At 64.5% G+C, this 113,332-nt stretch carries 111 protein-coding genes, 1 tRNA gene, 1 other RNA gene and 1 pseudogene (1 of these 114 cut by a window edge); 37 read left to right on the forward strand and 77 right to left on the reverse strand.

Translation table 11 applies throughout. The features are described from left to right. The 3 genes from J2X19_RS24230 to J2X19_RS24240 all read left to right on the forward strand — a co-directional run. The coding region (locus tag J2X19_RS24230) for an NAD(P)(+) transhydrogenase (Re/Si-specific) subunit beta (protein WP_257625297.1) at positions 1 to 118 on the forward strand (118 nt) is incomplete at its 5' end. Positions 119 to 307: 189 nt separating this feature from the next. Further along, positions 308 to 856, forward strand: coding sequence for a crossover junction endodeoxyribonuclease RuvC (gene ruvC, locus J2X19_RS24235; protein WP_092757703.1), 549 nt, complete (start codon positions 308 to 310; stop codon positions 854 to 856). A 7-nt stretch (positions 857 to 863) separates the two neighbouring features. Beyond that, on the forward strand, positions 864 to 1,841 hold the full coding sequence (locus J2X19_RS24240; RefSeq protein WP_310377054.1) for a glycerophosphodiester phosphodiesterase family protein: 978 nt from the start codon (positions 864 to 866) through the stop codon (positions 1,839 to 1,841). Between the two features lie 4 nt (positions 1,842 to 1,845). On the opposite strand, the gene J2X19_RS24245 is transcribed toward J2X19_RS24240, so the two are convergent. The 27 genes from J2X19_RS24245 to rnpB form a co-directional block, all read right to left on the reverse strand. Continuing rightward, a complete protein-coding gene (locus tag J2X19_RS24245; RefSeq protein ID WP_165830892.1) occupies positions 1,846 to 2,022 on the reverse strand; it encodes a hypothetical protein in 177 nt (58 codons plus the stop codon). Positions 2,023 to 2,026: 4 nt separating this feature from the next. Beyond that, entirely contained in the window at positions 2,027 to 2,950 is a 924-nt protein-coding gene (gene lpxC / locus J2X19_RS24250; protein WP_310377055.1) for a UDP-3-O-acyl-N-acetylglucosamine deacetylase, read from the reverse strand. Positions 2,951 to 3,094: 144 nt separating this feature from the next. Next, on the reverse strand, positions 3,095 to 4,309 hold the full coding sequence (ftsZ, locus tag J2X19_RS24255; protein ID WP_116608339.1) for a cell division protein FtsZ: 1,215 nt from the start codon (positions 4,307 to 4,309) through the stop codon (positions 3,095 to 3,097). A 155-nt stretch (positions 4,310 to 4,464) separates the two neighbouring features. Next, positions 4,465 to 5,694, reverse strand: coding sequence for a cell division protein FtsA (gene ftsA / locus J2X19_RS24260; protein ID WP_092757699.1), 1,230 nt, complete (start codon positions 5,692 to 5,694; stop codon positions 4,465 to 4,467). Positions 5,695 to 5,708: 14 nt separating this feature from the next. Beyond that, positions 5,709 to 6,512: a cell division protein FtsQ/DivIB gene (locus J2X19_RS24265; protein WP_116608338.1), complete on the reverse strand. Its 804-nt coding sequence runs from the start codon at positions 6,510 to 6,512 to the stop codon at positions 5,709 to 5,711. A 2-nt stretch (positions 6,513 to 6,514) separates the two neighbouring features. Then, positions 6,515 to 7,453: a D-alanine--D-alanine ligase gene (locus J2X19_RS24270; protein WP_310377056.1), complete on the reverse strand. Its 939-nt coding sequence runs from the start codon at positions 7,451 to 7,453 to the stop codon at positions 6,515 to 6,517. Between the two features lie 26 nt (positions 7,454 to 7,479). Next, positions 7,480 to 8,904: a UDP-N-acetylmuramate--L-alanine ligase gene (gene murC, locus J2X19_RS24275; protein ID WP_310377057.1), complete on the reverse strand. Its 1,425-nt coding sequence runs from the start codon at positions 8,902 to 8,904 to the stop codon at positions 7,480 to 7,482. After that, on the reverse strand, positions 8,901 to 9,980 hold the full coding sequence (gene murG, locus J2X19_RS24280) for an undecaprenyldiphospho-muramoylpentapeptide beta-N-acetylglucosaminyltransferase (protein ID WP_310377058.1): 1,080 nt from the start codon (positions 9,978 to 9,980) through the stop codon (positions 8,901 to 8,903). Before murG ends, murC begins: the two co-directional genes overlap by 4 nt. After that, a complete protein-coding gene (gene ftsW, locus J2X19_RS24285; protein WP_310377059.1) occupies positions 9,977 to 11,233 on the reverse strand; it encodes a putative lipid II flippase FtsW in 1,257 nt (418 codons plus the stop codon). The genes murG and ftsW overlap by 4 nt, the downstream gene beginning before the upstream one ends. Then, positions 11,230 to 12,843: a UDP-N-acetylmuramoyl-L-alanine--D-glutamate ligase gene (murD, locus tag J2X19_RS24290; RefSeq protein ID WP_310377060.1), complete on the reverse strand. Its 1,614-nt coding sequence runs from the start codon at positions 12,841 to 12,843 to the stop codon at positions 11,230 to 11,232. Before murD ends, ftsW begins: the two co-directional genes overlap by 4 nt. A gap of 12 nt (positions 12,844 to 12,855) precedes the next feature. Beyond that, positions 12,856 to 14,034 carry a phospho-N-acetylmuramoyl-pentapeptide-transferase gene (mraY, locus tag J2X19_RS24295; protein ID WP_092757692.1) on the reverse strand — a complete coding sequence of 393 codons (1,179 nt, stop codon included), beginning with the start codon at positions 14,032 to 14,034 and terminating at the stop codon, positions 12,856 to 12,858. Further along, complete coding sequence (locus tag J2X19_RS24300; RefSeq protein WP_310377061.1) at positions 14,024 to 15,406, reverse strand: UDP-N-acetylmuramoyl-tripeptide--D-alanyl-D-alanine ligase; 1,383 nt, start codon at positions 15,404 to 15,406, stop codon at positions 14,024 to 14,026. Before J2X19_RS24300 ends, mraY begins: the two co-directional genes overlap by 11 nt. Continuing rightward, positions 15,403 to 16,893 carry a UDP-N-acetylmuramoyl-L-alanyl-D-glutamate--2,6-diaminopimelate ligase gene (locus J2X19_RS24305; protein ID WP_310377062.1) on the reverse strand — a complete coding sequence of 497 codons (1,491 nt, stop codon included), beginning with the start codon at positions 16,891 to 16,893 and terminating at the stop codon, positions 15,403 to 15,405. Before J2X19_RS24305 ends, J2X19_RS24300 begins: the two co-directional genes overlap by 4 nt. Then, positions 16,893 to 18,623, reverse strand: coding sequence for a peptidoglycan D,D-transpeptidase FtsI family protein (locus J2X19_RS24310; RefSeq protein WP_092757689.1), 1,731 nt, complete (start codon positions 18,621 to 18,623; stop codon positions 16,893 to 16,895). Before J2X19_RS24310 ends, J2X19_RS24305 begins: the two co-directional genes overlap by 1 nt. Further along, positions 18,620 to 18,916, reverse strand: a complete 297-nt coding sequence (gene ftsL, locus J2X19_RS24315; RefSeq protein WP_116608330.1) for a cell division protein FtsL — start codon at positions 18,914 to 18,916, stop codon at positions 18,620 to 18,622. The genes J2X19_RS24310 and ftsL overlap by 4 nt, the downstream gene beginning before the upstream one ends. Then, positions 18,913 to 19,866, reverse strand: a complete 954-nt coding sequence (rsmH, locus tag J2X19_RS24320) for a 16S rRNA (cytosine(1402)-N(4))-methyltransferase RsmH (RefSeq protein WP_116608329.1) — start codon at positions 19,864 to 19,866, stop codon at positions 18,913 to 18,915. The genes ftsL and rsmH overlap by 4 nt, the downstream gene beginning before the upstream one ends. 9 nt (positions 19,867 to 19,875) lie before the next feature. Next, positions 19,876 to 20,304 carry a division/cell wall cluster transcriptional repressor MraZ gene (gene mraZ / locus J2X19_RS24325; RefSeq protein ID WP_092757686.1) on the reverse strand — a complete coding sequence of 143 codons (429 nt, stop codon included), beginning with the start codon at positions 20,302 to 20,304 and terminating at the stop codon, positions 19,876 to 19,878. Positions 20,305 to 20,590: 286 nt separating this feature from the next. Next, positions 20,591 to 21,916: an ATP-dependent protease ATPase subunit HslU gene (gene hslU / locus J2X19_RS24330; protein ID WP_310377063.1), complete on the reverse strand. Its 1,326-nt coding sequence runs from the start codon at positions 21,914 to 21,916 to the stop codon at positions 20,591 to 20,593. Positions 21,917 to 21,919: 3 nt separating this feature from the next. Continuing rightward, positions 21,920 to 22,468, reverse strand: a complete 549-nt coding sequence (gene hslV, locus J2X19_RS24335) for an ATP-dependent protease subunit HslV (RefSeq protein ID WP_092757684.1) — start codon at positions 22,466 to 22,468, stop codon at positions 21,920 to 21,922. A gap of 60 nt (positions 22,469 to 22,528) precedes the next feature. Next, on the reverse strand, positions 22,529 to 24,313 hold the full coding sequence (locus tag J2X19_RS24340) for an STAS domain-containing protein (RefSeq protein WP_310377064.1): 1,785 nt from the start codon (positions 24,311 to 24,313) through the stop codon (positions 22,529 to 22,531). Between the two features lie 42 nt (positions 24,314 to 24,355). Beyond that, positions 24,356 to 25,066 carry an RNA polymerase-binding protein DksA gene (gene dksA, locus J2X19_RS24345; protein WP_405048742.1) on the reverse strand — a complete coding sequence of 237 codons (711 nt, stop codon included), beginning with the start codon at positions 25,064 to 25,066 and terminating at the stop codon, positions 24,356 to 24,358. A 54-nt stretch (positions 25,067 to 25,120) separates the two neighbouring features. Beyond that, on the reverse strand, positions 25,121 to 26,179 hold the full coding sequence (locus tag J2X19_RS24350) for a CobW family GTP-binding protein (RefSeq protein WP_310377066.1): 1,059 nt from the start codon (positions 26,177 to 26,179) through the stop codon (positions 25,121 to 25,123). 109 nt (positions 26,180 to 26,288) lie between these two features. Continuing rightward, positions 26,289 to 27,485 (reverse strand): class I SAM-dependent rRNA methyltransferase, encoded by a 1,197-nt coding sequence (locus tag J2X19_RS24355; RefSeq protein WP_310377067.1) that lies wholly within the window; start codon positions 27,483 to 27,485, stop codon positions 26,289 to 26,291. A 38-nt stretch (positions 27,486 to 27,523) separates the two neighbouring features. After that, a complete protein-coding gene (locus J2X19_RS24360) occupies positions 27,524 to 28,477 on the reverse strand; it encodes a tyrosine recombinase XerC (protein WP_310377068.1) in 954 nt (317 codons plus the stop codon). A 3-nt stretch (positions 28,478 to 28,480) separates the two neighbouring features. Beyond that, positions 28,481 to 29,164, reverse strand: a complete 684-nt coding sequence (locus tag J2X19_RS24365) for a DUF484 family protein (RefSeq protein ID WP_092757679.1) — start codon at positions 29,162 to 29,164, stop codon at positions 28,481 to 28,483. Between the two features lie 15 nt (positions 29,165 to 29,179). Continuing rightward, positions 29,180 to 30,049: a diaminopimelate epimerase gene (gene dapF / locus J2X19_RS24370; RefSeq protein WP_310377069.1), complete on the reverse strand. Its 870-nt coding sequence runs from the start codon at positions 30,047 to 30,049 to the stop codon at positions 29,180 to 29,182. Between the two features lie 145 nt (positions 30,050 to 30,194). Then, positions 30,195 to 30,632: RNase P RNA component class A (gene rnpB / locus J2X19_RS24375), an RNA gene on the reverse strand. Between the two features lie 70 nt (positions 30,633 to 30,702). On the opposite strand from rnpB, the gene cysK reads away from it, so the two are divergent. Beyond that, on the forward strand, positions 30,703 to 31,620 hold the full coding sequence (gene cysK / locus J2X19_RS24380) for a cysteine synthase A (RefSeq protein WP_310377070.1): 918 nt from the start codon (positions 30,703 to 30,705) through the stop codon (positions 31,618 to 31,620). Between the two features lie 20 nt (positions 31,621 to 31,640). Here cysK and J2X19_RS24385 read toward each other — a convergent pair whose 3' ends face one another. After that, positions 31,641 to 32,387, reverse strand: coding sequence for a MipA/OmpV family protein (locus J2X19_RS24385; protein ID WP_310377071.1), 747 nt, complete (start codon positions 32,385 to 32,387; stop codon positions 31,641 to 31,643). Positions 32,388 to 32,646: 259 nt separating this feature from the next. Here J2X19_RS24385 and J2X19_RS24390 point away from each other — a divergent pair, with 259 nt between their 5' ends. Further along, a complete protein-coding gene (locus J2X19_RS24390) occupies positions 32,647 to 33,405 on the forward strand; it encodes a glycosyltransferase family 2 protein (protein ID WP_310377072.1) in 759 nt (252 codons plus the stop codon). A gap of 42 nt (positions 33,406 to 33,447) precedes the next feature. Here the strand turns inward: J2X19_RS24390 and J2X19_RS24395 are convergent, their stop codons facing one another. From J2X19_RS24395 to J2X19_RS24420, 6 genes are all read right to left on the reverse strand, one after another. Further along, complete coding sequence (locus tag J2X19_RS24395) at positions 33,448 to 34,242, reverse strand: polysaccharide deacetylase family protein (protein WP_310377073.1); 795 nt, start codon at positions 34,240 to 34,242, stop codon at positions 33,448 to 33,450. Further along, positions 34,242 to 36,635, reverse strand: coding sequence for an MMPL family transporter (locus tag J2X19_RS24400; RefSeq protein ID WP_310377074.1), 2,394 nt, complete (start codon positions 36,633 to 36,635; stop codon positions 34,242 to 34,244). The genes J2X19_RS24395 and J2X19_RS24400 overlap by 1 nt, the downstream gene beginning before the upstream one ends. Next, positions 36,632 to 37,207, reverse strand: coding sequence for a LolA-related protein (locus J2X19_RS24405; protein WP_310377075.1), 576 nt, complete (start codon positions 37,205 to 37,207; stop codon positions 36,632 to 36,634). Before J2X19_RS24405 ends, J2X19_RS24400 begins: the two co-directional genes overlap by 4 nt. Then, positions 37,207 to 38,133, reverse strand: a complete 927-nt coding sequence (locus J2X19_RS24410) for an LpxL/LpxP family acyltransferase (protein ID WP_310377076.1) — start codon at positions 38,131 to 38,133, stop codon at positions 37,207 to 37,209. Before J2X19_RS24410 ends, J2X19_RS24405 begins: the two co-directional genes overlap by 1 nt. 106 nt (positions 38,134 to 38,239) lie before the next feature. Continuing rightward, positions 38,240 to 38,905 (reverse strand): COG4648 family protein, encoded by a 666-nt coding sequence (locus tag J2X19_RS24415; RefSeq protein ID WP_310377077.1) that lies wholly within the window; start codon positions 38,903 to 38,905, stop codon positions 38,240 to 38,242. After that, positions 38,902 to 39,210, reverse strand: coding sequence for a phosphopantetheine-binding protein (locus J2X19_RS24420; protein ID WP_310377078.1), 309 nt, complete (start codon positions 39,208 to 39,210; stop codon positions 38,902 to 38,904). The genes J2X19_RS24415 and J2X19_RS24420 overlap by 4 nt, the downstream gene beginning before the upstream one ends. Before the next feature lie 206 nt (positions 39,211 to 39,416). Here J2X19_RS24420 and J2X19_RS24425 point away from each other — a divergent pair, with 206 nt between their 5' ends. The 4 genes from J2X19_RS24425 to J2X19_RS24440 all read left to right on the forward strand — a co-directional run bounded on the left by J2X19_RS24425 (position 39,417) and on the right by J2X19_RS24440 (position 42,876). Next, positions 39,417 to 40,115, forward strand: a complete 699-nt coding sequence (locus J2X19_RS24425; RefSeq protein WP_310377079.1) for a 2OG-Fe(II) oxygenase — start codon at positions 39,417 to 39,419, stop codon at positions 40,113 to 40,115. Next, complete coding sequence (gene alkB, locus J2X19_RS24430; RefSeq protein ID WP_310377080.1) at positions 40,102 to 40,761, forward strand: DNA oxidative demethylase AlkB; 660 nt, start codon at positions 40,102 to 40,104, stop codon at positions 40,759 to 40,761. The genes J2X19_RS24425 and alkB overlap by 14 nt, the downstream gene beginning before the upstream one ends. Positions 40,762 to 40,845: 84 nt before the next feature. Then, complete coding sequence (ada, locus tag J2X19_RS24435) at positions 40,846 to 41,904, forward strand: bifunctional DNA-binding transcriptional regulator/O6-methylguanine-DNA methyltransferase Ada (RefSeq protein ID WP_310377081.1); 1,059 nt, start codon at positions 40,846 to 40,848, stop codon at positions 41,902 to 41,904. 30 nt (positions 41,905 to 41,934) lie between these two features. Continuing rightward, positions 41,935 to 42,876 (forward strand): XdhC family protein, encoded by a 942-nt coding sequence (locus tag J2X19_RS24440; protein WP_310377082.1) that lies wholly within the window; start codon positions 41,935 to 41,937, stop codon positions 42,874 to 42,876. Positions 42,877 to 42,944: 68 nt separating this feature from the next. On the opposite strand, the gene J2X19_RS24445 is transcribed toward J2X19_RS24440, so the two are convergent. The 14 genes from J2X19_RS24445 to J2X19_RS24510 all read right to left on the reverse strand — a co-directional run bounded on the left by J2X19_RS24445 (position 42,945) and on the right by J2X19_RS24510 (position 58,586). Continuing rightward, complete coding sequence (locus J2X19_RS24445) at positions 42,945 to 44,420, reverse strand: putative bifunctional diguanylate cyclase/phosphodiesterase (protein ID WP_310377083.1); 1,476 nt, start codon at positions 44,418 to 44,420, stop codon at positions 42,945 to 42,947. Between the two features lie 178 nt (positions 44,421 to 44,598). Further along, complete coding sequence (locus J2X19_RS24450; protein ID WP_310377084.1) at positions 44,599 to 44,898, reverse strand: type II toxin-antitoxin system RelE/ParE family toxin; 300 nt, start codon at positions 44,896 to 44,898, stop codon at positions 44,599 to 44,601. A gap of 8 nt (positions 44,899 to 44,906) precedes the next feature. Next, positions 44,907 to 45,191, reverse strand: a complete 285-nt coding sequence (locus J2X19_RS24455; RefSeq protein WP_310377085.1) for a ribbon-helix-helix protein, CopG family — start codon at positions 45,189 to 45,191, stop codon at positions 44,907 to 44,909. A gap of 69 nt (positions 45,192 to 45,260) precedes the next feature. Then, positions 45,261 to 48,800 (reverse strand): molybdopterin cofactor-binding domain-containing protein, encoded by a 3,540-nt coding sequence (locus tag J2X19_RS24460; protein ID WP_310377086.1) that lies wholly within the window; start codon positions 48,798 to 48,800, stop codon positions 45,261 to 45,263. Continuing rightward, a complete protein-coding gene (locus J2X19_RS24465) occupies positions 48,797 to 49,261 on the reverse strand; it encodes a (2Fe-2S)-binding protein (RefSeq protein WP_310377087.1) in 465 nt (154 codons plus the stop codon). The genes J2X19_RS24460 and J2X19_RS24465 overlap by 4 nt, the downstream gene beginning before the upstream one ends. A gap of 4 nt (positions 49,262 to 49,265) precedes the next feature. After that, on the reverse strand, positions 49,266 to 49,985 hold the full coding sequence (gene pncA, locus J2X19_RS24470; protein ID WP_310377088.1) for a bifunctional nicotinamidase/pyrazinamidase: 720 nt from the start codon (positions 49,983 to 49,985) through the stop codon (positions 49,266 to 49,268). A 26-nt stretch (positions 49,986 to 50,011) separates the two neighbouring features. Next, entirely contained in the window at positions 50,012 to 50,749 is a 738-nt protein-coding gene (locus J2X19_RS24475) for an ABC transporter ATP-binding protein (RefSeq protein ID WP_310377089.1), read from the reverse strand. Further along, positions 50,749 to 51,540 (reverse strand): ABC transporter ATP-binding protein, encoded by a 792-nt coding sequence (locus tag J2X19_RS24480; RefSeq protein WP_310377090.1) that lies wholly within the window; start codon positions 51,538 to 51,540, stop codon positions 50,749 to 50,751. The genes J2X19_RS24475 and J2X19_RS24480 overlap by 1 nt, the downstream gene beginning before the upstream one ends. After that, positions 51,537 to 53,435, reverse strand: coding sequence for an ABC transporter permease (locus tag J2X19_RS24485; RefSeq protein ID WP_310377091.1), 1,899 nt, complete (start codon positions 53,433 to 53,435; stop codon positions 51,537 to 51,539). Before J2X19_RS24485 ends, J2X19_RS24480 begins: the two co-directional genes overlap by 4 nt. Before the next feature lie 45 nt (positions 53,436 to 53,480). After that, positions 53,481 to 54,686, reverse strand: a complete 1,206-nt coding sequence (locus J2X19_RS24490) for an ABC transporter substrate-binding protein (RefSeq protein WP_116608299.1) — start codon at positions 54,684 to 54,686, stop codon at positions 53,481 to 53,483. A 90-nt stretch (positions 54,687 to 54,776) separates the two neighbouring features. Further along, a complete protein-coding gene (locus J2X19_RS24495) occupies positions 54,777 to 55,361 on the reverse strand; it encodes an amino acid synthesis family protein (RefSeq protein ID WP_310377092.1) in 585 nt (194 codons plus the stop codon). A gap of 37 nt (positions 55,362 to 55,398) precedes the next feature. Then, complete coding sequence (locus tag J2X19_RS24500) at positions 55,399 to 56,040, reverse strand: amino acid synthesis family protein (protein ID WP_310377093.1); 642 nt, start codon at positions 56,038 to 56,040, stop codon at positions 55,399 to 55,401. A 25-nt stretch (positions 56,041 to 56,065) separates the two neighbouring features. Beyond that, the gene (locus tag J2X19_RS24505; protein ID WP_310377094.1) at positions 56,066 to 56,989 is read right to left on the reverse strand and encodes a UPF0280 family protein; all 924 of its coding nucleotides are present in this window, start codon (positions 56,987 to 56,989) and stop codon (positions 56,066 to 56,068) included. A 13-nt stretch (positions 56,990 to 57,002) separates the two neighbouring features. Further along, positions 57,003 to 58,586 carry a 6-hydroxynicotinate reductase gene (locus tag J2X19_RS24510; RefSeq protein ID WP_310377095.1) on the reverse strand — a complete coding sequence of 528 codons (1,584 nt, stop codon included), beginning with the start codon at positions 58,584 to 58,586 and terminating at the stop codon, positions 57,003 to 57,005. A gap of 207 nt (positions 58,587 to 58,793) precedes the next feature. On the opposite strand from J2X19_RS24510, the gene J2X19_RS24515 reads away from it, so the two are divergent. From J2X19_RS24515 to J2X19_RS24600, 18 genes are all read left to right on the forward strand, one after another. Further along, positions 58,794 to 59,570 (forward strand): ferredoxin--NADP reductase, encoded by a 777-nt coding sequence (locus tag J2X19_RS24515; RefSeq protein ID WP_310377096.1) that lies wholly within the window; start codon positions 58,794 to 58,796, stop codon positions 59,568 to 59,570. Positions 59,571 to 59,580: 10 nt separating this feature from the next. Further along, positions 59,581 to 60,285: a TetR/AcrR family transcriptional regulator gene (locus J2X19_RS24520; protein ID WP_116608293.1), complete on the forward strand. Its 705-nt coding sequence runs from the start codon at positions 59,581 to 59,583 to the stop codon at positions 60,283 to 60,285. Positions 60,286 to 60,318: 33 nt separating this feature from the next. Beyond that, complete coding sequence (locus J2X19_RS24525) at positions 60,319 to 61,512, forward strand: amidohydrolase family protein (protein ID WP_310377097.1); 1,194 nt, start codon at positions 60,319 to 60,321, stop codon at positions 61,510 to 61,512. 79 nt (positions 61,513 to 61,591) lie between these two features. Further along, on the forward strand, positions 61,592 to 63,292 hold the full coding sequence (locus J2X19_RS24530; RefSeq protein ID WP_310377098.1) for an NAD(P)/FAD-dependent oxidoreductase: 1,701 nt from the start codon (positions 61,592 to 61,594) through the stop codon (positions 63,290 to 63,292). 478 nt (positions 63,293 to 63,770) lie between these two features. After that, positions 63,771 to 64,751, forward strand: a complete 981-nt coding sequence (locus J2X19_RS24535; protein WP_310377099.1) for an ABC transporter substrate-binding protein — start codon at positions 63,771 to 63,773, stop codon at positions 64,749 to 64,751. Between the two features lie 21 nt (positions 64,752 to 64,772). Further along, complete coding sequence (locus J2X19_RS24540; protein ID WP_116608289.1) at positions 64,773 to 65,609, forward strand: ABC transporter permease; 837 nt, start codon at positions 64,773 to 64,775, stop codon at positions 65,607 to 65,609. Further along, on the forward strand, positions 65,609 to 66,385 hold the full coding sequence (locus tag J2X19_RS24545) for an ABC transporter ATP-binding protein (protein ID WP_310377100.1): 777 nt from the start codon (positions 65,609 to 65,611) through the stop codon (positions 66,383 to 66,385). The genes J2X19_RS24540 and J2X19_RS24545 overlap by 1 nt, the downstream gene beginning before the upstream one ends. A gap of 26 nt (positions 66,386 to 66,411) precedes the next feature. After that, the gene (gene hutC, locus J2X19_RS24550) at positions 66,412 to 67,209 is read left to right on the forward strand and encodes a histidine utilization repressor (RefSeq protein ID WP_310377101.1); all 798 of its coding nucleotides are present in this window, start codon (positions 66,412 to 66,414) and stop codon (positions 67,207 to 67,209) included. A gap of 61 nt (positions 67,210 to 67,270) precedes the next feature. Further along, positions 67,271 to 68,896: a histidine ammonia-lyase gene (hutH, locus tag J2X19_RS24555; protein ID WP_310377102.1), complete on the forward strand. Its 1,626-nt coding sequence runs from the start codon at positions 67,271 to 67,273 to the stop codon at positions 68,894 to 68,896. A gap of 10 nt (positions 68,897 to 68,906) precedes the next feature. Beyond that, entirely contained in the window at positions 68,907 to 70,601 is a 1,695-nt protein-coding gene (hutU, locus tag J2X19_RS24560; protein WP_310377103.1) for a urocanate hydratase, read from the forward strand. 220 nt (positions 70,602 to 70,821) lie between these two features. Beyond that, positions 70,822 to 71,673: a transporter substrate-binding domain-containing protein gene (locus J2X19_RS24565; protein ID WP_310377104.1), complete on the forward strand. Its 852-nt coding sequence runs from the start codon at positions 70,822 to 70,824 to the stop codon at positions 71,671 to 71,673. A gap of 43 nt (positions 71,674 to 71,716) precedes the next feature. Continuing rightward, positions 71,717 to 72,442 carry an ABC transporter permease gene (locus J2X19_RS24570; RefSeq protein ID WP_310377105.1) on the forward strand — a complete coding sequence of 242 codons (726 nt, stop codon included), beginning with the start codon at positions 71,717 to 71,719 and terminating at the stop codon, positions 72,440 to 72,442. A gap of 1 nt (position 72,443) precedes the next feature. Further along, positions 72,444 to 73,166 carry an ABC transporter permease gene (locus J2X19_RS24575; protein ID WP_310377106.1) on the forward strand — a complete coding sequence of 241 codons (723 nt, stop codon included), beginning with the start codon at positions 72,444 to 72,446 and terminating at the stop codon, positions 73,164 to 73,166. A 7-nt stretch (positions 73,167 to 73,173) separates the two neighbouring features. After that, positions 73,174 to 73,962 (forward strand): ABC transporter ATP-binding protein, encoded by a 789-nt coding sequence (locus J2X19_RS24580; RefSeq protein ID WP_310377107.1) that lies wholly within the window; start codon positions 73,174 to 73,176, stop codon positions 73,960 to 73,962. 107 nt (positions 73,963 to 74,069) lie between these two features. Further along, on the forward strand, positions 74,070 to 75,572 hold the full coding sequence (locus tag J2X19_RS24585; protein ID WP_310377108.1) for an HAL/PAL/TAL family ammonia-lyase: 1,503 nt from the start codon (positions 74,070 to 74,072) through the stop codon (positions 75,570 to 75,572). Beyond that, on the forward strand, positions 75,569 to 76,138 hold the full coding sequence (locus tag J2X19_RS24590) for a HutD/Ves family protein (protein WP_310377109.1): 570 nt from the start codon (positions 75,569 to 75,571) through the stop codon (positions 76,136 to 76,138). Before J2X19_RS24585 ends, J2X19_RS24590 begins: the two co-directional genes overlap by 4 nt. Before the next feature lie 64 nt (positions 76,139 to 76,202). Next, on the forward strand, positions 76,203 to 77,429 hold the full coding sequence (gene hutI, locus J2X19_RS24595; RefSeq protein ID WP_310377110.1) for an imidazolonepropionase: 1,227 nt from the start codon (positions 76,203 to 76,205) through the stop codon (positions 77,427 to 77,429). Between the two features lie 579 nt (positions 77,430 to 78,008). Continuing rightward, entirely contained in the window at positions 78,009 to 79,385 is a 1,377-nt protein-coding gene (locus tag J2X19_RS24600) for a formimidoylglutamate deiminase (RefSeq protein ID WP_310377111.1), read from the forward strand. Between the two features lie 29 nt (positions 79,386 to 79,414). On the opposite strand, the gene J2X19_RS24605 is transcribed toward J2X19_RS24600, so the two are convergent. Next, on the reverse strand, positions 79,415 to 80,728 hold the full coding sequence (locus tag J2X19_RS24605; protein ID WP_310377112.1) for a GGDEF domain-containing protein: 1,314 nt from the start codon (positions 80,726 to 80,728) through the stop codon (positions 79,415 to 79,417). Positions 80,729 to 80,931: 203 nt separating this feature from the next. On the opposite strand from J2X19_RS24605, the gene hutG reads away from it, so the two are divergent. Then, entirely contained in the window at positions 80,932 to 81,735 is an 804-nt protein-coding gene (hutG, locus tag J2X19_RS24610) for an N-formylglutamate deformylase (protein ID WP_310377113.1), read from the forward strand. Between the two features lie 124 nt (positions 81,736 to 81,859). Continuing rightward, the gene (locus J2X19_RS24615) at positions 81,860 to 82,432 is read left to right on the forward strand and encodes a glutaredoxin family protein (protein ID WP_310377114.1); all 573 of its coding nucleotides are present in this window, start codon (positions 81,860 to 81,862) and stop codon (positions 82,430 to 82,432) included. Between the two features lie 69 nt (positions 82,433 to 82,501). Here the strand turns inward: J2X19_RS24615 and J2X19_RS24620 are convergent, their stop codons facing one another. Continuing rightward, positions 82,502 to 83,809, reverse strand: coding sequence for a GGDEF domain-containing protein (locus J2X19_RS24620; RefSeq protein ID WP_310377115.1), 1,308 nt, complete (start codon positions 83,807 to 83,809; stop codon positions 82,502 to 82,504). A 377-nt stretch (positions 83,810 to 84,186) separates the two neighbouring features. On the opposite strand from J2X19_RS24620, the gene J2X19_RS24625 reads away from it, so the two are divergent. Then, positions 84,187 to 85,020 carry a M90 family metallopeptidase gene (locus J2X19_RS24625; protein ID WP_310377116.1) on the forward strand — a complete coding sequence of 278 codons (834 nt, stop codon included), beginning with the start codon at positions 84,187 to 84,189 and terminating at the stop codon, positions 85,018 to 85,020. A gap of 59 nt (positions 85,021 to 85,079) precedes the next feature. On the opposite strand, the gene adeC is transcribed toward J2X19_RS24625, so the two are convergent. Genes adeC through J2X19_RS24640 form a run of 3 tightly spaced genes read right to left on the reverse strand, consistent with a single transcriptional unit; the run spans position 85,080 to position 90,876 of the window. After that, positions 85,080 to 86,504 (reverse strand): AdeC/AdeK/OprM family multidrug efflux complex outer membrane factor, encoded by a 1,425-nt coding sequence (gene adeC, locus J2X19_RS24630; RefSeq protein ID WP_310377117.1) that lies wholly within the window; start codon positions 86,502 to 86,504, stop codon positions 85,080 to 85,082. A gap of 1 nt (position 86,505) precedes the next feature. Beyond that, positions 86,506 to 89,667, reverse strand: coding sequence for an efflux RND transporter permease subunit (locus J2X19_RS24635; protein WP_310377118.1), 3,162 nt, complete (start codon positions 89,665 to 89,667; stop codon positions 86,506 to 86,508). An 18-nt stretch (positions 89,668 to 89,685) separates the two neighbouring features. Then, positions 89,686 to 90,876: an efflux RND transporter periplasmic adaptor subunit gene (locus J2X19_RS24640; RefSeq protein ID WP_405048750.1), complete on the reverse strand. Its 1,191-nt coding sequence runs from the start codon at positions 90,874 to 90,876 to the stop codon at positions 89,686 to 89,688. Positions 90,877 to 91,024: 148 nt separating this feature from the next. On the opposite strand from J2X19_RS24640, the gene J2X19_RS24645 reads away from it, so the two are divergent. From J2X19_RS24645 to J2X19_RS24660, 4 genes and pseudogenes are all read left to right on the forward strand, one after another. Further along, positions 91,025 to 91,633, forward strand: a complete 609-nt coding sequence (locus tag J2X19_RS24645) for a TetR/AcrR family transcriptional regulator (RefSeq protein ID WP_116608269.1) — start codon at positions 91,025 to 91,027, stop codon at positions 91,631 to 91,633. A gap of 136 nt (positions 91,634 to 91,769) precedes the next feature. Beyond that, on the forward strand, positions 91,770 to 93,443 hold the full coding sequence (locus J2X19_RS24650; protein WP_116608268.1) for a magnesium transporter CorA family protein: 1,674 nt from the start codon (positions 91,770 to 91,772) through the stop codon (positions 93,441 to 93,443). A gap of 69 nt (positions 93,444 to 93,512) precedes the next feature. Continuing rightward, positions 93,513 to 94,013: pseudogene (locus J2X19_RS24655) on the forward strand (MBL fold metallo-hydrolase); the annotation flags it as partial. Between the two features lie 138 nt (positions 94,014 to 94,151). Next, a complete protein-coding gene (locus J2X19_RS24660; RefSeq protein WP_310377172.1) occupies positions 94,152 to 94,622 on the forward strand; it encodes a rhodanese-like domain-containing protein in 471 nt (156 codons plus the stop codon). Between the two features lie 16 nt (positions 94,623 to 94,638). Here the strand turns inward: J2X19_RS24660 and J2X19_RS24665 are convergent, their stop codons facing one another. Next, a complete protein-coding gene (locus J2X19_RS24665) occupies positions 94,639 to 95,613 on the reverse strand; it encodes a DNA-binding transcriptional response regulator (protein WP_310377120.1) in 975 nt (324 codons plus the stop codon). Positions 95,614 to 95,727: 114 nt separating this feature from the next. On the opposite strand from J2X19_RS24665, the gene J2X19_RS24670 reads away from it, so the two are divergent. Further along, on the forward strand, positions 95,728 to 96,495 hold the full coding sequence (locus tag J2X19_RS24670; RefSeq protein ID WP_116608265.1) for a type III pantothenate kinase: 768 nt from the start codon (positions 95,728 to 95,730) through the stop codon (positions 96,493 to 96,495). Positions 96,496 to 96,564: 69 nt separating this feature from the next. Here the strand turns inward: J2X19_RS24670 and J2X19_RS24675 are convergent, their stop codons facing one another. Then, a complete protein-coding gene (locus J2X19_RS24675; RefSeq protein ID WP_310377121.1) occupies positions 96,565 to 97,755 on the reverse strand; it encodes a M20 aminoacylase family protein in 1,191 nt (396 codons plus the stop codon). 12 nt (positions 97,756 to 97,767) lie between these two features. Then, positions 97,768 to 98,901, reverse strand: coding sequence for an ABC transporter substrate-binding protein (locus J2X19_RS24680; protein ID WP_116608263.1), 1,134 nt, complete (start codon positions 98,899 to 98,901; stop codon positions 97,768 to 97,770). A gap of 29 nt (positions 98,902 to 98,930) precedes the next feature. Here J2X19_RS24680 and J2X19_RS24685 point away from each other — a divergent pair, with 29 nt between their 5' ends. Beyond that, positions 98,931 to 101,018: a molybdopterin-containing oxidoreductase family protein gene (locus J2X19_RS24685; protein WP_310377122.1), complete on the forward strand. Its 2,088-nt coding sequence runs from the start codon at positions 98,931 to 98,933 to the stop codon at positions 101,016 to 101,018. On the opposite strand, the gene J2X19_RS24690 is transcribed toward J2X19_RS24685, so the two are convergent. Further along, the gene (locus J2X19_RS24690; protein ID WP_310377123.1) at positions 101,015 to 101,341 is read right to left on the reverse strand and encodes a hypothetical protein; all 327 of its coding nucleotides are present in this window, start codon (positions 101,339 to 101,341) and stop codon (positions 101,015 to 101,017) included. The genes J2X19_RS24685 and J2X19_RS24690 overlap by 4 nt on opposite strands. A gap of 67 nt (positions 101,342 to 101,408) precedes the next feature. Here J2X19_RS24690 and J2X19_RS24695 point away from each other — a divergent pair, with 67 nt between their 5' ends. Further along, on the forward strand, positions 101,409 to 102,086 hold the full coding sequence (locus tag J2X19_RS24695; RefSeq protein WP_310377124.1) for a ProQ/FINO family protein: 678 nt from the start codon (positions 101,409 to 101,411) through the stop codon (positions 102,084 to 102,086). A gap of 162 nt (positions 102,087 to 102,248) precedes the next feature. On the opposite strand, the gene J2X19_RS24700 is transcribed toward J2X19_RS24695, so the two are convergent. From J2X19_RS24700 to J2X19_RS24795, 20 genes are all read right to left on the reverse strand, one after another. Beyond that, positions 102,249 to 102,325 (reverse strand) — tRNA-Met (locus J2X19_RS24700). A 21-nt stretch (positions 102,326 to 102,346) separates the two neighbouring features. Further along, on the reverse strand, positions 102,347 to 102,745 hold the full coding sequence (gene rplQ, locus J2X19_RS24705) for a 50S ribosomal protein L17 (protein ID WP_092757624.1): 399 nt from the start codon (positions 102,743 to 102,745) through the stop codon (positions 102,347 to 102,349). 109 nt (positions 102,746 to 102,854) lie between these two features. After that, positions 102,855 to 103,847, reverse strand: coding sequence for a DNA-directed RNA polymerase subunit alpha (locus tag J2X19_RS24710; RefSeq protein ID WP_092757623.1), 993 nt, complete (start codon positions 103,845 to 103,847; stop codon positions 102,855 to 102,857). 108 nt (positions 103,848 to 103,955) lie between these two features. After that, positions 103,956 to 104,579: a 30S ribosomal protein S4 gene (gene rpsD / locus J2X19_RS24715; RefSeq protein ID WP_092757622.1), complete on the reverse strand. Its 624-nt coding sequence runs from the start codon at positions 104,577 to 104,579 to the stop codon at positions 103,956 to 103,958. 110 nt (positions 104,580 to 104,689) lie between these two features. Beyond that, the gene (rpsK, locus tag J2X19_RS24720; protein ID WP_092757621.1) at positions 104,690 to 105,094 is read right to left on the reverse strand and encodes a 30S ribosomal protein S11; all 405 of its coding nucleotides are present in this window, start codon (positions 105,092 to 105,094) and stop codon (positions 104,690 to 104,692) included. 18 nt (positions 105,095 to 105,112) lie between these two features. Then, on the reverse strand, positions 105,113 to 105,478 hold the full coding sequence (rpsM, locus tag J2X19_RS24725) for a 30S ribosomal protein S13 (RefSeq protein ID WP_092757620.1): 366 nt from the start codon (positions 105,476 to 105,478) through the stop codon (positions 105,113 to 105,115). A 23-nt stretch (positions 105,479 to 105,501) separates the two neighbouring features. Continuing rightward, on the reverse strand, positions 105,502 to 105,615 hold the full coding sequence (rpmJ, locus tag J2X19_RS24730) for a 50S ribosomal protein L36 (protein WP_028820150.1): 114 nt from the start codon (positions 105,613 to 105,615) through the stop codon (positions 105,502 to 105,504). Positions 105,616 to 105,809: 194 nt separating this feature from the next. Further along, positions 105,810 to 107,126: a preprotein translocase subunit SecY gene (gene secY / locus J2X19_RS24735; RefSeq protein WP_116608260.1), complete on the reverse strand. Its 1,317-nt coding sequence runs from the start codon at positions 107,124 to 107,126 to the stop codon at positions 105,810 to 105,812. Positions 107,127 to 107,149: 23 nt separating this feature from the next. After that, on the reverse strand, positions 107,150 to 107,581 hold the full coding sequence (gene rplO / locus J2X19_RS24740; RefSeq protein ID WP_092757877.1) for a 50S ribosomal protein L15: 432 nt from the start codon (positions 107,579 to 107,581) through the stop codon (positions 107,150 to 107,152). A gap of 9 nt (positions 107,582 to 107,590) precedes the next feature. Continuing rightward, positions 107,591 to 107,773, reverse strand: a complete 183-nt coding sequence (rpmD, locus tag J2X19_RS24745) for a 50S ribosomal protein L30 (protein ID WP_092757618.1) — start codon at positions 107,771 to 107,773, stop codon at positions 107,591 to 107,593. A 14-nt stretch (positions 107,774 to 107,787) separates the two neighbouring features. Then, positions 107,788 to 108,312: a 30S ribosomal protein S5 gene (rpsE, locus tag J2X19_RS24750; protein WP_092757617.1), complete on the reverse strand. Its 525-nt coding sequence runs from the start codon at positions 108,310 to 108,312 to the stop codon at positions 107,788 to 107,790. Positions 108,313 to 108,329: 17 nt separating this feature from the next. Then, the gene (gene rplR, locus J2X19_RS24755; protein WP_116608259.1) at positions 108,330 to 108,695 is read right to left on the reverse strand and encodes a 50S ribosomal protein L18; all 366 of its coding nucleotides are present in this window, start codon (positions 108,693 to 108,695) and stop codon (positions 108,330 to 108,332) included. An 11-nt stretch (positions 108,696 to 108,706) separates the two neighbouring features. After that, entirely contained in the window at positions 108,707 to 109,240 is a 534-nt protein-coding gene (gene rplF / locus J2X19_RS24760; protein WP_116608258.1) for a 50S ribosomal protein L6, read from the reverse strand. Positions 109,241 to 109,256: 16 nt separating this feature from the next. Beyond that, complete coding sequence (gene rpsH, locus J2X19_RS24765; protein ID WP_092757614.1) at positions 109,257 to 109,652, reverse strand: 30S ribosomal protein S8; 396 nt, start codon at positions 109,650 to 109,652, stop codon at positions 109,257 to 109,259. Positions 109,653 to 109,673: 21 nt separating this feature from the next. Further along, complete coding sequence (rpsN, locus tag J2X19_RS24770) at positions 109,674 to 109,979, reverse strand: 30S ribosomal protein S14 (protein WP_092757613.1); 306 nt, start codon at positions 109,977 to 109,979, stop codon at positions 109,674 to 109,676. 8 nt (positions 109,980 to 109,987) lie between these two features. Beyond that, positions 109,988 to 110,527 carry a 50S ribosomal protein L5 gene (gene rplE / locus J2X19_RS24775; protein WP_092757876.1) on the reverse strand — a complete coding sequence of 180 codons (540 nt, stop codon included), beginning with the start codon at positions 110,525 to 110,527 and terminating at the stop codon, positions 109,988 to 109,990. 2 nt (positions 110,528 to 110,529) lie between these two features. Then, positions 110,530 to 110,850, reverse strand: a complete 321-nt coding sequence (gene rplX / locus J2X19_RS24780; protein WP_092757612.1) for a 50S ribosomal protein L24 — start codon at positions 110,848 to 110,850, stop codon at positions 110,530 to 110,532. 9 nt (positions 110,851 to 110,859) lie between these two features. Then, positions 110,860 to 111,228: a 50S ribosomal protein L14 gene (rplN, locus tag J2X19_RS24785; RefSeq protein WP_068674584.1), complete on the reverse strand. Its 369-nt coding sequence runs from the start codon at positions 111,226 to 111,228 to the stop codon at positions 110,860 to 110,862. A gap of 209 nt (positions 111,229 to 111,437) precedes the next feature. After that, a complete protein-coding gene (locus tag J2X19_RS24790) occupies positions 111,438 to 112,277 on the reverse strand; it encodes an HAD-IIB family hydrolase (protein ID WP_310377125.1) in 840 nt (279 codons plus the stop codon). Then, positions 112,274 to 113,332 carry the 3' portion of a glycerol-3-phosphate dehydrogenase/oxidase gene (locus tag J2X19_RS24795; RefSeq protein ID WP_310377126.1) on the reverse strand. Its footprint extends 546 nt past the window's final position, so 1,059 of the gene's 1,605 nt are visible here — the last part of the coding sequence; the start codon falls outside the window, past its right edge; its stop codon occupies positions 112,274 to 112,276. The genes J2X19_RS24790 and J2X19_RS24795 overlap by 4 nt, the downstream gene beginning before the upstream one ends.

The following is a 113,332-nucleotide window of genomic DNA, read 5'->3' on the forward strand; positions in this document are numbered from 1 at the left end:
TTCCATGGCCGCCGGCTACGCGGGGCTGGACAACGAGCTGTTCTACATGGACAAGACCATGATGGTGTTTGGCGATGCCAAGAAGGTGGTGGAAGACATGGGTAAGGCCATTGAATAGCCCCCCAAGGCTTGCACCCCGTCTTGGCTTCGTCCATTTACACTGCATGCGCAGACGAGATACGATCCAAGGCGGGTTGTCCACGTCCGGATACGCTTCCGCCCAGACTACCTAAGCATGCACACTTAGTTGAGTCCGCAAGCCTTCTACGCAGACCCCACCTGCACCATCAGCTACGAATTAAATAGCATGCGACTTCTTGGCATAGACCCCGGCCTGCAGACCACCGGCTTCGGCATCATCGACGTGGATGGCTCCAATCTCGGCTATGTGGCCAGCGGCACCATCAAGACCACGCACCTGGACCTGGGCCAGCTGCCGGCGCGCATCAAGATCTTGTTCGACGGTATCTGCGAGGTCTGCGCCCGCTACCAGCCTGATGCGGCCTCGGTGGAAATCATCTTTGTGAACGTGAACCCGCAGTCCACCCTGCTGCTGGGCCAGGCGCGGGGCGCCAGCCTGGCGGCGCTGGGGCACAGCAACCTGCCGGTATCCGAGTACACCGCGCTGCAGATGAAGAAAGCCGTGGTCGGCCACGGCCGGGCCGACAAATCGCAGGTGCAGGAAATGGTCAAGCGCCTGCTGAAGCTACCCGTGCTGCCCGGCAAGGACGCCGCCGATGCGCTGGGCATGGCCATCACCCACGCCCATGTAGGCCACGCCATGGCCCGGCTGGCCCAGGCCACGCCCTTGGCGCGCAAGACCAGCGGCATGTACCGCGACGGCCGCACCCACTGAGCCCGCCATGCGACGCACCACCCTGCTGGCACTGCTGCTGGCCAGCCTCACAGGCTTCGTCCACGCCGGCGACAGCGTAGTCCCCGCTCCGCTGGTGATAGCCCACCGCGGTGCCAGCGGCTACCTGCCCGAGCACACGCTGGCCGGCTACGAGCTGGCGATACGCATGGGCGCGGATTTCATCGAGCCGGACCTGCAGCTGACCCAGGACGGCGTACTGGTCGCCATGCACGACGACAGCCTGCTGCGCACCACCAATGTCGCCAGCCAGTTCGCACCGCGCCGCGGCGGCTACAAGGTGGCGGACTTCAGCCTGGCCGAGATCAAGACCCTGGCCGTGCAGCCCACCGGCACCGGCCAGAGCAGCCATGCGGGCTTTGCGCCCAGCGCGGCCGAGCCGTTCCAGGTGCCGACCTTCCAGCAGGTAATCGACCTGGCACAGCAGCTGAGCCAGGCCAGCGGCCGCAGCATAGGCATCTACCCCGAGGCCAAGCAGGCCGATCCGGCCATGGAGGACGGCATCCTCGCCACTCTGGCGCGCAACCACTACGGACCGCAGAGCAAGGTATTCATCCAGTCGTTCAGCGACAGCACTTTGCGCAGCCTGCGCCGCAAGCAAACCGCGCAAAACAACGTCCTACCGCTGATGCTGCTGGGCGTCGCCATCACCGGCGCCGATGGCGTGGCCCGCCTGGGCGTGGTCTCGGGCAATACGGTGACGCCGCTGGCTCTGCAAGAGGTGGCCAGCTTCAGCGAAGGCATAGGCGTCAGCATCCACCGGCCAGCCTATGTTGTCGACAAGAGTTTCATTGCGCAAGCCCATGCGGCGGGCCTGCAGGTGCATGGCTGGACCTTTGCCAAGGCCGATCCAGCGGCGGCGGCCACGGAATTTCAGCGGTACCTGGAGATGGGCATGGACGGCGTGTTTGCCAACTACCCGGACCTGGCGGTCACGGCGCGCAAGCGCTACCTGCAGCCCAAGTAGGCACTCAGGCCACGCGCTCCAGAATAAGTACGGTAAAGAAGCCGAACGCCGCCAGCAGCGTCCACTTCAGCACCACCCAGCCCCAGCGCTTGTAGCGCGGCTGGCCGGTACCGGCATAGAAGGCGAACGACACCGCCGCCGCCAGCAGCAGCAACAGAATGGCCCAGCGGAACAGCAGCATGCGGCTACCAGGGCCGGGCCAGCTGGGCGAAGCCGGCGGGCGCCTTGGAGGCATCGTCAAAGGTGACGATCTCCCAGGAAGCGGTATTCAGCATCAGCGCACGGATCAGCTTGTTGTTCAGCGCGTGGCCAGACTTCATGGCGCTGTAACTGGCCAGCAAGGGCTTGCCCAGCATGTACATATCGCCCATGGCGTCCAGCACCTTGTGTTTGACGAACTCGTCGTCGTAGCGCAGGCCACCGGCGTTCAGCACCTTGTAGTCGTCCATCAGGATGGCGTTGTCCATGCCGCCGCCCAGGCCCAGGCCGTTGGCGCGCAGCATCTCGGCGTCGCGGGTAAAGCCGAAGGTGCGGGCCCGCGCAATGTCGCGGGTATAGGAGCCCGAGCCCAGATCGAACTCCACGTGCTGGCCGGTCGAGTCCACCGCCGGGTGGTCGAAGATGATGTCAAAACTCAGCTTGTAACCATGGTAGGGCTCAAGCCGCGCCCATTTGGCGGCCGCGCCCTCGCCTTCACGCACCTCCACCGGCTGGAGTACGCGGATGAAGCGGCGCGGCGCATTCTGCAACTCGATGCCAGCGGTTTGCAGCAGATAGACGAAAGCCGCGGCCGAGCCGTCGAGGATGGGCACTTCTTCGGCGGTGATTTCCACCACCAGGTTGTCGATGCCCAGACCGGCGCAGGCCGACATCAGGTGCTCCACGGTAGACACCTTGGCCGACCCGCTGGACACCGTGGTCGCCATGCGGGTATCGGTGACCGAGGTGGCGGTCATGGGAATGTCCACCGGCACGGCCAGGTCGGTACGACGGAACACGATACCGGTATCGGGTGCGGCCGGGCGCAGAGTCAACTCGACCCGCTGGCCGCTGTGCACGCCCACACCCACGGCACGGGTGAGGGACTTGAGGGTTCTTTGCTGCAGCATCTTGTAATTTTAATTGGCGGGTGGACAACCCGTGATCAGCAAGCTTGATGGCGAAGATTGAGCGCCTCAATGACGCACGCGCAATGGATAGATGCCCAGCGCATCGAACGCCCCGTTACAGGGGGTTCGATCGCCAGCACATCCTCAATCTGCCTGTTTGCGCAAGAAAGCCGGGATCTCGTAGTCGTCCATGCCACCGGAAGACAAGGCGTCAACACGGGCGCTGGCCTGGGTGCGGTTCGGCGTACGCCAGACTGCGGGGCCACGCAGGGCTTCGTAGTCGGGCTGGGCAATACCGCTCAGGCCGCCATTGCCAACCGCTTGCGCCGGCAGGGTGAAGCCGACGTTGTCGGTACCGGTGCGCTGCACCACCACCTGCAGCGGAGGTGCTACCGCGCGGCGCTTGCTCAGGCCGGTCGCCACCACGGTGACGCGGATCTGCTCGCCCAGGCTGTCATCGTAGGCCGTGCCGTAGATCACATGCGCTTCGGGCGATGCGTAGGCGCGGATGGTGTTCATCGCCAGGCGGGATTCGCTGAGTTTCAGCGAGCCCTTGGCCGCGGTGATCAGCACCAGCACGCCTTTGGCACCCGACAGGTCGATGCCTTCCAGCAATGGGCAGGCCACGGCCTGCTCGGCGGCGATGCGCGCACGGTCCGGGCCATCGGCCACAGCGGTACCCATCATGGCCTTGCCAGGCTCACCCATGACGGTGCGCACGTCTTCAAAGTCGACGTTCACATGGCCGGGCACGTTGATGATTTCGGCGATGCCGCCGACGGCGTTCTTCAGTACGTCATTCGCGTGGGCAAAGGCTTCGTCTTGCGTGACATCGTCGCCCAGCACTTCGAGCAGCTTCTCGTTCAGTACCACGATCAGCGAATCGACATTGGCTTCCAGCTCGGCCAGGCCGTTGTCGGCATTGGTCATGCGTTTCGGGCCTTCGAAGTCGAAGGGCTTGGTGATCACGCCCACCGTCAAGATGCCCATTTCCTTGGCTACGCGGGCGATCACAGGGGCTGCACCGGTGCCGGTACCGCCGCCCATGCCGGCGGTGATGAACAGCATGTGCGCGCCGGCGATGGCGGCGCGGATGTCGTCCACCGCCAGTTCGGCAGCTTCACGGCCCTTGTCGGGCTTGCTGCCCGCGCCCAGGCCGCTCAGGCCCAGCTGGATGGTCTTGTGCGCGACGCTTCGGCCCAGGGCCTGGGCATCGGTGTTGGCGCTGATGAACTCCACGCCCTGCACATTGCAGCCAATCATGTGTTCGACAGCATTGCCGCCGCCGCCGCCGACACCGATCACTTTGATCTGGGTGCCCAGGTTAAATTCTTCGACTTCAATCATTTCGATAGGCATGTTTTTCTCCTGATATTCCAATTAGATGCAGTTGCTTTTGAATGTGTGGTTCTTGTTGTTTTAGGGGGCATCTCACCTCCAGGGGGGATGGCAGTGACGCCATCGTCCCGTATGCGGGGGGCTGCCCCGGGCTAGCCAGATTTTGGTTTCCATGGTTAGAAATTCCCCACGAACCAGTCTTTGACGCGGCCGACCGCAGTCTTCATCGAGCCGTTCTTCTGCGCCACCTTGAAGCCGCGCAGGCGGCCGATGCGCGCCTCTTCCAGCAAGCCCATCACGGTGGCCGCACGCGGCTGGGCCACCATGTCGGACAGGGCACCGCGGTACTTGGGCACGCCGCGGCGCACCGGTTTTAAAAAGATGTCTTCGCCCAACTCGACCATGCCGGGCATGACCACGCTGCCGCCGGTCAGCACGATGCCGCTGGACAGCACTTCTTCAAAGCCCGACTCGCGGATCACCTGGGCCACCAGTGAATAGATTTCTTCGACCCGCGGCTCGATCACGCCGGCCAGCGCCTGGCGGCTCAGCATGCGCGGGCCGCGGTCGCCCAGGCCGGGTACCTCGACCTGCGCATCCGGATCGGCCAGCAGTTGCTTGGCGTAGCCGCTTTCGACCTTGATGTCCTCGGCGTCCTTGGTCGGGGTGCGCAAGGCCATGGCGATGTCGCTGGTAATCAGGTCTCCAGCAATCGGAATCACCGCCGTGTGGCGGATCGCACCGTTGGTGAAAATGGCCACGTCGGTGGTGCCAGCGCCGATGTCGACCAGGGCCACGCCCAATTCACGCTCGTCTTCGGTCAGCACCGACAGGCTGCTGGCCAGCGGGTTCAGCATCAGCTGGTCCACGTCCAGGCCGCAGCGGCGCACGCATTTGATGATGTTCTCGGCCGCGCTCTGGGCGCCCGTCACGATATGCACCTTGGCCTCCAGGCGGATGCCGCTCATGCCGATGGGCTCTTTCACGTCCTGGCCGTCGATCACGAACTCTTGCGGCTCGACCAGCAGCAGGCGCTGGTCGGTGCTGATGTTGATGGCCTTGGCGGTCTCCACCACCCGGGCCACGTCGGCGGCCGTGACTTCACGGTCCTTCACCGCCACCATGCCGCTGGAATTGATGCCTCGGATATGGCTGCCGGTAATACCGGTGTAGACATGGGAAATCTTGCAGTCGGCCATCAGCTCGGCTTCTTTCAGCGCCAGCTGGATGCTTTGCACCGTGGCGTCGATGTTCACCACCACGCCGCGCTTCAGGCCATTGCTCGGCGCCACGCCAAAACCGGCCAGCTTCAGCTCGCCACCGGCCAACACCTCGGCCACCACCACCATCACCTTGGCGGTCCCTATGTCCACCCCGACGACCAAGTCCTTGTACTCTTTTGCCATAGTTCGTCCTGTAATCAATGCTCTGCTTGTTTCTTCTTGGGCGTAGCCACCGGGGTCGCCACCGTGGTCACGCCGCGCAGGCGCAGGGCATAGCCCTCGCCGTAGCGCAAATCTGCGCGCTCCAACGCATCTGCCGTGCGGCCATAGGCGGTAGCCACCTGGGCCACCGTGCCTATGAAGCGCTGGGCGCGTTGGGTAATTTCTTCGGTTGTGCCGCGGCCCAGCTCGATCTCGCCGCCGGCATTGGTCTGGGCGCGCCAGCCACCGCGGTTGGTCAGGGTCAGCTGGTCCAACGCCATATCGAGCGGTGCAAACAGCGGCGACAGCGTCTGGTACATGCCCAGGATCTGGCCGGCCTGCGCCACCGGGCCGTCGAGGTGCGGCAGGTCGTCGCGCTCGACCTCGTCCACATTGGCCTCGAACACTTCGCCAAAATTGTTCAGCAGACGGGACTCGTCCTCGTCGCCCCAGTAGGCCACGGCCTGCTGCTCCTGCAGCACTACCTTCAAGCGGTTCGGAAACTCACGCCGCACCACGGCTTTGCGCACCCAGGGCACGGACTCGAAAGCCGCCTTGGTGGCCGCCAGGTCGACGGTGAAGAAGGTGCCCTTGATCTTGCCGTTCAGGTTGGCGCGCAGCGTGACCTCGTTGTTGTGCGCCACGTCGCCCACTACGGCGATGCCGCCGATGGCAAACAGCGGCTGACGTGCCACCCATTTGACCAGCCCGACCATGCCCAGGACGAGCGCGCCCAGGAACAGCACCGAAGCGGTGGCGTTCATGAGTTTCACGTCCATGGGAGGGGCGGGCTTTTGCATGGTCAGGCGGTGGCTGCCGTCCCGTAGTCCAGCGCCGCCGATTGCAGCAGGCGCACGCATAAGGCTTCGTAGGAGATGCCGGCGGCACGCGCCGACATCGGCACCAGCGAATGCCCGGTCATGCCGGGCGCGGTATTGATCTCCAGCAGATACGGCTGGCGGGTCTGCGCATCGATCATCACGTCGGCCCGGGCCCAGCCGCGGCAGCCCAGGGTCAGATAGGCTTTGCGCACCAAGGCCTGGATCGCAGCTTCCTCGCCCTCGGGCAGGCCGCAGGGCACCAGGTACTGGGTGGTGTCGGTGAAATACTTGTTCTGGTAGTCGTAATTGCCCTCGGGCGCGACGATGCGTATCACCGGCAACACCTCGGTCTGCGCACCCGTGCCCAGCAGCGGAATGGTGACTTCGTCGCCGCTGACGAACTGCTCGCACAGCACCGCTGTGTCCAGCTGCGCGGCCAGCGCGTAGGCGGCATCGCATTCTTCCAGCGTGGCCACCTTGGTCAGGCCGATGGTCGAGCCTTCGCGCGCGGGCTTGACGATCATCGGTGCGCCCAACTGGGCGAAGGCCTTGCGCGTGGCTTCGGCGCTATCGACCTCGAACCAGCCCGGCGTCGGCAGGCCCTCGGCCCGCCAGATGCGCTTGGTCATCACCTTGTCGATGGCGATGCTGGAGGCCATCACACCCGAACCGGTGTACGGAATGCCCAGCAGCTCCAGCGCGCCCTGCACCGTGCCATCTTCGCCGAAGCGGCCATGCAGCGCGATGAAACAACGCGCAAAGCCCTCGCGCTTCAGCTCGACCAGGTCGCGTTCGCTGGGGTCGAAGGCATGGGCATCTACGCCCTGGCTGCGCAGCGCGTTCAGCACACCGGTACCCGACATCAGCGACACCTCGCGCTCGGCCGAAGCTCCGCCCATCAGTACCGCAACTTTTCCCATATTTATAGAATTTAGGCTCATAGCGCTTATCCTGCCTGCGGGAGCAGCTCTTTTTTCGATAGCAAATCAACCACCTTGCCGGGCACGGTTCCGATGGAGCCCGCGCCCATGCACAGCACCACATCGCCGCCCTGGGCGGTGTCCAGAATGGCCTGCGGCAAGGCCGCGACGTCGTCGATGAACACCGGCTCAACCCGGCCAGCAACCCGAAGCGCACGCGCCAGTGCCCGGCCGTCGGCGGCCACAATGGGCGCTTCGCCGGCCGCATAGATTTCGGTCAACAACACCACGTCGGCCTCGCCTATCACCTTGACGAAGTCTTCAAAACAATCACGGGTGCGGCTGTAGCGGTGCGGCTGGAACGCCAGCACCAGACGCCGCCCGGGGAAGGCGCCGCGTGCGGCCGACAAGGTAGCGGCCATTTCCACCGGGTGGTGGCCGTAGTCGTCGACCACGGTGAAGCTGCCGCCATCCTTGGCGGTCCAGTCGCCGTAGGGCTGGAAGCGCCGGCCCACGCCTTCGAAGCTGGCCAGTGCTTTCTGCACCGCGGCGTCGGGGATATTCAGCTCGACCGCCACGGCAATCGCCGACAGCGCGTTCAGCACGTTGTGCCGGCCCGGCAGATTCAGCATCACCGGAATGTCCGGCAGGGTCACGCCATTGCGGCGCTGCACCGTGAAGTGCATCTGCCCGCCCACAGCGCGCACGTCGATGGCCCGCACCTGGGCGTCTTCGCCGAAGCCATAACTGGTGATCGGGCAGGTCACCTGGTCCAGGATGTCGCGCACACCGGGATCGTCGGTGCACAGGATGGCTGTGCCGTAGAAAGGCATGCGGTGCAGGAAATCGACAAACGCCTTCTTCAGATTATTGAAGTCGTGGCCATAGGTTTCCATATGGTCGGCGTCGATGTTCGTCACCACCGCCATCACCGGCAGCAGGTGCAGGAAGGATGCGTCCGACTCGTCGGCCTCGACCACGATGTAGTCGCCATTGCCCAGCTTGGCGTTCGCGCCAGCGCTGTTCAAGCGGCCGCCGATCACAAAGGTCGGGTCCAGCCCGGCCTCGACCAGCACGCTGGACACCAGGCTGGTAGTGGTGGTCTTGCCGTGCGTGCCGGCAATCGCGATGCCTTGTTTCAGGCGCATCAGCTCGGCCAGCATCAGGGCGCGCGGCACGATGGGCACATGGTTCTCGCGCGCGGCCAGCACCTCGGGGTTGTCGGCCTTGACGGCGGTGGAGGTGACGATGGCGTCAGCCCCCAGCACGTTCGCCGGGCTGTGGCCGATGAAGGTGGTGATGCCCAAGCCGCCCAGGCGGCGCAGCGTGCTGCTGTCCGACTGGTCGGAGCCCGAGACGATGTAGCCCAGCTTGTGCAGCACCTCGGCAATCGCCGACATGCCCGAGCCACCGATACCGACAAAATGCAAATGGCGTACGGCGTGTTTCATGGTCGTACCAATCTTTCTAGTTCATCGGCCACGCGCGCCGCCGCATGCGGCTTGGCCAGTGCACGGGCCTGGGTCGCCATCGCGAGCAGGCGCTCGCGGCTCAGGCTGGTCAACAAATCCGCCAGCTGCTGCGGCGCCAGCTCGGCCTGCGGCAGATGGATGCCGGCCTGCTTGGAGGCCAGCCAGGCAGCGTTGTCGCGCTGGTGCGACGTGGTACTGACCACCAGCGGCACCAGTACCGCCGCCACACCGGCGGCGCACAGCTCGCTGACGGTGACGGCACCAGCACGGCAGACGATCAGGTCGCAGGCCGCCAGCTCGGCCGCCATGTCGTCGATAAACGGCAGCACCTGCGCGGCGATACCCAGCTCGGCATAAGCGCCCTGCACCGCCGCCTGCTGGGCCACGCCGGTCTGGTGCACCACCTGCGGCCGCTGCTCGGCGGGCAACCGGGCCAGGGCCTGCGGCAGGCAGTCGTTGATGGCCTTGGCGCCCAGGCTTCCACCCACCACCAGCAACCGCAGCGGCCCCTGGCGGCCGGCGAAACGCTCGGCCGGCAGGGCGATGGATTCGATTTCGGCACGCACCGGATTGCCCGTCACCACCGCACGGCGTATGCCTTGCGTGGCCGGGCCTTCGAAGCCGAAGGCCACGCGGTCGGCCACCGGCAGCAAAGCCTTGTTGCTCATCAGCAGTGCGGCATCGGCATTCACCAGCATCAGCGGCTTGCCCAGCAGCGAGGCCATCAGTCCGCCGGGGAAGCAGACATAGCCGCCCATGCCCAGCACGGCATTCGCATGGCGCTGGCGCAGTATCTGCAGGCAGCTCCAGAAGGCCGCCAGCATGCGCAGGCCGCCGGTCAGCATGTGTACAAGCCCTTTGCCGCGCAGGCCGCTGAAGGCGATACGGTCCATCGCAATGCCAGACGGCGGCACCAGCTTGTTCTCCATGCCGTGCAGCGTGCCCAGCCAACTGACGGTCCAGCCGCGCCGCTGCATCTCGCGCGCCACCGCCAGACCGGGAATCACATGCCCGCCGGTACCTGCGGCCATGACGACCAGATGGCGCGCGCTCATACGCGGGCTCCATGCATTAACTGTCTGTTCTCGTAGTCCACCCGCAGGACGACCGCCAACGCCACCAGATTCCACAGAATCGCCGAGCCGCCGAAGCTCATCAGCGGCAGGGTCAGGCCCTTGGTGGGCAGTGCGCCCAGGTTCACGCCCATGTTGATGAAGGCCTGGAAGCCCATCCACAGGCCCACGCCCTGCGCAACCAAGCCGGCAAACAGCCGATCGAGGGCAATCGCCTGGCGGCCGATGTGCATGATGCGGCGGATCAACCAGAAGAACAGACCGATCACGCAGACCACGCCGACCAGGCCAAATTCCTCGCCGATCACGGCCAGCAAAAAGTCGGTATGGGCTTCGGGCAGCCAGCTGAGCTTTTCGATGCTACCGCCCAGTCCGACGCCAAAGATTTCGCCCCGGCCGATCGCAATCAGCGAGTGCGTCAGCTGGTAGCCCTTGGCCAGCGCATTGCTATCGCTCCAGGGATCGAGGTAGGCAAAGATTCGCGCGCGGCGGTAATCGTTGAAGGCAATCATCATGCTGAAGGCCCCCACCAGGATGGTGGCGATCAGGAAGAACATGCGGGCATTCACACCGCCCAGGAACAGGATGCCCATGGCGATCACGGCGATCACCATGAACGCGCCCATGTCGGGCTCGGCCAGCAGCAGCACGCCGATCACGCCCACCGCCGCGCCCATCGGCCAAACGGCGCGCAGGAAGTTTTCCTTCACGTCCATCTTGCGCACCATGTAGTCGGCCGCGTAGATCACGATGGCAAACTTGGCCATCTCCGAGGGCTGGAAGTTCATCACCCCCAACGGCAGCCAGCGCCGCGCGCCGTACACCACCTTGCCCACGCCCGGGATCAGCACCGCGATCAACAGCAGCAGCGAGACGATGAACAGCCAGGGCGCCCAGCGTTCCCAGGTGCGCATCGGCACCTGGAAGGCGATCAACGCCGCCACAAAGGCAACGCACAGGAACACCGCATGCCGCACCAGGAAGAAATGGTGCTCGTACTTGGCGAAGCGCGGGTTGTCGGGCATGGCAATCGATGCCGAATAGACCATCACCAGCCCCCAGGCCAGCAAGGTCACCGTCACCCACAGCAGGGGCTGGTCAAAGCCGTGCACCCGCGCAGGCTGGCTGGGCGTGCGCGAGAAGCCGCTGGCACCCAGGCGCACCGGCAAGGCATCGGCCGCCGCCTTGGGCAAGCCCTTGAACCAGTCGGTAAAGCGCAAGGACAGCTGGCTCATGCCGCGTCCTCCTGCCCGGCGTCGGCCAGGGCCATCACCGCTTCGATGAACACCTGGGCGCGGTGCTCGTAGTTGTTGAACATGTCAAAGCTGGCGCAGGCCGGCGACATCAACACCGCATCGCCCGGGTGCGCGCGCTGGCTGGCCAACTGCACCGCCTCCTGCATGCTGGCGGCATCGACCAGGGCCACGCCGGCATCGACCAGTGCGGCGCGGATCAATGGCGCATCGCGGCCTATCAGCACCACGGCGCGTGCATAGCGCGACACGGGTGCAGCCAAGGGACTGAAATCCTGGCCCTTGCCCTCGCCGCCCAGGATGACGACGATACGGCGCTCGACGCCCAGGCCGGTCAGCGCAGCCACGGTGGCGCCCACGTTGGTGCCTTTGCTGTCGTCAAAATATTCGATCTCGCGCACCGTATCCACCGACTCGACGCGGTGCGGCTCGCCCCGGTATTCGCGCAGGCCGTACAGCATGGGTGCCAGGGCGCAGCCAGCAGCCGAAGCCAGAGCCAGCGCGGCCAATGCGTTGACGGCGTTATGCCGGCCGCGGATGCGCAGCGCATCGGCCGGCATCAGGCGCTGGATGTACAGATCGTCGGCGGCTTCGCTGCGTTTGCGCTTGGTTTCATCGGCTTCCAGCGCACGCACCAGCCAGGCCATGCCGTTGACCACTTCGATGCCGAAATCGCCAGGGCGCTGCGGCATGTCGCCGCCAAAGGTGGTGTGCCGGCGCAGCTGAGGCTTTTGCAACCGCACCTTGAGCGGCGCGGGCAGCATGGCCATCACACCCGGGTCTTCGCGGTTCAGCAGCATCAGGCCGTGCTGGCCGAAGACACGGGCCTTGGCGGCCGCATAGGCTTCCATGCTGCCGTGCCAGTCCAGATGGTCTTGGGTCAGGTTCAGCACCGCCGCTGCCGTCGGCTCAAAGCTGCGCGCAGCATCCAGTTGGAAGCTGGACAATTCCAGCACCCAGACCTGGGGCAAGCTGTCGGCCTCCATGTGTGCGACCAGCGTATCCAGCAAGGTCGGGCCGATATTGCCCGCCACAGCGACAGTCTTGCCCGCGCGCAGCACCAGCTGGCCCGTCAGCGCGGTGACCGTAGTCTTGCCATTGGTGCCGGTGATGGCCAACACCGCGGGCTGGTAGCCCAGCGGGGCTTCGGGCACGGCGGCGACCGGCGCTTCGCCGTCCTCCGACAGTTCGATTTCGTCCTCCGGTTCCGGCTCGGGCTGCGGTTCAGGCAGAGCTTCGTCCACGGCACCGGCCTGGCGCATATCGGCCAGGGCCCGGGCAAACAGATCCAGCTCGCCACCCACCGGCAGGCCGGCGCGCTGCGCCTCGGCCAGTACCGGGGCCAGCACCTCGGGTGACAAGCCCGGCGAACGGTAAATGGCTTGCATGCCTTGCGCCAGGGCGGCATTGAACGGGCCGCCGATGAACACAGCAGCCGGCAGCTCGGCCTGCAGGGTCGCCAATTGCGGCGGGGCTTCGCGGGTATCCGCCACCGTGACCTGCGCGCCATGCCGCGCGCACCAGCGTGCCATGGCCAGGCCGGACGCACCCAGGCCCAGGATCAGTACGCGGAGGTCTTGCAAGTGCTGCATGGTTCTATCGTCCTAGCGCAGCTTCAGCGTGGACAGGCCCACCAGGCACAGCAGCATGGTGATGATCCAGAAACGCACGACCACCTGCGTCTCCTTCCAGCCACTCTTCTCGAAGTGGTGGTGCAGTGGCGCCATCTTCAGGATGCGCCGGCCCGCGCCGTATTTCTTCTTGGTGTACTTGAACCAGCTGACCTGCAGCATCACCGACAAGGCCTCGACCACGAAGATGCCGCCCATGATGGACAAGACCACTTCCTGGCGCACGATCACGGCCACCGTGCCCAGCGCGCCACCCAGCGCCAACGCGCCCACGTCGCCCATGAACACCTGGGCCGGATAGGCGTTGAACCAGAGAAAGGCCAGTCCGGCGCCGGCCATGGCCGAGCAGAACACCAGCAACTCGCCTGCACCCGGAATATGCGGCAGGAACAGATATTTGGAAAACACCGAACTGCCGGTCACGTAGGCAAACACACCCAGCGCCGAGCCCACCAGCACCACCGGCATGATGGCCAGGCCGTCCAGGCCGTCGGTCAGGTTTACGGCATTGCTGGAGCCGACGATCACCAGATAGGTCAGCACCACAAAGCCCAGCACGCCCAGCGGGTAGCTGACTTCCTTGAAGAACGGCAGTTGCAGGCCGGCCTTGGGCGGCAGGCTCAAATCAAAGCCCGACTGCACCCAGCTGAAGAACAGCTCCAGCACCCGCATGTTCGAGTTCTCGGAAATGCTGAACACCAAATACAAAGCGGCCACCAGGCCGATCAGCGACTGCCACATGTATTTCTCGCGTGAGCGCATGCCCTCGGGATCCTTGTTGACCACCTTGCGCCAGTCGTCGACCCAGCCTATGGCGCCAAACCCCAGGGTCACCAAGAGCACGATCCAGACAAAGCGGTTGCTTAAATCCACCCACAGCAGGGTTGAAATAGCGATGCACAGCAGAATCAGCACCCCGCCCATGGTGGGCGTGCCCTGCTTGACCAGATGGCTTTCCATGCCGTAGCCGCGCACCGGCTGGCCGATCTTCAGTGCCGTCAGCCGGCGTATCACCACCGGCCCGGCCACTACGCCGATCAGCAAGGCCGTCATGGCGGCCATCACCGCCCGGAACGTCAGGTACTGGAAAACGCGAAAAAACCCGAACTCGGGCGACAGGGTTTGCAACCACTGGGCGAGACTAAGCAGCACGGGGCGGCTCCTTGTATTGTTCTTCTTGGGACTGGATGAAAGCCACGACCCGCTCCATCTGCATGAAGCGCGAGCCCTTGACCAGAATGCTGGCCACCTGGGGCAGCTGGGCCTGCACGGCGGCCAGCAGCGCCTCGATGCTGTCGAAATGCCGACCACCGGGGGCACTGATATGGGCCGACATCGCGCCCAAGGTCAGCACCTGCTCGATGCCGCTGCGCTGGGCCTGCACGCCGGCTTCGGCATGGAACTGGGGGCCCTGGTCGCCCACTTCGCCCATGTCGCCGGCCACCAGCAGGCGCGGGCCTGGCAGAGCGGCCAGCACCTGGATCGCGGCTTGCATCGAATCAGGGTTGGCGTTGTAGCTATCGTCCACCAGGGTCAGGCTGCGGCCACCCAGGTGCACGGTCAGCGCTTTGGAGCGGCCCTTGACCGGCTCGAACGCCGCCAGGCCTTGGGCTACGGCAGCCAGGGGCACGCCAGCCGCCAGCGCGCAAGCGGCGGCGGCCAGGGAGTTCTTCACGTTGTGCAGGCCGGCGATGTGCAGGGGATACTGCAACGGCCCGGCCGGTGTGTGGGCACTGACTTGCCAGGCGCCATCGGCCCAGACCGGTGGTTCGGCCCAGGCGTCAGAAGGGTTCAATCCAAATTGCAGATGCGCGCAGTGGGCGGCCAGGCCCTGCCAGAGCGGCGTGTAACTATCGTCGGCCGGAAACACCGCCACACCGTCTGCAGGCAGCACGGACAGCACCGCGCCGTTCTCCTGCGCCACGGCTTCGACGGTGGCCATGAATTCCATGTGCTCGCGCTGGGCGTTGTTCACCAGGGCCACGGTAGGCCGGGCCATGGCCGCAATCGCAGCGATCTCGCCCGGGTGGTTCATGCCCAGCTCGACCACGGCCAGGCGGTGGTGCGCACGCAGGCGCAGCAAGGTCAGCGGCACGCCGATGCTGTTGTTGAAGTTGCCCAGCGTAGCCAGGCTGGCCTCGGGCTGGGCGGCACGCAGAATAGAGGCGACCATCTGGGTCACCGTGGTTTTGCCGTTGCTGCCGGTGACGGCAATCAGCGGCAGCTGGAACTGGGCACGCCAGCCGGTGGCCAAGGCGCCCAGCGCCAGCAGGCTGTCGTCCACCTCGATGCACGGCAAGCCCGCCAGCGCATAGCCGCGGTGGCACAGCGCGGCGACCGCACCGCGGGCCTGCGCCTGGGCCAGCATGCCGTTGGCATCAAATTTCTCGCCCTTGAGCGCGACGAACAGGTCGCCGGGCTGCAGGCTGCGGGTATCGGTGTGCACGCGGGTGAAAGCCACCGCGCCATCGCCCACCAGGGTGGCGCCAGGCAACAGCGCCAAGGCTTGCTGCAGGTTCATCATGCTGCGGCTCCTGCGGGGCGGCGCGCCAGCGCGGCTTCGGCATGGGTTTTGTCGAGGAACGGGTGCTTCACGCCGGCCACTTCCTGGGTCGCCTCATGGCCTTTACCAGCCAGCAGAATCACGTCGGCCGGCGCTGCCTGGGCAATCGCCTCGACAATCGCCACCGCCCGGTCGGACTGCACATGCACGCAGGCGTTGTGGCTCAAGCCCAGCAGGATCTGGCTGATGATGGCCTCGGGCCGCTCGCTGCGCGGGTTGTCGCTGGTGACCAGCACCATGTCGGCGTTCTTTTCGGCCACGGCCGCCATCAACGGGCGCTTCAGGTTGTCGCGATCACCGCCGCAGCCAAACACGCACCAGAGCTTGCCGCCGCGGGTCTGTGCCAGCGGCCGCAAGGCCAGCAGGGCTTTGTCGAGCGCATCCGGCGTGTGCGCATAGTCAATGGCCACCAGCGGCTGGCCGGGCTGGCTGATGCATTCCATGCGCCCCGGCACTGGCAACAGGCCGTGGCAGGCGGCGACGGCATCGGCCAACGGCACGCCCAGGGCGCGCATGGTGCCAATTACGCCCAGCAGATTGGCCACGTTGTACTGGCCGATCACCGATGTCTGCAGGGCGACGCGCTGCCCGGCCTCGACCACCACAAAGCACAGCCCGCCAGCTTCGTAGCGGATGTCCTGCGCCTGCAGCCGCGCCTGGCGGGTGCAGGAAACGGTCCACAGGTCCAGATCGACAAACAGATTGGCCAGCGCCACGCCCTGCGGGTCGTCGACATTCAGCACCGCGGCCTGCAGGCCGGGCCAGCGGAACAGCTCTTCCTTGGCGCGCCAATAGGCCTCGGTACTGCCGTGGTAGTCCAGGTGGTCCTGGGTGAAATTGGTGAAAGCGGCAACGCGGATGCGTGTGCCGTCCAGCCGCCGCTCGACCACGCCGATCGACGAAGCCTCGATGGCACAGGCGCCCAGTCCTAGGTCAACAAAGCCGCGGAACGCCTGCTGCAGCCGCACCGGGTCGGGCGTGGTCAGGCCGGTGGCCAGCACATCGGGCGGAATTCCTATACCCAAAGTACCCACTACCGCACAGGGAGATTGCGCGTACAGCTGCGTTTTTGATAGCGCCTGAGCCAGCCACCAGGTGGTGGAGGTTTTGCCATTGGTGCCGGTCACGGCCAGCACATCCAGGCTCTGGCTGGGCTGGCCGAAATAGGCGGCGGCGATCGGGCCGGTGCTGGCTTTCAGGCCGGTGTAGCAGGCCACGGCCTCCTCGCCATCGAAACCAAAGGCCTCGCTACCCGCCTGTTCCACCAGGCAGGCGGTCGCGCCCTGGGCCAGGGCGGCGTGGACAAACTTGCGGCCATCGGTGGCGGCCCCCGGCCAGGCGATGAAACCATCGCCCGGCTGGATCGCCCGGCTATCGACCTGCAGGCTGCCGCGGACCCGGCTTTGCAACCAGGCCACTGCCTCTGCCGGGGTATGGAGTTGCAGCATCAGAACGACTCCTCCACAGCCTGGGTCACCACCTGGGCTTTGACATCCAGATCCGGCTGCACGCCCATCATGCGCAGGGTTTGCTGTACCACTTCGCTGAACACCGGCGCAGCCACCGCACCGCCGAAATACTGGCCGGCGCTGGGCTCGTCGACCATCACGGCGACGATGATGCGCGGCTTGTCGATAGGCGCCATGCCGGTGAACCAGGCGCGGTATTTGTTGCTGGCGTAGCCCTTGCCGACCTGCTTGTGGGCCGTGCCCGACTTGCCGCCGACCGAATAACCCACGGTCTGCGCTTTGGGGCCGGTACCGCCCGGGCCGGCGGCCATCTGCAGCATCTTGCGGATGGCGGCCGCATTTTGGGCGGAGAACACCTTCACGCCCACGGCCGGCTCGCTGCTCTTGAGCATGGTGGCCGGGATGATTTCGCCGTCGTGGGCGAACGCGGTATACGAATGCGCCATCTGGAACAGCGAGGCCGACAGGCCATAGCCGTAGGACATGGTGGCCTGCTCGATGGGCCGCCAGGTCTTCCAGGGCCGCAGGCGGCCGGACACCGCGCCAGGGAAGCTGATCTGCGGCTTCTGGCCAAAGCCGACAGCGGTATAGGTGTCCCACATTTCGTGCGGCGACATGCGCTGGGCGATCTTGGTCGCGCCCACGTTGCTGGACTTCTGAATCACCCCCTCGACCGTGAGCAAACCGTAGTTATGGGTGTCGGTGATGGTCGAGCCGGTGATGGTCAGGCGGCCTGGCGAAGTATCCACCAGGGTCTGCGGCGTGATGCGGCCGGCCTCCAGCGCCATCGCCACGGTGATGGGCTTCATGGTCGAGCCGGGCTCGAAGGTATCGGTCAAGGCGCGGTTGCGCAGCTGCTCACCGGTCAGGTTCTTGCGCTTGTTCGGAATGTAGCTGGGGTAATTAGCCAGGGCCAGCACTTCGCCGGTGATCGCATCCAGCACCACCACGCTGCCGGCCTTGGCCTTGTTGGCGATCACCGCATCGCGCATCTTCTGGTAGGCGAAGAACTGCACCTTGCTGTCGATGCTGAGCTGGATCTCGCGGCCGTCCACCGGCGGCACCTGGTCGCCCACGTCCTCCACCACCCGGCCCAACCGGTCCTTGATGACGCGGCGCGAACCGGGCTTGCCGCCGAGTTCCTTGTTGAAGGCCAGCTCTATGCCTTCCTGGCCGTTGTCTTCCACATTGGTGAAGCCCACCACATGGGCAATCGCCTCGCCCTCGGGGTACTGGCGCTTGTATTCCTTGCGCTGGTAGATGCCCTTGATGTTCAGCGCAGCGATTTGCTGGGCGATGGGCTCGTCCACCTGGCGCTGGACCCAGACAAAGGTCTTGTCCTCGTTGAGTTTCTTGTTCAAATCGGCCAGCGGCATCTCCAGCAGCTTGGCCAACTGCTTGAGCTTGACCGGATCGTGGTCCACGTCCTCGGGGATGGCCCAGATGCTGGGCGCAATCACGCTGGAAGCCAGGATCAGGCCGTTGCGGTCCAGGATGCGGCCGCGGTTCGCCGGTAGCTCCAGCGTGCGGGCAAACCGCACCTCGCCCTGGCGCTGGAAGAAATCATTGCCAATCACCTGGATATAGGCGGCCCGGGCCGTCAGCCCCAGAAAGCCCACGGCAATGGCTGCGACCACCAGCTTGCTACGCCATACCGGCGTTTTGCTGGCCAGCAAGGGGCTGGAGGTGTAGCGCACGCTGCGGCTCATGGCCGGGCCTCCGAAGCCGCGGCGGTGGGGGCCATTACCGTCACATACTGGGTGATGGCCGGCGTGCTGGTGCGCATCTGCAGCTGTTCCTTGGCCAGTTTTTCCACTCGCAAAGGCGTGGCCTGGGCGCGTTTTTCCACCTGCAGGCGTTCGTTCTCGATTTCCAGCTTGTGCGACAGGGCGATGGCCTTGTCCACCTCGACAAACAGGCTGCGCGACTCGTACTGGGTGTGCACCAGGTACAGGGCGCTGGCGATCACCGCCAACAGTAGAACCAGGTTGAGGCGGGTCATGGCGCGTCCGTCCTGCGGGCCACCCGCATCACGGCGCTGCGTGCACGCTTGTTGCCGGCCACCTCTGCGGCGCTGGGCTTGACGCGGCCCAGAGCCTCCAGCGGCATGGCGGTGGCACCGCCCAGCATCCAGCTGGGCGCGCGGCGGTCCACCACCTCGCGCGCATGCTTGGCGATGAATTGCTTGACGATGCGGTCTTCCAGCGAATGGAAACTGATCACCACCAGACGTCCTCCCGGTTGCAGTACCCGCAGACTCGCGTCTAGCGCGTGTTGCAGCTCTTCAAGCTCGGCATTGATGAAAATCCGAAAAGCCTGAAATGTGCGCGTTGCAGGATTCTGGCCCGACTCGCGGGTTTTGACCGCGCCAGCCACGAGTTCGGCCAGTTCAGTGGTGGTTGAAATAGGGCCCCGTTCCTGTCGGCGAGCAACAATCGCCTTTGCAATGGGGCCAGCAAACCGTTCTTCACCGTAGTCACGTACCACCTCTGCGATCTGTTTTACTTCGGCTGTTGCCAGCCACTGGGCCACACTCTCGCCGCGCGTGGTGTCCATGCGCATATCGAGCGGGCCATCGAAACGGAAACTGAAGCCGCGCTCGGGGTTGTCGATCTGCGGCGAGCTGATGCCCAGGTCCATCAACACACCGGCCACACTGGCGTCGGGCAGCTCGCCCAAGTGGCGAAAACCCTGGTGGCGGATGGAAAAGCGCGGGTCGGCAATGGTGGCAGCTTCGGCAATCGCGTCCGGGTCGTGGTCGAAGGCGATCAGCCGGTCTTGCGGCGCCATCCGGGACAGCAGCAGACGCGAATGGCCGCCGCGGCCAAACGTCGCATCGACGTAGGTCGCCGCAGCGCCGGCGGCGCTGGGGTTTGAGGTCTCCGGCTTGTTGAGAAGAGAATCGACTGCTTCGTTCAACAAGACGGTGGTATGTTTCCATATCGCGTCCACCGTAGGGCCTTAGAAAGAAAAGTCCTTGAACACTTCGGGCATGTCGCCTTGCATCGCCTTGGCTTCTTGTGCATCGTAGGTGGCTTTGTCCCACAACTCAAAATGCCGCCCCATGCCCAGCAGCATGGTGTCTTTGGCGATGCCTGCGGCCTCCCGCAACTCGGGCGACACCAGCACGCGGCCGGTGGCATCCATCTCTACATCCATCGCATTGCCCAGAAAAATACGCTTCCACCACTGCGCCGACATGGGCAGCTCGGCGATCCGCTCGCGGAACTTCTCCCACTCGGGGCGCGGAAACACCATCAGGCAGCCGTGGGGGTGTTTGGTGATGGTCAGTTGGCCTGCTGCAGTCGCGCTCAGGACGTCACGATGCCGGGTCGGCACCGATAGCCGCCCCTTGGCATCCAGACTTAGAGACGAAGCCCCTTGAAACACAACAGCCCACCCTCGCTATAGAGCAGCAACCAAATGGGCCATGCGAAGGCACTTTTCACCACTTAATTGCACTTTTTTGCACTGTAGCAGGAAAAAAACACTGCGCCCACCTCCAGCGCAGTATTTTTTGTAATCAAATCAAGGACTTAGCGACAATCTTGCAAGTAGACACATGCAAAAAACGTTCTAAATTAAGCACTTAGAGCAGATTGTGAATGTGCCAATTGAGAAGCGCCGCACAGCGTGTAACAAATAAAGCCCCGCGGCTTGGTTCGAACGCTCTGGTTTACAGAATATAGCGCGATAAATCCTCGTTCTTGCTCAATTCCTTGAGCCGCGTGTCCACGTAAGCGGCATCCACCACCACGGTTTGACCCGCCAGCCGGGCGGCATCGAAGCTGACATCGTCCAGCAGCCGCTCCATCACGGTAGACAGGCGCCGGGCACCGATGTTTTCGGTACGCTCATTCACATCGAACGCGATGTGCGCCAGCCGGGTAATGCCCTCGGGGGCAAATTCCAAGCTCACGTTTTCGGTGGCCAGCAAGGCCTGGTACTGCTTGACCAGCGAGGCATGGGTCTGGATCAGTATCGCCTCGAAATCCTGCACCGACAGCGATTGCAGCTCGACCCGGATCGGAAACCGGCCTTGCAGCTCGGGGATCAGGTCGCTGGGCTTGCTCAAATGGAAAGCCCCCGAAGCAATGAACAAGATATGGTCGGTCTTGACCGTGCCGTACTTGGTCGACACCGTGGTGCCCTCGACCAACGGCAGCAGGTCGCGCTGCACGCCCTGGCGCGACACCTCGGCGCCGCTGCCCTCGCTGCGCGAAGTCACTTTGTCGATTTCATCGATAAAAACAATGCCGTTCTGCTCGGCGTTCTGGATCGCCTGGGTTTTGATGTCTTCCTCGTTGACCAGCTTGCCTGCCTCTTCCTCGATCAGCAGTTTCAGGGCTTCGGCAATCCGCAGCTTGCGGGTTTTGCGCTTGGGCTGGCCCATCTGGCTGAACATGCCGCGCAATTGCTCGGTCATCTCTTCCATGCCGGGCGGGCCCATGATCTCCAGCTGGGCTTTGTGGTCGGCCACATCGAGCTCGATCTCCTTGTCGTCCAGCTGGTGCTCACGCAGCTTCTTGCGGAACGCCTGGCGCGCCGCGCTGTCTGGCACTTCGCCCTGCGCTTCCAGTCCACGTGCTGTCGGTATCAGGATGTCCAGAATCCGCTCTTCGGCTGCATCCTCGGCCCGCACACGCACTTTGCGCATCTCGGTTTCGCGGGTTTGCTTGACGGCGATATCGGCCAGGTCACGGATGATGGCATCCACGTCCTTGCCCACATAACCCACTTCGGTGAATTTGGTGGCCTCAACCTTGATGAAGGGTGCATCGGCCAAGCGCGCCAACCGGCGGGCAATCTCGGTCTTGCCCACACCCGTGGGGCCGATCATCAGGATGTTCTTGGGCGTAATTTCATAGCGCAGCGGCTCGGCCACCTGCTGCCGGCGCCAGCGGTTGCGCAGGGCAATCGCCACCGCCCGTTTGGCCTGGTGCTGGCCGACGATGTGGTGGTCCAGTTCGGCAACAATTTCTTGAGGGGTCATAGAGGACATGCTTCAGTCCAGCGTTTCAATGATGTGGTTCATGTTGGTGTAGATGCACAGCTCGCCTGCAATCTCCAGCGACTTTTTGACGATCTGCGAGGCCGTCAGGTCGGTGTTGTCCAGCAGGGCCTTGGCCGCCGAATGCGCGTACGCGCCGCCCGACCCGATGGCCACGATACCCTGCTCCGGCTCGAGTACATCGCCATTGCCGGTGATGATCAGCGAAGCCGTGCTGTCGGCCACGGCCAGCATGGCCTCCAGGCGGCGCAGCACGCGATCCGTGCGCCAATCCTTGGTCAGCTCGATGGCAGCACGAACCAGATGGCCCTGGTGCTTTTCCAGCTTGCCTTCGAAGCGCTCAAACAGGGTGAAGGCATCGGCCGTGGCGCCGGCAAAGCCGGCGAGTACCTTGTCGTGGTGCAGCTTGCGAACCTTGCGGGCCGTGCCTTTGATGATGATGTTGCCCAGCGTAACCTGGCCGTCGCCGCCAATGGCGACTTGCACGCCATTGGGGGTCTGGCGCCGCACGCTGATGATGGTGGTGCCGTGAAACTGTTCCATAAAATCCAGATAAGGGTGAAACCGGTAGATGCAAGCGCACCACGCCCCGGGTGACGAAGGTCAATTCCGGCGCGGAATGACCTTGGCATATTCGTTGATGCCAATCACATTGAAGAAGATGGCGGCCAGGCGGTGCAGACCGGTGAACTGCACCTGGTGGCCCGCAGCGTGCTGCACGGCCGCCCAGTTGAGCACCGAGCCCGCCGCCGAGAAATCGATACGCATCAGGTGGTCGCACGACACTATCAGCACACCGCCATTTTCCGCTGGCGCATCCACCCCCGCCAAGGCGCTGGAGGCATCGCCCAGCACCAGGCCGGTCAGTACGCTCAAGGTAGGGGGCAGGCTAGACATCTGTGTCGCGCCCATGCCGATGTCGGAATCCTTGAACTCCGGCCTATCGGAACGCATCCCGTCCAGAGCCGCAGGCATCGAGACGCTGCCATCCTCGTCCAAGGCGACATAACTGCACACAGCCTCTTGCCACGACGGCGGCGAAACCTCGTAGGTGATGCAATATTCAAGCGCCACCATATCAAAGGCATCCGGGTTTTGCTGGGCGCGTAGCAGGTCCAGGCGCAGGCGCCACCAGGCCTGGTTCACCCCGGGGTCGCCGGTGCGGGTATAGCTTTTCACCACCTCTTCCAGGCGGTCGCCATCCAGAAACTTCAGCTGCACCGCTTCATGGGTCCAGTCGGCAAAAAGAGCCCCCAGGCCTTCCACGGCAGCGCTGTCGATGACGCTCAGGCTGGTCCAGCCTATTTGCACCACCGACGGCGTACGCTGGCGCAGTGCCGATTGCAAACCGGACACCGCCGCCGCACTCAGCACACTCGGGCAAGCCCAGCTGAAATGCCCGCTGTCGCTGCCAGCCATGTCGGCTTGTGCGCCGGCCGCCGGCAACTGGCCCGCCTGGTCGGGGATCGAAAACCACGCGGGTCCCGAATGGCCAAAACGGGTCGCGTAATCAATGCCTACGGTATCGAACCCATCCTGCAGACCCGTCGCACGGTACAGGTCAAACAAGGCCAGCCACACCTCGGCCCGGCTGTCTGGCGCAGGCTCGGCACGCAGCAAGGTGTACAGCGCGCTCTCCGCGCCTTCCGTATCGCCATTGGCGAAGCGGATGGCCGCCTCTTCCAGCTCGGGGTTGTGCTCGTAATCCACGGTATCCAGCGCAAACAACTCGGGTGGCGCAGCAGGAACGGGCTTGAGAGCCGCGACAGAGGCGAAGTTGATGCTTTCGTCCAGCGCAGCCAGCATGTCGACCACCGGATCGGCCTCGGGCGCCGCGAAACTATGCCCATTGGCGCGCAGGGGCGAAACATCGGTAGGGGCGAACGCGTCGGCATGCCGCGCCGATTGCAGCGGTAGTGGCAATGAGGCCGGCACGGTGGCGGCGTAGGCGCGACCGCCGTCCAGGGCCCCGGGTTCGGTGGGAATTAAAGATGCGCGCGACGACAAATGCACCGGCTTGCTGCTGCCGCTGTCCTTGGCCTTCCACCATTGCTTGGACATCTGGGCTTCGATCTCGTCGATCTTCTTGATCGTGCCGGCCCGGTCGTCCAGCTTGGACTGCATGCTGCTCTGGAAGAAGGACGGGCGCTCGGGCGTGTCCGGCGAGGCCTGGACCTCACGCTGGCGCAGCTTGCGTAGCTGGTCGAACTCCCGGCGCCGCACAAAGTCGTTGCGGCGCTTGCGCTCAATCATCTCCTTGAGCATCTGCTTGCTGTACTGGCTCTCCTTGTCGAGCTCAGGCTGGTCCAGGTCGGACCAGTTCGTCGTCGGATTGCGGACGAACTTGACGACCTTGGACAGCAAGCCAGAGGGTTCGTTGGGCGGCATGGTCGTGTCAGCGCAGCGTGATGGGCCTGAATGCGTCGGCGATCAATCGCCGAACATTTTTTGCTTCAGCTCCCGGCGTTGCTGGGCTTCCAGCGACAGCGTGGCGGTAGGACGGGCCAGCAGACGGCCCACACCGATAGGTTCGCCGGTTTCGTCGCAGTAGCCATAGTCGCCTGCGTCGATGCGGTTGATGGATTGCTCTATCTTCTTCAGCAGCTTGCGTTCGCGGTCGCGGGTGCGCAGCTCCAGGGCATGCTCTTCTTCGATGGTGGCGCGGTCGGCCGGGTCGGGCACTACCACCGTGTCTTCGCGCAAATGCTCGGTGGTTTCACCGGCGTTGTTCAGCATGTCCTGCTTGAGCGCGGTCAGCTTGAGACGGAAGAAAGCTGTCTGCTTCTCGTTCATGTACTCGGAATCCGGCATGGCCATGACTTCGGCATCGGTCAACTTGTCGGCCGGGGTGGTCTTCCAGTTGTTCGCCAGCTTCGGGTCCTTCTTGGCGGCCACATGGGGTGGCGGCGCAATCATGGGCTCGGGTGCGTTCTGCATGTAGCTGGACTTGGCCGCGGTAGACGCAACGGTCGGGGCCATGGACGGCACGGTCAGCTGCGCCAGACGCGATGAGGGGCGCACGCTCTTCGCCGGAATCGACGTGTAGCGGGGGCTGGTCTGCACCGCTGGAGCTGCTTCGGTGGTAGCTGCCGCGGGGGCTGGGGTTGTCTTAGGCGCTGGGGTCACTTTAGTAGTACTCACGGTTGGCGCGGGGATCCTGGTTTCCCCGCTGACTTCTTAGATTCTGCTCTGGCATCACACCAAACACTGCTCCATACCTTGCAAAAAGATATCTTTCGGCAAATCAATGCCAATAAACACCATTTTGCTGCCGCGTTGCTCGTCTGCACCCCATTCAGGGCCCAAATCGCTGCCCATTAGCTGGTGCACACCCTGGAAAATGACTTTACGCTCGGTGCCTTGCATATTCAAGACGCCTTTGTAGCGCAACATGCGCGGGCCGTAAATATTCACGATGGCGCTCAGGAAGTCTTCCAGCTTGGCGGGGTCGAATGGCCGCTCCGATTTGAAGACAAAACTCTTTACATCGTCATCGTGGTGATGGTGGTGGCCTTCATGCCCGTGGCCATGGTCGTGCTTGTGCGAGGGGTGGTCGCAGTGCTCGCCTTCGGCGTGGTCATGGTGGTCGTGCTCGTCTTCCTTCAGGAAGTCGGGGTCGATATCCAGCTTGGCATTCAGATTGAAGCCGCGCAGGTCGAACACCTCGCTCAGGGGCACTTCGCCGAAGTGCACGGCCTTTTGCGGCGCCCGCGGGTTCATGTGCTTGAGGCGGTGCATCAGCGCATCGACCTCGGCCGGCTCGACCAGGTCGGTCTTGCTGATGAAGATCTGGTCGGCAAAACCCACCTGGCGGCGGGCTTCCTGGCGGTCGTTCAGCTGGGTTGCCGCATGTTTGGCGTCCACCAGGGTCAGGATCGAGTCCAGCAGATAGCTTTCGGCGATCTCGTCGTCCATGAAGAAGGTCTGGGCCACCGGGCCGGGGTCGGCCAGGCCGGTGGTTTCGATGACCACGCGCTCGAAGTCCAGCAGGCCCTTGCGCTTTTTGGCGGCCAGCAGGCTCAGGGTAGCGCGCAGGTCTTCGCGGATCGAGCAGCAGATGCAGCCGTTGTTCAGCTGGATGATTTGTTCGCCCGGCTCGGAGACCAGGATCTCGTTGTCGATGTTTTCTTCGCCAAACTCGTTTTCAACGACGGCGATCTTCTGGCCGTGGGCCTCGGTCAGCACGCGCTTGAGCAGCGTGGTCTTGCCCGAGCCCAGAAAGCCGGTCAGGATGGTGACGGGAATGAGTGCCATGGGTTCTTTCATTGCTAATTTGTCACTGGGAACAGCGCCGCTCCCGCGATTTCGTGGAAATTAACAGGTGGGGAGTGTAGCGGCCAATTCAGGCGGGCTTTAGATGGGGCTATTTCCTCAGAATTACAAGGCCTTTGAGGTACTCGCCTTCGGGGAAATTGATGGTCATCGGGTGGTCGGGGGCGCCGCCCAGGCGCTCGCTGATATAGCCGTCCACCCCGGCGTCGATGCCGGCCGAGGCCACGATCTTGTGGAACAGGTCGGCGTTGATGCCGCCCGAACACGAATAGGTAAACAGCACGCCGCCCGGCTCCAGGATCTTGAAGGCCAGCCGGTTGATGTCTTTATAAGCGCGGGCCGCGCGGTCGGCGTGGGCTGCCGTGGGGGCGAACTTGGGCGGGTCCAGCACGATGCAGTCAAAAGTCTGGCCCTGGGCCGCAAACTGGCGCAACGAGGCGTTTACGTCTGCGTCCATGAAAGTGACGCGGTCTGCCGCAAAGCCGTTCAGCGCCACATTCGCCGCTGCCTGCTCCAGCGCCGGGCCGGACGAATCGATGGACGTGACATGCCCCTGGCTGCCGCTGGCCCGCATGCCGGCCAGGGCCGCCACGGTAAAGCCCCCTGTATAGCAATAGCAGTTCAGCACACGCTGGAACTGCAGGCGCTGGGCGTAATCGGCCATTTTCTTGCGGCTGTCGCGCTGGTCCAGGTAGAAGCCGGTCTTGTGGCCCTCGGCAATGTCCAGGCCCAGGCGCCAGTCGTGCTCCTGGATGGTCAGGCCGGTAGTGCCGTCGCCGCGCAACCAGCCGGTGGTGGGCTCCAGGCCTTCCAGGCTGCGAGTATTAGTGTCCGAACGTTCGTACAGCTTGCCCAGGCCGGTGGCGGCCAGGATGGCGTCGACCAGCACAGCCTTCCAGCGCTCCACACCGGCAAACAAGAACTGCGCCACCAGGGTGTCGCCATAGCGGTCGACGATCAGGCCGGGCAGGCCGTCGGACTCGCCATGGATCAGACGTACGCCATCACTATTTACGTCAAATCGGGCTCTGGCGCTGACAGCAGCTGCGACAGCAGCTACAAAAAACGCAGCATCAATACGCTGGGTTTCGTCAAAGCTCCACACCCGGGCGCGGATCTTGGACGTGGGGCTGAACGCAGCCCAGCCCAGAAACTTGCCCTCATGCGACTCCACGCGCACGGTTTCGCCCGCATCGCCGCCGCCTTTGGCGATGGCCGAATCAAAAATCCAGGGGTGGCGGCGCTGCAGCGAGCGCTCCTTGCCTTCACGTAAACGAATAACTTTCATGGGCGGGATTGTGGGGCCTATTTGCCCATACCTCCCGACTACTTGCCCGGCGGCAGCTTGGCCCGGGGATGGGCTGCGTCATACACCTTGGCCAGGTGCTGGAAGTCCAGCCGGGTGTAGACCTGGGTGGTGCTGATATTGGCGTGGCCCAGCAACTCCTGCACCGCGCGCAGGTCGCCGCTGCTTTGCAGCACGTGGCTGGCGAACGAATGGCGCAGCATATGCGGATGCACCGGGGTGGCGGTGCCGGCCAGTTGGCTGCGCCGGCGCAGCCGCTGCCAGACCGAGGCAGCAGTCAGCCGCGTGCCGTAGCGGCCCAGGAACATAGCGGTGGACAGCGCGGCGCCCGGCCCTTCGGCGCGCATCGCCAGCCATTTCTCCAGCGCCGCCACCGCGGTTTTGCCTATCGGCACGATGCGCTGCTTGCTACCCTTGCCCAGCACATGGGCCTCGCCAGCCTCCAGGTCGACCCAGCCGCGCGCCGTCTTGCCGGGTGCCGCGTCCAGGCCGGTGAGTTCGCCGACCCGCAGGCCACCGCCGTACAGCAGCTCGACCATGGCCGCGTCACGCGCCTCCAGCCAGGGGTCGTCGGCCTGGTTCTCGAAGTCGGCCAGGCCGATGGCCTCGTCCAGGCCCAGGGCCTTGGGCAGCGGCTTGGGCGATTTGGGGGCCCGCACGTCCTGTACCGGGTTACTGGCCACCAGGCCTTGCCGGCCCAGCCAGGTGTAGAAGCCGCGCCAGCCCGACAAGATCAGCGCAATGCCGCGCCCGTTGTGGCCCTGGCTGTGCAGCTGCGCGGCCCAGCGGCGCACATGGTGCTGGCCCACCTGCTGCAAGGCGACGCCGGCCTTGTCGGCCTGCTGGCTGAGTTTCTGCAGGTCCAGGGTGTACAGCGCCAGCGTGCGCTCGGCCAGGCGCTTTTCAAAGCGCGCGTAGTCGAGGTACTGGGCAACCAGCGGCGGAACCGTGGGGCCGGCGCTGGCGTCGGCCACGTTTTAAGCGCGCAGGCGCGACAGGGCAGCCCCGGCCAGCTCGGCGATGCGCTCCAGGAAGTCGGTACCCATGGCGGATTCAAAGCGCTGCGCGTCGGGCGAGGCCAGCACCAGCATGCCAAAGGCCGGGCTCGGGCTGTTCAGCACGCCGGTGCGCAGCGGCATCAGCGCCAGCGACATCGCGGCGGCCGGCTGGGCCAGCCAGGTCACGGCTTCGAAGCCCGAGTTCACGCCACAGAACGGCGCGGTCAGCGACGAGGCAAAAATCTTCGCGTCCTCGCTCACGCCCTGGGCCCAGTGGGCGTGCGCATATTCGTCGGCCACGCCCCAGACCTTGATGGCGGCCTGCGGCACCGAGAACTGCACCTCGATCTCGTGGGCAATGCGCTCGGGCAGGTCGGCCGGTGAGCGCGTCAGCAGCAGGCTGCGCGCCCAGCGCTGCAGCTTGTCGGCAATGATCACGTTCTCGTTGCCGTGGCGCACCATGTCCATGATGCGGTGCTCCAGGCCCTTGATCTTCTCGCGCAGCATCTCGGCCTGGCGCTCTTGCAGGCTGACGGCGCGGTTGCCGTGCGGGCTGGTCAGCTGCACCGAGGCCAGCACCTGCGAATGGCGCTCGAAGAACTCAGGAGTGTTGGCCAGGAAGTTGGCGATGTCGTCTTCGGTGATCGGGTTGGTGGTGTTCATAGGGGGTGCAATCAATTAATCGGGAATCGTGATCGAGCCGTCGAAGACGGTGGTGGCCGGGCCGGTCATCCGCACCGGCTGGCCCAGGCCCGCCCATTCGATGGTCAGGCGGCCGCCATGGGTGTCGACATCGACCTTGGCGTCCAGCAGGCCCAGGCGGATGCCAGCCACCACGGCCGCGCAGGCGCCGGTGCCGCAGGCCAGGGTCTCGCCCGCGCCGCGCTCGTAGACGCGCAGTTGGATCTGCGAGCGGCTGACCACCTGCATGAAGCCAACGTTCACGCCGTTTGGAAAGCAGGGCTGGCTCTGCACCAGCGGGCCCAGGGTGGCGACCGGCGTGGCCTCGGCGTCGTCCACCAGGTGCACGGCATGCGGATTGCCCATGGACACGACTGCTACGCTAAACATAGCACCTTGCGCAGACTCTAGCTGCGCCAACGGCCATTTTTGCCATGAAGCCGTGGCTTCGGGCTGCAGGCCTTGCGGATCGAACGGAATCTGCGCCAGCTCGAACACCGGCAGGCCCATGTCGACGGTGACGCGGCCGTCGTCTTGCATGTTCAGCTGCAGCACGCGTTCCATGGTTTGCACCCGCACGCTGTTCTGCGCGGTCAGGCCGCGGCTGTGGACGAAGCGCATGAAGCAGCGCGCACCGTTGCCACAATGCTCGACCTCGCCGCCGTCGGCGTTGTGGATCGCGTATTCGAAGTCGATGCCGGGTGCGCTGGCCGCCCGCACCGACAAAATCTGGTCGGCACCGACGCCAAAGTGGCGGTCGGCCAGGAAGCGGTACTGGGCGGCGCTCAGCCCTAGGCGGCCCTGGGTTTCGTCGAGCACCACAAAGTCGTTGCCCGCGCCCTGCATTTTGGTGAATGGGATGTGCATGGTGGAATTATCCGCTCTGGCGCGTGGATTTTTAGACTGCGGGGCGATTCAAGCCCTGCGCACCGCGCTGGCGTGCATATGCTATTGAATCAATAGCTGCTTGCGCAGATGAAATAAGCGCCAGAAGCCTATTTCATCGATAAAAGTGTGAAGCCCGCCGATAAGCCGGATTCTGTGCGCACAGGTTGCCCTGTGTGTGACCGCCATTAATCTGGGCCGGGGATCGCTCGCCCGGCTCGGTGCTACCTACCCGCCAACTCAGGGGGCCCCGTCAACGTTGGCCTATTTGGTATTGCTGCGCGTAGAGATTGCCCGTTTCACCTCGGTCGGGCTTTGCCCGACCGAGGTGCTGTGCTATTCCCGGCTTGCGCCGGGAGCGTCTGGCTTGCGCCATCCGCGTACCCGCTTGCGCAGGTACCGCACAGACCACCCTTGCTGGGCTGACCTGACCGAACTCGTCTCTGTTGCTCTAATCCTCACCTCACGGTGGACAGCCATTAGCTGCTACGCTGCCCTATGCAGTCCGGACGTTCCTCCAGTGCCTGGTTTCCCAGATTGCACCAGCGGCGGTCTGGCGGGCTTCACCCCCCGATTATGGCAGTGCCACAATGCCCCGGTTTGCTCCCGCTTCACGCCCACATCCTAGGAGACCCATGAAAACCGACAACATCCTGCAAACCATAGGCAACACCCCCCATATCCGCATCCAACGCCTGTTTGGCACGGGCGCGAATGTCTGGATCAAGTCGGAGCGCAGCAACCCCGGCGGATCTATCAAGGACCGTATCGCCCTGAGCATGGTCGAAGACGCCGAGAAATCCGGCGCGCTGCAGCCCGGCGGCACCATCATCGAACCCACCTCGGGCAATACCGGCGTGGGCCTGGCCATGGTGGCTGCGGTCAAGGGCTACAAGCTGGTGCTGGTGATGCCCGACAGCATGTCCGTCGAGCGGCGCCGCCTGATGCTGGCCTACGGCGCCAGCTTCGACCTGACCCCGCGCGAAAAAGGCATGAAGGGCGCGATTGCCCGCGCCCAGGAGCTGGTCGCCGCCACCCCCGGCAGCTGGATGCCGCAGCAGTTTGAAAACCCCGCCAACATCGACGTGCATGTGCGCACCACGGCGCAGGAGATCCTGGCCGACTTCCCCGACGGGCTGGACGCGCTGATCACCGGCGTCGGCACCGGCGGCCACATCAGCGGCTGCGCCCGCGTACTCAAGGCCGCCTGGCCCAAGCTGCAGGTGTTTGCGGTCGAGCCCACGGCCTCGCCGGTGATCTCCGGCGGCGCGCCCTCGCCGCACCCTATCCAGGGCATAGGCGCGGGCTTCATCCCGAAGAACCTGGACGTGGAACTGCTGGACGGCACCATCCAGGTGGACGCCGAGCCGGCCCGCGAAATGGCCCGCCGCAGCGCCCGCGAGGAAGGCATGCTGGTCGGCATCTCCAGCGGCGCCACGCTGGCGGCGATTGCCCAAAAGCTACCCGAGCTGCCGGGTGGCGCACGGGTGCTGGGCTTCAACTACGACACCGGTGAACGCTACCTGTCGGTGGACGGCTTCCTGCCCGCCTGACGCGCCACGGGCGGAGTGGGCTATCTTGATTCCTTGAAAATCCAGGCCACGCCCACGCCCGCTGTCACATAGCTTTTGCTGCGCACCAGCGGGCTGTCTTCAAACACGGCTCCGCTGAGCGCATCCGCACGGGCAAAAGCCCCTACCCAGACGGAGTCAAAACGCTTGCTCAGCGCCATGATCAGCTGGGTACCGCCGTAACCGCCACGTGCGGTGTAAGCCGGGCGATTCGCGCTCGCATACTGCTGCTCCACGCCGTAGTAGTACGCATGGTTGCGGGCGGAGCCATACAACAGGCCGCCTACGACGCCCAGGTTCCAGCCGGGCATGCCCATCACATCCTTGACATCGAGGTTCAGGCCGGGCGTGGCCACCAGGCCAATATTCCGGCCGAATGGGCTGGAACCAAAGGTGAAACCAGTACGCACCGGCAGCCGAAAGTCGAGCTTCATCCGTCTATCGTCGGAACGCGCCAGGGTGTACTCGAACGACGGGCCGATCTCGATAGATGCGTCCAAGTTGGGCATACCCGTGCGGGCGGCGTTTTTACTGCTGTTGACGGGCACGGTCGCCCCCAGGCTGATCTCCAGCCGCGCCCTGTCGGTGTTGAACAGCTCCCCGCGCACACCGTCCCGGTCTACTTTGAGCTTGTCGCCACGGTAAATGAAATACGGGAATGGCAAAACGTAAGTCTGGGCCTCGTCAGATCCCCGGTAGTCCGGGATGCGCAGGGTAGACACGCCGATGCCCGCCTCCCATTTTGGCAAGTCATCGTCAGCCTGGGCTGGGTTACCCGCCAGCCCCCAAAAGCAAGCCAGTACACAAGCGCATATGTGGGCAATCTTCACTTTTCGTTCTTTCATGGCGAGGGGACGGGGATGCCCACCTGCAGCTTGGCCGATGCAGCGCCGCTCGATAATAAGCGCATCAAACCCCTGATTTTCTATCGCTGGGTACGGCGAGGCCCGCGTTCTGGCCCGCCGCCCAACGTTCCCACTACATTCCCAATGGACCCGCCATCCCACGATGCTTCCCTCTTCCACCCACTTGCTCCTGATCCCCAGCTACAACCCCGGCTCCAAGATGGCGGAAACCGTGCGCTCCGCCCGCGCCCAATGGAACCCGGTATGGGTCGTGGTGGATGGCAGCACCGATGGCAGCGCGGCTGTACTGCAAGCCATGGCTGCCGCAGATCCCGGCCTGCAGGTCATGGTGCTACCCCATAACGTCGGCAAAGGTGCAGCCGTGCTGCACGGCCTGGACCGGGCCACGGCGCTGGGCTTCACCCATGTGCTGACCATGGACTCGGACGGCCAGCACCCAGCGGAGCTGATCCCCTCCTTCATGGAGACATCCCAAAAGCAGCCCCAGGCCATGGTGCTGGGCTTGCCCATCTTCTCGGCGGATGCCCCCAATCTGCGCGTGCAAGGCCGCAAGCTGGCCAACGCATGGACCCATCTGGAAACCCTGTGGGCCGGCATTGGCGATTCGCTGTTTGGTTTTCGGGTCTACCCCATCGCACCGCTGCGCCAGGTCATGCAAGGCCAGCGCTGGATGCGGCGTTTCGACTTTGATCCCGAGGTGGTGGTGCGCATGTGCTGGCTCGGTGTACCGGTCGTCAACCTGCCGGCCAAGGTCAAATACTTCACCGCGGCCGAGGGCGGCGTATCGCACTTCAACTACCTGCGTGACAACTGCTTACTGACCTGGATGCACGCCCGCCTGCTGGCCGGCTTCCTGTTGCGTCTGCCGCTGCTGCTGGCACGCAGGCTGCGCAAACGCTAACGCCCTCCTGCACGCGCAAGACAGGTACAGCAAGAACAAAATTTATCGCATGGCCGAGCGCAGGGTCACGGCTTGCAGATTTGCCGCGCGCAGTGCGCTCAGCAACAAGGGCAAAACCTCCAGGATCACCGGAACGCCCTGCTTGGTCACGGCAGCATGGCGGTCATGCAGCAGCAAGATATCGCCGGCACGCAGGCCGCGGGTCAGTATCCGTGTCACGGAGGCCGCATTGCCATTCCGGGTGTCGTAGGCGCGCCGGGTCCAGCTCACCAGCTGCAAGCCCAGGCGCTGCAGCACGGGGTCCAAAAACGGGTTGCGCAGCCCGGCCGGTGCCCGGAAGAAGCGTGGCGGCACACCGCACAAAGCCTCCAAGGTTGCTTGTGCGGCTTGCAGCTCGCGTTGCAAGCCGCGCATACCGAGCAGGGAAAAATGGTGCTTATGCTGCTGGCTGTGGTTTTCGATCGCATGGCCGCGGCGCACGATGTCGCGGCACAGATCCGGGTACCGGGCGACTTGCGTGCCGACACAGAAAAATGTGGCACGGGCAGCGTACTGGTCCAGCAGGTCCAGCACCAAGGGGGTGACCAGCGGGTCGGGGCCATCATCGATGGTCAGCGCCACTTCGCCGCGCGCTGCAGCCCCGGCGGGCAAACGTGTCCAGTTAGAACCCAGCAGCCGGCAACGCGGCAGCAGGCCAGCCAGCATCAGCACCAAATGGTTCAGCAGCAGTGCGGCCAAGGCCCCGCGCCAATGCCCGGGCCAGATCACCAACGCCGCCAGCACACCGCCATGCAATGCGATGCTGCACCAGATGAACGGAGCCAGGCGCACACGCATCACACCGCCTCGGCAACCGGAGTCCGCGCCCAGACTGCCGAGAAGCACAGGGCCAAAATAGCGCCAGGACCGACGGTCAGGCCCATGGCCTGCAGCACCGGCACCTGCGAAAATCCCAAAATGCCAAAGCCCACTACCGTCGTCAGGTTGGCAAACAGCAGGGAGGCCAGGATGCGTGGCGTGATTTCGCCTTGGCCGGCGCTGAAAAACAGCGCGTAATTGGAACCCACGGCTACCGTCAACAGCAGCCCCACCAGATGCAGAATCGTCAGGCTCTGTCCCACCGATACCAGTGCAGCAGCCACGCACAGCACAGCGCCCGCCAAAGGTGCCAGTACCCGCAGCACGGCAATCGGCGAACGTAAAACCACGGCCAGCAGCACCACGATGGCCAGCAGCCCAGCACCCGATAGCTGCACCGCCTCACGCAAGTAGCTGCCGTAGAGACGGTTGGATTCACCCTTCATGTCCACAAACAAGGCGCCCGTCGTCGCCAGCAACGGACGGATACGTGCCGGATCGATGTCGCCGGAAGCCAATGCATGCAGTGGCAAAAATACGCTCCAGCGCGGCTGGCCATCGATCGCTTTCTGCTGCAGCAGCATGGCGTCCACCGCCAACGCCAGAGACGTACCCGCCAGATCCGCACGCTGCAGGCCGGGCGCCCGGCGGGCCGCCTCGACATCCTGCACAAACGGCGCCAAACGTTCGGCCCGCAGCGGCATATCCACCAACGCCTCGGCCAGACGCAACTGCAGCTCGGGCGTGGTTGGCAGGCTGGCCTGCCGCGCCTGCTGGGTCGCCAGGCTGGGCAGCATGCTGGTGGGGCTGTCCACCCCGGCGATCGTGTGATCGTCCACCAATGGCTGCAGAACTGCGACCACTCTTTCAGCGCCCTGCAAAACCTCTTCCTGGCTGCCGCCCGACACCACCACCAGGTAGCGCACATCGGGCGCGCCCAGATCGGCGCGCAACGCCATATCCAGCGCCACGTCGCTGGCCGACACCGGGCTCAGCGCCGCCAGCTCCTGGTTCCACACCCGGTGCCGCTGCAGCACCAGGGTCAACGCAGCCAACACGCACAGGCCCAGCACGGCCCAGCGCAGCGCAGCCGCCCGCCGCACCACACGGGCCAGCCGCGCGCCCAGCGCCGATACGTCGCGCACGCGAAAGCGGGCGGGCAGCAGTTGCGGCAGCACAAAGCGGGTCACGGTAGCTGCAGCCACCAACCCGGCAATCGAATACAGGCCTAGTTGCGCCAAGCCTGGAAAGCCCGACAGCAACAAAGACGAGAAACCACAGATCGAGGTCATCACCCCCAGCCGGATGGTCGGCCAGAAACGGCGTACCCAGCCATCCTTGCCCGCACCGCCGGCCAGCGCCGCCTGGTCCGACTGCACAAACAGGTAAATCGAATAATCCACCGCCTCGCCGATCAACGTGGTGCCAAAGCCCAGGGTCAGGCCATGCACCGTGCCAAAGCCCAGACTGACCGCCGCGACCCCGGCCAGCGCACCCGCCAGCACCGGAAGCAAGCCAAGCGCCAGCGTGACGAAGGAACGGTAAATCAGCCATAGCAAAAACGCGATCACCACGATGCTAATGGTCGACAAACGCGTGACCTCGGACTCTATGGTGTTGCGCACATTCACGCCAAACACGCCCGGTCCGGCCAGCACCAGCCGGGCCTGCAACGCCGATCCTTGCTGGGCTTGCACCGCCCCGGCAAAGGCGGTGCGGATCGACTCCATGGCCTGCTGCTGCCCGTCGGTATCCGATCCCGCCGCGCGGGTTTGCAGCAACAGCAAGGCGCGCTGTGCATCGCGTGAGACCCATACGCCGTCGGCGCTACGCGGACCATTGCCGCCACGGCCTCCGCGATCCAGGCTGTCAAGCAGTAAAGGCAATTCCCCCGTCGGGTCACGCGGCAGCAGTGACTTGACCAGCAAGCCAGCAGGCGAGGCCAGCAGATCCAGCGTATCACCCAGTGCCACCCGCAGGCCGTCCACCGTGAAATGCGCAGACACCATCGCCGGACTCAGCTGGTAACGGTGCGCCATCAAAAAAGCTTGGTCCTGCTCCAGGCCCATGGCTTCGCCATTGCCTACGTTGCTGAACTGCGCCTCGCCGCGCAAGCGCTGCGCCATGGCTTTGGACAAGGCCGCCCGGGTCGGCGCATCACCGCCTTCCACGCCCACCAGTACCAGCCGCGACACCAACCCATCACGCAACTGGTCGACCAGCAACTGCTGCTCGGGCGTCGGCGCCTGTGGCAAAAAGGCCGACATATCGGCGGTAAAGCGGGCTTTGCCAATCACCACGCAGCACAACAGCAAGGCAGCCAGGGCCAGCCATACAGGGACAAAGCTGCGCTGGAACAGCCGCTTCGTCATGGCGTGGAGACGCTTTCAATCTGCATGACCGACCGGTCTTTGTCGGCTTGCTCTATCTCGATGCTGCGCAACTCTGCGCGCTCGCCCTGCATGGTGATGCGCTGCAACACGGCCAGCATTTTGGGGTCCAGCGGGCGTAGCACCAGCGTCCAGCGGGCTTCGGTGCCGTCCAGGTTCAGCTGGAACAGACGCTCCAGCGTTGCACGGTCGCCGGCCAGCGTGCCGCGTATGCTTTCCACGAAGGCCCCGAGCTCGGGGTAGTCTTTGACCCGCAGCGTGTACTGGCGCTTGCCGCGCTCTACCGTCACCGTGTCATGGTCTAGCACCAGGGTTTCGGGTTTGGGCTTCAGGGTACGCTTTTCCAGCCGGTCGGGCGCGGTGTAGAACAGCTCACCCGACGACAGCACCGGCTTGTCGAGCAAGGCGATGAATTTTTGCTCGGTAAAAGTGGCGCGCGCCGAGGTATTGCGCGCCAGGGCCTGCATCAGCTGCTCCAGGCCCCAGCTGGCGTGCGCCGATGCCGCTGCCAGGCACAGCACGGCAGCGCTCCAAAGTCGTACGATTTTTTGCATCATGGGCTCGGATGTGGTGCCGCGGGCGGCTGCCAGAAGTCAAAGAAGTTGAACCAGTTGGTGGGAGCTACGTGGCAGTATTTCTCCAGCAGCGCGGCATAGCACTCCATGGCCGTCTGCACTGCCGCTTCGCGCCCGCCCGCAGGAATCTGCGAAAAGTCCGCCACCATTTCGAAATGGATGTCGTAGCGCTTGCCGCCCCCGTACAGGCCGGTCATGAACAGCACCGGGCGGCGCAAGATCGCCGCCATGCGGAACGGCCCGACCGGCAACTGCGCCGGAGCCCCCAAAAAAGACAGAGTCCGCGTGCCAGTCGACCCCAGCGAGCGGTCGGCCAAAATGCCCACCACGGCACCCGACTCCAGCAAATCGTGTACCGAGATCATCGAGTCCACCTTGCCCAGTGGCACGATATGGCTGTGTACAGCCGGGTTGATAGCCTGCAGCAAAGCGTTGATCTTGCGGGCGTTTTCCTCGAACATCGCCATTGCCAGGCGCAGCCCCGGCTGCTGCTGGCCTACCGCACGCAGCACCTCAAAACTGCCCAGGTGCCCGCCCAGCATGAATGCCCCCCGCCCCTGCGCCAGCACCTCCCGGACCAGGCCGTCCCCTTGCACCCGGATGTCAAACAAATCGAAGCGGTCATTGACCAGATAGATCCGGTCGTGGATGACCGAGGCAAACGCTAGAAAGTGCCGGAACTGCAAGCGCCAACCCACCCGCCGGGACGGATAGACGCGGCGCAGATACTGCTTCGACGACCGCCGCGCCGACGGAGCCAGCAGCAAAAAATAAGCCGCAATGCCGTACAGCAGGCCACGCGAGATACGCCGCCCCAGCCGCAGCGAAACCCAGGCCATCAGGCGCAGCATCAGCAAATTGCTGCGCTCCGGGCGCTGCGTCCAATGTGTCGTATCGTCGATCATGGCGGAACCCGCAGGCCTGACGTCAACCGCCCTGTCGCAGTCTTGCATCTGCCGTACAGGAAAAACGCACCCGAGGCCACGTACGGCACTGACAAACGCGCCCCCATCAGCGCAGAGGCGGCATACCCACCTGCCGGCAGGCCTGCACGACCTGCCACAGGCTGGCCACATCCTCGGGCGGCAGTACGCAGCGGCGCACCACGTAGTCCCCCACAAACATCATCGCGATCAAGGGCATACCCAATAGATTGGCAAATGTCGACCACCAGGCGATGGGCGCAAAACTGAACAGCAGCGCCGAAACACTGGCCGTGGCACCGAAATACAGCGTCCATGCCCAGGTCACGCCCCGCGTGTAACGCTGCAAATGCGGCGACAACACGCCATGCACCGCAGCCGCGAAATGCGACACCAAGGGCGTTTGGCCAGCCGCCAGCGTCCGTCCGAACACCAGGCACAACAGCGTTTGCATACCCACATGCTCGAGAAAAAACAGCCACTGGTAATGCGACTGCAGCCAGTCGCCCATGGCCAGCAAACCGGCCACACCCACCGCATATAGCACCAGCATCCTAGGACGACGAGGTGAGCGCCAGGCGAGAGAAAAGGCCAGCACCAGCACCAAAAACAGGGCCGACAAGACCTGCCAGAAACCAGGTGAGGGGTGAACCGTCGCCACATGCGCTATGAGCGAATAGGCCGCACCCAGGCCCACGCCCAGTGCCACCTGACCGCCTCTCACCCACTTGCTGGCTAGCGCGGCCGATGTCACTTGGTTCTCTGGGCTGCGATATGGTTCGCCAGGGCGCGCAGGGAACTGAAGATCCGGGCGTTGTCCTCATGGTCGGCATGCAGTTGCAAACCGTATTGTTTGGACACAGCCAGTGACAACTCCAGGATATCGATAGAGTCCAGCCCCAGGCCGTCGCCGAACAACGGCGCATCAGCATCCACATCGGCCGCCTTCATCTCCAGATTCAGCGCGGAGACAAGCAACTCGGCCACTTCCCGCACCAAGGCTTCATTGCCACCGGCCGAAGGGGCTGCAGACGCGGCTGGAGAAGGTATTTCAGTCATGAGGGGGGTGGGGTTTTAATTGGGCACTGCATGCCGCACTATGGGCATGCAAAGGCCTTTGATTTTAACGGCCCTCTCGCAAACACCTATGCCAGCCTCAGCCAGAGGGGTTTTCCGGTCGGCCCCGAATTCCACCGCAAGACACGGAGTGCAGATGCATCCCGGCCATTCATACACTGGACCCGCCCCCACAGAAGGAACAGAGCATGCAATCCCCCCACAGCCTGGACTGGCCGGCTATCACGCAAAGCCTGGACGACAGCGGCTGCGCCCACATCCCCCAGCTGCTCAGCCCCGCCGAATGCACGGCGCTGGCCGGGCTGTATCCAAACACTGCGCTGTTCCGCAGCCGGGTGGTGATGGAGCGCTACAGCTTTGGCCGCGGCGAATACCAGTACTTCCACTACCCGCTGCCGGACCCGGTTGCCCAACTGCGCAGCGGCATCTATCCGCATCTGGTGCCGGTGGCCAACCGCTGGAACGAGGCCATGGGCATCGCCGTGCGCTACCCCGCCGAACACGCCGACTTCCTGCAGCGCTGCCATACGGCCGGCCAGCTGCGGCCCACGCCGCTGCTGCTGCAGTACGGCCCCGGCGACTACAACTGCCTGCACCAAGACTTGTACGGCGAGCATGTGTTTCCGCTGCAGCTGGCGGTACTGCTGTCCGAGCCGGGGCGCGATTTCAGCGGCGGCGAATTCGTGCTCACCGAGCAGCGCCCGCGCATGCAGTCGCGCCCCGAAGTCGTGCCCTTGCGGCAGGGCGACGCGGTGCTGTTCGCCGTGCACCACCGGCCGGTGCAGGGCACGCGGGGCAGCTACCGGGTGCAGCTGCGCCACGGCGTGAGCCGGGTACGTACCGGGCAGCGGCACACGCTGGGTGTGATCTTCCATGACGCACAGTGACGCACCAGCTGCCGACCTGTTCGGCAGCGCACCGGCCGAGCTGCCCCTGGCGCCGCAAGCCCTACTGCTGCAAGGCTTCGCCCTGCCCTACGTACCGCGCCTGCTGGCTGCGCTGCAGGCCATCGCGCAGGCCGCGCCGTTCCGCCACATGCGCACGCCCGGCGGGCTGGAGATGTCGGTGGCACTGACGAATTGCGGCGCACTGGGTTGGACCAGCGATAGCCGCGGCTACCGCTACAGCGCGCACGACCCCGACAGCGGCCAGCCCTGGCCGCCGCTGCCGGAGGTGCTATTGCAGCTGGCGCACGCAGCCGCAGCGCGCGCCGGCTTCGCCGGTTTTGTTCCCGATGCCTGCCTGGTGAACCGCTACCGGCCCGGCGCCCGGCTGTCGCTGCACCAGGACAAGGACGAGCGCGACTACAGCGCACCCATCGTCTCGGTGTCGCTGGGCATTCCGGCCACCTTTCTGCTCGGAGGCTTCCGCCGCAACGACAAGAGCTTGCGCGTGCCGCTGGTGCATGGCGACGTGGTCGTCTGGGGCGGCGCCGACCGGCTGCGCTACCACGGCGTGCTGGCCGTACCGCAGGCCGAGCACCCGCTGCTGGGCGCGCAGCGCATCAACTTCACGCTGCGCAAAGCCGGATAAAAAATTCAATCGCAAGACCCGGAGTGCGGCCACGCGTACCCTTGCCTACAGTGGCCCTACATCCCAAGCTTTTGGAGCCATGCCATGAAAAATTCCGTTACCACCGCCACCGACCCACGCTGGGCCGCGGTCCAGGCCCGCGACCCTGCCGCCGACGCGCAGTTTGTCTATGCCGTCAAGACCACCGGCGTCTATGCCCGGCCCAGCAGCGCGGCACGCCTGCCGCAGCCGCAGAACGTCGAGTTCTTCGACACGCCAGCCGCGGCCGAAGCGGCCGGCTACCGCCCCAGCCGGCGCGCCGTGGCCGACCAGACGGCACTGTCGGCCCAGCACGCCGCGCTGGTGGCCACCGCCTGCCGGCAGATCGAAGCCAGCGACGGCCTGCCCAGCCTGCAGGAGCTGGCGACACAGGCCAGACTCAGTCCATTCCACTTCCACCGCGTGTTCAAGTCGGTCACCGGACTCACGCCCAAGGGCTATGCCGATGCCCAGCGGGCCCGCAAGCTGCGCGCCCAGCTGGGTCGCGGCGGCACCGTGACCGAGGCGATCTACAGCGCCGGCTTCAACAGCAGCAGCCGCTTTTACGAGGCCGCCGACCAGCGCCTGGGCATGACGGCCAGCGACTACCGCGCGGGCGGCAGCGGCACCGCGATCCAGTTCGCCGTCGGCGCCTCGTCGCTGGGCGCGATCCTGGTGGCCGAGAGCCCGCGCGGTGTCTGCGCCATCCTGCTGGGTGACGACCCGGACGCACTGGCGCGCGAGCTGCAAGACATGTTTCCGCAGGCCCAGCTGGTCGGCGACGACGCCGCTTTTGCCCAGCGCGTGGCCCAGGTCGTGGGCCTGATCGAAGCGCCCGGCCTGGGCCTGCAGCTGCCGCTGGACGTGCGCGGCACGGCCTTCCAGGAGCGGGTGTGGCAGGCGCTGCGCGACATCCCAGCTGGCAGCACCGCCAGCTATGCCGAAATCGCGGCCCGCATCGGCGCGCCGAACGCCTTCCGCGCCGTGGCCCAGGCCTGCGGCGCGAACCGGCTGGCGGTGGCCATCCCCTGCCACAGGGTGGTGCGCAGCGACGGCGGCCTGTCGGGCTACCGCTGGGGCGTAGAACGCAAGCGCAGCCTGCTGGAGCGCGAGGCGGCGGTCTGAATCCGCCGGCCCGCACGTTACGATGCAAGGATGGAAAGTCTCGATCTCCGCGTGTTGGCCGATGCCCTGGCCTGGTTGCAAGCCGGCCATAGCGCCACCTTGTTCACCGTGGTGGAAACCTGGGGCAGCGCGCCGCGCCCACCGGGCGCGCTGCTGGCAGTGCGCGGCGACGGCCTGGTCAGCGGCTCGGTCTCGGGTGGCTGCATCGAGGACGACCTGCACACCCGCGCCCGGCCCGCGCAGGAGCTGCCCACGCTGCTGCATTACGGCGTGACGCAAGACGAAGCTGCCCGCTTCGGTCTGCCCTGCGGCGGCAGCCTGCGCCTGGTGCAGGAGCCGCTGCACGACACAGCCTGGATCGCCGAGCTGCTGCAGCGCACCACCGCCCACCAGCTGGTGGCCCGCAGTCTGGACCTGGCCAGCGGCGCGGTACAGCTGCACAGCGCCCGCCGCGATCAGGCCATGGCCTTCGACGGCCAGACCCTGACCACCTTGTTCGGTCCGCGCTGGCGCCTGCTGCTGATCGGTGCCGGCCAGTTGTCTCAGGCCGTGGCCGCCATGGCGGCCGCGCTGGACTTCGAGGTGCTGGTCTGCGACCCGCGCGAGGAATACGCCCTGCCCTTCGCCACGCAGGTACAGCGCGTGGACGGCATGCCCGACGACGCGGTGCGCGCGCTGCAGCCCGATGCCCACACCGCCATCGTCGCCCTGACCCACGACCCCAAGCTCGACGACATGGCGCTGATGGAGGCGCTGACATCCGATGCGTTCTACGTCGGCGCCCTCGGTTCGCAACGCAACCAGGCTACCCGCAAGCAGCGCCTGGCCGCCCACTTCGACTTGGGGGCCGCCCAGCTGCAGCGCTTGCACGGCCCGGTGGGCCTGCGCATCGGTGCGCGCACGCCGGCAGAGATTGCGGTGTCCATCCTGGCCGAAATCATCCAGGTGAAGAACGCCGCCACGGCAATTTAAAGAAAATCAGGCTCTGGCGCAAATAGCACCTGCACCAGCAGCTATCAAAAACGCAGCAACAGGACGGACTAGGATTCAAAGTACAACGACGGCCGGAACAAGGATTCGGCGTTGTTGTGGTCGCGCACGGCCCACACGCCCAGCTCCCGGGCCCGCATCGGCTTGGCGAACAGATAGCCCTGCAGCTCGTCGCAGCCCATCTGCACCAGCAGGTCGCGCTGCGAGCGGGTCTCCACCCCCTCGGCCACCACCCGCATCTCCAGCGCATGCGCCATGCGGACGACGGTATTGGCGATGAACTGGGCGTGCTCGCTGGTTTCCAGGTCGATGATGAACGCCCTGTCGATCTTCAGCTCGGCGGCCGGCAGCTTGCGCAAGCTGGCCAGGCTGGAGTGGCCGGTGCCGAAGTCGTCAATCGACACGTGCACGCCCAGGGCCCGCAGCTTGTCGAAAGTCTGCATGGTGGCGGCGGTGTTCTCCAGGGCCACCGACTCGGTGATCTCGCAGGTAAAGCGGGAGGCCGGTGTGCCGGTCTGCACCAGCACGGTCTCCAGGTGCTCGGCAAAATCCTCGCGCCGCATCTGCTGGCCCGAGATGTTGACGGCGATGCGCATGCTCAGGCCCTGCTGGCGCCAGACCATGGCCTGCTGGCAGGCCTGCTCGATCACCCAGCGGCCGATGGACTGCATCATGCCGTAGCGCTCGGCCAGGGGGATGAACTTGTCCGGCCCGACCAGGCCTCGCTTGGGGTGGCGCCAGCGGATCAAGGCCTCGGCCGATGTGACCTGCAGGCTGCGCGCGTCGATTTTCGGCTGGTAGTAGAGCTGGAACTCCTGCCGCTCCAGCGCGCCGCGCAGGTCGTGCATCAGCGAAGCGCTGTCGCGCCGCGCCTGGGCCAGCTGCGGATCGTATTCGGCAAAGCCGTCGCCGCCGGCCAGCTTGACCGAGCGCATCGCCATCGCCGCCCGCTCCACCAGGTTGCGCCGCTCGGCCTGCAGCGGATAGACCGCCAGGCCGACCGAGCAGGTCAGGGTCAGCGATTGCGACTTGGCCTTGGACTGCACCACAATCGGCGCCGCAAAAGCCGCCGCCACCGTGGCCGCCGCCTGCCGGCCCGCTTCCAGCCCGCCACGCAGGATGAGCGCGAACTCGTTGCCCACCATGCGCGCCGCAGCGGTGTCCGGCCCCAGCCCGGTCTGGATGCGGTGGGCCAGCTCCTGCAGAACCTGGTCGCCGGCCTTCTTGCCATAGGCCTCGTTGGTCGCGCGGAAATGGTCTACATCGACATACAGCACGCACACCGCATGGCCGTCAAAATCGCCGCGCAGCACGGCATCGTCCAGCTCGCGCTCAAACTGGCGCGGGGTCAGCAAGCCGGTTAAGCCATCGCGCGCATAGGCCTGCGCCAGTTCGCCCGACACCTGGGCCAGCAAGGCCGCCGTACGCCGCCAGCGCCAGAACAGATAAGCCACCAGCGCAGCCCCGCCCAGCGCCAGGCACAGCAGCAGCCAGGGCGCGAACGGGCTGGAGCGGATGAATTCCATGGTGAAGGACCGATCTGGTACGGGGTGGATGGGCTAGAAAAACAAGCTCAGTGCATGACCGAAGTGTGGCCAGGCCATATATGGTGCCTGGTTTTTGCCGCAATCGTGCATTTGTACGGTAATCCTGCGGTTTTAGAGCCGGGCATCTGTGCGGCCACCTCGTGTTGCGAGCGCAAGCTCAGGCTTCCCGCTGGTACCCGTCCTCCCGCTGGCTCCGCACCGCCAGCACAAACACGGTGTCGATGGCCGCCACGTAGTGGTGCAGCGCCACATAACCGCGTGATGCGCGGCCGATGACCAGTTCGCGCTTGCCGCCTTTCACCGGACGGCCGATCAGCGGGCTGTGGGTCAGGATTTGCACGGCCTCCAGAATCTCGCCGATGCGCTGTGGCGCCGCACCGGGGTCGTGTTGCGCGATGTGGTCGAAAAAACGGTCGAAGTCGTCCAAGACCTCGGGGGCCAGCTCGATGCGCGCCATGGCGCGGCTCAGTTGCCGAGCTTGCGGGCCGCGGGCTTGGCCGGACGCTCGCCGGCTGCGCGGGCAGCGAGATAGGCCTTGGCATCGTCCCAAGGCACAGTCTTGCCGGTGGCGCGGATCTTGGCCCAGCGTTCCTCGGCCACCGCGTGGAAAGCGTTGTCCAGCTCCACCTGCTCCACGGTTTGCGCTATGGCGTCCAGGATGAAGGCGTGCGCGGTCTTGCCCGCCTGCTCGGCGGCGGCGGCCAGGCGGGCCTTGAGTTCGTCTTCGATGCGGATGGTGGTGGTGGACATGCGGAGACCTCCGGCAGAGTGGCAAACTGTAGCACATATGCGCTACAAATACCGATACACCTACCGAAACTAAGGCTGCAGCCCTCTTACCCGTGCCACCGCCTCCGGCAAATCCCCCCACGCCGGCTTGCCTGGCGCAAAGCGCTGCCGCATATAGCCGGCCAGCTCGGCCACCTGGGCGTCCGACAGGCTGTGGCGGAAGGCGGGCATGAAGCCTACCTCGCGGCCCGCGGGCTCCTGCACGCCATTAAGGATGGTCTGCAGCAGGTTGTCGGGCCGGTCGCTGTGCAGGTTACTGTTCAGTGCCAGCGGCACGTTGACGCCCAGCAGGCGCGGGCCGTCGCCGTCGTGGTGGCAGGCGGCACAGGCGCCGTTAAACAGGCGCTGGGCCGCACCAGGCAACGGGGCTGCCAGGGCGGCTTGCTGGACGACAGCCTGGGAGTTGGTTTGGGGCGCGGTGTCGGTCTGGAGGCTGACCAGGTAGCGGGCCATGGCGCGGATGTCGGCGTCGGGCAGGGCCGCCAGCTCGCGCACCACCGGGGCCATGGGGCCGGTGGCGGCGCCGTGCTCAGGGGCGTGGCCGTGGCGCAGGTACTTGTAGAGCGCGTCGGCGTTCCAGGGCACGGGGGCTTTGGACAAGGCAGTCAGGGCCGGGGCTTCCCAGCCGTCGACCAGGGCACCGGCCAGGAAGCTGCTGCCGCCTTTTTCGGCACCCAGCGCGTTGCGCGGCGTGTGGCAGGCGCCGCAGTGGCCCAGGCCGTTGACCAGGTAGGCGCCGCGGTTCCATTCGGCGCTCTGCTGGGCTTGCGGCTGGTAGGGCGTGGCGTCGTGGAACAGCGCGTTCCAGCCGGCCATCAGCGGGCGGATATTGAACGGGAAGCGCATCTGCGCGGGCGGCGTGGCGGCCTGGACCGCGGGCTGGGCCATCAGGTAGGCGTAGAGCGCGGTCAGGTCGGCGTCGCTGGTCTTGGCGAAGGCGGTGAACGGGAAGGCCGGGTACAGCTGGCGGCCGTCGCGGCTGATGCCCTCGCGCATCGCGCGCTGGAAGGCGCTGAACGACCACTGGCCGATGCCGGTCTCCAGATCGGGCGTGAGGTTGGTGCTGTAGACCGTGCCAAACGGCGTGTGCATGGCCAGGCCGCCGGCGTTGGGCTGGCCGCCAGGCGCGGTGTGGCAGCCCACGCAATTGCCCACGGCGGCCAGTTGGCGGCCGCGCTCTATGGTCGCTGCGGTGTAGGCCGACGGGCCGGCCTGCACGCTGGGCGCGATGGCGGCGCGGCCACCGAACAGTGCCGCGCCCAGGCCGAGCACGCCAGCCAACAGCGCGCCGGTGCTGGCCCACAGCGTGCGGCGGGCCGGCCAGGGCAGGCGCGCCAGTTGCGCCGGGGTTACTCCTGAATTGATAGCTGCTTGCGCAGGTGCTTCCTGCGGCAGAGGCATATTCAATGCCGAACGCACGACTTCGGGGGTGAATGGCGGCGCGCGGAAGCGCACGCCAGTGGCGTCGAAGATGGCGTTCGCAATCGCCGCCGTGCCGGGCACCGAAGAGGATTCGCCAGCCCCCAGCGCCGGTTCACCGGGGCGCGGCATGTGCATGACCTCGATGACAGGCACTTCGCGGAAGTTCAGGATCGGGTAGCTGCCCCACTCCTGGCTGGCCACGGTGTTGCTGCCGGGAGTGAACTGCACTTTTTCCTTCAGCGCGCGGCTGGTGGTTTGCAGCACATTGCCGTGGATCTGCTGCTCAACGCCGGCGGGATTCACCAGCAGGCCGGCGTCGTGGCCGACCACCACGCGGCGCACATGCACCTCGCCGGTGGCGCGGTTCACGTCCACATCGGCCACCCAGGCGGCCCAGGCCGAACCGTAGCCCGGCCATTTACTGTGGTTGTAGCGGGCATAGGCGAAGCCCTGGCCGGTGACCCAATCTCCGCTGGCTACTTGCTGCTGCGGCTGGGTGTGCGGCTTCCAGCCGGCCTTGTCGGCGGTGGCGCGCACCAGCTCGGCGGCGCGCGGGTCGTGCAGGTAGCGCAGCCGGTAGTCCACCGGGTCCACGCCGGCGGCCGTGGCCAGCTCATCGATGTAGGACTCGTGGGCAAAGGAGTTCGGCAGCGCAGACACGCCACGCAGCCAGGAGGCGCGCACGATGGGCGGCATGTCGTGCACGCTGACCCGCAGGTTGTCGTAGCTGTAGGGCGGGCGCGCCGTGCGGTCACCCATCTCGAAGGCCTGGGCTACTGGTTCAATGCTGCGTGTCAGCAGCAGGGCCAGGGTCGGTGCGCCGTTCGACGGATAGGAGGTCTGGAAGTCATACGCGGCTGGCGAGCCGTCGGCGTTCAGGCCGCCCTGCACTTCCATCAGCTGGGCCGCGCCCTTGGGCTCCCACAGGTGTTCTTGCTCGCGCGTCAGCTGCACCCGCACCGGGGCGCCCACCGCGCGCGACAGCAGGGCCGCATCGGCCGCTACATCGTCGGCGCCGTTGCGGCCGTAGCAGCCGGCGGCCTCCATGCGGATGACGTTGATGGCCACGTCAGGCAGGCCCACCAGGCGCGACAGATCGAAGCGCAGCACGTGCGGGTTCTGCGTACCAGCCCAGACCGTGAGCTGAGTCCCCTGCCAATCGGCCACCGCACAGGACGGGCCAATCGACGCATGCATCTGGTAGGGCCAGACATAGGTGCGCGGCATGGTCTCGGCGGCAGCCGCCAGCGCAGCGTCCACATCGCCCTCGTCCACCAGCTTGCGGGTGCTGCGCGGGTTGTTGCGGATGGCCTGCTGCACATCGCGCAGATCCGGCATGCCGGGCCAGGGCTTCCAATGCACGCGCAGTTCGCGCAAGGCCTGCTCGGCCTGTTCTTCGCGCTCGGCGACGATGCCGACAAAGTCGCGCAGCACCACCACGGCGCGGATGCCGGGGATGTGGGCGATGCTGGACTCGTCCACAGCCTGCAGCGTGTTGCCTATGAAGTCGCCATGGTCGGCCCCCGCATACGGCGGGCGCACCACGCGGCCGTGCAGCATGCCGGGCACGCGCATGTCGTGCACAAACACCAACTCGCCGGTGAGCTTGTCCAGCAGCTCGACGCGCGGGATCGACTGGCCGACGGTGCGGTAGTCCTTGGGGTCTTTGACCGGCGTCTGCAGATCCAGCAACAGCTGCACATGCTGGCCAGCCAGCGCATCGGCAATATCGGGCGCAGCGCGTTGCACCAACCAGGCCTTGGCCTGGGCAGCGGCGCGGCGCAAGGGCTCGGCGTGGATTTGCAGCGAGGCACTGGCGATGGTCGCACCCTGGTTGGGCGCCCGCGCGGTATCGCCCAGCACCATGTGGATGCGCTCCATCGGCAGGTCCAGCTCCTCGGCCACCACCTGGGTCAACGCAGTGCGCAGGCCGGTGCCCAGGTCTACATGGCCGTTGAGCGCGGTGACGCTGCCGTCGTCCCAGACGGCCAGCAGAATCTCCACACCCTCGGCCGGGTTGGCGGGCACGGCGGCCGGTTGACCGGGCACGGGCGGCGGAGGGGCCGGCGGTTGGCGCACCACCAGCAGCACGCCGCTGGCCGCATGGAAGTCGGCGCGGCTCAGCGCATCCTGGGCCCGCATGCTCATGCGGATTCCGCCAGCAAGACTGCAGCGCGCTGCACGGCCCGCAGTATCTCTACATGCGTGCCGCAGCGGCACAGGTTGTGCGACAACTGGGCGCGAATCTGGGCCTCGCTGGGCTGCGGATTGTGCTGCAGCAGCGACACGGCCATCATCACCATGCCGTTCAGGCAGTAGCCGCACTGGGCGGCCTGTGTCTCCAGAAAAGCCTGCTGCACCGGGTGCAAAGCCGCCGCCGAGCGCAAGCCCTCCAAGGTGGTGATGTGGCGCCCGGCCACGCCCTGCGCGGGGACCACGCAGGCGCGTGCCGCCATGCCATCGACCAGCACCGTGCAGGCCCCACATTCACCCAGGCCGCAGCCGTACTTGGGGCTGTTCAGGCCCAGGTCGTTGCGCAGCAGGTGCAGCAGGGTGGCGCCGCCGGCGGGCAGCGCATGGGGGTGGCCGTTGACGCGCAGCGTGGGCACGGATTCAGGTGGCGATGTCAGTCGACTGGATGCGCTTCACGCCTTTGGCAGTCATGCTCTTCCAGGCCGCCGCCAAGGAGCCGTTCAGGTCGATGCCGCGTGTGGCGTCTTCGACCACATAGACCTCGAAGCCCAGCTTGCGTGCGTCCATGGCGGTCCAGGCCACGCAGAAGTCGGTGGCCAGGCCGGTGACGAACACCGTCTTGATGCCGCGCGCCTTCAGGTAGCCGGCCAGGCCGGTGGCGGTCTTGTGGTCGGCCTCTTCGAAGGCCGAGTAGCTGTCCATCTCCTTGTGGAAACCCTTGCGGATGATGAGCTGGGCAGTGGGCAGCTTCAGGTCTTTGCTGACGTTCGCGTCGTCCGTGCCCTGTACGCAGTGGTCGGGCCAGAGCACCTGGGTGCCGTAGTTCAGCTTGGTGGTCTCGAAAGGCTTTTTGCCCGCATACGTGCTGGCGAAAGACGCGTGGCCGGCCGTGTGCCAGTCCTGCGTGACGACGATGTTCTCGAACGCGGGTGCCAGCTGGTTGATCACCGGAACCACCTCGGCGCCGCCCTTGACGGCCAGAGTACCGCCTTCGAGAAAGCAGTTCTGCACATCGACCACGATCAGCGCCGCGCTGCCAGGCTTGATCTTGCCGGCGGCAAATGCCGGGAGGCCGAGGCCGCCCAGTACGCCGAGGGCGGCAGTGGACTTCAAAAGGGTTCTGCGGTGGCTGCTGTGCATGGTGGATGCTCCTAAGGTTGGGGGAATCAGACGCTCAAATAGGCGCGGCGCACTTCGTCGTTGGCGGCGAGATCGCTCATCGATGCCTGGTAACGGATCTGGCCTTTTTCCAGCACATAGGCGCGGTCCGACACCAGCTCGGCGAAGTGCATGTTCTGCTCGGACAGCAGGATGCTCACGCCCTGGGCCTTGAGGGCCAGAATCATGTGGGCCATCTGCTCGACGATGACCGGGGCCACGCCTTCGGAGGGCTCGTCCAGCAGCACCAGATACGGGTTGCCCATGAGGGTGCGCGCCACAGTCAGCATCTGCTGCTCGCCGCCGCTCATCTGGCCGCCGGGGCGATTGGGCATCTCGCCCAAATTCGGGAACAGCTGGAACAGGCGCTCGGGGGTCCACAGCGGGGCCTCGCTGCCGTCGGCCCAGCGGCGCGGCGGCTGCTGGCCGACGGACAGGTTTTCCAGCACCGACAGGTCGGTGAAGATGCGCCGGTCTTCGGGCACATAGCCCAGGCCCAGGCGCGCCGCGTGGTGCGGCTCGCTGGTAGAAATGTCATGTCCCATGAACTGCACGCGGCCCTGGCGCTTGGCCAGCATGCCCATCACGGCCTTCAGGGTGGTCGATTTACCTGCACCGTTACGGCCCATAAGGGCCACTACTTCGCCGCGCTGCACGTTCAAGTCCACGCCGTACAGCACCTGGGCCGCGCCATACCAGGCGCACAGGCCTTGGGCTTCCAGCAAGGGTTGTGTTTGCTCTGCCATCAGGCCACCTTCTTCGCCGCCTGGGCGGGTTTCTCAAATGTCTTGCCGGTACCGAAGTAGACCTCTTGCACCTTGGGGTGGTCGCGGATCTCCAGCGGTTTGCCCTCGGCGATCAGGCGGCCGCGCGCCAGCACGATCATGCGGTCGGCGTAGGCGAACACCACGTCCATGCTGTGCTCGGTGAACAGCACGGCCATGCCGCGGTCGACCACCAGTTGCTTGGTCAGGGCCATCAGGTCGTTGCGCTCCTTGGGTGCCATGCCGGCGGTGGGCTCGTCCATCAACAGCAGCTTCGGGCTGTTGGCCATGGCGATGGCCAGCTCGACGCGCTTCACGTCGCCATAGGCCAGCACATTGCAGGGGCGCTCGGCCTGGGCGCGCATGCCCACCTGGTCGAGCAGATGCAGGGCTTCGTCGCGCTGGAAATCGGCCGCCCGCCGCCACATGGAAAACAGCTTGCCGGCCTGCGACAGCAGCGCCATCTGCACGTTCTCGACCACGGTGAGCGAGGCAAAGGTTTCGGCGATCTGGAAGGTTCGGCCCACGCCCATGTGCCAAATGTCGCGCGGCTTGCGGCCGACCAGCTCCTGGCCGTTGAGCTGGATCGAGCCGCGGTCGGCCCTGAGCTGGCCGTTGACCATGTTGAAGGTGGTGGACTTGCCCGCACCGTTGGGGCCGATCAGCGCCAGCAGCTCGCCGGCAGCCAGTTCGAAGGCGATGCCGTCGACCGCCTTGTTGCCGCCAAAGGACTTGCCCAGGCCGGCGACTTTCAGCAAAGGTGTATTGCTCATGGCTTGGCCTCCGGCGCACTGCGCAGGCGCGCAAACAGCTGCTGTGCATAGCCGGCAATGCCTTGCGGAAACAGCAGCACCAACAGCAGGATGATGCCGCCCAGCATGGCGCGCCAGTAGTCGGTATTGCGCGCCACGGTGTCGTGCAGCCAGGTGAAGGTGACCGCGCCGACCACAGGTCCAGCCAGGGTCTGGATGCCACCCAGCAGCACCATCACCAGGCCATCGACCGAGCGGCCCACGCTGAGGGTTTCGGGCGAGATGCTGCCCTTGGAGAACGCGTACAAAGCCCCCGCCAGACCCGCAGCCGCACCGGCCAGCACAAAGGCCGCCCACTGCATGCGCTTGACGTCGATACCGATGGCATCGGCGCGCAGGCTGGAGTCGCGGCCGGCTCGCAAGGCATAGCCGAATGGCGAGAACAGCACGCGCCGCAGCCACAGCACGCCGCCTGCCACCAGCGCCAGCGTGAGGTAGTAATAACTTTGCTTGTCGGACAGCCATTCCGACGGCCAGACGCCGGTGAGCCCGTTGCTGCCGCCGGTGAACGCATCCCACTGGTAGGTAATGGCCCAGGTGATCTGGGCGAAAGCCAGGGTCAGCATGGCCAGGTACACGCCGGACAGTCGCACCGCGAACCAGCCATAGACCAGGGCACCCAGCGCGGCCACCAGGGGTGCGGCCACCAATGCCAGTTCCATCGGCATGCCGGTGCTGCGCACCAGCAGCGCGGCGCCATAGGCCCCCAGGCCGAAATAGGCCGCATGGCCGAAGGAATGCATGCCCGCCGGCCCCATGATGAAGTGCAGGCTGGCGGCGAACAGCGCGGCCACCAGCAGGTCGATCATCAGCACCGTGGTGTAGGGCGAGCCCGCAGTCAGCACGGGCAAGGCCAGCAGCACCAGGCCCAGTACCGCCGCCGCGACGCCATAGGCTTTGCTGGCGCGGCGCAAGGGTTCTTCCTGCATGCCCACGTAGCGGCTGGCGGGCTGGGGCCGGCCCATCAGGCCCCAGGGCCGGGCCACCAGCACCACAGCCATGACCAGGAATTCAACCACCAGGGTCAGCTTGGAAAACGACAGGCTGTAGCCCATGATCTCGACCACGCCCAGCCAGATGCAGACGGCCTTGATTTCAGAGATCAGCAGCGCTGCCACATAGGCGCCGGGGATCGATCCCATGCCGCCGACCACCACGACCACGAAGGCCGCGCCTATGGTGTTCAGATCCATCTCCAGCGTCGCCGGTTCGCGCGGCAGCTGCAGGGCGCCGCCCAGGCCGGCCAGCGTCGCGCCCAGGGCGAACACTGCCGTGAACAGCCAGGCCTGGTTCACGCCCAGTGCGCTGACCATGTCGCGGTCCTGCGTGGCGGCGCGCACCAGCGTGCCCCAGCGCGTGCGCGTCAGCAACAGCCAGAGCAGGCCCAGCACGAGGGGACCGACAAAGATCAGGAAAACGTCATACGAAGGAAACTGCCGGCCCAGAATCTCCACCGCGCCCGACAAACCCGGCGCGCGCGGGCCCAGCAGTTCGTCCGGGCCCCAGAGCCACAGCACGGCATCCTTGATCACCAGCACCAGCGCAAAAGTGGCCAGTAGCTGGAACAGCTCGGGCGCCTTGTAAATGCGCCGCAGCAACAGCATCTCCATCAGGCCGCCCAACACGCCCACCGCCACCGCCGACAGCAGCACCGCCGGCCAGAAGCCCAGGCGCGTGCCCAGCTGCTCGACCAGCGAATACGCCACATAGGTGCCGACCATGAAAAACGAGCCGTGGGCAAAGTTCACGATGCGGGTCACACCAAAGATCAGCGACAGCCCGGCCGCCACCAGAAACAGCGACGACGCCCCGGCCAGCCCGTTGAGCAGCTGGACCACAAAGCCTGAAAAATTCATTCCGTATCCTCAAGAGCCGTGGGCGAGGTCTGCTATGTCGAAGGCTTAGTCGGGAGCGCGCAGCTTGGCCACTTCGGCGTCCGTGGGCAGGTATTTGGCACCGTCGAGATAGGTGTAGTCCACCATCACGCCCTTGCCACCATCGTTCTTGGTCTTGCCGACGAAGGCGCCCATGGTCGACTGGTGGTCCTGGGCACGGTAGGTGATCTTGCCGAAGGGGCTGTCGACCTGCAAGCCCTGGAAGGCGACGGCCAGCTTTTCGGACTCGCTGCTCTTGGCTTTCTTCATGCCGGCGGCCAGCGATTTGATGGCGGTGTAGCCGACCACGGAGCCCAGGCGCGGATAGTCCTTGTACTTGCCGTGGTAGGCCAGGAAGAAGGCCTTGTGCTCGGGCGTCTGGATGCCGTACCAGGGGTAGCCGGTGACGATCCAGCCATTCGGTGACTCGTCTTTCAGCGGGTCCAGGTACTCGGGCTCGCCGGTCAGCACGCTGACCACTTCGCGGTCCTTGAACAGGCCGCGGGTATTGCCTTCGCGCACGAACTTGGACAGGTCGGCGCCAAACAGCACATTGAAGATCGCATCGGGCTTGGCATCGGCCAGGGCCTGGGCCACGCTGCCGGCATCGACCTTGCCCAGCGGTGTGGCTTGCTCGGCAACGAACTCCACATCGGGCTGCGCTGCCTTCAGCAGCTGTTTGAACGCCGCCACGGCCGACTGGCCGTATTCGTAGTTGGGGTAGACCACGGCCCAGCGCTTTTTCTTCAGTTTCACGGCCTCGGGTACCAGCATCGCGGCCTGCATATAGGTGCCGGGGCGCAGGCGGTAGGTGTACTTGTTGCCGCTGCCCCAGATGATCTTGTCGGTCAACGGCTCGCCGGCCAGAAAGAAGAACTTCTTCTGCTTGGCGAAATCGGTCATGGCCAGTCCGGTGTTGGACAAGAAGGTGCCCGTCAACACGTCGACCTTCTCGCGCGAGATCAGCTCTTCGGCTACGCGCACGGCGTCGCCGGGGTTGGCGTTGTCGTCGCGGGTGATCAGCTCGATCTTCTTGCCATTGACGCCGCCGCTGGCGTTGATCTCTTCGACGGCCAGCTCCATGCCTTTCTTGTAGGGCTCGAGAAAGGCCGGCTGGGCCTTGTAGCTATTGATTTCGCCGATCTTGATGACCCCCTGGGCCTGGGCCGTGGAGAGCATGGCCAGCGCGGCGGCACAGCTGGCGGTGTAGAGCAGAGGACGCAATAACTTCATGGCAAAACTCCTGGGGTCAAAAAAGAAAAGACACCTAACTTTCATGCACTTGGGGGCAAAGCCCCTGAGTCATGAAAGTGTTATTCACATTCAGCGCAGGCCGTCCTGACCGACGATCTCAGACACCTGCAAACCGCCGATACGCGGCAGCGGGCGGCCGCTGTCGGTGACGACCACGGCCACCACGATTTCATGGGCGCGGGGCGCATCCGACACCCGGGCTTCCATGGCGTCGAAATGGCTGCGTACAAAGGCCGCGTCCTTGTGGCCCAACGGCACATCCACTGCCGTACCCAGGCCACCAATCTTCTTGGCCGAAGGCACCAGGGCCGCGCCCTTCTCCACCGCCTTGCGCAGCGGTGCCCCGAGCTTAGGGTGCAGGATGGCGGCCGCGTGCTCGAGCTCGCCACCCTCGCCGACGATGGCGGCCTTGCCGTAGCTCTGCGCGGCACCGGGCGCAATGCCCAGGGCTTGCACGCATTTGTCGCCCAGCAGGCCGCCGAGTTCTTCGCCGATGGTGATCAGCTCGTCGAGGTTCTCGGAATAGCGGCCCGCGTAGGGGTTGGCGATGACGGCCATGGCCAGTGCACGGCGGGTGGGCGGTGTAATGGGCTGGCCCATTTCGATATGGACTTCATCGACCTGGACGATGATTTTTCGGATCGTGGCGGACATGGTGTGCTTCCTGGATGGTGTGTAGGTGACGCGCAGTTCAGCGCAGGCCGTCCCAGCGGGCGATGCCCTGGGGTTCGAGGCCGCCGACGCGGGCGTGGACCCGGGCACCGGAGGCCATGGCGAGGATGAAGACGATCTCGTCAGCGGCGGGTGCTCCGGGCACACGCACCTCGATGGCATCGAAGTGGCTGCGCACATAGGCGGCATTGATGTGGGTCAGCGGCACGTCCAGCGCGGTGCCGGGCGCGCCGACTTTCTTGGTCGACGGCACGATGGCCAGGGCGTTGCCCGGTTGGCCGGTTTTCTCTTCGGCCTGGCCTTTGGCGTAGGCATTGCGGTCGCCCTTCCAGCCCAGCAGTTCGCGCATGGCGTAGCCGCCGGGCACATGCCAGAGCGCGCCGTGCTCCAACTCGCCGGCCGCGCCGATGACCGCGCCCTTGCCGTAGCTGGCAATGCGCTCCACCGGCAACTGCATGGCGGCCAGCAGGCGGTGCGCCATATCTATGCCCACGTCTTGCAGCGCGTCCATCATCGGCAAGATGTTGGGCTCAAAGCGCCCGGCAAAGGGGTTGGTCAGCACCGCGCCGATGGCGCCGCGCAGCAGCGGAACCGCGGCCTCGGGGCCGAACTCATGGCGGATTTCTTCCACGTGGGTGAAGATGCGTCGGATAGAGATCATGGGTTGAATCGTCTTGTAAATTTCATTAAGCAAATACTGAACCAACTTGCGCGGCATCCTCGGCTGCCAGAGCGGGAAACACCCGCGTCTGCTGCCATTGCCCCTGGCACACCAGGGTCGCAGACCACAGCAAGCCAGCCCGCTGCAAAGCCTGCGCCTGGGCCAGCCCTGCCGCCAGTGCCCTGCGCACCAAGTCGGGGGGCAGCTGCGGCACCTCGGTGGTCACCGGCAGGCTGCCCAGATCGCTGTCGTCACGCAGCAGGCAAGCGGGCTGCCGCAGAATGCCTGGATGCTGCACATTCACCGCATTCGCCACCACCGTGGCGGCCGCATCGGCCTGCGCAGCGGTGGCGGCCAGCACGGTCACGCTGTCGGCAATCCCCAGCGAAAAACTGCGTCCGCGCCAGCCGCTGGTGGCGATGCCGCGCACCGGCAAGCCGTACTCCAGGCTAGCCTGCGCATCGGTGCGCAAACCCGCAGGGTCCGCCAGCGCCGCTCCCATGGCATCCAGGTCGGCAAACAACCCCACCCGCAGACTATGGCCCGGCGCCAGATGGAATGCAATATCGCCGCCGTTGTTCACCCAGGCCCGTTCTACACCCGGGCGCTGGTAGCAGGCAATCAGCTCTTGCGCCACGGCGCCGGCCACCGCTGCCATGGGCGTAATGAAATCCGCACGAAACGGAGCGCAAGCGATCCACATACGCTGCGCAACGGCACCTGACAGACGTTCATGGGCGCTGGGTAATGCGCCTTCCATAGGCAAGGCCTGGCGCAGAATGGGCAGCTCTGCCACCAGCTCCTGCAGCACGGTTTGAAAACGCAGCCATGCAGCCTGGTGGGCCTGGGCCACTGCCGAGGGCTCGCCGTTGGCGCCGACCACGATGTCGATGGGGCCGTGCTGGAAATGCCAGCGGCCATCGGACAGGGGAGCGCGTTGGGCAGTCATGGCGTGCGCTGTTTCAACCCAGCAGCGGCGGTTGGCCCAGGGGCCAGGCATTGGCCACAGGGTTCTGCACCCAGAGCCGCGCCGTAGGAGCGCCGTCGCTGTGCCATGCCCCTGTGCGCAAGGCCTGCTCCAGACTGCGCACATGGTCCATATGGCCGCCCAGTGCCCGGTAGTCATCCAAACGCAGGCTGAATTCGATGGGCGCGACGATGGCCGGCGTGGGCACGGTGCCGAAGCTCTTGTCGGGCATGCGCATCACATCGACCATCACCGTGATGCCACCGCCGGGCCACACATAGGCGGGCGCTCCGCCGCAGGTCACGTTGACCAGCGCCTGCTTGATAGCGCGGGTCAGCATCACCGGGTTCTCGGTCACGCCAGCGCGCAGGCTTCCGCCCGCACCGCCGAGGAACAGCACGGTGCACAGCGAAGGTTCGCAGTTTTCGCCTATGCGCTCGATGATGCGCTGCACGCTGGCCGGCATGGGCTGCTCCACGGGCTGCAAGGCGTCGTCCAGCACATACCAGGCCGCATGCTCGCCAGTGGTGGATGTCATCAGCAAGCGCATACCGGGCCGGGCCACTTCGGGGTCCCAACCTTCAATGATGGACAGCGGATCGGCAATATCGGTACCGCCCCAGCCTGTGCCGGGATTGGCTACCTGGAAGTAACGCCCAGGCGTGGATTTGCGGCCGCGCATCTGGATGCCCGATCGCGGCATGTCCAGACAACGCCCCGCCTGGTGCTCGGTCAGCACGCCGGTGATGTGGTCGTCGACCACCACCACTTCGTCGGCCTCGCCGAACAACTGCTTGGCGAATATGCCGACCGCCGCCGAACCGCAACCGACACGCATGCGCTGCTCTTCCACGCCGTTGACGATGGGCGCGCGCCCGGCCTGCACCACGATCTGCGAACCGCCGTCGATGGTTAGCTCCACCGCCTGCTTGTTGCCCAGGGCCTCCATCATCTGCACAGTGACGCGGCCCTCTTTCTTGCTGCCGCCCGTCAGGTGGTGCACGCCGCCCAGGGACAGCATCTGCGAACCGTACTCGGCCGTGGTGACATGGCCGACCACTTCGCCCTTGCAGCGCACATTGGCCTGCTCGGGGCCCAGGTAGCGGTCCGTGTCGATCTTGATCTTGAAACTGCAGTAGCTGAAGATGCCCTCGGTGACCACGGTCACCATGTCCACCCCCTGCGCCTGAGAGGCGACGATGAAGGGCGCGGGCTTGTAGTCGGGGTAGGTGGTGGACGAACCCACGCCGGTGACGAACACCTCGTCCGCCCGTAGCAGGTCGCCATTCCAGTCCGGGGCCACGTCTGCGGCAGAGAACGCCACCAGCGGTGCAGCTCCGTCCGATACCGCGCGGCGCAACAGCACAACCGGGTCGACCCGCACCAAGGTGCCGCCCTGGTTGGCATAACGGTCGCAAGCCCCGGCGCGCCCTTCGGATATCTGGCACAACACAGGACAGGCATTGCAGGCAATTTTGTCGGTCGCCATGCGCTCATGCCGCGGCACCGCCCGCTCCGGCGAAGGGGGCGCGCCACCATCCAGGGCAGGCAAGCCGTCAGTCTTCGTGTGTTCTGTCATCGTGGGGCACCAACCAAGCAGAGGTTATGAAAAGTACTTGTCCCGCAATCTCTATTTATGTAGCATTCACTGAACTTAAATGTTGCAAGCACTACATTTTTATGTGCTGGCAATTTAGCATAAGCATATGCACACCGCAACAGAAAAGACACTAGCCAACCCGCAGATTGCATCCTCTGTTTTCATCCACTTTCCACCACACACCATATGAGTGCATTCAACGAAGAGCGCGTGCTGAGCGTGCACCACTGGACAGACAAGCTGTTCACCTTCACCACCACCCGCGATCCGTCGCTGCGGTTTTCCAACGGCCACTTCACCATGATCGGCCTGAAGACCGAGACCGGCAAGCCGCTGCTGCGCGCCTACAGCATCGTCAGCGCCAACTATGAAGAACACCTGGAATTTCTGAGCATCAAAGTGCCCGACGGCCCGCTGACCTCGCGCCTGCAGCACATCCAGGTGGGCGACAGCATCATCGTCGGGCGCAAGCCCACCGGTACCCTGCTGATCGACTACCTGCTGCCTGGCAAGCGCCTGTATATGTTCTCCACCGGCACCGGTCTTGCACCATTCATGAGCGTGATCCACGACCCCGCGACCTACGAAAAATACGAGGAACTCATTCTGGTGCACGGCGTGCGCCAGGTGGAAGAACTCGCCTACCACGACCTCTTGACCCAGCACCTGCCCCAGCATGAGTTTCTGGGCGAGCTGGTGAGCAAGCAATTGCGCTACTACCCCACGGTGACGCGCGAAGCCTTCCACACCATGGGCCGCATTACCGACCTGATCGAGAGCGGCAAACTTGCCAAGGACCTGGGCCTGCCCGATCTTGACCCCGGCACCGACCGGGCGATGATCTGCGGCAGCCCGGCCATGCTGCGCGACCTGAAAATCAGCCTCGAAGAAAGCGGTTTCAAGGAAGGCAACACCTCGCGCCCCGGCGACTTCGTGATAGAACGTGCGTTCGCCGAACAGTAAGCACCACACCATGTCCAGCACCGCCAAATCCGGCCGCCAACCGGTTGCCAGCAAGAAAGCAACGGCAAGCAAGACCGGCAAAACCGCCAAGCCCGGCGTACGTGAGCAAAACGCCCAGGCCACGCGCGACAGCATCCTGCGCGCCGCCACCAAGGTCTTTGCCAAACACGGCTACGACGGCGGCAGCGTGGAGAAAATATCCACCGCCGCCAAGTCCTACGACCGCATGATCTACTACTACTTCGGCAGCAAGGAAGGCTTGTATATCGAGGTGCTGGAGGGCATTTACCGCCGCATGAACGAGGCCGAGTCGCGCCTTGCGCTGGACGTGGCCCAGCCACTGGAGGCGCTGCGCGCGGTGATCCGCTTTGTGCTGGACTACTACCGCAAGCACCCGGAGTTCATCACCCTGCTGAACACCGAGAACCTGCACAAGGGCAAGCACATCGCCAAGTCGCTGCGGGCCCGCGAGTACTCGTCGCCGGCGATCGCCATCCTCGGCGAGATCATGCAGAACGGCGTCGCCCAAAAGCTGTTCCGCGACGACCTGCAGACCCGCGACGTGTATCTGCTGATCGCCTCGCTCGGCTATTTCTACCTGTCCAACCGGTACACCTTGTCCGCCTTTCTGGGCGACAACCTCGAAGCCCCCGATGCCTTGGCCCACTGGGAAGGCTTTGTGCTCGACACCGTGCTGCGCACCGTGACCCGGTAGCCGCCCCATACAACCACCCCACGAAAGAACACCATGGCAGAAGCAATCGCCGGCGCAAAGTCGGGCAAGGTCGTCATCCAGAATATTGGTCTGCTGCTGTCGGGCGACATCGACCAGCCCATCCTCGATGCAGACACCATCGTCATCCATGACGGCCTGATCGTCGCTGTCGGCAAGGCCAAGGACTGCGACACCAGCGAGGCCCGCACCACCATCGACGCCCGCCAGACCTGCGTAGCCCCCGGCCTGATCGACAGCCATGTGCATCCTGTGTTCGGCGACTGGACCCCGCGGCAGAACCAGCTGGGCTGGATCGACTCGACCATGCACGGCGGCGTCACCACCATGGTTTCGGCCGGCGAAGTGCATTTGCCGGGCCGGCCCAAGGACATCGTCGGACTGAAGGCCCTGGCCATCACCGCGCAGCGCGCATTCGACAACTTCCGCCCCGGCGGCGTGAAGGTGATTGCCGGCGCGCCCATCATCGAAAAAGGCATGGTCGAGCAGGATTTCAAGGACCTGGCCGATGCCGGCGTCAGCCTGTTGGGCGAGGTCGGACTGGGCTCGGTCAAGGCTGGCTACGAGGCCCAGCAGATGGTGGCCTGGGCGCGCAAGTACGGCATCCAGAGCACCATCCACACGGGAGGCCCGTCCATCCCCGGCTCGGGCCTGATCGACAAGGACGTGGTGCTGGAGGCCGACGCCGACGTGATCGGCCACATCAACGGCGGCCACACCGCGTTGTCCGAAGCCCATGTGTGCGAGCTGTGCGAGAAGTCCTCGCGCGCCATCGAGATCGTGCACAACGGCAACGAGAAGGTCGCCATCGCCGCGGCCCAGGCCGCCCTGCAGCTCAAATGCCCGCACCGCGTGATCCTCGGTACCGATGGCCCGGCCGGATCGGGCGTACAGCCGCTGGGCATGCTGCGCATGGTGGCCCTGCTGTCCAGCCTGGGCAATATTCCGGCCGAGCTGGTGTTCTGCTTCGCCACCGGCAACACCGCGCGCATCCGGAATCTGAACTGCGGCCTGGTCGAGGTCGGCCGCGCCGCCGACTTCGTCTTCATGGACAAGGCCCAGCACTCGGCCGGCCGCGACCTGCTCGACAGCGTTCAGCTCGGCGACCTGCCCGGCGTCGGCATGGTGATGATCGACGGCATCGTGCGCTGCGAGCGCAGCCGCAACACACCGCCCGCCACCAACGTGCCGGTGGTCTTGCCGCACTGAGGGCACGCACCTCCACACGGGGTGGCTCCCGTAAAATCGCAGCTCTTGCTTGATAACTACAAGCCTCTAGGCTGCCCCCATGATCCGCATCTCCGAACTCAAACTCCCCCTCGACCATGCCGAGGGCGCGCTACCCGCCTTGGTCGCCCACACCCTGGGCCTGCCCGCCGAGCAGATTGCGCGCTTCACTATCCACAAACGCAGCTTCGACGCCCGCAAGGCAACGCTGATGCAGGTCTACATCGTCGATGTGGCGCTGGTGGATGCGGCGCAGGAAGCTGACCTGCTGCGGCGCCACCCCGACAACCCCCACCTGCGCCCCAGCCCCGACATGGCCTACTACCCCGTTGGCCAGGCGCCCGCCGACGTGCCTGTACGCCCCGTGGTCGTAGGCTTCGGCCCCTGCGGCATCTTCGCAGCGCTGGTGCTGGCGCAGATGGGCTTCAAGCCCATCGTGCTGGAGCGCGGCACCACGGTGCGCCAGCGCACCCAGGACACCTGGGGCCTGTGGCGCAAGAACGTGCTCAAGCCCGAGAGCAATGTGCAGTTCGGCGAAGGCGGCGCCGGCACCTTCTCGGACGGCAAGCTGTACAGCCAGATCAAGGACCCGCGCTTTCTGGGCCGCAAGGTGATGCATGAGTTCGTCAAGGCCGGCGCGCCCGAAGAAATCCTGGTCGCCGCACATCCGCACATCGGCACCTTCAAGCTGGTGAAAGTGGTGGAAAACCTGCGCGAGCAAATCATCGCCCTGGGGGGCGAAATCCGCTTCGAGCAGCGCGTCACCGATGTGCAGATCGAAGACGGTCCCGATGGCAAACACATGCGCGGCCTGACCGTGCTGAACCAGGCGACGGGCGAGAGCTACGCGCTGCGCGCCGACCAGGTGGTGCTGGCGCTGGGCCATAGCTCGCGCGACACCTTTTCCATGCTGCATGCGCGCGGCGTGTATGTAGAGGCCAAGCCCTTCTCCATCGGCTTCCGCATCGAGCACCCGCAGAGCCTGATCGACCGCGCACGCTGGGGCCAGCATGCCGGCCATCCGCTGCTGGGCGCGGCCGACTACAAGCTGGTGCACCACGCAAGCAATGGCCGTGCGGTCTACAGCTTCTGCATGTGCCCGGGCGGCACCGTGGTGGCTGCGACCAGCGAACCCGGCCGCGTGGTCACCAACGGCATGAGCCAGTATTCGCGCAACGAACGTAATGCGAATGCCGGCATCGTGGTCGGCATCACGCCCGAAGACTATCCGCAGGATGCCGCCGCCCTGCGCGCCGCACTCGGCGACACGGTGGATACGACCCTGCCGCCCGGCCACGCCGTGCACCCGCTGGCCGGCATCGTGCTGCAGCGCAAACTCGAATCCAATGCCTATCTGCTGGGCGGCAGCAGCTACGAAGCGCCGGGCCAGCTGGTAGGCGACTTCATCGCCAACCGCGCCTCCAGCCAGTTGGGCGCGGTCGAGCCCTCGTACAAGCCTGGCGTGCGCCTGGGCAGCCTGGCCGAGGCCCTGCCCGGCTATGCGATCGAGGCCATCCGCGAGGCGCTGCCAGCCTTCGGCCGCAAGATCAAGGGCTTTGACCTGCCCGATGCGGTGCTGACCGGCGTGGAGACCCGCACCTCGTCACCACTGAAGATGACCCGCGGCGACGACTTCCAGAGCCTGACGGTGCGCGGCCTCTACCCCGCAGGCGAGGGCGCGAGCTACGCCGGCGGCATCCTGTCGGCCGGGGTAGACGGCATCAAGGTCGCCGAAGCGGTGGCGCGCAGCCTGCTGGGCTGACGGCGCCGCACCCGCAGCCAGGCCGGCTGCGGGTGGAATTTATAAGAAATAGGCCTCCAGCGCTTATTGAGCCTGCGGTAGCAGCTACTTTTAAGATAGCAAACAACACCTGGCTGCTGCCTGTGTGCAAATCCGCCCGACCGCGCACAGGCATGGACATGGCCTTTTTCCCCCTTGCCCCCTGTTGCGTCTTACATCTGGTTTCCATTCGCTGGCCCAGGTTTTGCTTAGACAATTCTGTTTTCTTGCATACCTGTATAGACAACTTGACAATCCCAACAAAATAGCGTTCTTCGCACCTAAATGCACACGGAACGTCACCAGTTTGGTGCCCTGAAGTACCGAAATGGCGCTTGCAGGGTAATCCTGTATATACATGTTCGCAGCTGAACATCGAAAATCGGGGCTTGCAACGTCTTTGGGACGTGGCATAGCCTGCAAGTTCACCTTTTTTCTCGAACCCACAGGAGAGTCCACCATGGCAAAGTCCGTCAAGAAATCCCCCGCAGCCTGGGCCACCAGTGCCTGGGCCGTGGGCGCCTGCATGGCCGCCCTGGCGGGCAGCGCGCAGGCCCAGGACACCAAGCTGGTGCTGGGCATGTCGGGCTGGACCGGCTTTGCACCGCTCTCCCTGGCCGACAAGGCCGGCATCTTCAAGAAGAACGGGCTCGACGTAGAGATCAAGTTCATTCCGCAAAAAGACCGGCACCTGGCGCTGGCGGCCGGCGCCATCCAGTGCGCAGCCACCACGGTGGAAACCCATGTGGCCTGGAACGCCAACGGCGTGCCCATCGTGCAAATCTTCCAGATGGACAAGTCCTACGGCGCCGACGGCATCGTGGTGCGCGGCGACATCAAGAGCTTTGCCGACCTCAAGGGCAAGACCATAGGCGTGGACGCGCCCGGCACCGCGCCCTATTTCGGCCTGGCCTGGATGCTGAACAAGAACGGCATGACGCTGAAGGACGTGAAGCTCACCACCCTGGCGCCGCAGGCGGCGGCCCAGGCCTTCGTGGCCGGCCAGAACGACGCTGCCATGACCTACGAGCCCTATCTGTCCACCGTGCGCGAGAACCCGGCCGCCGGCAAGATCATGGCCACCACCCTCGACTACCCGATGGTCATGGACACCGTGGGCTGCGCGCCCACCTGGCTGAAGGCCAATGCCAAGGCCGCCAAGGCCCTGACCAACGCCTATTTCGAAGCGCTGGAGATGATCAAGGCCGACCCGGCCAAGTCCAACGAACTCATGGGCTCGGCGGTCAAGCAGACCGGCGAGCAGTTCGCCAAGTCCTCCGCCTTTCTGCGCTGGCAGGACAAGGCCGCGAACCAGAAGTTCTTTGCCGGCGAAATCACCGCCTTCATGAAGGATGCCGAAAAAATCCTGCTCGAAGCCGGCGTGATCCGCAAGGCGCCCGAGAACCTGGCCGCCACCTTCGACGACAGCTTCATCAAGTAAGCCGCGCCACAGCACGCCACCATGGACGCCATCCCAGTTCCCGCCCACCTTCCGCAAGCGCCGCGGCGCCTGCGCAGCCGCCGCTTCGCACCGCTGGAGCCGGTGGCCGCGCGCACGCGCTGGCTGCTGGGCGTGGGCTTCTTCGTGCTGTTCGTGCTGGTCTGGGCCGGCTTCACCCTGGGTGGCCTGGTCTCGCCCACCTTCCTGGCCAGCCCGGCCACCATGGCGCGCGAAGGCTGGCTGCTGTTCACCGAATACAACTTCCTGCACGACATCGGCATGACGGTATGGCGGGTGTTCGGCGGCTTTCTGCTGGCCAGCGTGATCGCCGTGCCGCTGGGCATTGCCATGGGCGCCTACAAGGGCGTGGAAGCCTTCTTCGAGCCCTTTGTGTCGTTCTGCCGCTACCTCCCGGCCTCGGCCTTTATCCCGCTGCTGATCCTGTGGGCCGGCATCGGCGAGATGCAGAAGATCCTGGTGATCTTCATCGGCTCGTTCTTCCAGGTGGTGCTGATGGTGGCCGTCACCGTGGGTAGCGCCCGGCGCGACCTGGTGGAGGCCGCTTACACCCTGGGCGCCAGCGACAGCGGCGTGGTGCGGCGCGTGCTGGTGCCGGGTGCAGCACCGGGCATCGCCGAATCCCTGCGCCTGGTGCTGGGCTGGGCCTGGACCTATGTGATCGTGGCCGAGCTGATCGGATCAAGCAGCGGCATAGGCCACATGATCACCGACAGCCAGGCGCTGCTGAACACCGGGCAGATCATCTTCGGCATCATCGTCATCGGCATCATCGGCCTGGTATCCGACTTCGCCTTCAAGGCCATCAACCGCCGCCTGTTTGCCTGGAGCAGCATCTGATGAGCGCGCTCTCCATCCAGGGTGTATCCCGCATTTTTGAAACCGGCCAAGGCCAGCGCACCCAGGCCCTGCTGCCGGTGGACTTCAACGTCCACGACAACGACTTCGTCACCATCCTCGGCCCCTCGGGCTGCGGAAAATCCACGCTGCTGCGCATCGTCGCCGGGCTGGAGCGGCCCAGCACCGGCCGGGTGATGCTGGACGGCCAGCCGGTGGACGGCCCGGGCGCCGACCGCGGCATGGTGTTCCAGAGCTACACCCTGTTCCCCTGGCTGACGGTGGCGCAGAACATCCGCTTCGGCCTGCGCGAGCGCGGCATGGCCGAGGCCGCGCAAAAGGAGCGCTGCGACTACTTCATGGCCAAGGTCGGCCTGCGCGGCTTCGAGCACCACTTTCCCAAGCAGCTGTCGGGCGGCATGCAGCAGCGCACCGCGATTGCGCGCGCCCTGGCCAACGACCCGAAGATTTTGCTGCTCGACGAGCCCTTTGGCGCGCTCGACAACCAGACCCGGGTGCTGATGCAGGAGCTGCTGCTGGGCATCTGGGAATCTGCGCGCAAGACCGTGCTGTTCGTCACCCACGACATAGACGAAGCCATCTTCATGGCGAATCGGGTGGCGGTGTTCAGCGCCCGGCCGGGCCGCATCAAGTCCGATATCGCGGTGAATTTGCCGCACCCGCGGCACTACACGGTCAAGACCTCGCCCGAGTTCATGCAACTCAAAGCCCGCTTGACCGAAGAAATCCGCTCCGAGTCCATGGCCGCGGCACACTAGTGCCCTCAGCAAGACCTCATAAAGCCATGTCCTCCAAACTCTCCCTCGTGCGCCCCACCACCCGCAACAAAGCCAGCGGCGTCGACGCTGCGCAGCTGCCGCAAAACGTCGCCCTGTACCAGCAGATCAAGGACTTCATCGCCAGCAAGATCCAGGACGGCACCTGGAACGCCGGCGACCGCCTGCCGTCCGAGAACGACCTGGTGGTGCAGTTCGGCATGTCGCGCATGACGGTGAACCGCGCGCTGCGCGAGCTGGTCGAGCAAGGCCGCATCAAGCGCATCGCCGGCGTCGGCAGCTTTGTGGCCGACGAGAAACCCCAGGCCAATCTGCTGCAGATCGTCAGCCTGGCCGAAGACATACGCCGGCGCGGCCACGACTACCAGTGCAATGTGGTTACGGTAGAGCGCGTGTCGGCCAGCCTGGAAATCGCCTCGGCCCTGGGCCTGGGCACCGGCGAGTCGGTGTTCCACACCGTCTGCGTGCACCTGGAAGACGGCGTGCCCATGCAGCTGGAAGACCGCTACGTGAACCCCCGCGTGGTGCCCGACTTCATCCAGCAGGACTTTCACCGCGAACAGCCGTCCGACTTTCTGGTCCGCACCGTGCTGTTCGACCAGATGGAGCATGTGGTCGACGCGGTGCTGCCCACCGCCGCCCAGGCCAGCCTGCTGCAGATGGATGCCCACCTGCCCTGCCTGCTGTTGACCCGCCGTACCTGGACCCGCGAAACCCCAATCACCTTGGTGCGCTGCCTGCACCCCGGCACGCGCTACCGGCTGGGCAGCCGATTCCGAACCGACGGCAACGCCGTCACGTCCTGAAGTAAAGCCATTCGACAGCGCTGTTTCAAAACTAAAACTACTTGTATATACAGGAGAGCCTATGACAACCACCATCCACACCCTGCGGCCCGGCCAGGTCGACCTGCCCTTGCTGCGGGCCATCCACGCCGGCGGCGTCCAGCTGGCACTGGCACCCGAGACCCGCGCCGGCCTGCTGGCCTCGCAAGCCACGGTGCAACGCATCGTTGCCAATGACGAAGTGGTCTACGGCATCAACACCGGTTTCGGCAAGCTGGCCAGCACCAAGATCGCGCCCGACCACCTGGCCGACCTGCAGCGCAACCTGGTGCTGTCGCACAGCGTGGGCACCGGCGAGCCGCTGGCCGCGCCCGTGGTGCGACTGGTACTGGCGACCAAGGCCGTGAGCCTGGCGCGTGGCCACTCGGGCGTGCGGCCCGAGCTGGTCGATGCGCTGCTGGCCCTGGCCAATGCCGGCCTGCTGCCGCGCATCCCGGCCAAGGGCTCGGTCGGCGCCTCCGGCGACCTGGCGCCGCTGGCCCATATGGCCTGCGTGCTGATCGGTGAAGGCCAGGCCAGCACGCCCGAGGGCGAAATCATTTCCGGCCGAGAGGCCATGGCCCGCATCGGCCTGGACCCCTTTGTGCTCGGCCCCAAGGAAGGCCTGGCCTTGCTGAACGGCACCCAGGTGTCCACCGCGCTGGCGCTGCACGGCCTGTTCGGCACCGAGAACGTGTTTGCCGCCGCCTTGGTGTCGGGCGCCTTGTCGCTGGAAGCGGTACAGGGCTCGATCAAGCCCTTCGACGCACGCATCCACGCCGCCCGCGGCCAGCCCGGCCAGATCGCCGTGGCAGCCGCCGTGCGCACCCTGCTGGATGGTAGCGAGATCGTGCCTTCGCACCCCGACTGCGGCCGGGTCCAAGACCCGTATTCGATACGCTGCATCCCGCAGGTCATGGGCGCCTGCCTGGACAACCTCACGCATGCTGCCAAAGTGCTGCAGACCGAGGCCAACGCCGCGTCCGACAACCCTTTGGTGTTCGACAACGGTGACGTCATCTCCGGCGGCAACTTCCACGCCGAGCCCGTGGCCTTCGCCGCCGACATCATCGCCCTGGCCGTGGCCGAAATCGGCGCGATCGCCGAGCGCCGCCTGGCCCTGCTGCTGGACACCGGCCTGTCGGGCCTGCCGCCCTTCCTGGTGCGCGACGGTGGGCTGAATTCGGGCTTCATGATGGCCCAGGTGACGGCCGCCGCCGTGGCCTCCGAGAACAAATCCCTGGCCCACCCGGCCAGCGTGGACAGCCTGCCGACCTCCGCCAACCAGGAAGACCATGTGTCCATGGCTACCTTTGCCGCGCGCCGCCTGACCGAGATGGTGAACAACACCGCCATCGTCATCGGCATCGAAGCCATGGGCGCAGCGCAAGGCATGGAACTGAAACGCGACAACATGGCCCCCACGCTCGGCGCTGACGCGTCCTCGCTGCCCCCCGAGGGGACGCAGTCTGCCTTGGGGCGGCCCGGCGGCAGTCTGAAGAGTTCCCCGCTGGTCGAAGCCGCGTTTGCCGACATCCGCCAGCGTGTCGCCTTCCTCGACCAGGACCGCTTCCTGGCCAACGACATCGAAGCCATGCGCCTGTGGGCCCACCGCAGCGACTGGCCCGCCGCCCTGCTCACCATTTTGCCCAGCCATATTTCTGCCTAAGGAGACCACCATGACCCAACAAGACACCCGCTTTGACGCCAGCCGCGAAATCCGTGCCCCGCGCGGTACCGAACTCAGCTGCAAGAGCTGGCTCACCGAAGCCGCCTACCGCATGCTGCAAAACAACCTCGACCCCGAGGTCGCCGAAGACCCGAAGAACCTGGTGGTCTACGGTGGCATCGGCCGGGCCGCGCGCAACTGGGCCTGCTTCGACCAGATCCTGGCCAGCCTGCGCGAACTGAACGACGACGAAACCCTGCTGGTCCAGTCGGGCAAGCCGGTCGGCGTGTTCAAGACCCACGCCAACGCCCCCCGCGTGCTGATCGCCAATTCCAACCTGGTGCCCAAGTGGGCCAACTGGGAACACTTCCACGAACTGGACCGCAAGGGCTTGTTCATGTACGGCCAGATGACCGCCGGCAGCTGGATCTACATCGGCAGCCAGGGCATCGTGCAAGGCACGTTCGAGACCTTTGTCGAAGCCGGCCGCCAGCACTACAACAACGACCTGGCCGGCAAGTGGATCTTGACCGCCGGCCTGGGCGGCATGGGCGGCGCCCAGCCGCTGGCCGCCACCCTGGCCGGCGCCGTGTCGTTGAACATCGAATGCCAGCAGAGCAGCATCGACTTCCGCCTGCGCACCCGCTACGTGGACAAGCAAGCCAAGGACATCGACGACGCACTGGCGCTGATCGCACACCACTGCGAACGCAAGGAAGCCGTGTCCATCGCCCTGCTGGGCAATGCGGCCGACATCCTGCCCGAGCTGGTGCGACGCGCCAAGGCCGGCGCCATCAAGCCCGACCTGGTGACCGACCAGACCTCGGCCCACGACCTGGTCAACGGCTACCTGCCCACCGGCTGGAGCGTGGCCGACTGGAAGGCCGCGCAAAAGAACCCGGCCCAGCACGCTGCGCTGACAGCGGCCGCCGCCCAAAGCTGCGCCGTCCACGTGCAAGCCATGCTGGACTTCCAGGCCATGGGCATCCCCACGGTGGACTACGGCAACAACATCCGCCAGGTGGCTTTCGACGTGGGTGTGAAGAACGCCTTCGACTTCCCCGGCTTTGTGCCTGCCTACATCCGGCCGCTGTTCTGCGAAGGCAAGGGCCCGTTCCGCTGGGTGGCCTTGTCGGGCGACCCGGAAGACATCTACAAGACCGACGCCAAGATCAAGGAACTGTTCCCGAACAACCACCACACGCACCGCTGGCTGGACATGGCACGCGAGCGCATCAGCTTCCAGGGCCTGCCAGCACGCATCTGCTGGCTGGGCCTGGGCGAGCGCCACATCGCCGGCCTGGCTTTCAACGAGATGGTAAAGAACGGCGAACTCAAGGCCCCCATCGTCATCGGCCGCGACCACCTGGACACCGGCTCGGTGGCCAGCCCGAACCGCGAAACCGAATCCATGATGGACGGCACCGATGCCGTGTCCGACTGGCCGCTGCTGAACGCGCTGCTGAACACTGCCGGCGGCGCCACCTGGGTCAGCCTGCACCACGGCGGCGGCGTCGGCATGGGCTATTCGCAGCACTCGGGCATGGTCATCGTGGCCGACGGCAGCGATGCCGCGGCCGAGCGCCTGGCCCGCGTGCTGGTCAACGACAGCGGCTCCGGCGTGATGCGCCACGCCGATGCCGGCTACGAAATCGCTATCGCCACCGCCAAGAAGCAAGGCCTGAACCTGCCCATGGTGAAGTAAAGGAAATGTTCCCCCCAGGCTTCGCGCACTACGTGTCGCTTTCGCCAACCCCTCAGGGGCGATACCAGCGGCCCGGCAAAGCCGGTTCCGCGGTATCCCTGGAAGGGGTTGCAACTTAGATTGCTCGTATTTTCATAGCTGCTGGCGCTTATCGATATTGCGCCAGCGGCAGTTTTCATCCAAATTCCCGCCTGTCCCTCAACCCTCTGAAAGTGAAACCATGAAGACCTCGCAACTCCTCTCCGCCAGTCTGCTCGCCCTGGGCTTGCTGGCCAGCGCCGCCCCCGTCCAGGCCAAGGACTGGAAGACCGTCACCATCGCCACCGAAGGTGCTTACGAACCCTGGAACCTGACCCTGCCGGGCGGCAAGCTCGGCGGCTTTGAGATCGACATGATCGAAGACCTGTGCCCGCGCATGAAGATCACCTGCAAGCTGGTGGTGCAGAACTGGGACGGCATGATCGCCGGCCTGAAAGCTGGCAAGTACGACGTGATGATGGACTCCATCGTCATCACCGACGAGCGCAAGAAAGAAGTCGCCTTCTCCGCGCCCTACGCCTCCACCTCGGCCAGCTTTGTTGCCGCCAGCGGCAAGCTGCTGCCCGAAGCCAAGGGCGACACCCTGAAGCTGGGCACCGACGCCAAGACCGTGCGCGCCGCCGTCGAGCCGCTGCGCGCCGCACTCAAGGGCAAGACCATAGGCATCGCCTCCGGCACGGTCTACACCAAGTTCATCGACGAGCACTTCAAGGACATCGCCACGGTGCGCGAATACAGCGCCTCGGCCGACACCATGCTCGACCTGAAGGCCGGCCGCATCGACGCCGCGTTCGACGACGTGACCCTGATCAACTCCATCCTCGCCAAGCCCGAGAACAAGGGCCTGGCCTACAGCGGTCCGAAGATCGGCGGCCTGGTGTTCGGTGAAGGCGAAGCCCTGGGCTTCCGCAAGGCCGACGCCGACCTGAAAGCCCTGTTCGACGTGGCCATCAAGGCCGCGCTGGCCGACGGCACGATGAAGAAGCTGTCGCTGAAGTGGTTCAAGACCGACCTGACCCCCGCCACGCCTTAATTCCTCAGCAAGCCACAGTCACCTAGACACCGGAGAAACCGCCATGGAACTATTCGAAATGTTGGGCTTTAGCGAGCAGGGCTGGGGTTCCGCCCTGCTGCTGGCCACGCTATTGACTGTGGCGCTGACCTTGTGCGGGCTGCTGGTCGGCTCGGTATTCGGCGCGCTGGTGGCGGCCGCCAAGCTGTCGCCGCGGCGCGGCCTGCGCAGCGTGGGCGAGCTGTATTCCACGGTGTTCCGCGGCATCCCCGAGCTGCTGGTGATCTACCTGTTCTACTTCGGCGGTTCAACCCTGATCACGGCCATCGGCCAGTGGTTTGGTGCCGAGGGCTTTATCGCCACGCCGCCGTTTCTGGTGGGCGCGCTGGCCGTCGGCATGATCTCGGGCTCGTACCAGGCCGAGGTGTACCGCGGTGCCTACCTGGCCGTATCGCAGGGCGAGCTGGAGGCCGCGCGCGCCATCGGCATGCCCACGCTGATGCTGGCCCGGCGCATTTTGATGCCTCAGATTTTTCGTTTGTCGCTGCCCGGCCTGGGCAACGTCTGGCAGATGAGCCTGAAGGACTCGGCCCTGATCTCCGTCACCGGCCTGGCCGAGCTGATGCGCACCACCCAGATCGCCGCCGGCTCGACCCGCCAGTACTTCACCTTCTACATCGTCGGCGGCATCCTGTACCTGCTGCTGACCGGCATGTCGAACCAGGTATTCGGACGTGCCGAGCGCCATATGGGCAAATCGCAACGCCGCAACTTCGCTGCAGGTAACTGATATGGACTTCGACTTCCTCCTCGACACCCTGGGCAAGCTGCTGGCCGCCGTGCCCACCACCCTGGGTCTGTTCTTCCTGTCCATGCTGTGTGGCGGCCTGCTGTCGCTGCTCATCGTGGCGATGCGCGTCAGCCCGTATCCGGCGTTCAGCTGGTTTGCGCGCGGCTATGTGCTGGTGTTCCGCGGCTCGCCGCTGCTGATCCAGCTGTTCCTCATCTACTACGGCCTGGGCCAGTTCGAAATGGTGCGCGAAAGCTTTGCCTGGATCGTGCTGCGCTCGCCCTATTCCTGCGCAGTGCTGGCCCTGGCCCTGTGCACCGCCGGCTATACCGCCGAGATCCTGCGCGGCGGCCTGATCGCCGTGCCGCAAGGCCAGATCGAAGCCGGCCTGGCCACCGGCATGTCGCGCTGGACGCTGCTGCACCGCGTCATCGCGCCGATCGCGCTGCGCCAATGCCTGCCCGCCTACTCCACCGAGCTGGTACTGCTGGTCAAGTCCACCGCGCTGGCCAGCCTGGTGACGGTGTGGGATGTGACCGGTGTGGCCCAGCAGATCATCCAGCGCAGCTACCGCACCATGGAAGTGTTTATCTGCGCCGCCGCCATCTACCTGGTGCTGAACTTCCTGCTGGTGCGCGCCGTGGCCATGCTGGAGCACCGGCTGTCGCCGCATTTACGCAAGCGCCCCACCACCGCTGTGAAACCCCACGCCCAAACCGTTTGACCCGACCATGACCACCACAACCGCGACCCTGGCCGTCACTGGCATCCACAAATCCTTTGGCAGCCACCATGTGCTCAAGGGCATTTCCATGACCGCCCAGAAGGGCGACGTGATCTCCATCCTGGGCGCCAGCGGCTCGGGCAAGAGCACCTTTCTGCGCTGCATCAACCTGCTGGAAACGCCGGACCAGGGCAGCGTCTGCCTGGACGGCGAGACCCTGGAGATGCGCCAACGCAAGGACGGCCGCATGGAGCCGGTGCACCGCAAACAGGTCGAACGCATGCGCTCGCAACTGGCCATGGTGTTCCAGAACTTCAACCTCTGGTCGCACATGACGGTGCTGCAAAACCTGATCGAAGGCCCGATGCGGGTACAGAAACGCCCGCGCACCGAATGCGTGGAAGAGGCCGAGGCCTTGCTGCAGCGCGTCGGCCTGTTTGAACGCCGTGACTACTACCCCGCCCATCTGTCCGGCGGCCAGCAGCAGCGCGTGGCGATTGCCCGGGCGCTGGCCATGCGCCCGCAGGTGATGCTGTTCGACGAACCCACATCCGCCCTGGACCCCGAGCTGGTCGGCGAGGTGCTGAAGGTGATGCGCTCCCTGGCCGAAGAGGGCCGTACCATGCTGGTGGTAACGCACGAAATGGGTTTTGCCCGCAACGTGTCGAACCGTGTGGTCTTCATGCACCAGGGCCTGGTCGATGTAGAAGGCGCGCCGGCCGATGTGTTTGGCGCCCACAGTTCCGAACGCTTCCGCCAGTTCAACTCTGGCCACCAGGAAAGGGCTGCTGCGTGAAAGACACTCACCCCCAGGCTACAGCGCAAGCGCTTTCCGCCCACCCCCTTGCAGGGGGCAACAGCAGCAGCCTGGCAAAGCCAGTTCTGCGCTGTTCACCGGAAGAGATGGCCGCCACCACCGTTTTGCTGGGTGATGCCCCCTTGGGCTGGCGCGAGCTGGTCGCCGTGGCCCGCGACGGCGCGCCGCTGGCTTTGTCGGACGCCACCTGGGCCCGCATCGCCAACGCCCGCGCCATCGTGGACCGCATCGTGGCCAGCGGCGAGCGCGCCTACGGCATCAGCACCGGCCTGGGCGCTTTGAGCAATGTGCTGCTGCACGGCGAGCAACTGGCCCAGTTGTCGCGCAACACCTTGCTCAGCCATGCGGTCGGCGTAGGCCCGCTGCTGACGGTGGCGCAGACCCGCGCCATCCTAGTGGCAGCGCTGGCCAATTTCTCGCAGGGCTATTCGGGCCTGCAGCCCAAGGTGGTCGAAGGCCTGCTGGCGTTGCTGAACTTTGGGATCACACCCTGCGTGCCGTCCCAGGGCTCCGTCGGCTACCTCACGCACATGGCGCACATCAGCGTGGCCCTACTGGGCGTGGGCGAGGTGCAGTTCCAGGGCCGCACCCAGCCGGCTGCCGAGGCGCTGCAAACCATACGCCTGCAGCCGCTGGTGCTGGGCGCCAAAGACGGTTTGAGCCTGGTCAACGGCACGCCTTGCATGACCGGCCTGGCCGCGCTGGCGCTGGCCGATGTGGAGCGCCTGGCCGACTGGGCCGACGTGGTCGGTGCCATGAGCTTCGAAGCCCTGCGCGGGCAGATAGCCGCCTTCGACGCCGAGATCATCGCCCTCAAACCGCATCCCGGCATGCAGCAGGTGGGCCGCAATCTGCGCAGCCTGCTCGAAGGCAGCGAAGTCATTGCCAGCAGCCGTGGCATCCGCACGCAAGATGCCCTCAGCATCCGCTCCATACCGCAGATCCACGGTGCCTGCCGCGACCAGATCGCCCACGCGGCAAAGCATATTGAAATCGAGCTGAATTCCGCCACCGATAACCCGCTGCTGCTGGGCACACCGGATGCCTACCGCGTGGTCTCACAGGCCAATCCGCACGGCGAATCGGTGGCCATGGCCGCCGACCTGCTGCGCATTGCGGTGGCCGAACTCGGCGGCGTGGCCGAGCGCCGCATCGACCGGCTGGTGAACCCGCTGGTCAGCGGCCTGCCGGCGTTTCTGGTGGCCGAGCCGGGGGTGAATTCCGGCCTGATGATCACCCAGTACACCGCCGCCTCCCTGGCCGGCGAAAACCGCCGCCTGGCGCAGCCCGTGGTGGTGGACAACTTCATCACCTCGGGCAACCAGGAAGACCACCTGAGCCTGGGCACCAGCGCCGCGCTGGACCTGCACAAGTCCACCGAGAACCTGACGCAGATCCTGGCCATCGAATACCTGCTGGCCGCGCAGGCCTTCGAGTTCCTGAAGGACCAACGCTTCGGCCAGGGCACCGGCCAGGCCTGGCGCAAGCTGCGCGAGCAGGTTCCGGCCTTCGATGCCGACCGCTTTCTGGCACCCGACATTGCCAAGGCCGCTGCTGTGCTGCGCCAACCCTCTGGACTGCTGCCATGATCCACAGCTTCGACACCGCCGCCCTGCCCGCCACGCCGTGGAAGAACGGCGGTGGCACCACGCGTGAAATCGTCTGCCAGCCCGCCGGTGCCAGCATGGACAGCTTCGACTGGCGCGTCAGCATCGCCCGCATCGCCCAGGCCGGGCCGTTCTCGGCCTTCCCCGGTGTCGATAGGGTGATCATGCTGCTGGATGGCGACGGCGTACGCCTGCACGCACCCGGCATAGACCACGCGCTGGACACGCCCGGCCAGCCCTTCGCATTCTCTGGCGATGTGGCGCTGGACTGCGATCTGCTGGGCGGCGCGTCCACCGATTTCAATGTGATGACACGGCGCAACCGCTTGCGCGCCGAGGTGCAGGTGCTCAACGCCGCCCGGCAAATTCCAGCATCCACCCAGGGCCTGCTACTGGTGCTGCGCGGCGCCTGGCATCTGCAGTGCGGCGCACACGATTTCCGCTGCGCCAGCGGCAACGGCCTGTGGTGGGATGCGTCGACCAACTGGCAGGGCACGCCGCTGGAGGCCCATGCGCAGCTGGTCTGGGTCGGCCTGCATGATTTATAAAAAATAGGCCGCTAGCGCAATAAATACCTACGCAAGCAGCTACACATTCAATAGCAAACAGAATATGACCACGCCCCAACACCCCAGCGCTGACGGACTCTGGCATAACCTGCGGCTGGCCGATGGCGGCATGGCCAACGCCCTGGCTGTGCAGCACGGCCAGATAGCCTGGATGGGCGAATTGGCAGCCCTGCCCGCAGCCTTCGCCGACCTGCCACGCATCGACACCCGCGGCGCACTGGCCACGCCCGGCCTGGTCGATTGCCACACGCACCTGGTCTACGGCGGCCAGCGCGCGAACGAGTTTGCCATGCGCCTGGCCGGCGCCAGCTACGAAGAGGTGGCGAAAGCCGGCGGCGGCATCGTCTCGTCGGTCAAAGCCACGCGCGCCGCCAGCGAAGATGATTTGTACGCACAAACCGCACCACGGCTGCAGCAGCTGCTGGACGACGGGGTCTGCGCGATCGAGATCAAATCCGGCTACGGCCTGAGTCTGGAGCACGAACGCAAGCAGCTGCGCGTGGCCCGGCGGCTGGGTGCGGACTATGGCGTGACGGTGCGCACCACCTTCCTCGGCGCGCATGCGCTGCCGCCGGAATATGCCGACCGCAGCCAGGACTACATCGATCTGGTGTGCCACGAGATGCTGCCCGCGTTGCATGCCGAAGGCCTGGTGGATGCTGTCGATGTGTTCTGCGAGCGCATCGCGTTTTCGCTGGCCGAGACCGAGCAGGTATTCAAGGCGGCACAGTCCCTGGGCTTGCCGGTGAAGCTGCATGCCGAGCAGCTGTCCGACATGGGTGGCTCGGCGCTGGCGGCACGCTATGGCGCTTTGTCTTGCGACCACATCGAGCATTTGTCGCAGGCCGGTATCGATGCGATGCGTGCTGCCGGTACGGTGGCGGTGCTGCTGCCCGGCGCCTACTACACGCTACGCGATACGCACCTGCCGCCGATTGCCGCCCTGCGCGCCGCGGGTGTGCCGATGGCAGTCTCCACCGACCACAACCCGGGCACCTCGCCGGCGCTGAGCTTGCTGTTGATGGCCAACATGGCCTGCACGCTGTTCCGGTTGACGGTGCCGGAGGCACTGGCGGGAATAACCTCCCACGCCGCCCGTGCGCTGGGTTTGCAGGATACGCACGGCACGTTGGCCGTGGGGCGGCCGGCGAACTTTGTGCTGTGGGATTTGCGGGAACCGGCGGAGCTGGTGTACTGGTTGGGGCAGCAGCCTGGGCGCACTATTGTTCGGCAGGGTTTTGTTGCTTTAGACAGGTTGGGGCTGCTGTGAGTTTGTGGGATGTTGATTGGCATCCCCGGCCGGGTAGTGCGCCCGGCAGCGCAGTAACTTTCTTTTGCGTGGCCAAAAGAAAGTCACCAAAGAAAAGGCCAGCCGAAGTCGTCGTCCCTGCGCTGCGCTACGGGCACACTGCGTTGCTCGGTCTGAGCGGGGTCTGGCTAAACTCGCTGCGCTCAAACAACGCCAGCCCTGATCCGCTCAGCCCTGCGCTACTCGTCGACGCCACACGGCGTGGACACGGGAGCGGACATCCGGCCCGGCAAAGCCGGGCTTGCGCCCTAGGCGCATGTGGCGCGTTGCGCCACCGATCCCGATTCGCGGGGTCCCCCTCTGTATGCGCCGAGGAGCGCAGCTTCAAGTGGATCAGGGCCCGCGATTGTCTGAGCCGCAGGCGAGTTCGAGCGGGACCCCACTTGAAGCGAGCACCGCAGGTTCCCGTAGCGCCAGCGAAGGGCGCAGACAGTGGGGGTGGCCTTTCTTTTGGTTACTTTTCTTTGGCCACACAAAGAAAAGTGACTGCGCCGCCGGGCGCACATCCCGGCCGACGATGCACATAGACAAGCCCAAGCCATGACAAACCAAATCTTCGCCAAAGACGCCCTCCTCCCCACCGGCTGGGCCAACAACGTCCTGCTCCAATGGAACAGCCTGGGCGAGCTCACCACCGTCACCCCCAACACTGAACCCAACGGCGCACCAACGACAGCAGGGCCAATAACCCCAGGCCTCCCCAACCTGCACAGCCACGCCTTCCAGCGCGCGATGGCCGGCCTCACCGAATTCCGCGGCGCCGCGCAGGACAGCTTCTGGAGCTGGCGCAACCTGATGTACCAGTTCGCCGCCCGCCTCTCACCCGAACAGGTCGAGGCCATCGCCACCTGGCTGTACATCGAAATGCTGGAAGCCGGCTACACCTCGGTGTGCGAATTCCACTACCTGCACCACAGCGCCGACGGCACACCGTATGCCGACGACGCCGAGCTGTCCAAGGCCCTGCTGCGCGCGGCAAAAACCGCCGGCATCGCCATCACCCTGTTACCCGTGCTGTACCAGACCAGCGGCTTCGGCGGCACGCCGCCCAACGAAGGGCAACGCAGATTCATCCGCTCCACCGACTCGATGCTGCGCCTGCTGGAAACGCTCAAACCCCTGTGCGACGCGCAAGGTGCGCGCCTGGGCATGGCGCCACATTCGCTGCGCGCCGTGCCGCCCGACAGCCTGCGTGAAGCCGTGGCCGGCCTGCATGCGATAGACGCCAGCGCGCCGGTGCACATCCACATCGCCGAGCAGACCGCCGAGGTCGATGCCTGCCTGGCCTGGAGCGGCCAGCGCCCGGTCGCCTGGCTGCTGGACCACGCGCCGGTGGATGCGCGCTGGTGCCTTGTCCACGCCACCCACATGAGCGAATCCGAATACCAGCGCGCCGCCGCCAGTGGCGCAGTCGCCGGCATCTGCCCGAGCACCGAGGCCAACCTGGGCGACGGCCTGTTCGACATGCCGCGCTGGCTGGGCCACGGCGGCGCCTGGGGCCTGGGCTCGGACAGCCATGCCTGCGTGAATGCGGCCGAAGAACTGCTGCTGCTCGAATACGGCCAGCGCCTGCAGTTCCGCCAGCGCAATGTGCTGGCCAGCGCGCAGCAGCCCCAGGTCGCTACGGCCACCTTGCTCCAGGCTGTGGCCGGCGGCGCGCAAGCCTCGGGCCGCAACGCACAAGGCCTGGCCGTGGGCCAGCGCGCCGACTTCTGCGTACTGGATGCGCAGCACCTGGCATTGCGTGGCTTGGCAGCACCCGCCATGTTCTCGGCCCATGTGTTCGGCAGCCACCGTACTTCGGCATTGGACGCCGTCTGGGTCGCCGGCCAACAGCGCACCGGCAGCGGCAGCCAGCACCCGCTGCGGGCGCAAGCCCAGGCGGCGTTCATCGCCGCGCGCTCGGCACTGGTATGAAACCCGGGTCGCCGAGCCGCAGATCGGGCCTAGACCGGGCTCAACAGCCGGTAGTCGCGCACCACGCTACGGTTGCGCCCCTGGTTCTTGGCCTCGTACAAGGCCAGGTCGGCCTGGTGCAGCAGGCTGTCCAGGCTGTGCTGCCCCGGATGGATGACCAAAGCCCCCAGGCTGATGGTGCAGGCCACGTGCTGTGGGGGGTGCGCCATGGGCGTGGCGGCCACCACGGCAGGCAGGCGCTCGGCCACGGCATGGCCGTCCAGGGCACCGTGCAGCATGATGGCGAACTCGTCGCCACCCATGCGCGCCAGCATGTCCTCGGCCCGCAGCAGATGGCCGACCAGGCTGCTGATATGGCACAGCACCGCGTCACCCGCCGCGTGGCCGTGCAGGTCGTTGATCTGCTTGAAATGGTCCAGGTCGAACAGCATCACGGTGACCGGTTCCTGCGCAGCCAAGGCATCGCGCATGCGACGCTCGGCCTGCTCGATGAAGCTGCGCCGGTTCAGGATTCCGGTCAGGCTGTCGGTCTCGGCCAGGGTACGCAAACGGCGCTCCATGCGCTTGCGCTCGGTGATGTCAAAAATGGCGCCGGCCTGCCCTGCGGGTGCACCGTCCACGCCGTGGAACACGGCTTTGTAAAACGTCACCTCGCGCAGGCTGCCGTCGGCCCAGCGCACCTGGGTGTCGTAGATTTGCCGGGTGCCGGATGCCAGCAGGCGCTGGTCGGCATCGGCATATATGGCCGCCAACTCGGGTGGCGCCACGTCGTAGACCGTCTTGCCAATGATCTGTTCGCGCGACAGCCCCAAAAAGTCCACAAAGGACTGGTTGGCCTCGGTATAGACGCCGTCGGCGTTCTTGATGAAGATGGGCGCCGGCAGGTTGTCCAGGCTGGCCCGCAAGGCCTTTTGCTCCGCACGGTCGCGGCGCAGCTGCGCGGCCTGCCCATGGGGCGAGCGCAAGCGCTGCAACAAGACCTGGATGTCCTGGACCAGATCTGCGCCCTGGGCGGCGTCGAATACCTCCACCGCGCCCTGTTCCCAGGCCAGCGAGGCGTTGCCATCTCGCATGCCGGGCTCAGGCAGCCAAAGTGCCCAAGGCAGGTTTTCCAGCCAGCCCGCGCCCCGCAGCGCGTCCACACAGGCACGCCAGGCGTCCAACTCCGCACCGTCTACCAGCCAGCAATGGCCCAGCTCCGGGACACGCATCCACTCCTGCAAGGCCGGGCCGGCCGACGCGGGTGGCAGAAGCAGGCTGTGGCGCGAATGCACCCATGCCTGCAAAGCCGCAGGAACGGGGGCATCGCTGAGCAGGAAGAACGGTGTGGGGTCTTGGGACATGGGAGCCAGCACGCGAACCTGCTGAAAAATGTAGCGCCGTGGAGAAGCCCATCATTGTCGCGCGCGACTGCGACCGCCATGCCTCGAATTTACCCGCTGATGCGCCCGTCTCTTTTGTGCAAGAACAATGCCCCGCGCAGTACCACACAGCGCATCCCATGCCGCCCTGCGTGCCCAACCGTCACACCGTCCAAGGAACCTCCATGCAAGCCTTCCATTTCCACCCAGGCAGCCAGCCGCTGCTGATCTCCATGCCCCACGTCGGCACCTATGTGCCGCCCGCCCTGGCTGCGCGCCTGACCGAGAGCGCCCAGCAGGTGCCCGACACCGACTGGCACCTGGAGCGCCTGTACGGCTTTGCCAAAGCACTCGGCGCCTCGCTGCTGATAGCCACCCATTCGCGCTATGTGATCGACCTGAACCGGGACCCCTCGGGCGCCAGCCTGTACCCGGGCCAGAGCGTCACCGGACTCTGTCCGGTGGACGACTTCGACGATCTGCCGCTGTACCGCGACCCGCAGGATGTACCCGGTGAAGCCGAGATCGCCGAGCGCCGCGACAGCATTTGGCAGCCCTACCACCAGCAGCTGCAAGCCGAGCTGGCGCGGCTGAAATCCGTGCATGGCAAAGCCGTGCTGTGGGATGCGCATTCGATCCGCTCGGTGCTGCCGCGCTTCTTCGAAGGCAAGCTGCCGGACCTGAACCTGGGCAGCGGCAACGGCACCAGTTGCGACCCGGCGATGGCGGCCCAGCTGCTGGCCATCGCCGAGTCCGCGCCCGGCCACACCGCGGTGCTGAACGGGCGCTTCAAGGGCGGCTACATCACCCGCCAGTACGGCCAGCCTGCGCAGAACATCCATGCGATCCAGCTGGAGATGACGCAGTGCAGCTATATGCAGGAAGCCCTGCCCTTCGACTACCTGCCGGCGGTGGCGGCCCGCATCCAGCCGCATCTGCAGCGCATGGTGGAAGCGGCACTGGCGTTTGCGCAACAAGGCAGCCACTGAAGGCCCGGATTAAGGCCCGGATTTCACCCTCAAATTTAAGGAAAAACCGGCCCTGGCGCAGATAGCAGCAGCGCAACATGCTATTTAATATGTAGCAATATCATTCTTGCCGCAACGCCTGCCCATGCCCACCATCTGCCCCAAATGCCGCGCTGTGCGGCCTGCCGACACTGCCGCGCCGGATTGGCAATGCCCGTCCTGCGGTGTGGCCTATGCCAAGGTTGGCGCTGGTGCCAGCGCGCAGCCGCTGGCCAGCAACCGCCACATCCCGCCGCGGTCTGCGGGCATGCCCTGGGGCAAGCTGTTGTTGCTGATCGCCGTGCTGTACGGTGCCTGGGTCGGCTTCAGTGGCGCTGGTCCCAAGAACCTGGCTGAGGCCGGCCAGAACCTGAGCCGCAGCGGCCACTTTGGGGCCCAGGCCAGCGCCGAGCAACTGGCCCAACTGGCGGCCCGCAGCCAGGCCAGCGATGTGCTGATGTACAGCGCCGCCTGGTGCAGCAACTGCGCCGCGGCCAAGAGCTGGATGGCGCAGTACGGCTTCCAGTTCCAGGAGTGCGCCGTGGATACCAACAGCGCCTGCGCCAGCCAGCTGAAAAGCCTGGACCCGGCGGGCGGCGTGCCCTACCTGATCGTCAAAGGCCACCACATGAAGGACGGCTTTGACTCGGACGAGTTCCTGGAGGCACTCACGCCCTAGGCACCGCCAGCGTCAAATGTGCTGGGCGTGCAAGAAGGCAGCCACATGCCCAGACGGCAGATGCCGCAGCTAGATATTCGCCCAGGCGCTGACCACCTGGTTCCGCCCCAAGCCCTTGGCCTTGTAGAGAAAATCGTCCGCCGCGGAAATCAGCTGCGAGGCCTTCATGGACGACACCAATTCGGACACCCCGCTGCTGATGCTGACGCAAGACCCGGCCGAAGAATAGGCATGCGATATCTCCAGGCGGCTGACCTCGGCCCGGACCTCTTCCGCCACCTGCGCCGCAGCGCGCAAATCCGTGTCGGGGAGGATGAAGGCGAACTCTTCGCCGCCGTAGCGCGCCACCATATCGGCCGGGCGCCGTGAGCAGGACTGGAGCACGCGGGCGATGCGCTTCAGGCAGGCGTCGCCCTCCTGGTGCCCATAGTGGTCGTTGAAGCTCTTGAAATGGTCGATGTCGCACAGGATCAGCGCCAGGGGTCGGTGGAAGCGGTTCGCAATCGCAATCTGTTCGGCCAGGTATTCGTCAAAAAACCGCCGGTTGGCCAGGCCCGTCAGGCTGTCGTGCCGTGCCAGATTGGCCAACACGGTATTGGCCGCGCTGAGCTTGACCGACAGCTGGAACAACCGCTTGTACTGCTTGAGATCCTCCACCAGCAACACCACCAGCAAAAAGCTCGCGGCCAGCAAGCCATAGATGCGGCCCACATACCAGCCCAGGTCGTAGCGGCCGCTATTCAACAGTGCCGCCAGTGCAATATCGAACAACCACACGCACATGACGACCTGCAGCCAGATATCGAGCACGGTATGCGGCCGCTTCTTCCACACTCCCACCAGGCCGGCCAGGCTGAGCAGCCAGACACCGAACAGGAACATGCGCCCGGTGCTGGTGGTGCGGTGCCCGATCAGAAAAATCGGAATCCAGGCCTGCCCCCAGGTGGCGAAGATCCCAAAACCCACCACCACGCTGAGCACCACGACCGCAGCGCTGGCAATGGCGATCCGCGGCGACGCCAGGATCCGCAGCGGTAGCTTGCGGGGCTTGGTCGTTTTGTCCTTCAGCAACGTGTAGCCAATGACCGCCAGCGGAAAGCCGCTGTGCCAGAACATGTACATCGCCGAAGATGTCTGCGGGCCGGAGCCGAACAGCCCGGTGGGGGAAAACAGCCCCGGAAAAATCAGCAGATAGACCAAGGTAGCGGATGCGGTGAACAGGTAACCACTGGCCAGCACCAGCAGCGCCGGCGTTTGCAGCACGCTGAACTGGCCAAACAGCAGCACGGCGGTGATCAGGTCGCAGATCACCAGGGCCGAGACATACATGGGGATAAAGGCAAACGCCTGTGCCAGCGGCGTTGTGGCAAAAGGCACGGCCGCGAAAAACACTACCAGCGACACCAGAACGCATATGGCCGCCTGCCGGACCTCCCGGTACCCGGCGGGTTCCGTTGAAAGCAAGCCGGTGGGCGGCTTGGCTGGGTCACAGTCTGTTGACATGGTATTTGCGGCGGATATTTTGTATACCTTCGCTGCCTGTTGATCTTGCGCCCAGTGCCCTGGTTTTACCCTAGGGTCGACCCCAGGCCGGGGCAGCCTTTCGTGTGAATAAATGCCTGTTGGCGGGGTTATTCGCGCGGTGGCTGTCATTGCTATCACTTTGGCGCCAGCCCGGGCCGCAACAGAATCCTGCGCGCCGGCATTGCAAACGCCCAGTCGGCACCCAGCTAGCAGTGCCTGCACCGATTTTTATGGACACCCCCACCGCCACCCTCATTGCCCTGCTGATACTGGCCGCCGTCTGCGCGCTGGGCTGGTGGCTGCCGACCTGGTGGGTCGCGCGGCGCCGGCAGCAGCTGCGCGGGCAGGTGTTTCCGGCGGTCTGGCGCAAGATACTGCGCCGCCGCGTGCCCCTGGTGCGGCGCCTGCCGGTGGACCTGCAGCTGCAGTTGAAGAAACACATGCAGGTGTTCATCGCCGAAAAGGCCTTTCTGGGCTGCGCCGGGCTGCAGATCACCGAGGAAATGCGGGTGGTGGTCGCCGCCCAGGCCTGCCTGCTGCTGCTGAACCGGCCTACCGGCTACTACCGCAATCTGCGGCAGATCCTGGTCTACCCCGGTGCGTTCGCCGTACAGCGCGCCAGCACCGACGGCGCGGGCGTGCAGCAGGAGCAGCGCCACGCGCTGGCCGGCGAATCCTGGTCGCAAGGCCAGGTGATCCTGTCGTGGCAGGACACGCTGGAAGGCGCGGCGGTGGCCGACGACGGCCGCAACGTGGTGATCCACGAGTTCGCCCACCAGCTGGACCAGGAGAACGGCCCGGCCAACGGCGCGCCGCTGCGCCCGCATGGCGCCGACCCGCAGCGCTGGTCGCAGGTGTTCCACGCCGCCTACGCCCGGTTGCAAGCCCAGGCCCATGCGGGCGAGCCCGGCCTGCTGAACCACTACGGCGCGCAAGACCCGGCCGAGTTCTTTGCCGTGGTGTCCGAGGTGTTCTTCGAGCAAGCCGCCGAACTGGCCGAATACGACCCGGCGCTGTACCGCGAACTCCGCGGCTACTACCGGGTCGACCCCGCTGGCTGGTGAGCTAGATTTATAAAAAATGAGGCTCTGGCGCATATTCCACCTGCGCCAGCAGCTCTCACTTAAATAGCAGACTCACCCGTCCAGCCCCCACCCAGCACCTTGTACAGCGTGACCGCGTTGGACACGCGCGACAAGCGGGTGGCTATCAGCGTCTGCTGCGCGCTGTACAGCGAACGCTGCGCGTCCAGCACGCTAAGGTAGCTGTCCACGCCCTTCTGGAAGCGCGCGTCCGACAGCTGGAACGACTCGGCCGTGGCACCGACTAGCGACTGCTGGGCTTCCAGCTGGGCGCCCAGGGTGTCGCGCTGGGCCAGCGCATCGGCCACCTCGCGGAAGGCGGTCTGGATGGTCTTCTCGTAGGTTGCCACGTTGATATCGCGGCCGATGGTGGCGTAGTCCAGGTTCGCCTGGTTGCTGCCACCGTCGAACAGCGGAAGGCTGATCTGCGGCACAAAGCTCCAGCTGCCCGAGCCGGCCTGGAACAGGCCCGACAACTCGTTGCTGCCCGCCCCCAGCGAGGCGGTCAGGCTGATGCGCGGATAGAAAGCCGCGCGCATGGCGCCGATGTTGAAGTTGGCGGCCTTCAGCTGGTGCTCGGCCTGCAGGATGTCGGGGCGGCGCTGCAGCAGGTCCGACGGCAGGCCGGCGGGCAGGTTCTCCAGCGGGCCCAGGCTGTCGCTCAGGCTGGTGGGCGCCAGCGCGGCCGGTACCGGCGCGCCAACCAGCAAGGCCAGCGCGTTCTGGTCCAGCGCCACCTGGCCGGTGTAGCGGGCCACGTCGACCCGCGCCGTGTCCACGCTGGTCTGTTGTTGGCGCAGGGTCAGGGCCGAGGCATTGCCCAGCTGGTAGCTGCGCTGCGTCAGCGCGTAGGAGTCGCTCTGGCTGCGCAGGGTTTGCTGCGCCAGGGCCAGGCGCTCGGCATCGGCGGCCCAAGTCAGGTAGGCGCTGGCCACCTCGGCGACCAGGCTGATCTGGGTGCTGCGGCGGGCTTCGGCGGTGGCCAGAAAGGTCTCCAGCGCCTGCGCGTTCAGGCTGCGCACACGGCCGAACAGGTCCAGCTCGTAGGCGCTGAAACCGATGGTGGCGCTGTACTGGTGGCCCACCACGGCTTGCCCGGTGCTTGACAGGCTGGCCGGCGTGCGGCCGGCGGTGTTGCTGCCGCTGGCGTTGACCGTGGGCCAGGTGCTGGCGTCCTGGATGCGGTACTGGGCGCGCGCCTGCTCGATGTTGAGCACGGCGATGCGCAGGTCGCGGTTGTTCGCCAGCGCCTGGGCTATCAGGCTTTGCAGCCGCGCGTCGGCGAAGAAGCTGCGCCAATCGATGTCGGCCGCAGCCGGGCCGGCTGGCGCCGTGTTGCTGGTGGCAAAGCTGGCGGGCACGGGCGCCGCCGGGCGCTGGTAGTCGGGCGCCAGGCTGCTGCAGCCGGCCAGCGCCAGCGCCAGGGCCAGGGCCAAGGCCAGGGCGGTGAAGTTGCGTTTTTTCATGTCAGTGGGCCTCTTGGATGGTGGCCGCTTGCTGCGGCAATGCGGGCACGGCCGCGGCCGGTTTGCCCTTGAAGATGCTGCGCACCAGCACAAAGAACACCGGCACGAAGAAGATCGCCAGCACGGTGCCGGAAATCATGCCGCCGATCACGGCCGTGCCCAGCGCGTTCTGGGCGCCAGCGCCGGCTCCGCTGCCCAGCACCAGGGGCAGCACGCCCAGGATGAAGGCCAGCGAGGTCATCAGGATAGGCCGCAGGCGCAGCCGGGCGGCGGTGATGGCCGACTCGACCAGGCCCATTCCCTGGGCCTGCAAGTCCTTGGCGAACTCGACGATCAGGATCGCGTTTTTGCAGGCCAGGCCGATGGTGGTGAGCAAGCCCACCTGGAAGTACACGTCGTTCATCTTCCAGGTCAGCATCGCGGCCAGCAAGGCGCCGAACACGCCCAGCGGCACCACCATGATGACGGAGAACGGGATCGCCCAGCTCTCGTACAGCGCGGCCAGGCACAGGAAGACGATCAGGATCGACAGGCCGTAGAGCAGCGCGGTCTGGCCGCTGGACTGCTTTTCCTGCAGCGACAGGCCGGTCCATTCGTAGCCTATGCCCGGCGGCAGCTTGGCCACCGCGGCTTCCACCATGGCCAGCGCCTGGCCGCTGGATGCGGTACCCGGCTTGGCCATGCCCAGGATTTCGACCGAGGGCACGCCGTTGTAGCGCTCCAGCCGCGGCGAGCCCACCGACCAGCTGGCGCTGGAGAAGGCCGAGAACGGCACCATGCTGCCGGCGCTGTTGCGCACATACCAGTTGTTGATGTCTTCGGGCAGCATGCGGTACGGGGCATCTGCCTGCAGCATCACCTTCTTGACGCGGCCCTTGTCGATGAAGTCGTTCACATAGCTGCTGCCCCAGGCGGCGGAGAAGGTGTCGTTGATGTCGGCCATGGTCAGGCCCATGGCGCCCGCCTTGTGGGCGTCGATGTCGAGCTTGAACTCGGGCGTGTCCTCCAGGCCGTTCGGGCGCACCGCTACCAGGCCGTCTTCTTTGGCCAGCATGCCGAGCAGCTGGTTGCGCGCCTGCATCAAGGCCTCGTGGCCCAGGTTCGCGCGGTCTTGCAGCATCAGGTCGAAACCTGTGGCGTTGCCCAGCTCGGACACCGCGGGCGGTGCGAAGGCAAACACCTGCGCATCGCGGATGGTGGCGAAGAAGGCGCCGGCCTTGGCCGCAACGCCGCTGACGCTCAAGGCCTCGGTCGCGCGCTGGTCCCAGGGCTTGAGCCGCACAAACACCAGGCCGGCGTTCTGGCCGCTACCGGCAAAGCTGAAGCCCGCCACGGTGAACAGGCCATCCACCGCGTCTTTCTGGTCTTCCAGGAAATGGTGTTCGACCTGCTTCATCACGTCCAGGGTGCGCGACTGGGCGGCACCGGGCGACAGCTGGACCAGGCCAAACAAAGTGCCCTGGTCTTCGTCGGGCAAGAAGCCCACCGGCAGCTTGAGAAAGCCGAACACCACCATGGCGACGATCACCGCGTAGGCCGCCATATAACGCCAGCCCTTGCCCACCATGTGGCGTACTACGCCCTGGTAGCGGCTGTTGCCGCGGTCGAAATTGCGGTTGAACCAGCCGAAGAAGCCGGTCGTGGCCATCGCATGGCCCTTGGCCACCGGTTTGAGCAGGGTGGCGCACAGCGCCGGGGTCAGCACCATGGCCACGAACACCGACAGCGTCATCGCCGCCACGATGGTGATGGAGAACTGGCGGTAGATCACACCGGTGGAGCCAGGGAAGAAGGCCATGGGCACAAACACCGCGGCCAGCACCAGGGCCACGCCGACCAGTGCGCCGGTGATCTGGCCCATGGATTTGCGCGTGGCCTCCAGCGGCGACAAGCCCTCCTCGATCATCACCCGCTCGACGTTCTCCACCACCACAATCGCATCGTCGACCAGCAGGCCGATGGCCAGCACCATGGCGAACATGGTCAGTGTGTTGATGGAGTAGCCGAACATCGCCAGCACACCAAAGGTGCCCAGCAGCACCACCGGTACGGCAATCGTCGGGATCAGCGTGGCGCGGAAGTTCTGCAGGAACAGGAACATCACCAGGAACACCAGCACCACGGCTTCGACCAGGGTCTTGATCACTTCCTCGATGGAAATGCGCACAAACGGGGTGGTGTCGTACGGCTTTTGCACCTTCATGCCGGTGGGGAAGAACTTGGTCAGCTCGTCCAGCCGTGCGTCGATGCCGCGCACCGTGTCCAGCGCATTCGCGCCAGTGGCCAGCTTGATGGCCAGGCCGGTCGCGGGCTTGCCGTTGTAGCGCGCCACCACGCCGTAGCTTTCGCTGCCCAGCTCGATGCGGGCCACGTCGCGCAGCCGCACCTGGGAGCCGTCGGCCTGGGTGCGCAGCAAGATGGCTTCGAATTCAGCCGCGGTCTTGAGGCGGGTCTGCGAGGTGATGGTGGCATTCAGCTGCTGGTTCTGGGTGGCCGGCAGGCCGCCCAGTTGGCCGGCCGATACCTGGGCGTTCTGCGCCTGGATGGCGGTTTTCACGTCCAGCGGCGTCAGCTTGAAGTTGTTCAGCTTGTTCGGGTCGAGCCAGACACGCATCGCGTACTGCGCGCCGAACAAGGTGGTGTCGCCCACGCCTTCGACCCGGCTCAGCGGCTCTTGCACATTGGCGGCCACGTAGTCGGACAGGTCCGAGCCGTCCATGCTGCCGTCTTCCGAAGTAAAGGCCAGGATGTTCAGGAAGTTGCTGGCCGACTTGGTAACCTGCACGCCCTGCTGCTGCACTTCTTGCGGCAGCAGCGGCGTGGCCAGGGCCAGCTTGTTCTGCACCTGCACCTGGGCGGTATCGGGGTCGGTGCCGTTCTCGAAGGTCAGGGTGATCGTCACCGAGCCCGAGGACTCGCTGGTCGACGCCATATAGGCCAGGCGGTCCAGGCCCTTCATCTTCTGTTCGATGACCTGGGTGACGCTGTCCTCCAGGGTCTTGGCAGAAGCGCCGGGGTAGTTGGCGGAAATGGCAATGGCGGGCGGCGCAATGCTGGGGTACTGCGCAATCGGCAGGGTGTTGATCGCCAGCACACCGGCCAGCATCACGATGATGGCAAGTACCCAGGCGAAGATCGGGCGGTCAATGAAAAAACGGGCCATGGTGGTCGTCCTTGGGCTTTAGCTCTTGGCGGGTGCCGAAGCGGGTGGCTTGGCAGCGGCCGCACGGGTGGGGTCGTAGGCCACCGCGTCCACGGCGGCGCCGGGCTGGGCTTTCTGCTGGCCTTCGACCACCAGGCGGTCACCGGCTTGCAGGCCGCTGGTTACCAGCCACTGGTCGCCAATCGCCTGGCCGGTTTGCAGCGCGCGCTGCTCCAGCTTGCCGTCGGCCGTCACCACATAGGCCGTGGGCTTGCCGGTGGCGTCGCGGGCCACGGCCCGCTGGGGCGCCAGCACCGCCTGCTCCATCACGCCTTCTTCCAGCACGGCGCGCACATACATGCCGGGCAGCAGCTCGCCCGTGGGATTCGGGAACTCGGCGCGCAGGGTGATGGCACCGGTGTTCGGGTCTACCGTCACGTCGGAGAACTTGAGCTTGCCTTCCAGCGCATAGCTGGAGCCGTCTTCCAGCAGCAGCCTGGCCTTGGCCGTGCCGCTGCGCAGGCTGCCCTTGGACAGCGCGCGCTTCAGGCGCAGCACTTCGCTGCTGGACTGGGTGACGTCCACATAAATCGGGTTCAGCTGCTGCACCGTGGCCAGCGCGCTGGCCTGGTTGGCGGTAACCAGGGCGCCGGGGGTGACCGAGGACTTGCCGACCCGGCCGCTGATCGGCGCGGTGATGCGGGTGTAGTCGAGGTTGATCTTGGCGGTCTGCAGCGCGGCCTTGGCCGAGGCCACGTCAGCCTCGGTTTGCAGCAAGGACGCCGCCGCGTCGTCGGCCTCCTGCTGGCTGACGGCCTTGATCGCCACCAGTTCCTGGTAGCGGCCGGCCTTGAGCTTGACCGACACCAGGTTCGCCTCGGCCTTGGCCAGCGCGGCCTGGGCGCTGTCGGCACTGGCGCGGTAGGTCGCCGGGTCGATCTGGTACAGCAACTCGCCCGCTTTCACATCGCTGCCTTCGGTAAAACGCCGGGTCTGCACCAGGCCGGTGATCTGCGGCCGCACATCGGATACCAGCACTGGCGCGGTACGGCCGGGCAGCTCGGTGGTCAGCGCCACGCGCTGGGGCTGCACCACCACAAAACTGACCTGGGGCGTGCCCAGCTGGGGCGGTGGGCCGCCTTGCGGGGCTTTGCCGCAGGCAGCCAGCAGCGCGCTGGCCGCCAGGGCTGCGGCCAAGCCGGCGGGCCGGCGGACGGATGAAAAAAGCATGGGCATGGGAATTCTCCTGGGCGGCCACTGCAGATGGCCAAGATGGCTATCCAGTCAAAACAGTACCGTACAGTTCATTTTAAGTTTGACTTTTAACGCCTGTCAATCAAAAATGAACACCTGAGTTCAATTAAAAAGCGGAGACACGATGAAAGTCCGAACCGATGCCAAGCGCGATGCGATCCTGCGCACCGCCGGCGAGGTGTTCCTGGAAATGGGCTACGAGCGCACCTCCATGGCCGAGATCGCGGCCCGCGTCGGCGGCTCCAAGGCCACGCTGTACGGCTACTTCCCCTCCAAGGAAGCCCTCTTCATGACCCTGGCGCACCAGTTCGGCGCCGACCACATCGACCCGGCGATGGACGAGCTGATGGCCGCCGTGGACGAGGACCTGACCACCGTGCTGGAGCGCTTCTGCGAGCGCCTGCTGGTGTTTTTAAGCGCGGCCGAAACCATCTCGGCGCACCGCCTGGTGCTGGCCGAGGCCGGGCATTCGGATGTGGGCCGGCTGTTCTACGAGGCCGGCCAGAAGCAGGGCATGGAAATCATGGGCGGGTATCTGCAGTCGCTGATGGACCGCGGCCACCTGCGCCAGGCCGACCCGGTGATCGCCGCCCAGCACCTGGGTTCCCTGGTGCATTCCGAGGTCGACCACCGCTACTTCTACCGCGATCTGCCCGAACTGAGCCCCGAGCAGATCAAGGGCATGGTGGCGCGCGCGGTGCAGGTCTTCCTGGGCGGCTACAGCCCCCGCTGAAATTTATGAAAATAATGGCTGTGGCGCACATTCCACCAGCGCCAACAGCTATTATTTAAATAGCGCAGCACAAGGCACCCCATCGGGCCCTGGCTCCTCTACACTTCGCGCAATAACCGCCCACGGATTGCCCACGATGTCCACCGAAACCGCCGTACCCGCACGCCCCCAGGTTGAGCACTTTCGCCAGGTTCTGCTCTGGCCGCTGCGGCTGATGCCGGTGCGTGGCAGCCAGGGCCGGCACGCCAAACCCTGGCAGGTGCTGGCCGACATGGGCGAAGCCTCGCCCTGGCGCGAAGTGGTGGACGAGTTCACCGGCGACAGCAGCCGCTTCCACGAGCGGCACTACAACGAATTCGTCACCTTCCTGCCCTATGTGCAGCGCTTTCTGTACGGCGAGGGCCTGCCCAAGCATGGCCAGCCTGGCAAGACCCAGGGCTCGCCGATGCGGGTGTTCCGGCGCCACGATATTGCGGCGGTGCGCGTGGTGCCACGGCCTGGCGACGCACCGATCACGCTGCAAACCGTGCATGTCGACCTGTACTTCTTTCTGGACGTCGACCTGGTGCTGCTGAACGTCGAGGTGGTGGGCGACAAACTGGGCCTGGAGCAGGCGCAGGAGCTGATGTACCGCTTCGGCCGCGCCTACCCGGCGGGCTGGGACGCGGCTGGCCAGGCCTTGCACTGCCTGGCCAGCGCCGAATGGCTGGACGCGCAAGGCCAGGTGCTGGCCGCCTCGGACGCCAACCAGCGCGATGCCTTCATGGCCCATGTCAGCACCCGCCGCGCGCCGCGCATGTCGGCCCACTGGGACTATGTGATGCAGCCCCTGGTCGGCGACCATTCGGACCACGAGGGCCCGCTGCGCTTTCGGCAGATCGAGTACTACCGCATGCCGCTGATGGCCTACCTGGCGCTGGACCGGCCTCGCGCCCTGACCCGCAGCGACTTCGTGCGCCTGGGCCTGGTCACCGGCTCCAGCCCGGTGGACTTGTCGGGCGACTGCGCCCTGCCCTATGGCGAGCAGCACCTGAGCGACTTCGAACACAAATACTGCTACGACCGCTTCTGGGCCGATGCCGGCGCCGCGCCGAATACCCGCTACCTGTGCAACGGCCATGCGATGGTGGTGGTCGGCGATGCCGCCAGCCAGTTCTACGGCTGCCGCGACCGCGGCGTGCTGGCGCAGTTCCGGCACCAGCACTTTCTGGTGTTCCTGATCGCCCACTTCCAGAAGGCCGCGCTGCTGATGTATTCCGACCGGCTGGCCGAGGCGCTGAAGAACCTGGACATCAGCGACGCCGCCAGCATCCGCCAGTTCAAGCGCGCGATCCGCGAAGGCTTTGGCAGCTTTCTGCGCTTCACCCACCGCTACTGGTTCCACGAACTGTCCGAGCAGGCCCAGGTGCGCGCGCTGTCGCAGATGTGTTCCCAGCACCTGGGGCTGGACGCGCTGTACGCCGAGGTCAAGGAGCGGATCGCCGAGATGAACCAGTACCTGGAGGCCGACAGCCTGCGCCGCCAAGCCAACACCGTGGTGCGCCTGACGGTGGTGACCATCTTCGGCCTGATCGGCACCGTGACCACCGGCTTCCTGGGCATGAACCTGCTGGCCGAGGCGGATGCGCCCATGGGCCGCCGGCTGGGCATTTTTGCCATCACCTTCGTGCTGACCACGGCGCTGACGGTCTACACCATGGTCAAGTCGAAACGGCTGTCGGACTTCCTGGATGTGCTGTCCGACGAGCGCACCACCGCCTGGCAAAAGACCAAGGCGCTCGTCGGCGTCTGGACCCGCAAGGACGATTGATCACCCGTCGGGCGCCAGGGCCGGGCCGCAAGCCGCAAAATAGGGCTGCCGCATTCCCGGAGCCCGACCATGCAACCGATCCAGCTTTTTGACCCCGCCACCAGCAGCTACACCTATGTGCTGGCAGACCCCGCCAGCCGCTCCGCGGCCATCATCGACCCGGTGGACACCCAGCTGGAGCGCGACCTGGCCCTGCTGCAGGCCCAGGGCCTGACCCTGGTCTGGACGCTGGAGACGCATACCCACGCCGACCACATCACCAGCGCCGGCAAGCTGGCCGAGCATGCGGGCGCCAAGACGGCAGCCCCGGCCGGCTGCGGCATCCACAGCGCGGCCGTGCAGCTGCAGCACGGCGACTTCCTGAGCTTTGGTGGTGAGACCTTGCAGGCCCTGCACACACCCGGCCATACCGCAGGCAGCATGAGCTTTGTCTGGCGCAACCATGTGTTCACCGGCGACACCTTGCTGATCAACGGCTGCGGCCGCACCGACTTCCAATCCGGCAGCGCCAAGGCGCTGTACAACAGCCTGACGCAGGTGCTGTTCGCCCTGCCCGACGAAACTATGGTCTGGCCGGGCCACGACTACCATGGCCTCAGCCACTCCAGCATCGCTGCCGAGCGCGAACACAATCCCCGCATCGCCCACAAAACCCTAGAGGAGTTCACCGCCACCATGGACGCATTGCATTTACCCCGCCCGCAACGCATGGACGAAGCCGTGCCTGCCAACCTGCATTCCGGCCTGCGCCACGACGCTGGCGCGCCCGCCTCTGCGGCCCGCCCGGCCGAAGGCTATGCCGGCGATGTATCGCCCCAGCTGGCCTGCCAATGGTGGCAGGCGGGCGAAGCGGTGCTGGTCGACGTGCGCACCGATGCCGAGCGCGAATGGGTGGGCTTTGTGCCCGGCGCCGTGCCGCTGGCCTGGAAGCAGTGGCCGGGCATGGCCTTGAACCCGGGCTTTGACGCCGGCCTGCAAGCCGCGCTGGCCGGTGGCAAAAAAGCCGTGCTGCTGTGCCGCAGCGGCGTGCGCTCGGTGGCCGCGGCCAAGCGCGCGACCGAGCTGGGCCTGCAGGCCTACAACATCCTGGAAGGCTTCGAGGGCGACCCGGACGGCGATGCCCACCGGGGCCGCCAAGGCGGCTGGCGCTTCCACGGCCTGCCCTGGCGCCAGGGCTGAGCCGGGCTCGATCCGGCTAAATTTGGATAAAACGTGGCGGCTGCCCGGCCATCCATTGGGCAAAGCTGCTCGCCCCGTCTCCAGGCACCGCGAACAACGCGCCCAGCAGGCTGTCGTCCTCCCCCAGGCTGAAAGCCTCGGCCATGGCCGGCAAGGTTTTGCAGCCCAGCGCCTGGCAGAGCTCGATGGCCATCAACTGGCGGCCCTGGCGGATCTGGGTCAGGGCCGAGGCCCCGGCACCGACGGATTCGGCCAGCTCCGCCAGTTCGTCGAGTCCGCTATGCGGCTCAAGCTGTAGCCAACCGGTCTGGCCCTGCGCGTTACGCCCCAGAATGCCGAACGGTGCACCGATCACCGTGTACTCGACCCAGCCCTGCGCAGTCACCCATTGCGCCAGCGCCTGGGCCATCGCCGGGGTGCGCAGCATGGCGTTCTGCACCGGCGTCAAGGTGGCGCGCCACAGGGCCGCGTGGCGCTGGCAGGTGGCCACCAGCAGTTGGCTGACCGCATCCACCAGGCGCCGGGACATGTCGGACACCTGCTTGGGAATGAACTGCGCGATCAGGCCGCGGTTGAAGGCCTGCACCGCCAACTGCTCGTCGGCCTGGCCGGTCAGCAGCACCTTGGCGCCCGGCCAGTCGCGCAGCGCGTCCAGCAGTTGTAAGCCGTCGGTCAACGGCATCGAGTAGTCGACCACGCACACCTGGGTCAGGCCATAGCGGCGCGCGCCGTGCTGCGCCCAGTACTGCAGGATCTGCGGGATCAGCGGCGTGCCGTGGCGGTGCCAGCGGTCGATGATCTCCTGCTGGGCCCACACATCGGCCTCCCAATCGGCCACCTCCTGCTGCAGCTGGCGCAGGCACTGCGCGGGGCGCAGATAAAAGCGCACCGGCCAGGCCGCGGGCGCCAGCAGCTGCAGCATGTCCAGGTAGCCGGGATCGTCGTCCAGAAACACCACGCTGCCGGGGGATGCAAAAAGAGGAAAGCTCATGGCGTCTCGTGGTTGGTGCTGCGCGGGTGGCTCACTTCGGTATCTTTCCCATCTGGCGAGTCTACTAGCCGGCAGACGTCGATAATGCGCGCAAAGAACACCGGAGACCGCAGGATGAGTTTTCTCGCCATCGACATTGGCAACACCCGCCTCAAGTGGTCGCTGTACGAAGCGCCCCGCCCTGGGGCCACCTTGTTGGCCCATGGCGCCGAGTTTCTGGAGAACATCGACAAGCTGGCCGATGGCCCCTGGGCCGGGCTCGCCGCGCCCAAGCAGATGCTGGGCTGCATCGTCGCCGGCGATGCGGTCAAGCGCCGCGTGCACGAGCAGATGGAGCTGTGGGAGGTGGCACCCCAGTGGGTGGTGGCCAGCGCCGCCGAGGCTGGCCTGGTCAATGGCTACGACCACCCCACCCGCCTGGGCGCCGACCGCTGGGTCGCCATGGTGGGCGCGCGCCACCGCATGCTGGCCCAGGGCCCGGAGCGGCCGATGGTGGTGGTGATGGTGGGCACGGCGGTGACGGTCGAGGCCATAGACGCGCAGGGCAAGTTTCTGGGCGGGCTGATCCTGCCCGGCCACGGCATCATGCTGCGCGCGCTGGAATCGGGCACCGCCGGCCTGCACGTGCCGACCGGCGAGGTGCGCGAGTTCCCCACCAATACCAGCGACGCCCTGACCAGCGGTGGCACCTATGCGATTGCCGGCGCGGTGGAGCGCATGGTGCAGCATGTGCGCCAGCACTGCGGCGCCGAGCCGGCCTGCTTCATGACCGGCGGCGCCGGCTGGAAGATGGCGCCCAGCATGTCGGTGCCGTTCGAGCTGGTGGACAACCTGATCTTCGACGGCCTGCTGGAAATGGCTGCCGGTCGCTTCAAGCCATAGTTTTTAAGCTTTTAGGCCTCCAGCTCAGGTAGTACCTGCGCCACCAGCTATATATTCAATAGCAAACACTTATTTGGGCCTGAGCCAGGCTTCGGCCAACCGCACCCAGTAGGTGGCGCCCATGGGGATCAGGTCGTCGTTGAAGTCATAGCTGGGGTTGTGCAGGGTGCAGGGGCCGGCGCCGTGGCCGATGGCGCGGTGGTCGCCGTCGCCATTGGCGATGAAGCAGTAGGCGCCGGGTTTGGCCAGCAGCATGAAGGCGAAGTCTTCGGCGCCCATGGTGGGCTCCTGGGCGATGACGTTCTCGGCGCCCACTACCTCGGCCATCACACGGCGGGCAAATTCGGCCTCGGCCGGGTGATTGATGGTGGGTGGGTAGTTGCGCACAAACTCGAACTCACAGCGGGCGTCGAAGGCGCTGCACAGGTTGTCGGCAATCTGGCGCATGCGGGATTCGATCAGGTCCAGCACCTCGATGCTGAAGGTGCGCACCGTGCCCTGCAGCTCGACGCTGTCGGGCACGATATTGGTGGCCGAGCCGCCATGCACCATGGTGACCGAGACCACGCCGGCGTCGATGGGCTTTTTGTTGCGGCTGATGATGGTCTGGAAGGCCAGCACCATCTGGCAGGCAATCGGCACCGGGTCCACCCCCATCTGCGGCATGGCGGCGTGGCTGCCCCTGCCGCGGATGGTGATCTTGAATTCGTTGCTGGAGGCCATCACCGGGCCGGGGCTGAGCGCGAACTGGCCGACCTGCATGCCCGGCCAGTTGTGCATGCCGAACACCGCGTCCATGGGGAAGCGCTCGAACAGGCCTTCTTGCACCATGTCGCGGGCACCACCACCGCCTTCTTCGGCCGGCTGGAAGATCAGGTAGACCGTGCCGTCAAAGTTGCGGTGCGCGGCCAGGTACTGGGCGGCGGCCAGCAGCATGGCGGTATGGCCGTCATGGCCGCAGGCGTGCATCTGGCCCGGGTACTGGCTGGCGTGGGCGAAGGTGTTGAATTCCTGCAGTGGCAGCGCGTCCATGTCGGCACGCAGGCCGATGGCGCGCTTGGAATCGCCGTTCTGCAGGATGCCGACCACGCCCGTGCCGGCCAGGCCGCGGTGGATGGGGATACCCCATTCGGTCAGCTGCTGCGCCACCAGATCGGCGGTACGCACCTCCTGGAAGCTCAGCTCGGGGTGGGCGTGCAGGTCGCGGCGCAGGGCCGCGATGCCAGGCGCTTGCTGGACCAGGGTGTCGATCAGGGGCATGGTGGACCCTCCTTAGGTGCGCACCCGTCCGTCGCCGGTGAGCATGGACAGATTGACAAAACTCGACCCCACATGGTCGGTGGCCGAGAAGTTGACGGTAAAGCCGCCGTAGCTCTGCGAGCCCAACGCTTCCAGCCCGCCGACCAGGGACTCGCGCGTCAGGCCTTTGCCAGCGGCGCGCTTCAGGCCATCCACCAGCACCTTGGCCGACAGATAGCCCTCCATGCTGGAGAAATTGGCCCGGGCGTCGCCGCCGGCGGTCTTGACCGCAGCGATGAACTCGCGGGCAATGGCACTAGTCGGGCTGTAGGGTGAGGGCATGACCTGCGAGACCACCACGCCGGCAGCGTCCTTGCCCAGCTCGTCGGCCAGCGCCTGGGTACCGACGAAGGAGACGTTGAAGAACTGCCCGCCGAAGCCGGCCTTGCGCGCGGCACGGATGAAGGCCGCACAGGACTTATAGGCGCTGATCTGCACGATGGCGTGGGGCTCGGCAGCGCGCAGGGTTTGCACAGCTGCCGCAACGTCCACCGAGTTGCGCTCCACCGTGGCCAGCGCCACCGGTTTGCGGCCCAGCGCCGACAAGGCCAGGTTCACGCCGTCCAGGCCGGCCTTGCCATAGGCATCGTTCTGGTAGAACACCGCGATCCGGTCCAGCCCGAGCTGGGTCAGCTGCTTGACGATCAACGCGGTCTCGTCCTGGTAGGAGGCACGTACATGGAAGGCGTATCGGTTGAACGGCGTGCGCAAAGCCATGGCGCCGGTGAACGGCGCCACAAATGCGGTCTTCGCCTGCGTCGCCAGCGGCAGCGCGGCCAGACTGGTCGGGGTGCCGATGTAGCCAAACAAGGCCAGCACGTCATCGGCCAGCAGCTTGCGGGTGTTTTCGATACAGCGCTCGGGTTCGTAGCCGTCGTCCAGCGAGCGCAGCTCAATCTGCCGACGCTCCACGCCGCCCTGGGCATTCACCAGATCGAAGTACAACTTGGCGCCCTGGGCAAACTGCAGGCCGAGCTGCGCAGCCGGCCCGGTGAGCGCAGCCGACTGGCCGATCAGTATCTTGCCGTTGGGCTGCGCGTGCACGGTTGAAATACCAGCGACTGCAGCAGCCCCGGCGGCGATGGAAAAACGGCGGCGATTTATCATGGACCTATTCTGTCAGAAGCGATAAACCCATGATGCAAGACCCAGACCAATCCGCGACAAGCCTGGTGCGCGGCGCCTGTCCGCACGACTGCCCCGATACCTGCGCGCTGCTGACCACGGTGCAGAACGGCGTGGCCATCAAAGTCCAGGGCAACCCCGCGCATGCGCATACCGACGGCGTGCTGTGCACCAAGGTATCGCGCTACACCGAGCGCAGCTACCACCCGGACCGCATCCTGCAGCCGCTGAAGCGTACGGGCCCCAAGGGCTCGGGGCAGTTTGCTGCGGTCAGCTGGGACGAGGCCCTGACCGACATCGCGGCCCGCCTGCAGGCCATCGCCGCCCGCAACCCCGAGGCCATCGTGCCCTATAGCTATGCGGGCACCATGGGGCTGGTGCAGGGTGAAAGCATCGCCGCGCGCTTCTTTCATCGCCTGGGGGCGTCCCTGCTGGACCGGACGATTTGCGCTTCGGCCGGTGGTGAGGGCCTGGTGCAGACCTTGGGCGGCAAAGTCGGCATGAAGGTGGAATTCTTTGCCGAGTCCAAGCTAATCCTGATCTGGGGCAGCAATTCGATTGGCAGCAATCTGCATTTCTGGCGCTATGTGCAGCAGGCCAAGCGCGATGGCGCCCGCCTGGTGTGCATCGATCCGCGCAAAACCGAAACCGCCGAAAAATGCCATGCGCACATCGCCCTGCGCCCGGGTACCGACGCCGCGCTGGCCTTCGCCCTGATGCATGAACTGGTCCGGCACGACTGGCTGGACCATGCCTACCTGGCCGAGCACACGCTGGGCTGGGCTGCCTTGCGCGCTCGGGCTCTGGAATGGCCGCCCGAGCGCGCTGCCGAGGTCTGCGGAGTGCCTGTGGAACAGATACGCGCGCTGGCGCAGGATTACGGCCAATGCTTTGTGAACGGGCAACCCGCGGCCATCCGCCTGAACTACGGCATGCAGCGCACCCGCGGCGGTGGCAATGCCACGCGGGCCGTCGTCAGCCTGCCGGCGCTGATCGGCGCCTGGCGGCACCGGGCAGGTGGCGTGCTGATGAGCAGCTCGGGCCAGTTCCCGGTGCAGCGCGCGGCTTTGCAGCGCCCCGATCTGCTGGCCGGACGCCAGCCGCGCACCGTCAATATGAGCACGATCGGCGATGCCTTGCTGGACCCGATCGGGCCCAAGATCGAAGCGCTGGTGGTCTACAACAGCAATCCAGTGGCCGTGGCACCGGAGTCGGGCAAGGTGGTGCAAGGCTTTGCGCGCCAAGACCTGTTCACCGTGGTGCTGGAACACTTCCAGACCGATACCGCCGACTATGCCGACTACATCCTGCCCGCCACCACCCAGCTGGAGCATTGGGATGTACACAGCAGCTACGGCCACACCGATGCCTTGCTGAACCGGCCGGCGATTGCACCGCTAGGCCAGTCCAAACCCAACACCCAGATCTTCCGCGAGCTGGCTGCGCGCATGGGTTTTACCGAGGATTGTTTCAACGATAGCGACGAGGCCTTGTGCCGCACGGCCTATGGCGACCAGGTGGACTTCGGCGCTCTGGATGAACATGGCTTTGCCACGATTACGTTGCCGGATGCACCGTTCGCCACAGGGCAGTTCCCTACGCCGTCGGGCAAATGCGAGTTTTGGAGTGCGCGGCTGGCGGCGCAAGGTCTGGATGGCCTGCCCGATTACCTGCCGAACTATGAGGGCGCCGGACTCTCTGGCGATTACCCACTGGCGATGATTTCACCGCCAGCGCGTAACTTCCTCAACTCCAGCTTCGTCAATGTCACCAGCTTGCGCGCCATTGAAGGGGAGCCGGTATTGGAGATCCATGCAAGTGATGCGCAAGCCCGGGGCATCACCACCGGGGCGGTGGTGCGCGTTTTCAACCAACGCGGCACCTACCGTTGCAAGGCAAAGGTATCGCCCCGAGCCCGTGCGGGCGTGGTGAATGGAATGGGAATTTGGTGGCGCAAACTGGGCCTGGACGGCAGCAATGTGAACCAGCTGACCAGCCAGCGGCTGACGGACCTGGGCCGTGCTCCGACCTTTTACGACTGCTGGGTCGATGTGGCACTGGACACGCCAGTACAGCACGCCACCCCGGGCATCGCCTAGGCGGCGGCAGTCGCCTTTTCGCCCTTGCCTTTGGTGGCTGCAGGTGGAGTACCCACCACTTGCCAAATCGTCTTGAATGGGGTTTCGGGAATGGGCAGCGGTTTGGTACGTACTGCTTCTGGAGGAGTTGCGGGAACCACGGGAGCTTTCTTAGCCATGAGCACTTTCAAAATTTTGAGAGCGCCGATTGTCGCAGCAAAGCTATTGCCTGCCCGCAACCACTTTGGCATCGGAGCATCTCGCTGGGCCATTGAGACTGGGCGGTCCAGCGCAAAAGCGCACGGCATAAAGCGCCAGATCAGCACATAGAGGTTTTCGATCAAAATGGGGCCCCTGCGAAGGCGATCCATCCGCACCCCATTTCTCCATTTACCGAAGACAAGCACCACCGTGACAAGCTCCCCCGCAACACCGACCGCACCAGCTCCCCGCCGTACCGCCAAGCCTGCGCGCGCACCACAGACCCGAGAAATCCATCCTTTGCTGCCCAAGCTGCGTGAGCTGTACCCCAAGGTATTTGGTGCACAGGCCTTGCCCCTGAAGTTGGGCGTCTTCCATGAATTGGTGGCCAACCACCCTGACTTGCTGGAAGCCAAAGCCTTGCGCGAAGCCCTGGGTCAGCACACGCGCTCCACCCGCTATCTGGAGCAGGTGGCCATGGGTGTCCCACGCCATGACCTGCAAGGTAACCCGGTCGAAGAACTGGCCCCCGAACACGTCCACCAAGCCATCATGGAAGTGGTACGCCGGGATCGCGCCGGTCAAAGTGCGGCCTCACAGGCCAAGCTCCGGATGCGGTTACGCAATGCTTTCGAAGCCTCGGGCTTGAGCCGCGGCGAGTATGCGGAACTGGTCAAACCACCATTGGAGGCATGGAATGCCTTGTTAGACCATGCTTACGCAGAACATGGGGCGGTTGCCGCCAAGCGCGAGGCACTTCTGAAGGCCTTTGAAGCCAGCGGACAGACCCTGGCCCAGTTCGCCGACATGTACGGCATGGATGTGGATACGGCGGAAGATGCGCTGGTACGTGCGAAACAAGAGCGCGCCAGCAAGAGCACGGCCTGACGACCTCAGCATGGCCGCATAAGCGCTCGCCATGCTGACTTTATCGATTGCTTTCCGCTAGTTAGGAAAGCAGCGTTTTAAGGCAAGGGGAATAGAACCCCGGAAATTAAAAAACCCGCACAAGGCGGGTTTTTTAACTCGTAACACCGAAGTGCCACTGATTGGTTGCGCGAGTAGGATTTGAACCTACGACCTTTGGGTTATGAGCCCAACGAGCTACCAGGCTGCTCCATCGCGCGGTATCTTTCTATTATAGCAGCTTATTCTGCAGCAGCTGCTATTTCTACAACTTCTTTTGACTCAGCACGGTCAACCAATTCAACCAGAGCCATAGGCGCATTATCACCCACGCGGAAACCCATTTTCAGAATACGGGTGTAGCCACCTGGACGGGCGTTGAAACGGGGGCCCAGATCATTGAACAACTTGGTGACGCTATCGCGGTCACGCAAACGGTCAAACGCCAGGCGGCGGTTTGCAACCGTTGCCACTTTAGACAAAGTGATCATTGGCTCGATGACGCGGCGCAATTCCTTTGCCTTGGGCAAAGTGGTCTTGATGGCTTCGTGTTCGATCAACGAATTCATCATGTTGCGCAACATAGCAAGGCGGTGCGAGCTGGTGCGATTAAGTTTACGAAGTCCGTGTCCGTGGCGCATGGTGCATTCCTTTCAATTATTTTGACGCGCAGCCGGATCAGGTACTGCACGTTGCACTGAGACCCGCGAGGGTCTCTCTTAAATGAGGCCCTTTAAAGCCTCTTTCCAATTAACGCTTATCGAGACCGGCCGGTGGCCAGCTCTCAAGCTTCATACCCAAGGTCAGGCCGCGCGAAGCGAGCACCTCCTTGATTTCATTCAGTGACTTGCGGCCCAGATTAGGCGTCTTGAGCAATTCATTTTCGGTACGCTGGATCAGGTCACCGATGTAATAAATATTCTCGGCCTTGAGGCAGTTCGCGGAACGAACCGTCAACTCCAGCTCATCGACAGGGCGCAGCAAGATCGGATCAAACTGCGTGTTACCACGTGGTGCAGGTTGTTCAAACACACCGGCCAGTTCGCTGCCTTCCAGCTGTGCAAACACAGCCAGCTGTTCCACCAAGATTTTAGCCGAAGCACGGACCGCATCTTCTGCAGAGATCGCACCGTTGGTTTCAATCTCAACCACCAGCTTATCCAGGTCGGTACGCTGCTCAACGCGGGCGCTTTCCACCGTGTAGCTCACGCGCTTAACCGGCGAGAAAGACGCATCCAACACAATGCGGCCGATCGACTTGGTTTGCTCGTCCGCATAACGGCGCATGCTACCTGGTACATAACCACGGCCTTTTTCGACCTTGATCTGCATATCCAGCTTGCCGCCTTGCGACAAATGCGCAATCACGTGCTCTGGATTGATGATTTCGACATCATGGGGAGTCTGAATGTCTGCAGCGGTCACCACACCGTCACCGTCTTTACGCAGGCTCAGGGTGACTTCGTCGCGGTTGTGCAGTTTGAAAACTACACCTTTGAGATTCAAGAGAATGTTGACAACATCTTCCTGCACACCATCAATCGACGAATACTCATGCAACACGCCAGCAATCGTCACTTCCGTTGCCGAATAGCCGACCATGGAGGACAGCAGTACCCGACGTAGTGCATTACCCAAAGTGTGCCCGTAACCGCGTTCGAACGGCTCCAACGCGACTTTGGCACGGTTGTGACCAAGCTGCTCAACGTTGATGGCTTTGGGTTTCAGCAAATTAGTTTGCATGCATGCTTCCTCTCATTGCCCCCAGCTCGTTACACCGGTAAGGCAGGTGTTGGTTCTAGACCGCAGTGCCCCGCAGCCTAGGAACAAAATCAAACGAAAAATGCGGAATTAACGCGAATACAACTCAACGATCAGGGACTCGTTGACGTCGGAAGCAAACTCATCACGATCAGGCACCTTCTTGAAAACGCCTTCAGCTTTTTCAATGCTCACTTCAACCCAAGCTGGCAAGCCAACTTGCTGGGCCAACTGCAAGGCTTCAACAATACGGTTTTGCTTCTTAGACTTGTCGCGAATAGCTACGACGTCGCCGGTCTTGACCATGTACGAGGGGATGTTCACCGACTGGCCGTTCACGGTAATCGCCTTGTGCGAAACCAGTTGACGTGCTTCAGCACGGGTAGAACCAAAGCCCATGCGGTACACCACGTTGTCCAAACGCGATTCCAGCAGGAACAGCAGATTGGCGCCAGTGTTGCCCTTACGGCGATCAGCTTCTTCGAAATAGCGACGGAACTGACGCTCCAGAACACCATACATGCGCTTTACTTTTTGCTTTTCGCGCAGCTGCAAACCGAAGTCAGAAGTACGGGCACCGGAAGTGCGGCCGTGCTGACCAGGCTTGGAGTCGAATTTCGCCTTATCGCTGATCGAACGACGTGCGCTCTTCAGGAAAAGATCGGTGCCTTCACGGCGAGAGAGTTTGGCCTTAGGACCGAGATAGCGTGCCACTTGAGCTTCCTTAAATATTATCTTCCACGCATAAACGTGGGAGCCACCTGCGCACAGCAGATGGCGGTGGGCTTATGAAAAAGCTTCGTCCGAAAATAAATTTCGGCGAATTAAATACGACGACGCTTTTGAGGGCGGCAGCCGTTGTGCGGAACCGGTGTCACGTCTGCAATAGAGGTGATACGGATACCGAGTGCTCCCAGTGCACGAACCGACGATTCACGGCCAGGACCAGGTCCCTTGATTTCGACGTCAAGATTCTTGATGCCTTGTTCAATGGCGGCGCGACCAGCCACTTCAGAAGCGACCTGGGCTGCAAATGGTGTCGATTTACGCGAACCCTTGAAACCTTGGCCACCCGAAGAAGCCCAAGACAACGCATTGCCTTGGCGATCGGTGATCGTGATGATGGTGTTGTTGAATGAAGCATGCACGTGCGCGACACCGTCAGAAACGTTCTTGCGAACTTTCTTACGTACACGCTGCGATGCATTGCTTTGTTGAGCTTTAGCCATAGTGATCTCTCAATCCCTTTATTTCTTCAAAGACGCCGCAGCCTTGCGCGGCCCCTTGCGGGTGCGCGCGTTGGTACGCGTGCGCTGACCACGCATCGGCAAACCGCGACGGTGGCGGAAACCACGGTAGCAGCCGATGTCCATCAATCGCTTGATGTTCATCGTGGTTTCTCTACGCAAATCGCCTTCAATCGTGAACTGGGCGATTTGGTCGCGGATCTTTTCCAGATCTGCGTCGGTCAAGTCTTTGACCTTCTTGGAATATGCAATGTCGCAAGCTTCGCAAATCTTGCGAGCGCGGGTGCGACCGATACCGAAAATAGCGGTTAAGCCGATTTCGGAATGCTGTTGCGGCGGAATGTTAATACCAGCGATACGTGCCATGTGCGTCCTCTAAAACTTTTCTATCAGCCTTGGCGCTGTTTGTGACGGGGATCTGTACAGATCACGCGAACCACACCCTTGCGACGGATGACTTTACAGTTGCGGCAAATTTTCTTAACCGAAGCTGAAACTCTCATTTAATTCTCCTAAAACTCTTTAGCAAATCTTGCCCAACCGGCTCAGAACACAATACGAGCCCACGACGAGTCGAAGGGCATCAACTTAACCGTTACCTTATCCCATGCATGGATATAGATATACATCTCTACCCAGCAGAAATATGTCCCAGGACTACACGACTACCTGCAAACTCCCCATCTAGAAATGCTGATTAAGCACCTGCAGATGATTTAAAGTTCGCCTTCTTCAGCAGCGATTCGTATTGCTGCGACATCATGTAATTTTGAACCTGTGCCATGAAATCCATCGTGACCACCACAATGATGAGCAATGAGGTTCCACCAAAATTAAACGGCACGTTGTACTTCAAAACCAATATCTCAGGAATCAAACATACAAAAGTAATGTATACCGCACCAGCCAAAGTCAAACGCAACAAAATCTTATCGATATAGCGGGCAGTTTGCTCACCAGGACGAATACCGGGAATAAACGCGCCACTCTTCTTCAAGTTATCTGCAGTTTCACGGCTATTAAAAACCAATGCCGTGTAAAAAAAGCAGAAAAACACGATGGCACTTGCGTAGAAGAGCACATACACAGGCTGGCCTGGGCTCAACATGCCGGCAACATCCTTCAACCAGCGTAGCGATTCAGAAGTACTGAACCAATTCACAACCGTTGCAGGCAACAAGATAATCGACGAAGCAAAAATGGGAGGAATTACACCTGCCATATTCAGCTTCAAAGGCAAATGCGATGACTGGCCCCCATAAACTTTATTACCCACTTGTCGGCGCGCATAATTTACGAGGATCTTCCGCTGACCGCGCTCTACAAATACAACAAAGTAGGTAACCAGAGCAACAACAGCAACAATGAAGATCGACGAAATAATGCTCATCGCACCAGTCCGCACCAATTCAAGCAATCCGCCAATAGACCCAGGTAAACCTGCCGCAATACCGGCAAAAATCAGGATGGAGATGCCATTACCCAAACCACGCTCGGTAATTTGCTCACCCAACCACATCAGAAACATCGTACCGGCAGTCAAACTGACTACCGCCGTCATACGGAAACCAAAACCTGGGGACAAAACCAGACCAGGAGAGCTTTCCAAACCAGTGGCAATCACCAAAGACTGGAAGAGAGCCAAGCCCAGTGTTCCATAACGGGTGTACTGGGTAATCTTGCGACGCCCGGCTTCGCCCTCTTTCTTCATCTGCTCAAACATCGGCACTACATAGCCCATCAACTGCATGATGATGGAGGCAGAAATGTAGGGCATGATGCCCAAAGCAAATACCGTAAAGCGCGACAAAGCACCACCCGAGAACATATTGAACAAACTCAATATGCCGCCTTGCTGGCCATTAAACAGTTGCTGCAACTGCGTAGGATCAATACCAGGCACGGGAATATGTGCACCTATCCGGTAGACAACCAACGCGAGCAGCAAAAACACCAAGCGGCGACGTAGATCACCAAACTTACCCGTCTTCGCAATTTGTGCGCTAGTTGCCACCGAATATTTCCTTCAACAATTACTTAAACCAGGCTACCGCCGGCAGCCTCAATCGCCACCTTGGCAGCAGCGGTTGCGCCGATACCGGTGAGCTTGACTGCCTTGGTCAGTTCGCCCGTCTTGATAACCTTGATGACCTTAGCCAACTCGCCTACCAAGCCAGCTTGCTTCAATACCAAAACATCCACTTCGGCCAGACCCAATTGCTCGAGTGCAGTCAAAGTGACTTCCGCGTTGAACTTCAGCAGATGCGATTTAAAACCACGCTTGGGCAGACGGCGTTGCATAGGCATTTGACCGCCTTCAAAACCAACCTTGTGGTAACCACCAGAACGGGATTTCTGACCTTTATGGCCACGACCCGCAGTCTTACCCAGACCAGAGCCAATGCCGCGACCGACGCGACGTTTGGCGTGCTTTGCACCCTCTGCGGGCTTAATGCCATTGAGTTCCATCGTCAATCCTTAGATGATTTTGACCAGATAACTGATCTTGTTGATCATGCCGCGGACTTCGGGCGTGTCTTGCAATTCGCTTACGCTGCGAATCTTGCGCAGACCCAAGCCACGAACGGTTGCACGGTGCGATTCTTTGGTACCAATCGGGCTGCGAACCAGCGTCACTTTGAGTGTTTGTTGCGTTGTCATTTGAATAACCTTGCTCAGACGAAGATTTCTTCGACATTTTTGCCGCGCTTGGCAGCAATGTCAGAAGGAGTGGTCGAATTACGCAATGCATCCAAGGTGGCACGCACCATGTTGTAAGGGTTCGACGAACCATGGCTCTTGGCCACGATATCGGTGATACCCATCACTTCAAACACTGCGCGCATTGGGCCGCCTGCAATGATGCCGGTACCCTTAGGAGCCGGAGCCATCATCACGTTAGCAGCGCCATGCTGGCCGGTCACTTTGTGAAAAACGGAACCGTTCTTCAAAGTCACCTTAACCATGTTGCGACGGGCTTCTTCCATTGCTTTTTGCACAGCAGCAGGCACTTCTTTCGATTTGCCCTTGCCCATGCCAACGCGGCCTTCGCCATCGCCTACCACGGTCAACGCTGCGAAACCAAGAATACGGCCACCCTTGACCACCTTGGTAACGCGGTTGACCGCGATCATCTTTTCACGCAAGCCGTCTTCAGGCCCTTCAGCCTTACCTTGCATTTTTCCTTGAACTTTAGCCATGATTTATTCCGATCTGCTTAGAACTGCAAGCCAGCTTCGCGGGCAGCATCGGCAAGCGCCTTGACGCGTCCGTGGTACGCAAAACCTGAGCGATCAAACGCTACTTTTTCAACGCCAGCAGCTTTTGCCTTTTCAGCAATCAGCTTGCCGATGGCCTGTGCTGCGGTGGTGTTGCCACCCTTGCCAGAACCGCCCAGCTCTTTGCGCACAGCCGCTTCGGCGGTGGATGCGCTGGCCAGGATCTTGGCACCGTCGCCAGAAATAACGCTTGCGTAAATATGCAGATTCGTACGGTTTACCGTCAGACGTGCAACGCCTTGGGTCGCAATACGAATGCGGGTTTGACGCGCACGGCGGAGACGCTGTTCTTTTTTGGTCAACATGTTGCGGCTCCTTATTTCTTCTTGGTTTCTTTGATCGTGATCTTCTCATCCGAATAACGGATGCCCTTGCCCTTGTAAGGCTCGGGAGGACGAATTGCACGGATCTCAGCAGCCACTTGGCCCACGCGTTGGCGGTCCGCACCCTTGATCACGATTTCCGTGGGGGTAGGCGTCGCTACGGTGATGCCAGCTGGCATTTCTTTATTCACGGGATGCGAATAACCCACGGTCAAGTTCAGCTTGGTGCCCTGGGCTGCGGCTTTGTAGCCCACACCGATCAGGCTCAGCTTCTTCTCGAAACCCTTGGTCACACCCACCACCATGTTGTTCACCAGCTGACGCATGGTGCCCGACATGGCGTTGGCTTCACGGGAGTCGTTGGCGGGGACAAACGTGAGTTTGCCAGCGTCATTCTTTACCGTGACCAGCGCATTTTGGGTCAACGACAGCGTACCGCCGGTGCCCTTGACATTGATTTGGTCGTCCTTGATTGCTACATCCACACCAGCGGGGATAGCAACAGGCATTTTTCCTACGCGAGACATTTGCTATTTCTCCTGCTTAAGCGACGTAGCACAAGACTTCGCCACCGATACCGGTAGCGCGGGCTTTGCGGTCCGTCATCACGCCTTGCGGAGTGGTAACAATCGCCACACCCAAGCCGTTCATGACTTGAGGAATGGCACCGTGGCCTTTGTAAACACGCAGGCCGGGACGGCTTACGCGCTCAATACGTTCGATCACAGGGCGACCGGCGTAATATTTCAAGGTAATTTCGAGTTCGCTTTTGCCGTCTTCGGTTTTCACCTTGAAGCCGTCAATGTAGCCTTCGTCCTTCAGGACTTGGGCAATCGCAACCTTCACTTTGGAAGAAGGAATCGATACCGTCGTTTTGGCCACCATTTGCGCGTTGCGGATGCGAGTCAGCAAGTCGGCGATGGGATCACTCATACTCATGTTTAGGTTCTCCTGCCTTACTTACCAGCTGGCCTTGACCATACCGGGGATGTCGCCAGCAAAAGCCAGTTCGCGAATCTTTGCGCGAGCCAGACCAAACTGACGGAATGTTCCACGAGGACGACCCGTGATAGCGCAACGGTTACGTTGACGCGTGGGGTTTGCATTGCGTGGAAGCTTTTGCAAAGCCAAGCGAGCAGCTGCGCGCTCTTCGTCGGTCTTCTTGGCATCGGTCGAAGTTGCCTTCAACTCTGCATGTTTTGCTGCGTACTTGGCGACCAGTTGGTCACGCTTGAGTTCACGCTGAATCAGAGCTTGTTTAGCCACACGTCACCTCAGTTCTTGAACGGAAAACGGAAGCCGGCGAGCAGTGCCTTGCACTCTTCGTCGTTCTTGGCCGTCGTCGTGATGCTGATATTGAGGCCGCGCAAGGCATCAACCTTGTCGTACTCGATTTCAGGGAAAATGATCTGCTCTTTCACGCCGATGTTGTAGTTACCACGGCCGTCGAAAGCGCGGCCAGAGATACCACGGAAGTCACGTACGCGGGGCAGAGCCACGGTAACGAAACGGTCCAGGAACTCAAACATCTGTACGCCACGCAAAGTCACCATGCAACCAATGGCCTGGCCTTCGCGGATCTTGAAACCGGCGATAGCCTTCTTGGCCTTGGTCACCACAGGCTTCTGGCCTGCGATCTTGGTCAGATCGGCAACAGCATTGTCCATGACCTTCTTGTCGGAAACCGCTTCACTCACACCCATGTTCAGGGTGATCTTGGTGAAACGTGGAACCTGCATAGGCGAGGTGTAGCCAAACTTGGCCATCAGCTCGGGAGCGACCTTGTCGCGATAGAGTTGTTGTAGACGTGCCATGCTCATGCCACCTTGATTTCTTCGCCGCTAGACTTGTAAACGCGGGTGCGCTTGCCATCTGCCAGCAACTTGATTCCAACCCGATCAGCCTTGCCGGTAGCTGCATTGAAGATAGCTACGTTGGACTGGTGAATCGGCATGTTCTTTTCGATGATGCCGCCGGCCTCGCCCTTCATGGGGTTGGGTTTAGCGTGCTTCTTGACCATGTTGATGCCATCGATCAACAGGTAAGAGTCATCTTTGCGCAGCGCCACGGTGCCGCGCTTGCCCTTGTCGCGCCCGGTGAGCACAACGACTTGGTCGCCTTTGCGAATTTTGTTCATGGTGCGTCCTTACAGAACTTCGGGAGCCAGGGACACGATCTTCATGAACTTTTCGGTACGCAGTTCGCGCGTCACGGGTCCAAAGATGCGGGTGCCGATGGGCTCCAGCTTTGCATTGAGCAACACTGCTGCGTTGCCGTCGAATTTGACCAGCGAACCGTCTGCACGACGGATGCCTTTGGCCGTGCGCACCACCACTGCACTGTAGATCTCGCCTTTTTTGACGCGACCACGAGGAGCGGCTTCTTTGATGCTCACTTTGATGACGTCGCCAACGCTGGCATAGCGACGCTTGGAGCCGCCCAGCACCTTGATGCAGAGAACGGATTTCGCGCCAGTATTGTCGGCAACATCTAACCGGGATTCAGTTTGGATCATGTCTATGTTTTCCCAACTTGCATCAGTTGCACTGCCTAAGTTCGTTAAGCACCACGCCTGATCAGTCTTGGGCCCGTCGTCCACGCTACAAACCACTCATAGCGCTTCCTTTGGGCAGAAGCATCGCTTTTTGGAAGCGAAGCCCACGATTATGCAGAATTAATTAGAGTGCGTCAACACCCCACAAAGAAAAACGCCGTACTCCCTTGTCAAGAAGCCACAACACCCGCGCCGCGGGCCGCCAAAATGGCCTGGGCCACTTCGGCAAAGCCCGCACCCCGTTCGCCGCAGGTGATGTAACGCGGCTTGGACGATAGATTGGCTTCAAAACGGCGCACATTCGCTACGCCAATACTGTGCGGCAAGGCGGCAAACATCAACTGGTCGTTGGTCGAGTCGCCCACATAGGCCCAGCGGTCCGGCTCGCCCTCCAGCTCGCGGCCGAACAGGCTGCGCACGATCCAGCGCGCGCCCACCCATTTGTTGTGCTCGCCAAACCAGCCATTGATATGGATGGAGCTGACGGTCGCATGCATGCCCTCGGCCCGCAGGATCGCCACCACCTGGGCAATCTTGTCCGGCGGCAGGCAGGTGAATTCACTGTGGTCGATCGCGATGTCGGTCTCCCGCCCCGGCGAATCCTCGGACAGACGGGTGCCCGGCACTTCAGCCAGCACCCGCTGCGCCACCTGCTGCATGCGGGCAAAGTTAGTCTGCCGGGTTGTGGCATCCTGGATATATAGTTTTGATAGCAGCTCCCGCTTATCCTGATTGCGCTGGAGGCCAATTTGGCTAGTATTTAACAGCGCAACCGCGCCGTTCTCCGCAACGATGGCGTCCACCGGCCAGCTGCAGGCAAACGGCTCGCTCCACCCCACCGGGCGGCCCGTGATGGCGATCACCGCAAAACCCGCGGCCTTCAGATCAGCCAAGGCTTGCAAGGCATCGGCGGTGATGGCGCCGTCGGTGGTCAAGGTATCGTCAATATCGGTCAGCACACCGACCAGCCCGCGCCGCTGTGCCTGCGGCCATTGCGCCAAGGGGATCACGTCGGCAGGGTCAAATAGAGTTGCGCCAGCGCAACAAATGCATCTTTTTGCGGATCCACGCCGGTTTCCTGCAGCAGGATTTCCGCCACGTCCGTCGCCAAGGATGCGGCCAACCGGGCATCCAGGAACAGCAAGCGGCTGCGACGGGCCAACACATCTTCCACCGTGCGTGCATATTCGAAGCGCGCGGCGAAACGCACCATGGCCTCGGTCAAACCACCACCCAACAGCCGGTCCGCCCCCGGCAAGGCGCGGACGGCAGGTTGCTCGGTACCGTAGGCCTGCCAACCTGGTGGGTCGCTAAGCTTCTGCTGCGGCGGCGCCAAGTCGGTCGCCTCGCCGGCCCCCACCAGGCGCAGGCCGGCGGTCACGCCGGGCTTGCGCGGCTGCAGCAGGGCCGCATCGAAACATTTGTCCAGCACATCCTCGGCCATGGCGCGGTAAGTAGTCCATTTGCCGCCGGTCACCGTCACCAGCCCGCTGCGGCTGACCAGCACCGTGTGCTCACGGCTGATGCCCTTGGTATTGCCGCCATCGTCGTCCTGTGGCTTGACCAGCGGACGCAGGCCGACCCAGACACTCTTGACGTCGGCCCGCGTAGGCGCGCGACTCAGATAGCGCGCCGATTCGCTCAGAATGAACTCCACCTCTTCCTTAAACGGACGGGGTTCGCGGGCCAGATCGTCGCGCGGGGTATCGGTGGTGCCCAGAATGACCTTGCCCAGCCAGGGTACGGCAAACAGCACACGGCCATCGGCCGTCTTGGGTACCAGCATGGCATGGTCGCCGGGCAAGAAATCGCGGTCCACCACGATGTGCACGCCCTGGCTGGGCGCGACCATGGGTTTGGCGGCCCAGCCGGTCGCCGCGCCGTCCTTCTGCCGGAAGTCATCGACCCAGACGCCAGTGGCGTTAACCACGCAGCCGGCCCGCAGCGTGATCTGGGCGCCGGTTTCGCGGTCTTCGCAGTGCACACCGGCGACCTTGCCGTCTTCGTGCAGTAGGCCGGTGGCCACGCAGTAATTGACCAAGACCGCGCCATGGGCGGCCGCGGT

Origin of the sequence: Rhodoferax ferrireducens (assembly GCF_031458075.1) — a bacterium.
GTDB lineage: Bacteria > Pseudomonadota > Gammaproteobacteria > Burkholderiales > Burkholderiaceae_C > Rhodoferax_B > Rhodoferax_B ferrireducens_A.

Coding starts and splice junctions, on each gene's coding strand:
- J2X19_RS24355 (WP_310377067.1), bottom strand. CDS start 27,485: ATGAAAGTTATTCGTTTACGTGAAGGCAAGGAGCGCTCGCTGCAGCGC.
- J2X19_RS24645 (WP_116608269.1), top strand. CDS start 91,025: ATGAAAGTCCGAACCGATGCCAAGCGCGATGCGATCCTGCGCACCGCC.
- hutI (WP_310377110.1), top strand. CDS start 76,203: ATGACCACGCCCCAACACCCCAGCGCTGACGGACTCTGGCATAACCTG.
- J2X19_RS24660 (WP_310377172.1), top strand. CDS start 94,152: ATGGACGAAGCCGTGCCTGCCAACCTGCATTCCGGCCTGCGCCACGAC.
- J2X19_RS24440 (WP_310377082.1), top strand. CDS start 41,935: ATGGAAAGTCTCGATCTCCGCGTGTTGGCCGATGCCCTGGCCTGGTTG.
- J2X19_RS24535 (WP_310377099.1), top strand. CDS start 63,771: ATGGCAAAGTCCGTCAAGAAATCCCCCGCAGCCTGGGCCACCAGTGCC.
- J2X19_RS24605 (WP_310377112.1), bottom strand. CDS start 80,728: ATGTCCCAAGACCCCACACCGTTCTTCCTGCTCAGCGATGCCCCCGTT.
- J2X19_RS24640 (WP_405048750.1), bottom strand. CDS start 90,876: ATGCTTTTTTCATCCGTCCGCCGGCCCGCCGGCTTGGCCGCAGCCCTG.
- J2X19_RS24365 (WP_092757679.1), bottom strand. CDS start 29,164: ATGAACACCACCAACCCGATCACCGAAGACGACATCGCCAACTTCCTG.
- J2X19_RS24485 (WP_310377091.1), bottom strand. CDS start 53,435: ATGAATTTTTCAGGCTTTGTGGTCCAGCTGCTCAACGGGCTGGCCGGG.
- J2X19_RS24590 (WP_310377109.1), top strand. CDS start 75,569: ATGATCCACAGCTTCGACACCGCCGCCCTGCCCGCCACGCCGTGGAAG.
- murG (WP_310377058.1), bottom strand. CDS start 9,980: ATGAGCGCGCGCCATCTGGTCGTCATGGCCGCAGGTACCGGCGGGCAT.
- J2X19_RS24410 (WP_310377076.1), bottom strand. CDS start 38,133: ATGATCGACGATACGACACATTGGACGCAGCGCCCGGAGCGCAGCAAT.
- rplE (WP_092757876.1), bottom strand. CDS start 110,527: ATGGCACGTCTACAACAACTCTATCGCGACAAGGTCGCTCCCGAGCTG.
- J2X19_RS24420 (WP_310377078.1), bottom strand. CDS start 39,210: ATGACTGAAATACCTTCTCCAGCCGCGTCTGCAGCCCCTTCGGCCGGT.
- hslU (WP_310377063.1), bottom strand. CDS start 21,916: ATGTCCTCTATGACCCCTCAAGAAATTGTTGCCGAACTGGACCACCAC.
- ruvC (WP_092757703.1), top strand. CDS start 308: ATGCGACTTCTTGGCATAGACCCCGGCCTGCAGACCACCGGCTTCGGC.
- rplQ (WP_092757624.1), bottom strand. CDS start 102,745: ATGCGCCACGGACACGGACTTCGTAAACTTAATCGCACCAGCTCGCAC.
- J2X19_RS24425 (WP_310377079.1), top strand. CDS start 39,417: ATGCAATCCCCCCACAGCCTGGACTGGCCGGCTATCACGCAAAGCCTG.
- J2X19_RS24600 (WP_310377111.1), top strand. CDS start 78,009: ATGACAAACCAAATCTTCGCCAAAGACGCCCTCCTCCCCACCGGCTGG.
- J2X19_RS24685 (WP_310377122.1), top strand. CDS start 98,931: ATGATGCAAGACCCAGACCAATCCGCGACAAGCCTGGTGCGCGGCGCC.
- rplO (WP_092757877.1), bottom strand. CDS start 107,581: ATGGAACTCAATGGCATTAAGCCCGCAGAGGGTGCAAAGCACGCCAAA.
- rplN (WP_068674584.1), bottom strand. CDS start 111,228: ATGATCCAAACTGAATCCCGGTTAGATGTTGCCGACAATACTGGCGCG.
- rpsE (WP_092757617.1), bottom strand. CDS start 108,312: ATGGCTAAAGTTCAAGGAAAAATGCAAGGTAAGGCTGAAGGGCCTGAA.
- J2X19_RS24665 (WP_310377120.1), bottom strand. CDS start 95,613: ATGAGCTTTCCTCTTTTTGCATCCCCCGGCAGCGTGGTGTTTCTGGAC.
- J2X19_RS24400 (WP_310377074.1), bottom strand. CDS start 36,635: ATGACGAAGCGGCTGTTCCAGCGCAGCTTTGTCCCTGTATGGCTGGCC.
- J2X19_RS24350 (WP_310377066.1), bottom strand. CDS start 26,179: ATGGCACTCATTCCCGTCACCATCCTGACCGGCTTTCTGGGCTCGGGC.
- rpsM (WP_092757620.1), bottom strand. CDS start 105,478: ATGGCACGTATCGCTGGTATTAACATTCCGCCGCAACAGCATTCCGAA.
- hutG (WP_310377113.1), top strand. CDS start 80,932: ATGCAAGCCTTCCATTTCCACCCAGGCAGCCAGCCGCTGCTGATCTCC.
- J2X19_RS24395 (WP_310377073.1), bottom strand. CDS start 34,242: ATGCGTGTGCGCCTGGCTCCGTTCATCTGGTGCAGCATCGCATTGCAT.
- murC (WP_310377057.1), bottom strand. CDS start 8,904: ATGAAACACGCCGTACGCCATTTGCATTTTGTCGGTATCGGTGGCTCG.
- cysK (WP_310377070.1), top strand. CDS start 30,703: ATGAAAACCGACAACATCCTGCAAACCATAGGCAACACCCCCCATATC.
- J2X19_RS24650 (WP_116608268.1), top strand. CDS start 91,770: ATGTCCACCGAAACCGCCGTACCCGCACGCCCCCAGGTTGAGCACTTT.
- J2X19_RS24445 (WP_310377083.1), bottom strand. CDS start 44,420: ATGGAATTCATCCGCTCCAGCCCGTTCGCGCCCTGGCTGCTGCTGTGC.
- rpsH (WP_092757614.1), bottom strand. CDS start 109,652: ATGAGTATGAGTGATCCCATCGCCGACTTGCTGACTCGCATCCGCAAC.
- adeC (WP_310377117.1), bottom strand. CDS start 86,504: ATGAAAAAACGCAACTTCACCGCCCTGGCCTTGGCCCTGGCCCTGGCG.
- rplX (WP_092757612.1), bottom strand. CDS start 110,850: ATGAACAAAATTCGCAAAGGCGACCAAGTCGTTGTGCTCACCGGGCGC.
- ftsA (WP_092757699.1), bottom strand. CDS start 5,694: ATGGCAAAAGAGTACAAGGACTTGGTCGTCGGGGTGGACATAGGGACC.
- J2X19_RS24710 (WP_092757623.1), bottom strand. CDS start 103,847: ATGCAAACTAATTTGCTGAAACCCAAAGCCATCAACGTTGAGCAGCTT.
- J2X19_RS24565 (WP_310377104.1), top strand. CDS start 70,822: ATGAAGACCTCGCAACTCCTCTCCGCCAGTCTGCTCGCCCTGGGCTTG.
- J2X19_RS24390 (WP_310377072.1), top strand. CDS start 32,647: ATGCTTCCCTCTTCCACCCACTTGCTCCTGATCCCCAGCTACAACCCC.
- J2X19_RS24475 (WP_310377089.1), bottom strand. CDS start 50,749: ATGGCAGAGCAAACACAACCCTTGCTGGAAGCCCAAGGCCTGTGCGCC.
- J2X19_RS24675 (WP_310377121.1), bottom strand. CDS start 97,755: ATGCCCCTGATCGACACCCTGGTCCAGCAAGCGCCTGGCATCGCGGCC.
- rpmD (WP_092757618.1), bottom strand. CDS start 107,773: ATGACAACGCAACAAACACTCAAAGTGACGCTGGTTCGCAGCCCGATT.
- hutH (WP_310377102.1), top strand. CDS start 67,271: ATGACAACCACCATCCACACCCTGCGGCCCGGCCAGGTCGACCTGCCC.
- hutU (WP_310377103.1), top strand. CDS start 68,907: ATGACCCAACAAGACACCCGCTTTGACGCCAGCCGCGAAATCCGTGCC.
- alkB (WP_310377080.1), top strand. CDS start 40,102: ATGACGCACAGTGACGCACCAGCTGCCGACCTGTTCGGCAGCGCACCG.
- J2X19_RS24300 (WP_310377061.1), bottom strand. CDS start 15,406: ATGATGAACCTGCAGCAAGCCTTGGCGCTGTTGCCTGGCGCCACCCTG.
- J2X19_RS24615 (WP_310377114.1), top strand. CDS start 81,860: ATGCCCACCATCTGCCCCAAATGCCGCGCTGTGCGGCCTGCCGACACT.
- rpmJ (WP_028820150.1), bottom strand. CDS start 105,615: ATGAGAGTTTCAGCTTCGGTTAAGAAAATTTGCCGCAACTGTAAAGTC.
- J2X19_RS24490 (WP_116608299.1), bottom strand. CDS start 54,686: ATGAAGTTATTGCGTCCTCTGCTCTACACCGCCAGCTGTGCCGCCGCG.
- rpsK (WP_092757621.1), bottom strand. CDS start 105,094: ATGGCTAAAGCTCAACAAAGCAATGCATCGCAGCGTGTACGTAAGAAA.
- J2X19_RS24670 (WP_116608265.1), top strand. CDS start 95,728: ATGAGTTTTCTCGCCATCGACATTGGCAACACCCGCCTCAAGTGGTCG.
- J2X19_RS24495 (WP_310377092.1), bottom strand. CDS start 55,361: ATGTCCGCCACGATCCGAAAAATCATCGTCCAGGTCGATGAAGTCCAT.
- J2X19_RS24635 (WP_310377118.1), bottom strand. CDS start 89,667: ATGGCCCGTTTTTTCATTGACCGCCCGATCTTCGCCTGGGTACTTGCC.
- murD (WP_310377060.1), bottom strand. CDS start 12,843: ATGCAGCACTTGCAAGACCTCCGCGTACTGATCCTGGGCCTGGGTGCG.
- J2X19_RS24450 (WP_310377084.1), bottom strand. CDS start 44,898: ATGGCGCGCATCGAGCTGGCCCCCGAGGTCTTGGACGACTTCGACCGT.
- pncA (WP_310377088.1), bottom strand. CDS start 49,985: ATGCACAGCAGCCACCGCAGAACCCTTTTGAAGTCCACTGCCGCCCTC.
- hutC (WP_310377101.1), top strand. CDS start 66,412: ATGTCCTCCAAACTCTCCCTCGTGCGCCCCACCACCCGCAACAAAGCC.
- rplR (WP_116608259.1), bottom strand. CDS start 108,695: ATGTTGACCAAAAAAGAACAGCGTCTCCGCCGTGCGCGTCAAACCCGC.
- J2X19_RS24540 (WP_116608289.1), top strand. CDS start 64,773: ATGGACGCCATCCCAGTTCCCGCCCACCTTCCGCAAGCGCCGCGGCGC.
- J2X19_RS24545 (WP_310377100.1), top strand. CDS start 65,609: ATGAGCGCGCTCTCCATCCAGGGTGTATCCCGCATTTTTGAAACCGGC.
- J2X19_RS24585 (WP_310377108.1), top strand. CDS start 74,070: ATGGCCGCCACCACCGTTTTGCTGGGTGATGCCCCCTTGGGCTGGCGC.
- J2X19_RS24505 (WP_310377094.1), bottom strand. CDS start 56,989: ATGACTGCCCAACGCGCTCCCCTGTCCGATGGCCGCTGGCATTTCCAG.
- lpxC (WP_310377055.1), bottom strand. CDS start 2,950: ATGCTGCAGCAAAGAACCCTCAAGTCCCTCACCCGTGCCGTGGGTGTG.
- J2X19_RS24455 (WP_310377085.1), bottom strand. CDS start 45,191: ATGTCCACCACCACCATCCGCATCGAAGACGAACTCAAGGCCCGCCTG.
- J2X19_RS24530 (WP_310377098.1), top strand. CDS start 61,592: ATGATCCGCATCTCCGAACTCAAACTCCCCCTCGACCATGCCGAGGGC.
- ftsW (WP_310377059.1), bottom strand. CDS start 11,233: ATGAGCCAGCTGTCCTTGCGCTTTACCGACTGGTTCAAGGGCTTGCCC.
- rplF (WP_116608258.1), bottom strand. CDS start 109,240: ATGTCTCGCGTAGGAAAAATGCCTGTTGCTATCCCCGCTGGTGTGGAT.
- J2X19_RS24520 (WP_116608293.1), top strand. CDS start 59,581: ATGTCCAGCACCGCCAAATCCGGCCGCCAACCGGTTGCCAGCAAGAAA.
- ada (WP_310377081.1), top strand. CDS start 40,846: ATGAAAAATTCCGTTACCACCGCCACCGACCCACGCTGGGCCGCGGTC.
- J2X19_RS24310 (WP_092757689.1), bottom strand. CDS start 18,623: ATGAGCCGCAGCGTGCGCTACACCTCCAGCCCCTTGCTGGCCAGCAAA.
- J2X19_RS24625 (WP_310377116.1), top strand. CDS start 84,187: ATGGACACCCCCACCGCCACCCTCATTGCCCTGCTGATACTGGCCGCC.
- J2X19_RS24405 (WP_310377075.1), bottom strand. CDS start 37,207: ATGCAAAAAATCGTACGACTTTGGAGCGCTGCCGTGCTGTGCCTGGCA.
- J2X19_RS24525 (WP_310377097.1), top strand. CDS start 60,319: ATGGCAGAAGCAATCGCCGGCGCAAAGTCGGGCAAGGTCGTCATCCAG.
- J2X19_RS24245 (WP_165830892.1), bottom strand. CDS start 2,022: ATGCTGCTGTTCCGCTGGGCCATTCTGTTGCTGCTGCTGGCGGCGGCG.
- J2X19_RS24240 (WP_310377054.1), top strand. CDS start 864: ATGCGACGCACCACCCTGCTGGCACTGCTGCTGGCCAGCCTCACAGGC.
- J2X19_RS24480 (WP_310377090.1), bottom strand. CDS start 51,540: ATGAGCAATACACCTTTGCTGAAAGTCGCCGGCCTGGGCAAGTCCTTT.
- J2X19_RS24305 (WP_310377062.1), bottom strand. CDS start 16,893: ATGCTGCAACTCCATACCCCGGCAGAGGCAGTGGCCTGGTTGCAAAGC.
- ftsZ (WP_116608339.1), bottom strand. CDS start 4,309: ATGCCTATCGAAATGATTGAAGTCGAAGAATTTAACCTGGGCACCCAG.
- J2X19_RS24340 (WP_310377064.1), bottom strand. CDS start 24,313: ATGCCGCCCAACGAACCCTCTGGCTTGCTGTCCAAGGTCGTCAAGTTC.
- ftsL (WP_116608330.1), bottom strand. CDS start 18,916: ATGACCCGCCTCAACCTGGTTCTACTGTTGGCGGTGATCGCCAGCGCC.
- J2X19_RS24580 (WP_310377107.1), top strand. CDS start 73,174: ATGACCACCACAACCGCGACCCTGGCCGTCACTGGCATCCACAAATCC.
- J2X19_RS24575 (WP_310377106.1), top strand. CDS start 72,444: ATGGACTTCGACTTCCTCCTCGACACCCTGGGCAAGCTGCTGGCCGCC.
- dapF (WP_310377069.1), bottom strand. CDS start 30,049: ATGCACATCCCATTCACCAAAATGCAGGGCGCGGGCAACGACTTTGTG.
- hslV (WP_092757684.1), bottom strand. CDS start 22,468: ATGGAACAGTTTCACGGCACCACCATCATCAGCGTGCGGCGCCAGACC.
- J2X19_RS24570 (WP_310377105.1), top strand. CDS start 71,717: ATGGAACTATTCGAAATGTTGGGCTTTAGCGAGCAGGGCTGGGGTTCC.
- J2X19_RS24680 (WP_116608263.1), bottom strand. CDS start 98,901: ATGATAAATCGCCGCCGTTTTTCCATCGCCGCCGGGGCTGCTGCAGTC.
- J2X19_RS24270 (WP_310377056.1), bottom strand. CDS start 7,453: ATGGGAAAAGTTGCGGTACTGATGGGCGGAGCTTCGGCCGAGCGCGAG.
- J2X19_RS24515 (WP_310377096.1), top strand. CDS start 58,794: ATGAGTGCATTCAACGAAGAGCGCGTGCTGAGCGTGCACCACTGGACA.
- J2X19_RS24500 (WP_310377093.1), bottom strand. CDS start 56,040: ATGATCTCTATCCGACGCATCTTCACCCACGTGGAAGAAATCCGCCAT.
- J2X19_RS24460 (WP_310377086.1), bottom strand. CDS start 48,800: ATGAGCATGCGGGCCCAGGATGCGCTGAGCCGCGCCGACTTCCATGCG.
- J2X19_RS24265 (WP_116608338.1), bottom strand. CDS start 6,512: ATGCAAAAGCCCGCCCCTCCCATGGACGTGAAACTCATGAACGCCACC.
- J2X19_RS24510 (WP_310377095.1), bottom strand. CDS start 58,586: ATGACAGAACACACGAAGACTGACGGCTTGCCTGCCCTGGATGGTGGC.